This is a genomic window from Cohaesibacter haloalkalitolerans (genome assembly GCF_003574655.1).
GTDB classification, from domain to species: Bacteria; Pseudomonadota; Alphaproteobacteria; order Rhizobiales; family Cohaesibacteraceae; genus Cohaesibacter; species Cohaesibacter haloalkalitolerans.
Genome location: NZ_QNUM01000005.1, coordinates 57,234 through 172,576, shown reverse-complemented (window position 1 = coordinate 172,576; position 115,343 = coordinate 57,234). Strand labels below are relative to the sequence as shown.

At 57.0% G+C, this 115,343-nt stretch carries 104 protein-coding genes and 1 tRNA gene (2 of these 105 cut by a window edge); 30 read left to right on the top strand and 75 right to left on the bottom strand.

Going from position 1 to position 115,343, the window contains the following annotated elements; all coding sequences use genetic code 11:
• The 18 genes from DSL70_RS13905 to nifH form a co-directional block, all read right to left on the bottom strand.
• On the bottom strand, positions 1 to 197 hold the 5' end (the start) of the coding sequence (locus DSL70_RS13905; protein ID WP_119308548.1) for a nitrogen fixation protein NifZ. Its footprint begins 310 nt before the window's first position; 197 of the gene's 507 nt are visible here — the first part of the coding sequence; its start codon is at positions 195 to 197; its stop codon lies beyond the left edge, outside the window.
• Positions 198 to 512, bottom strand: coding sequence for a nitrogenase-stabilizing/protective protein NifW (gene nifW, locus DSL70_RS13900; RefSeq protein WP_119308547.1), 315 nt, complete (start codon positions 510 to 512; stop codon positions 198 to 200).
• 54 nt (positions 513 to 566) lie between these two features.
• Positions 567 to 1,709 (bottom strand): homocitrate synthase, encoded by a 1,143-nt coding sequence (nifV, locus tag DSL70_RS13895; protein ID WP_119308546.1) that lies wholly within the window; start codon positions 1,707 to 1,709, stop codon positions 567 to 569.
• 41 nt (positions 1,710 to 1,750) lie between these two features.
• The gene (locus tag DSL70_RS13890) at positions 1,751 to 2,074 is read right to left on the bottom strand and encodes a HesB/IscA family protein (RefSeq protein WP_119308545.1); all 324 of its coding nucleotides are present in this window, start codon (positions 2,072 to 2,074) and stop codon (positions 1,751 to 1,753) included.
• A gap of 224 nt (positions 2,075 to 2,298) precedes the next feature.
• Complete coding sequence (gene fdxB / locus DSL70_RS13885) at positions 2,299 to 2,640, bottom strand: ferredoxin III, nif-specific (RefSeq protein ID WP_119308544.1); 342 nt, start codon at positions 2,638 to 2,640, stop codon at positions 2,299 to 2,301.
• Positions 2,641 to 2,652: 12 nt separating this feature from the next.
• Positions 2,653 to 2,865, bottom strand: a complete 213-nt coding sequence (locus DSL70_RS13880) for a CCE_0567 family metalloprotein (RefSeq protein WP_119308543.1) — start codon at positions 2,863 to 2,865, stop codon at positions 2,653 to 2,655.
• A gap of 58 nt (positions 2,866 to 2,923) precedes the next feature.
• Positions 2,924 to 3,400, bottom strand: a complete 477-nt coding sequence (locus tag DSL70_RS13875) for a NifX-associated nitrogen fixation protein (protein ID WP_119308542.1) — start codon at positions 3,398 to 3,400, stop codon at positions 2,924 to 2,926.
• 7 nt (positions 3,401 to 3,407) lie between these two features.
• The gene (locus DSL70_RS13870; protein WP_205563265.1) at positions 3,408 to 3,902 is read right to left on the bottom strand and encodes a NifB/NifX family molybdenum-iron cluster-binding protein; all 495 of its coding nucleotides are present in this window, start codon (positions 3,900 to 3,902) and stop codon (positions 3,408 to 3,410) included.
• Positions 3,856 to 5,274, bottom strand: coding sequence for a nitrogenase iron-molybdenum cofactor biosynthesis protein NifN (nifN, locus tag DSL70_RS13865; RefSeq protein WP_119308541.1), 1,419 nt, complete (start codon positions 5,272 to 5,274; stop codon positions 3,856 to 3,858). Before nifN ends, DSL70_RS13870 begins: the two co-directional genes overlap by 47 nt.
• 5 nt (positions 5,275 to 5,279) lie before the next feature.
• On the bottom strand, positions 5,280 to 6,683 hold the full coding sequence (gene nifE / locus DSL70_RS13860) for a nitrogenase iron-molybdenum cofactor biosynthesis protein NifE (protein WP_119308540.1): 1,404 nt from the start codon (positions 6,681 to 6,683) through the stop codon (positions 5,280 to 5,282).
• A gap of 130 nt (positions 6,684 to 6,813) precedes the next feature.
• Positions 6,814 to 7,791, bottom strand: coding sequence for a hypothetical protein (locus DSL70_RS13855; RefSeq protein WP_119308539.1), 978 nt, complete (start codon positions 7,789 to 7,791; stop codon positions 6,814 to 6,816).
• Positions 7,792 to 7,816: 25 nt separating this feature from the next.
• Positions 7,817 to 8,089: a DUF6129 family protein gene (locus DSL70_RS13850; RefSeq protein WP_119308538.1), complete on the bottom strand. Its 273-nt coding sequence runs from the start codon at positions 8,087 to 8,089 to the stop codon at positions 7,817 to 7,819.
• On the bottom strand, positions 8,086 to 8,793 hold the full coding sequence (locus DSL70_RS13845) for a dinitrogenase iron-molybdenum cofactor biosynthesis protein (protein WP_119308537.1): 708 nt from the start codon (positions 8,791 to 8,793) through the stop codon (positions 8,086 to 8,088). Before DSL70_RS13845 ends, DSL70_RS13850 begins: the two co-directional genes overlap by 4 nt.
• Positions 8,794 to 8,913: 120 nt before the next feature.
• Positions 8,914 to 9,108, bottom strand: a complete 195-nt coding sequence (locus DSL70_RS13840) for a ferredoxin family protein (protein WP_119308536.1) — start codon at positions 9,106 to 9,108, stop codon at positions 8,914 to 8,916.
• 165 nt (positions 9,109 to 9,273) lie between these two features.
• On the bottom strand, positions 9,274 to 9,486 hold the full coding sequence (nifT, locus tag DSL70_RS13835; RefSeq protein ID WP_119308535.1) for a putative nitrogen fixation protein NifT: 213 nt from the start codon (positions 9,484 to 9,486) through the stop codon (positions 9,274 to 9,276).
• Between the two features lie 81 nt (positions 9,487 to 9,567).
• Positions 9,568 to 11,139, bottom strand: coding sequence for a nitrogenase molybdenum-iron protein subunit beta (gene nifK, locus DSL70_RS13830; protein WP_119308534.1), 1,572 nt, complete (start codon positions 11,137 to 11,139; stop codon positions 9,568 to 9,570).
• A 72-nt stretch (positions 11,140 to 11,211) separates the two neighbouring features.
• Positions 11,212 to 12,684 carry a nitrogenase molybdenum-iron protein alpha chain gene (gene nifD / locus DSL70_RS13825; RefSeq protein ID WP_119308533.1) on the bottom strand — a complete coding sequence of 491 codons (1,473 nt, stop codon included), beginning with the start codon at positions 12,682 to 12,684 and terminating at the stop codon, positions 11,212 to 11,214.
• Between the two features lie 77 nt (positions 12,685 to 12,761).
• Complete coding sequence (gene nifH / locus DSL70_RS13820; protein ID WP_119308532.1) at positions 12,762 to 13,640, bottom strand: nitrogenase iron protein; 879 nt, start codon at positions 13,638 to 13,640, stop codon at positions 12,762 to 12,764.
• Between the two features lie 447 nt (positions 13,641 to 14,087).
• Between nifH and DSL70_RS13815 the strand changes: the two genes are divergently transcribed.
• Together DSL70_RS13815 and DSL70_RS13810 are read left to right on the top strand one after the other, a co-directional pair.
• Complete coding sequence (locus DSL70_RS13815; protein WP_119308531.1) at positions 14,088 to 14,951, top strand: SIR2 family protein; 864 nt, start codon at positions 14,088 to 14,090, stop codon at positions 14,949 to 14,951.
• Positions 14,952 to 14,984: 33 nt separating this feature from the next.
• Positions 14,985 to 15,446, top strand: a complete 462-nt coding sequence (locus DSL70_RS13810; RefSeq protein WP_119308530.1) for a bacteriohemerythrin — start codon at positions 14,985 to 14,987, stop codon at positions 15,444 to 15,446.
• 15 nt (positions 15,447 to 15,461) lie between these two features.
• On the opposite strand, the gene DSL70_RS13805 is transcribed toward DSL70_RS13810, so the two are convergent.
• From DSL70_RS13805 to DSL70_RS13770, 8 genes are all read right to left on the bottom strand, one after another.
• Positions 15,462 to 16,058, bottom strand: coding sequence for a nitrogen fixation protein NifQ (locus tag DSL70_RS13805; RefSeq protein ID WP_119308529.1), 597 nt, complete (start codon positions 16,056 to 16,058; stop codon positions 15,462 to 15,464).
• Positions 16,055 to 16,414 carry a 2Fe-2S iron-sulfur cluster-binding protein gene (locus tag DSL70_RS13800; RefSeq protein WP_119308528.1) on the bottom strand — a complete coding sequence of 120 codons (360 nt, stop codon included), beginning with the start codon at positions 16,412 to 16,414 and terminating at the stop codon, positions 16,055 to 16,057. Before DSL70_RS13800 ends, DSL70_RS13805 begins: the two co-directional genes overlap by 4 nt.
• Positions 16,415 to 16,505: 91 nt before the next feature.
• Positions 16,506 to 16,796: a 2Fe-2S iron-sulfur cluster-binding protein gene (locus tag DSL70_RS13795; protein WP_119308527.1), complete on the bottom strand. Its 291-nt coding sequence runs from the start codon at positions 16,794 to 16,796 to the stop codon at positions 16,506 to 16,508.
• Between the two features lie 25 nt (positions 16,797 to 16,821).
• On the bottom strand, positions 16,822 to 18,090 hold the full coding sequence (locus tag DSL70_RS13790; RefSeq protein ID WP_119308526.1) for an FprA family A-type flavoprotein: 1,269 nt from the start codon (positions 18,088 to 18,090) through the stop codon (positions 16,822 to 16,824).
• A gap of 4 nt (positions 18,091 to 18,094) precedes the next feature.
• Entirely contained in the window at positions 18,095 to 18,370 is a 276-nt protein-coding gene (locus tag DSL70_RS13785; protein WP_119308525.1) for a ferredoxin family protein, read from the bottom strand.
• 16 nt (positions 18,371 to 18,386) lie between these two features.
• A complete protein-coding gene (gene nifB / locus DSL70_RS13780; protein ID WP_119308524.1) occupies positions 18,387 to 19,985 on the bottom strand; it encodes a nitrogenase cofactor biosynthesis protein NifB in 1,599 nt (532 codons plus the stop codon).
• A 274-nt stretch (positions 19,986 to 20,259) separates the two neighbouring features.
• Positions 20,260 to 21,900 (bottom strand): nif-specific transcriptional activator NifA, encoded by a 1,641-nt coding sequence (nifA, locus tag DSL70_RS13775; RefSeq protein ID WP_119308523.1) that lies wholly within the window; start codon positions 21,898 to 21,900, stop codon positions 20,260 to 20,262.
• A gap of 24 nt (positions 21,901 to 21,924) precedes the next feature.
• The gene (locus DSL70_RS13770; protein WP_119308522.1) at positions 21,925 to 22,764 is read right to left on the bottom strand and encodes an ATP-binding protein; all 840 of its coding nucleotides are present in this window, start codon (positions 22,762 to 22,764) and stop codon (positions 21,925 to 21,927) included.
• 312 nt (positions 22,765 to 23,076) lie between these two features.
• On the opposite strand from DSL70_RS13770, the gene rsxA reads away from it, so the two are divergent.
• Genes rsxA through DSL70_RS13735 form a run of 7 tightly spaced genes read left to right on the top strand, consistent with a single transcriptional unit; the run spans position 23,077 to position 28,588 of the window.
• Complete coding sequence (rsxA, locus tag DSL70_RS13765) at positions 23,077 to 23,658, top strand: electron transport complex subunit RsxA (protein WP_119308812.1); 582 nt, start codon at positions 23,077 to 23,079, stop codon at positions 23,656 to 23,658.
• Positions 23,659 to 23,708: 50 nt separating this feature from the next.
• The gene (locus DSL70_RS13760; protein ID WP_119308521.1) at positions 23,709 to 24,245 is read left to right on the top strand and encodes an RnfABCDGE type electron transport complex subunit B; all 537 of its coding nucleotides are present in this window, start codon (positions 23,709 to 23,711) and stop codon (positions 24,243 to 24,245) included.
• A 12-nt stretch (positions 24,246 to 24,257) separates the two neighbouring features.
• On the top strand, positions 24,258 to 25,814 hold the full coding sequence (gene rsxC, locus DSL70_RS13755) for an electron transport complex subunit RsxC (RefSeq protein ID WP_119308520.1): 1,557 nt from the start codon (positions 24,258 to 24,260) through the stop codon (positions 25,812 to 25,814).
• Positions 25,811 to 26,902, top strand: coding sequence for an RnfABCDGE type electron transport complex subunit D (locus DSL70_RS13750; RefSeq protein WP_119308519.1), 1,092 nt, complete (start codon positions 25,811 to 25,813; stop codon positions 26,900 to 26,902). The genes rsxC and DSL70_RS13750 overlap by 4 nt, the downstream gene beginning before the upstream one ends.
• Positions 26,899 to 27,624, top strand: coding sequence for an RnfABCDGE type electron transport complex subunit G (locus DSL70_RS13745; protein WP_205563263.1), 726 nt, complete (start codon positions 26,899 to 26,901; stop codon positions 27,622 to 27,624). The genes DSL70_RS13750 and DSL70_RS13745 overlap by 4 nt, the downstream gene beginning before the upstream one ends.
• Positions 27,621 to 28,316, top strand: coding sequence for an electron transport complex subunit E (locus DSL70_RS13740; RefSeq protein ID WP_119308518.1), 696 nt, complete (start codon positions 27,621 to 27,623; stop codon positions 28,314 to 28,316). Before DSL70_RS13745 ends, DSL70_RS13740 begins: the two co-directional genes overlap by 4 nt.
• A gap of 11 nt (positions 28,317 to 28,327) precedes the next feature.
• Positions 28,328 to 28,588: an RnfH family protein gene (locus tag DSL70_RS13735; protein WP_119308517.1), complete on the top strand. Its 261-nt coding sequence runs from the start codon at positions 28,328 to 28,330 to the stop codon at positions 28,586 to 28,588.
• A gap of 132 nt (positions 28,589 to 28,720) precedes the next feature.
• Here the strand turns inward: DSL70_RS13735 and DSL70_RS13730 are convergent, their stop codons facing one another.
• On the bottom strand, positions 28,721 to 29,935 hold the full coding sequence (locus DSL70_RS13730; RefSeq protein ID WP_119308516.1) for an alpha-D-ribose 1-methylphosphonate 5-triphosphate diphosphatase: 1,215 nt from the start codon (positions 29,933 to 29,935) through the stop codon (positions 28,721 to 28,723).
• Here DSL70_RS13730 and DSL70_RS22270 point away from each other — a divergent pair.
• Positions 29,934 to 30,242 carry a hypothetical protein gene (locus DSL70_RS22270; RefSeq protein ID WP_162916700.1) on the top strand — a complete coding sequence of 103 codons (309 nt, stop codon included), beginning with the start codon at positions 29,934 to 29,936 and terminating at the stop codon, positions 30,240 to 30,242. The genes DSL70_RS13730 and DSL70_RS22270 overlap by 2 nt on opposite strands.
• Positions 30,239 to 30,895 (top strand): phosphoglycolate phosphatase, encoded by a 657-nt coding sequence (gene gph, locus DSL70_RS13725; protein ID WP_162916698.1) that lies wholly within the window; start codon positions 30,239 to 30,241, stop codon positions 30,893 to 30,895. The genes DSL70_RS22270 and gph overlap by 4 nt, the downstream gene beginning before the upstream one ends.
• 72 nt (positions 30,896 to 30,967) lie before the next feature.
• On the opposite strand, the gene DSL70_RS13720 is transcribed toward gph, so the two are convergent.
• Positions 30,968 to 32,563, bottom strand: a complete 1,596-nt coding sequence (locus DSL70_RS13720) for an MBL fold metallo-hydrolase (RefSeq protein ID WP_119308514.1) — start codon at positions 32,561 to 32,563, stop codon at positions 30,968 to 30,970.
• A 257-nt stretch (positions 32,564 to 32,820) separates the two neighbouring features.
• On the opposite strand from DSL70_RS13720, the gene DSL70_RS13715 reads away from it, so the two are divergent.
• Positions 32,821 to 33,543, top strand: coding sequence for an LOG family protein (locus DSL70_RS13715; RefSeq protein WP_205563262.1), 723 nt, complete (start codon positions 32,821 to 32,823; stop codon positions 33,541 to 33,543).
• A gap of 63 nt (positions 33,544 to 33,606) precedes the next feature.
• Here DSL70_RS13715 and DSL70_RS13710 read toward each other — a convergent pair whose 3' ends face one another.
• From DSL70_RS13710 to DSL70_RS13680, 7 genes are all read right to left on the bottom strand, one after another.
• Positions 33,607 to 34,032, bottom strand: a complete 426-nt coding sequence (locus DSL70_RS13710; RefSeq protein WP_119308512.1) for a hypothetical protein — start codon at positions 34,030 to 34,032, stop codon at positions 33,607 to 33,609.
• Positions 34,029 to 34,364: a hypothetical protein gene (locus DSL70_RS13705; protein ID WP_119308511.1), complete on the bottom strand. Its 336-nt coding sequence runs from the start codon at positions 34,362 to 34,364 to the stop codon at positions 34,029 to 34,031. The genes DSL70_RS13710 and DSL70_RS13705 overlap by 4 nt, the downstream gene beginning before the upstream one ends.
• An 11-nt stretch (positions 34,365 to 34,375) precedes the next feature.
• Positions 34,376 to 35,590 (bottom strand): DUF2793 domain-containing protein, encoded by a 1,215-nt coding sequence (locus tag DSL70_RS13700; protein ID WP_119308510.1) that lies wholly within the window; start codon positions 35,588 to 35,590, stop codon positions 34,376 to 34,378.
• Positions 35,591 to 35,881: 291 nt separating this feature from the next.
• The gene (gene hemH / locus DSL70_RS13695; RefSeq protein WP_119308509.1) at positions 35,882 to 36,916 is read right to left on the bottom strand and encodes a ferrochelatase; all 1,035 of its coding nucleotides are present in this window, start codon (positions 36,914 to 36,916) and stop codon (positions 35,882 to 35,884) included.
• 220 nt (positions 36,917 to 37,136) lie between these two features.
• Positions 37,137 to 37,682, bottom strand: a complete 546-nt coding sequence (locus tag DSL70_RS13690; RefSeq protein WP_119308508.1) for a GNAT family N-acetyltransferase — start codon at positions 37,680 to 37,682, stop codon at positions 37,137 to 37,139.
• Positions 37,683 to 37,690: 8 nt separating this feature from the next.
• On the bottom strand, positions 37,691 to 38,425 hold the full coding sequence (locus tag DSL70_RS13685) for an RlmE family RNA methyltransferase (RefSeq protein WP_119308507.1): 735 nt from the start codon (positions 38,423 to 38,425) through the stop codon (positions 37,691 to 37,693).
• 174 nt (positions 38,426 to 38,599) lie between these two features.
• Entirely contained in the window at positions 38,600 to 40,279 is a 1,680-nt protein-coding gene (locus DSL70_RS13680; RefSeq protein WP_245418211.1) for a Ppx/GppA phosphatase family protein, read from the bottom strand.
• 850 nt (positions 40,280 to 41,129) lie between these two features.
• Here DSL70_RS13680 and DSL70_RS13675 point away from each other — a divergent pair.
• Positions 41,130 to 41,203 (top strand) — tRNA-Gln (locus DSL70_RS13675).
• A 382-nt stretch (positions 41,204 to 41,585) separates the two neighbouring features.
• On the opposite strand, the gene DSL70_RS13670 is transcribed toward DSL70_RS13675, so the two are convergent.
• Positions 41,586 to 42,329, bottom strand: coding sequence for a FadR/GntR family transcriptional regulator (locus DSL70_RS13670; protein WP_119308506.1), 744 nt, complete (start codon positions 42,327 to 42,329; stop codon positions 41,586 to 41,588).
• 474 nt (positions 42,330 to 42,803) lie between these two features.
• Here DSL70_RS13670 and DSL70_RS13665 point away from each other — a divergent pair, with 474 nt between their 5' ends.
• The 3 genes from DSL70_RS13665 to DSL70_RS13655 all read left to right on the top strand — a co-directional run bounded on the left by DSL70_RS13665 (position 42,804) and on the right by DSL70_RS13655 (position 46,969).
• A complete protein-coding gene (locus DSL70_RS13665) occupies positions 42,804 to 43,952 on the top strand; it encodes a mandelate racemase family protein (RefSeq protein ID WP_119308809.1) in 1,149 nt (382 codons plus the stop codon).
• 226 nt (positions 43,953 to 44,178) lie between these two features.
• Complete coding sequence (locus DSL70_RS13660; RefSeq protein ID WP_119308505.1) at positions 44,179 to 45,789, top strand: ABC transporter substrate-binding protein; 1,611 nt, start codon at positions 44,179 to 44,181, stop codon at positions 45,787 to 45,789.
• Between the two features lie 217 nt (positions 45,790 to 46,006).
• Positions 46,007 to 46,969 (top strand): DUF2332 domain-containing protein, encoded by a 963-nt coding sequence (locus tag DSL70_RS13655; protein WP_119308504.1) that lies wholly within the window; start codon positions 46,007 to 46,009, stop codon positions 46,967 to 46,969.
• Between the two features lie 95 nt (positions 46,970 to 47,064).
• Here DSL70_RS13655 and DSL70_RS13650 read toward each other — a convergent pair whose 3' ends face one another.
• The 4 genes from DSL70_RS13650 to DSL70_RS13635 are packed head-to-tail and all read right to left on the bottom strand — an operon-like array spanning position 47,065 to position 50,615.
• Positions 47,065 to 47,814 (bottom strand): ABC transporter ATP-binding protein, encoded by a 750-nt coding sequence (locus tag DSL70_RS13650; RefSeq protein ID WP_119308503.1) that lies wholly within the window; start codon positions 47,812 to 47,814, stop codon positions 47,065 to 47,067.
• Positions 47,814 to 48,659: an ABC transporter ATP-binding protein gene (locus DSL70_RS13645; RefSeq protein ID WP_119308808.1), complete on the bottom strand. Its 846-nt coding sequence runs from the start codon at positions 48,657 to 48,659 to the stop codon at positions 47,814 to 47,816. The genes DSL70_RS13650 and DSL70_RS13645 overlap by 1 nt, the downstream gene beginning before the upstream one ends.
• Before the next feature lie 13 nt (positions 48,660 to 48,672).
• Positions 48,673 to 49,590, bottom strand: coding sequence for an ABC transporter permease (locus DSL70_RS13640; protein ID WP_425359362.1), 918 nt, complete (start codon positions 49,588 to 49,590; stop codon positions 48,673 to 48,675).
• Between the two features lie 2 nt (positions 49,591 to 49,592).
• Entirely contained in the window at positions 49,593 to 50,615 is a 1,023-nt protein-coding gene (locus DSL70_RS13635) for an ABC transporter permease (RefSeq protein ID WP_205563261.1), read from the bottom strand.
• A 610-nt stretch (positions 50,616 to 51,225) separates the two neighbouring features.
• Between DSL70_RS13635 and DSL70_RS13630 the strand changes: the two genes are divergently transcribed.
• Entirely contained in the window at positions 51,226 to 51,840 is a 615-nt protein-coding gene (locus tag DSL70_RS13630; RefSeq protein ID WP_162916697.1) for a hypothetical protein, read from the top strand.
• Between the two features lie 60 nt (positions 51,841 to 51,900).
• Here DSL70_RS13630 and phnN read toward each other — a convergent pair whose 3' ends face one another.
• From phnN to phnG, 14 genes are all read right to left on the bottom strand, one after another.
• Positions 51,901 to 52,515 carry a phosphonate metabolism protein/1,5-bisphosphokinase (PRPP-forming) PhnN gene (phnN, locus tag DSL70_RS13625; RefSeq protein WP_245418210.1) on the bottom strand — a complete coding sequence of 205 codons (615 nt, stop codon included), beginning with the start codon at positions 52,513 to 52,515 and terminating at the stop codon, positions 51,901 to 51,903.
• A 19-nt stretch (positions 52,516 to 52,534) separates the two neighbouring features.
• Positions 52,535 to 53,689, bottom strand: a complete 1,155-nt coding sequence (locus DSL70_RS13620) for an alpha-D-ribose 1-methylphosphonate 5-triphosphate diphosphatase (protein WP_119308501.1) — start codon at positions 53,687 to 53,689, stop codon at positions 52,535 to 52,537.
• 35 nt (positions 53,690 to 53,724) lie between these two features.
• The gene (locus DSL70_RS13615) at positions 53,725 to 54,414 is read right to left on the bottom strand and encodes a DUF1045 domain-containing protein (RefSeq protein WP_119308500.1); all 690 of its coding nucleotides are present in this window, start codon (positions 54,412 to 54,414) and stop codon (positions 53,725 to 53,727) included.
• A gap of 119 nt (positions 54,415 to 54,533) precedes the next feature.
• Positions 54,534 to 56,090, bottom strand: a complete 1,557-nt coding sequence (phnE, locus tag DSL70_RS13610) for a phosphonate ABC transporter, permease protein PhnE (protein ID WP_119308499.1) — start codon at positions 56,088 to 56,090, stop codon at positions 54,534 to 54,536.
• A gap of 11 nt (positions 56,091 to 56,101) precedes the next feature.
• A complete protein-coding gene (phnE, locus tag DSL70_RS13605; protein ID WP_119308498.1) occupies positions 56,102 to 57,061 on the bottom strand; it encodes a phosphonate ABC transporter, permease protein PhnE in 960 nt (319 codons plus the stop codon).
• A 183-nt stretch (positions 57,062 to 57,244) separates the two neighbouring features.
• Complete coding sequence (gene phnD, locus DSL70_RS13600) at positions 57,245 to 58,159, bottom strand: phosphonate ABC transporter substrate-binding protein (protein ID WP_119308497.1); 915 nt, start codon at positions 58,157 to 58,159, stop codon at positions 57,245 to 57,247.
• A gap of 81 nt (positions 58,160 to 58,240) precedes the next feature.
• Positions 58,241 to 59,086 (bottom strand): phosphonate ABC transporter ATP-binding protein, encoded by an 846-nt coding sequence (gene phnC, locus DSL70_RS13595; protein ID WP_119308496.1) that lies wholly within the window; start codon positions 59,084 to 59,086, stop codon positions 58,241 to 58,243.
• A 220-nt stretch (positions 59,087 to 59,306) separates the two neighbouring features.
• Entirely contained in the window at positions 59,307 to 59,972 is a 666-nt protein-coding gene (locus DSL70_RS13590; RefSeq protein WP_119308495.1) for a DapH/DapD/GlmU-related protein, read from the bottom strand.
• Between the two features lie 87 nt (positions 59,973 to 60,059).
• Positions 60,060 to 60,839 (bottom strand): phosphonate C-P lyase system protein PhnL, encoded by a 780-nt coding sequence (phnL, locus tag DSL70_RS13585; protein WP_119308494.1) that lies wholly within the window; start codon positions 60,837 to 60,839, stop codon positions 60,060 to 60,062.
• Between the two features lie 9 nt (positions 60,840 to 60,848).
• Entirely contained in the window at positions 60,849 to 61,625 is a 777-nt protein-coding gene (gene phnK, locus DSL70_RS13580; protein ID WP_119308804.1) for a phosphonate C-P lyase system protein PhnK, read from the bottom strand.
• Positions 61,626 to 61,726: 101 nt separating this feature from the next.
• Positions 61,727 to 62,674 carry an alpha-D-ribose 1-methylphosphonate 5-phosphate C-P-lyase PhnJ gene (locus DSL70_RS13575; RefSeq protein WP_119308493.1) on the bottom strand — a complete coding sequence of 316 codons (948 nt, stop codon included), beginning with the start codon at positions 62,672 to 62,674 and terminating at the stop codon, positions 61,727 to 61,729.
• Positions 62,671 to 63,807, bottom strand: coding sequence for a carbon-phosphorus lyase complex subunit (locus tag DSL70_RS13570; protein ID WP_119308492.1), 1,137 nt, complete (start codon positions 63,805 to 63,807; stop codon positions 62,671 to 62,673). Before DSL70_RS13570 ends, DSL70_RS13575 begins: the two co-directional genes overlap by 4 nt.
• A gap of 1 nt (position 63,808) precedes the next feature.
• On the bottom strand, positions 63,809 to 64,474 hold the full coding sequence (gene phnH / locus DSL70_RS13565; protein WP_119308491.1) for a phosphonate C-P lyase system protein PhnH: 666 nt from the start codon (positions 64,472 to 64,474) through the stop codon (positions 63,809 to 63,811).
• Positions 64,474 to 65,004: a phosphonate C-P lyase system protein PhnG gene (phnG, locus tag DSL70_RS13560; RefSeq protein WP_119308803.1), complete on the bottom strand. Its 531-nt coding sequence runs from the start codon at positions 65,002 to 65,004 to the stop codon at positions 64,474 to 64,476. Before phnG ends, phnH begins: the two co-directional genes overlap by 1 nt.
• A gap of 431 nt (positions 65,005 to 65,435) precedes the next feature.
• Here phnG and phnF point away from each other — a divergent pair, with 431 nt between their 5' ends.
• The 4 genes from phnF (at position 65,436) to DSL70_RS13540 (ending at position 68,078) form a co-directional block, all read left to right on the top strand.
• Positions 65,436 to 66,203, top strand: a complete 768-nt coding sequence (gene phnF, locus DSL70_RS13555; RefSeq protein ID WP_119308802.1) for a phosphonate metabolism transcriptional regulator PhnF — start codon at positions 65,436 to 65,438, stop codon at positions 66,201 to 66,203.
• Between the two features lie 161 nt (positions 66,204 to 66,364).
• On the top strand, positions 66,365 to 66,829 hold the full coding sequence (locus DSL70_RS13550; RefSeq protein ID WP_119308490.1) for a YbhB/YbcL family Raf kinase inhibitor-like protein: 465 nt from the start codon (positions 66,365 to 66,367) through the stop codon (positions 66,827 to 66,829).
• Positions 66,830 to 66,981: 152 nt separating this feature from the next.
• Positions 66,982 to 67,320, top strand: coding sequence for a hypothetical protein (locus DSL70_RS13545; protein ID WP_119308489.1), 339 nt, complete (start codon positions 66,982 to 66,984; stop codon positions 67,318 to 67,320).
• A gap of 134 nt (positions 67,321 to 67,454) precedes the next feature.
• Positions 67,455 to 68,078, top strand: a complete 624-nt coding sequence (locus DSL70_RS13540) for a LuxR C-terminal-related transcriptional regulator (protein ID WP_119308488.1) — start codon at positions 67,455 to 67,457, stop codon at positions 68,076 to 68,078.
• A gap of 40 nt (positions 68,079 to 68,118) precedes the next feature.
• Here the strand turns inward: DSL70_RS13540 and DSL70_RS13535 are convergent, their stop codons facing one another.
• Complete coding sequence (locus tag DSL70_RS13535; RefSeq protein ID WP_162916696.1) at positions 68,119 to 69,921, bottom strand: ATP-binding response regulator; 1,803 nt, start codon at positions 69,919 to 69,921, stop codon at positions 68,119 to 68,121.
• A gap of 260 nt (positions 69,922 to 70,181) precedes the next feature.
• Here DSL70_RS13535 and DSL70_RS13530 point away from each other — a divergent pair, with 260 nt between their 5' ends.
• Entirely contained in the window at positions 70,182 to 70,805 is a 624-nt protein-coding gene (locus DSL70_RS13530; protein WP_119308486.1) for a DUF4202 family protein, read from the top strand.
• Positions 70,806 to 71,061: 256 nt separating this feature from the next.
• Positions 71,062 to 72,009 (top strand): 1,4-dihydroxy-2-naphthoate octaprenyltransferase, encoded by a 948-nt coding sequence (gene menA / locus DSL70_RS13525; RefSeq protein WP_162916694.1) that lies wholly within the window; start codon positions 71,062 to 71,064, stop codon positions 72,007 to 72,009.
• 47 nt (positions 72,010 to 72,056) lie between these two features.
• Here menA and DSL70_RS13520 read toward each other — a convergent pair whose 3' ends face one another.
• Positions 72,057 to 72,512: a copper chaperone PCu(A)C gene (locus DSL70_RS13520; RefSeq protein WP_119308801.1), complete on the bottom strand. Its 456-nt coding sequence runs from the start codon at positions 72,510 to 72,512 to the stop codon at positions 72,057 to 72,059.
• 305 nt (positions 72,513 to 72,817) lie between these two features.
• Between DSL70_RS13520 and DSL70_RS13515 the strand changes: the two genes are divergently transcribed.
• Entirely contained in the window at positions 72,818 to 73,711 is an 894-nt protein-coding gene (locus DSL70_RS13515; protein WP_119308484.1) for a bile acid:sodium symporter family protein, read from the top strand.
• A 130-nt stretch (positions 73,712 to 73,841) separates the two neighbouring features.
• Here the strand turns inward: DSL70_RS13515 and DSL70_RS13510 are convergent, their stop codons facing one another.
• Complete coding sequence (locus DSL70_RS13510; protein WP_119308483.1) at positions 73,842 to 74,450, bottom strand: cupin domain-containing protein; 609 nt, start codon at positions 74,448 to 74,450, stop codon at positions 73,842 to 73,844.
• Between the two features lie 174 nt (positions 74,451 to 74,624).
• Between DSL70_RS13510 and aptA the strand changes: the two genes are divergently transcribed.
• Positions 74,625 to 75,953 (top strand): omega-aminotransferase AptA, encoded by a 1,329-nt coding sequence (aptA, locus tag DSL70_RS13505; protein WP_119308482.1) that lies wholly within the window; start codon positions 74,625 to 74,627, stop codon positions 75,951 to 75,953.
• A gap of 156 nt (positions 75,954 to 76,109) precedes the next feature.
• Here the strand turns inward: aptA and DSL70_RS13500 are convergent, their stop codons facing one another.
• From DSL70_RS13500 to DSL70_RS13480, 5 genes are all read right to left on the bottom strand, one after another.
• A complete protein-coding gene (locus DSL70_RS13500) occupies positions 76,110 to 77,222 on the bottom strand; it encodes an ABC transporter ATP-binding protein (protein WP_119308481.1) in 1,113 nt (370 codons plus the stop codon).
• A 49-nt stretch (positions 77,223 to 77,271) separates the two neighbouring features.
• Positions 77,272 to 78,915, bottom strand: a complete 1,644-nt coding sequence (gene bglA / locus DSL70_RS13495) for a beta-galactosidase BglA (RefSeq protein ID WP_119308480.1) — start codon at positions 78,913 to 78,915, stop codon at positions 77,272 to 77,274.
• A 63-nt stretch (positions 78,916 to 78,978) separates the two neighbouring features.
• Positions 78,979 to 80,136, bottom strand: a complete 1,158-nt coding sequence (locus tag DSL70_RS13490; RefSeq protein WP_119308479.1) for a carbohydrate ABC transporter permease — start codon at positions 80,134 to 80,136, stop codon at positions 78,979 to 78,981.
• Between the two features lie 2 nt (positions 80,137 to 80,138).
• The gene (locus DSL70_RS13485; protein ID WP_119308478.1) at positions 80,139 to 81,149 is read right to left on the bottom strand and encodes a carbohydrate ABC transporter permease; all 1,011 of its coding nucleotides are present in this window, start codon (positions 81,147 to 81,149) and stop codon (positions 80,139 to 80,141) included.
• Positions 81,150 to 81,600: 451 nt separating this feature from the next.
• Positions 81,601 to 82,956 (bottom strand): ABC transporter substrate-binding protein, encoded by a 1,356-nt coding sequence (locus tag DSL70_RS13480; RefSeq protein ID WP_205563260.1) that lies wholly within the window; start codon positions 82,954 to 82,956, stop codon positions 81,601 to 81,603.
• 383 nt (positions 82,957 to 83,339) lie between these two features.
• Here DSL70_RS13480 and DSL70_RS13475 point away from each other — a divergent pair, with 383 nt between their 5' ends.
• Both DSL70_RS13475 and DSL70_RS13470 read left to right on the top strand, forming a co-directional pair.
• Entirely contained in the window at positions 83,340 to 84,371 is a 1,032-nt protein-coding gene (locus tag DSL70_RS13475) for a LacI family DNA-binding transcriptional regulator (protein WP_205563259.1), read from the top strand.
• Positions 84,372 to 84,466: 95 nt separating this feature from the next.
• Positions 84,467 to 85,831 (top strand): GH1 family beta-glucosidase, encoded by a 1,365-nt coding sequence (locus tag DSL70_RS13470; protein ID WP_119308477.1) that lies wholly within the window; start codon positions 84,467 to 84,469, stop codon positions 85,829 to 85,831.
• A 322-nt stretch (positions 85,832 to 86,153) separates the two neighbouring features.
• On the opposite strand, the gene DSL70_RS13465 is transcribed toward DSL70_RS13470, so the two are convergent.
• The 6 genes from DSL70_RS13465 to DSL70_RS13435 all read right to left on the bottom strand — a co-directional run bounded on the left by DSL70_RS13465 (position 86,154) and on the right by DSL70_RS13435 (position 96,809).
• The gene (locus DSL70_RS13465) at positions 86,154 to 86,600 is read right to left on the bottom strand and encodes an Lrp/AsnC family transcriptional regulator (protein ID WP_119308476.1); all 447 of its coding nucleotides are present in this window, start codon (positions 86,598 to 86,600) and stop codon (positions 86,154 to 86,156) included.
• Positions 86,601 to 87,103: 503 nt separating this feature from the next.
• Entirely contained in the window at positions 87,104 to 88,468 is a 1,365-nt protein-coding gene (locus tag DSL70_RS13460; RefSeq protein ID WP_119308475.1) for an amidase, read from the bottom strand.
• A gap of 231 nt (positions 88,469 to 88,699) precedes the next feature.
• Positions 88,700 to 90,901, bottom strand: a complete 2,202-nt coding sequence (locus tag DSL70_RS13455) for an anthranilate synthase (protein WP_119308474.1) — start codon at positions 90,899 to 90,901, stop codon at positions 88,700 to 88,702.
• A 416-nt stretch (positions 90,902 to 91,317) separates the two neighbouring features.
• Positions 91,318 to 93,462 carry a methyl-accepting chemotaxis protein gene (locus DSL70_RS13445; RefSeq protein ID WP_119308472.1) on the bottom strand — a complete coding sequence of 715 codons (2,145 nt, stop codon included), beginning with the start codon at positions 93,460 to 93,462 and terminating at the stop codon, positions 91,318 to 91,320.
• A gap of 245 nt (positions 93,463 to 93,707) precedes the next feature.
• Positions 93,708 to 95,852 carry a methyl-accepting chemotaxis protein gene (locus tag DSL70_RS13440; protein WP_119308471.1) on the bottom strand — a complete coding sequence of 715 codons (2,145 nt, stop codon included), beginning with the start codon at positions 95,850 to 95,852 and terminating at the stop codon, positions 93,708 to 93,710.
• Positions 95,853 to 96,116: 264 nt separating this feature from the next.
• Complete coding sequence (locus DSL70_RS13435; protein ID WP_205563258.1) at positions 96,117 to 96,809, bottom strand: response regulator transcription factor; 693 nt, start codon at positions 96,807 to 96,809, stop codon at positions 96,117 to 96,119.
• Positions 96,810 to 97,225: 416 nt separating this feature from the next.
• Between DSL70_RS13435 and DSL70_RS13430 the strand changes: the two genes are divergently transcribed.
• From DSL70_RS13430 to DSL70_RS13420, 3 genes are all read left to right on the top strand, one after another.
• Positions 97,226 to 98,668, top strand: a complete 1,443-nt coding sequence (locus DSL70_RS13430) for a helix-turn-helix domain-containing protein (RefSeq protein WP_119308470.1) — start codon at positions 97,226 to 97,228, stop codon at positions 98,666 to 98,668.
• Positions 98,669 to 98,981: 313 nt separating this feature from the next.
• Entirely contained in the window at positions 98,982 to 101,684 is a 2,703-nt protein-coding gene (pepN, locus tag DSL70_RS13425) for an aminopeptidase N (protein ID WP_119308469.1), read from the top strand.
• A gap of 194 nt (positions 101,685 to 101,878) precedes the next feature.
• Positions 101,879 to 104,461: a PAS domain-containing sensor histidine kinase gene (locus DSL70_RS13420; RefSeq protein ID WP_119308468.1), complete on the top strand. Its 2,583-nt coding sequence runs from the start codon at positions 101,879 to 101,881 to the stop codon at positions 104,459 to 104,461.
• 117 nt (positions 104,462 to 104,578) lie between these two features.
• Here the strand turns inward: DSL70_RS13420 and DSL70_RS13415 are convergent, their stop codons facing one another.
• The 7 genes from DSL70_RS13415 to DSL70_RS13385 all read right to left on the bottom strand — a co-directional run.
• Positions 104,579 to 107,572, bottom strand: a complete 2,994-nt coding sequence (locus tag DSL70_RS13415) for a bifunctional [glutamine synthetase] adenylyltransferase/[glutamine synthetase]-adenylyl-L-tyrosine phosphorylase (RefSeq protein ID WP_245418209.1) — start codon at positions 107,570 to 107,572, stop codon at positions 104,579 to 104,581.
• A gap of 156 nt (positions 107,573 to 107,728) precedes the next feature.
• Complete coding sequence (locus DSL70_RS13410; protein WP_119308467.1) at positions 107,729 to 109,246, bottom strand: sensor histidine kinase; 1,518 nt, start codon at positions 109,244 to 109,246, stop codon at positions 107,729 to 107,731.
• A 78-nt stretch (positions 109,247 to 109,324) separates the two neighbouring features.
• Positions 109,325 to 110,002, bottom strand: a complete 678-nt coding sequence (locus DSL70_RS13405; protein WP_119308466.1) for a response regulator transcription factor — start codon at positions 110,000 to 110,002, stop codon at positions 109,325 to 109,327.
• A gap of 252 nt (positions 110,003 to 110,254) precedes the next feature.
• Positions 110,255 to 111,772 (bottom strand): Do family serine endopeptidase, encoded by a 1,518-nt coding sequence (locus DSL70_RS13400; RefSeq protein ID WP_119308465.1) that lies wholly within the window; start codon positions 111,770 to 111,772, stop codon positions 110,255 to 110,257.
• A gap of 351 nt (positions 111,773 to 112,123) precedes the next feature.
• Entirely contained in the window at positions 112,124 to 113,389 is a 1,266-nt protein-coding gene (locus tag DSL70_RS13395) for an Hsp70 family protein (RefSeq protein ID WP_119308464.1), read from the bottom strand.
• Positions 113,390 to 113,582: 193 nt separating this feature from the next.
• Positions 113,583 to 114,128: a cytochrome c-type biogenesis protein gene (locus tag DSL70_RS13390; protein WP_342635291.1), complete on the bottom strand. Its 546-nt coding sequence runs from the start codon at positions 114,126 to 114,128 to the stop codon at positions 113,583 to 113,585.
• Positions 114,129 to 114,153: 25 nt separating this feature from the next.
• Positions 114,154 to 115,343 carry the 3' portion of a heme lyase CcmF/NrfE family subunit gene (locus DSL70_RS13385; protein WP_119308462.1) on the bottom strand. The gene runs 796 nt beyond the window's last position, so the window shows 1,190 of its 1,986 coding nt (coding positions 797–1,986); its start codon lies off the right edge, out of view; it ends in the stop codon at positions 114,154 to 114,156.

Below are 115,343 nucleotides of genomic sequence, written 5' to 3'. Positions count from 1 at the left end.
TCCTTCGTGAAATGCACCGTGTAGATGACCTGATCCTGCAGGAAGGTTCCAACATCGCGAATGACGCCGATCGCCCCGCGCCGCACCAGCAGCACCCCGGTATCGACGCCGGGATAGGTGCCATCATTGCGCAGATTGCGGATCACCCGAACCTCGGAGCCATAGTCAAATCTTGGTGGTGGCAGACTGTCCAGCATCTATTTCAGCACTTCTTCAAGCGGCACAAAGGTCGGCTGACCGGTCTTGAAAACCTTGAAGACCTTTTCGGTCAGCGCGTCGGAGCGCACAAAATCCAGATAGGCCTCTTTCAGCTCGGCGGTATAGAAATCCCACCAGGACTGCCCCGCTCCGGGTTTGCGGGTTCCGGCTTCCAGATAGTCATGGAAGCGTTGCAGGATATGGAGGCGATTGACCATCACCACCTTGGGGTCGTAGTCGATTTCGAAATAGTCAAGAAACTCTTCTGCGCTTCCCAGATCGGACAATTCGGCGTCCAATTCGTCATTTCTCATCGTCGTTACCCTTTCTGCCTTGGGCTCTTTGTGTTGTCCGAAGCGTTGATTGCATCAGTGGTCGATTTCACCGGCCATGACCTGTCTGTGGAAGTCCATGAGGTCGTGGCGTACCGGGGTGCGCTTGAAGGTTTCGGCAAAGACGCGGACCTTTTCAAGGATGCCACGGGCCTGAAGCGCCGTAAGCGCGATGCCCATGGTGCCGTAGATATGGAGCACGGCCTTTGTGCCGGAATGCTTGCCCAGCACCAACTCGTGTTGCCGCCCCAGCCATTCGGGGTCGACCCCCTGATAGGTCTCCTTGTTCTTGACCAGCCCGTCGACATGGATGCCACTCTCATGCGTGAAGACGCTTGAGCCGACAAGGCTCTTCTGGTGGGGAACCGGGCGGCCGGACGCATTGGCAACCAGTTGCGACAGCGCATTGAACTGGCGCTGATCGACACCGGTGCGGATATTATAGAGCCGGTCGATAGCAACGGCGAATTCCTCGAGTGACGCATTGCCCGCCCGTTCGCCAAGGCCGTTGACGGTGGTGTTGACATGACTCGCGCCACCCAGCACTGCGGCCAGCGAGTTGGCCGTTGCAAGGCCATAGTCGTCATGAGCGTGCATCTCCAGCTCCAGATCGGAGTTGGCCCGCAGCTGCCGGAAAATCTCCGCCGTACCGAATGGCTCCATGATGCCGACGGTATCGGCAAAGCGGAACCGTCGCGCACCGGCCTTCCCGGCCACTTCCATGGCCTTGAGCACGAAGTCCAGATCAGCGCGGGAGGAATCCTCGCCCCCGACCATGACATCGAACCCGGCGTCGAGCGCCTTGGGCACCATGGTGGCGATCTGGTCGAGCACATGGTCTCTGGTCTGCCCGAGCTTGTAGTGGATCTGCCCATCGGACATCGGAATGGACAAATCGATCAGGTCAACGCCAAGGTCTCTTGAGGCGTCAAGATCGAAATCGCACATGCGGCACCAGACGACCAGCCGGGCATCAAGCCCAAGGCTGGCAATCGAGCGGATGGTCTCCTGCTCCGCTTCCCCCATCGCCGGAATACCGATTTCCAGCTCCGGCACACCGGCGGCGACCAGTTCGCGCGCGATCTGACATTTTTCGTCGCGGGTGAAGGCCACTCCGGCGCTCTGTTCACCATCGCGCAGGGTGGTATCATTGATTGTGACTTGCCTTACCAAATTCATCGCCCATCCCTTTCCAGAAAGAAGCCTTCACGCCAATTGGATCAGGCGGCAAAGCTTTTGCCACAGGCGCACATGCCAGCGGTGTTGGGATTGTCGAAAGTAAAGCCGGCACCCTTGTCGGTCTCGGCAAAATCGATGGTCGTGCCGATCAGGATTTCAGCATTCTTGGGCACCACATAGAGGCTGATCCGGCCACACTCAACGACATGGTCTTCCGGCTCAGGCCCGGCGACCAGCGCCATGCGATATTTGACTCCGGCACAGCCAGCCATGTCGGCGGCGATCCGAAGACCGGTCAGCGGCTTCGACGACTTCTCGATCAGACCTTGCAGCGCCTGTTGTGCTTTGTCGGTGAGTGTCAGCATTGTTCTACCCTCTGGCTTAAATCCAACTGTCCAATCTGGATTTGCAAGAGGTGTGCCAATGAATCTTTCACCTGTATACTATTGATTTTAATATTGTTTCTCAAAAATCAGCACCCAAAAGCGAATGTCGGAAAACTGACAATGTCGGGTTCATCCAATCATGGCAATGCCGCCCGGAAGGCGGCATCCTGTTGCTTGTTTGCTTTGCAACAAGCCGGTCCCGCTCAGGCGGCTTGCTTTGTCATATGCGTGAAGCAGCCCTTGGGGCAGATTTTCGAGCAGGCTTCACAGCCGATACAATCGCCGTTGTTCTTCACGGTCATGACCATGCTGGTGTCATCGGAAAAGCCGTCATCGTCGTCGTCATCGCCGAACGGATCATCATCATCGAGATCCTCTTCCTCGTCATCAAGATCAAGGCTTTCTCGGTCCACCAGCTCAAAGACATTTCTGGCGCAAACCCGGAAGCAACGGCCACAGCCGATGCATTTTCTGGCATCCAGTGCCTCGACAAACTGGGGTGTCCATTCCGTGCCGTCCAGGGTCAGTCCGACAATTACCGTCATCTTTGGTTCCTCTCACAGATTGTTTTGCGCAGCCGCGCAGGCTGCTTCCGCCGCGGCCCAGGCCTTGCAGGCGGCGTAGGTTTCCTCGGCCAGTCCGGGCAACTCGGCATAGGCGGCGGGCAGACGATCCTCGACGAGATCATGCAATTCCATCGCCTTCTCCGATGCGATCCGCTTTGCCTTTCTGGCGGCTTTGGTCAGTTGTTTCAGTTCGGTCTCGTCCATGGTCAGTCCCCGATTGTCTTTGCAAGTCGGCCCTTGCGATGCGGCCATCCGGCCTTGTCTAAAGCTTTGCCACGTCCCGGTGAGCCTCAACGAGCGCGGCAGCTTTATAGATGATCTTTTCGGCTTCATCCTGCATGTGATCGAGCGACTTGAAGCCGAAGCGATGGACGTCGCGCAGGTTCTTGTCGAAGACAATCAGCTTGCCGACTGCAATGATCACCCGCCCGAAGCCTTCATAAGTGAGATGGATCAACGGCACGGCCATCAGACCGGTCCGCGCCTCGATGCTGGTGGCAAGGGCGTTGTACCAGGCCTTAATCCGGACAATGATGTCTTCGTCGGGATCACCAATGACCGGCACCTGTCGCTTGCGTTCCTTGGTCAGGATGAAGGGATCGATGATTTCGTGCTCACCGGACTTGTCCCAGATGCCGTAGGAATCGACCGCCCTGATCTGACGCAGCATTTCCTTGACGAAGGGCGCGGCCAGCGCGGCATCCCCCTCGGCGACCACCATTTCTTGCCAATCACTCATTTTCACCTCACTCGTTCCAGCCTTCGGTTTCCATGTCATCAAACCTGCGCGGATCATCGCGCAGCCCCCTTACGCTCTCGAGTGCCCGCAGAACCCAGAAAGACGGGCTTCCGGCAAGCTCTTCCTGCAGCAGACCCAGCTGCAACTTGATCAAGGTGCCGTCGGCCACCTTGATCGGCTGCACCCCGGCCTGTTTGAGCTGGGCAATCGCCGAGGCCCCCACGGCCCAGCAATAGACGGCAGCAACGCCCGAAAGGGCACCAATCCGCGCCTGAAGCTTGTCTTCGCTGCCGTCCTGAGCGGCCTCCTCGAAGGCAATGGTCTGATGAAAATGCACTTCATCCCGCGTCACCATGAAAATCGCGAAACTTTCGCTGGTGCCGAAATGCTGGTCCACATGAATGAGGTCACTTGTCGCGAATGCGATCTTCAGCGCACAATCCATGAAACCATCCTCAATGCTGCCATCCACCAGCGTGAGCGTGCGGCTTATCTGGCCCATGGTGCCCCTCCTCCAAATCCTGTACCTGAGCATAGATGGATCGATAGGGTTCGACCGCTCCCTGCTCCGAAGCGATGAGCAGATTGGCTAGATCGAACAAGGTCTGTCGCGATCCGCGATAGCCGATCCAGCAGCGGGCTGGCGCACCGATCCGGTCATATTGCGGAAAACCGGCGCGCAGCAGCGGCAAGCCAAGCCGTTCTGCACTCGCAGCACAGTGGGAATTGCCGATGATCAGGTCCGCCTCCCCGGCCTGAGCATATTTCTCCAGCTCCTGCAGATCGCCAATCTTGACTTCCCGTGCCACGACATGCTTGAGGATCGCCGTGTTCGATGGCGAAATCGCGGCCACCAGATCGCAGCCCATGCCGGCCAGCAGATCACCAAGTGCCTTGAGCAGGTCAGGATCCGCAGCAATGGCTGCCCGCCCCATGCCCAGATTGAAGTGGGTGTCCAGCATGGCGTCCTGCAGTTGCTGACGCTGCCGCTCCAGCCTTCGCGAAACCGGCTGACCGGTCAGCTCGTGCAGCATCGACAGAAAGCTATCGACCGCGTTGAGCCCCATCAGATGGTCAAACCGATAGTCCGGTACGCCGGTGCGTTCCTTGAGCAGGTCGGCGGCCGGGCTCATGCTCGACCCGATAACGATGGTCGCCCGCGCCTTGTGCAGGATTTCGAAGTCGCCGATGCAGGTCCCGCCTGTGGTCAGGGGATTAAAGTCCAGCTCGTTGAGATGGCCATCAAGGCTGGTCGAGAGATCGGGAATGACAATCGGCAGCAGGCCGAAGGCCTCCACCATGTCCTTGATCTCGTCGATGTCGGCCGGGGTGAGCGAGGCATTGACCAGAATGTTGACCTGCCGGTTGGAAGCAATCCCGCCCTTCGTTTCGGACTCAGGCACCAGACGATTGATCATTTCGTAGACGGCCTTGGCAAAACCGGTTTCCAGAGAGCCGACATAATCCGGCGTCTCAACAGGCACAACAGCTGTCTTGAAGCATTCGGGATGGCTCTTGCGGAAGGTGGCAACCGCACCATTGACGTCCGACCCCTGGGTTTCAGACAGACCCGTAGTCGGGATGCCAATGAGGGCCGGATTGAACTTGCTGCAGATCGTTTTCAGCCCTTCGACCACATTTTCATCTGCCCCCATGATGGTGCTGACCTGGTCCATCGCGGTGGTCTGAAGCGCCACTGGCTCGCGGAAATGACCGATCAAATAGATCTTGCCATAGGCGGTGCAGCCCTGGGCACCATGCAGCATGGCGATGGCATCGCGGATGCCGAGGAATGCCAGGGACGCTCCGAGCGAGCTGCTGGCCTTGAGCGGGCTGACGGACAGGGCCTTGTTGCGTTTGATGATCTCTGCCATGGTCTCTACTCCGCTGCGGCCACACTGAGGGATTTGTGCCAAGGCGCGGGATCCCGCACGGCCTTCCAGATCGGGCTTTCCACCGCCTGCAGGATCTGTTCGGCAAAGGTGATCATGCCCTCATAGCCCGCGTAGGCGAGTTCCCGTTCCTGATTGATGTGCAGAAACGGAATGCGGGCCTTCAGAGCGGTATACATGTTGCGGCCACCGGCGATGAGGATGTCGGTTTTGGTCTCATTGACCATGTCGATCAGGGCGCGGGCGCCCTGACTTTCATCGAGCATCACGGTCTTGTCGCCCATCAGCTCGCGGATCTTGGCCTTGTCCTGTTCGGTCGACTTGCGGGTCGATGTGGCAACCACTTCCATGCCCAGATCCTGAAGCGCGGAAATGATCGACCACGCCTTGACACCGCCGGTGTAGAGCAACACCCGCTTGCCAGCAAGGCGGGCCTTGAAGGGCGCAAGGGCCGCATGAAGGCGCGCTTCCTCACGGGCAATCACTGCTTCGGTGCGCCCGGCGAGCGATGGATCATCAATGAGACGGGCAAAGTCGCGCAGCGCCAGCCCCATGTCGCGAATGCCGTAGAAGCTGCCCTCAAACCACGGTGTGCCAAAGCCCTCTTTCAGTTTGCGGGCAACGTTGATCATGGCCTTGGAACAGACCATCATGTTGACCTCGGAACGGTGCATGGTCTGCACTTCCCTGAAGCGGGCATCCCCCGAGAGGGAACCCAGCACACGCAACCCAAGCTCATCGAGCAGCGGCTGCACATGCCACAATTCTCCTGCGATATTGTATTCGCCGATGAGGGCGATGTCGTGAACGGTGACCCCTTCCCGATGCAGATGGGCCGGGACAGGGTCTGGCTCGCGCGTGCCGATCACATGACGCACCATGGTCTCGCCGGCTATGCGGTTGCCGAGGTTCTTGGTGCCATAGAAACCGGCGGCATCGACCGGAACAACGGGTACGCCCCAGCGCTTCTGTGCCGCCTTGCAAACGGCGCCGATGTCGTCGCCGATGAGGGCCGGGACGCAGGTATTGTAGACGAAGACTGCTTCCGGATTCTGCTCATCGATCGCCTGTTTGATCGAATGGAACAGGCGCTTTTCGCCACGCCCCATGATGACATCCTGCTCGGTGAGATCGGTGGTAAGGCCCAGCTTGTAGAGCTTGGCGCCGGAAGACCGGCTGCCGCGGTTGTCCCATGCGCTCCCGGCGCAAGCGATGGAGCCATGCACGATGTGAGCGACGTCGGCGATGGGCAGAAGGGCGATCTGGGCGCCATCGAAACAGCAGCCACCAGCCGCGGCTCCGGGGGTTGGTCGGGCACAGCCGGACTTGGATTTGTGGTTATGCTCACACGCAGGTTCATCGAGCAGCTGTGCGATATCACTTTGTTTCATTGGCCACAAACCTCGCTGTAATAAATGGTCCTGTTTCTGTTTTGCAAGGTCTGTGCCACTGGGTAATTCATTGAATTAAAGGGAAATATCAAATTTCCTCAATGTCGCAAAACCGACAATCGCCTTGCCGTTACAACAATGTCGGCAAGGCTCCAGCGCCAAAGACATAGGGAAAGCGGATCCAGTTCTCGAGCACTTCGAGATCCTTTTCGGCAAGATAGCGATAGTTGCGCTGATGATCGGTGTAGACCGCCATGGCGATTTGCGGCCAGATCTTCTGTTCGACCAGCATGTTGAAATACCACGCCATGGGAAAACCGGCGTTCTTGTCATATTCCTTGAGGAAATGCGACAGGCTGGTACCGGTCATGGTGGCGACATTGTCGCTGGGCAAAGGCAGCTTCTTGACGGGAACCGGCGTCGCCTCGGTCTTGCGTTCGCCGAAGCGATCGAGGAACGGCAGCAGCTTGAGAACAAAATGGTCGCTGAAGCGCTCCTTGCTGGAAGCGGTGGTGTTGCCCCATTCCTCCAGGAAGCGGATATAGCGCAGATCGGACCCTTCGGAGGAGAGCTGCTTGCCCACCAGCGCGCTGATATCGGTAATCGAATGGAACAGATAGCGGGGCGGTGTCATTTCCGCTGGCTCGACCCGCGCCGCAAAGGCTCCATGCGGATCGAGCAGATCTTCAAGATCATCCGGCACCTGATCATTGATGAACAGCGGATGGTCGATGACCTCGGTCAGCTCCTCCACCTTGAGCTGAACGAAGTCAGCCGCATTCGGTCCGATCGGTGCAACGAAATAGTGGCATTTGCCGTCAAAGCGGGTGGTCATGTAGTCGGCAGCACCATATTTTTCATAGAGTGCGAACATGTCATGATCGGACTCTTCCTCTGCCCATTCCCTCAGACTGGCGGCGATCCGGTTGCCATCGCTGTCGACAAGCCCACCCAGCCGATACCAGCCGCTGAGCGTCGTGCGATAGCGGAATTTCAGATCGGGCAGCACGGTGCCAACCGCTTCGACCAGCGAGACATGATGAACGCCGGGTTTGACTTTACGGCAGATTTCCTTGAGTTGAGCGGTGCGTGGCTCATAGTCGGTCATGGTCTTTTCCTATTCCTCCCCCCGATTACCCCTCCCAGTCAAAAAGTTCGGCAACGACCACACCGGTTGCCTGTTCGGGAACCGATGTGAAGCTGATGCAGCCCTCTCCGCCAACGACGAGGTAAAGGTTGAATGTTCCGTAAGTGCTGATCGGCTGCGCTGCAACAATGTCGTCGTCCTGACAAAAGGTGAAATGCACCTCTGGCCATCTGTTGCGCAAATAGGCCGCAACCGACTGGTCAAGACCATGCGCAATGACTTCCTCCTTCACATCATCCAGCAGCGCAGCATCGATCATTCTTCGATTTCCTCAAGAAAGGGCGTCAATGTTTTTGCTTCCTGTCCCATCACGCGCGCCAGCCATGGCGGCGGCGAGCCTGCCAACACTTTTTGCAGATCGGCAACGATGTCGCGTGCCTGTCGCCCGGCAGGCAGCTTGATGGGATGGATACCGGCGCGCACGACCTTGGCGGCGGCAGGTCCGCCGATGGAGATCACGTGCAACACATCACAATCGGCGATCAATGCGGCGCGCCATTTGTTCTTGTCTTCCACGTCGTCGGGTTCACTGGCCGAACGGACATCGATGAGCCGAGCATCGGTTGCGGACACCTGATAGACGAGAAAGCGACGGCAGGAGCCGAAATGTCCGTCCAGCTCCTCGGCGGAATTGGAGGCACAGGCGATGCGGATGGAACCGGGCATGTCACCATCGGCATAGGCATCGACCGGCAGCGCTTCAACACTCTCGCTTTCGACGACACCATCGCCCTTGAGGATGCGCAATGCCGCCTTCAACGGCTCGGCCGGCAGTTTGATGAAAGCTTCCCCTCCAGCCTGCCGAAAGGCTTTCATGCCGAGATTGGCAAATTTCTCCTCGCTCATCGGCAAGCCGACAGCAGCTCCGAGAATGGAAATCAGTGCCCCGGCGTCAATACCGGGCAAGTCGTTTGCCGCAAGGCCAATGCGCAAGGCCAGCTCGCGCGACAGAGGAGCATTCATGGCAGACCTCCGATCATCTTGTCGTTGTCAATGAAAGAAAAAGGGACGCGAACCCAGTTAGGAACAACAGGCTGCAGGCGAAGTTCGCGCCCCTCCCCTCGAGTTTCAGCTTTCCGGCCATCAGGCAGGAACGATGCAATCTTCCTCGAAGCAGCCTTCCATGCATTTGGGACTGTCATGGGCCCCTTCGCATTCATTGCAGAGCGACGGATCGATGTAATAGACGCCCTTGCGGGGGGAAATTGCGTTGGTCGGGCATGTGGTTTCACAGTCGCCACAGGCTGTGCAGATATCAGCGTTGATCATCATTGCCATGGTCTATCTCCTTTTGGGCAAGGCAAAGTCGGGTTCAGGCCTGGCGGGTCAATGCCGGAGGCCACTTTGCCCCATCACGTGTGTCCGGCTCGCTTCACCCTGCCCGCCCGTGCCCCTTTCAGGGAGCATCACGGCAAAGCCTGAGCGCGACGTGCCGGGGAATGGCTATCCGCGTTTGAAACGCAGGGTCGTCGGAAATTCGGGTGGTGGGGAAATCGGATCAATGAAGAACCTGTCTCCATTGGAAAGCTCCACCGTACCGCCCCAGGAGGCTCCGTCGTCGGTCTCGATCGAGGTGATCACCTCTTCCAGATCCTTCTTGGCCACATAGAACAGCAACTCGCCCTTGTCGTTGTATCTGAGCATCACGTTAGGCATTTCGGTCTCCTTGTCACCTCTCGCGCCCTGCGTTACCAGAAGGGTGACGCAGGGCGGAAGGGAGCGGTATTTGGCCAATGCTCAGCGCACCAGATCGTAGTTATAGTCGGCGACACCCATCTTCATGGTGTCCTTGTCCATCTTCTCCAGAACGGCGTTGGTCAACGTCGTCAGGATGGTCATGGCGCCTTCATAGCCCAGCGTTGTTGAGCGATGCAGGTGATGACGGTCGAAGATCGGGAAGCCGATGCGGATCAGAGGCACATGGAAGTCTTCACCCTTCTTGAGGGTGTCACGTTCAATGAACTTGCCGTAGGAGTTGCCGATCATGAAGTCCGGCTTCTTGGAAAAAATCAGGGAACGCAGATGCCAGAGGTCGGCACCGACATGCACTTCGCAATCCTTGCCATAGGGACTGCCGGCCAACATCTGATCCACGGCCTTCTTCCAGCGTTTGTTGGCGTGGTGGCAGATGATATGGGTCGGCTCGGCGCCCAGTTCCAGAAGGAAACCGGCCAGCCCCATGACAAAGTCGGCATCACCCCAGATGGCAAATTTCTTGCCATGCAGCCAGGCATGGCTGTCGGTCATCATGTCGACGAGGCGACCACGCTCGATCTCCAGCGACAGCGGGATTTCCTTGCCGCTTATCTCGGAAACCTTCATCAGGAACTCGTCGGTCCATTTGAGGCCCATCGGGATGTTGATGGCTGGCGTCTCGTGGTTCCAAGTGCCCTTGGTGAATTTGCGGGTCTTGACCAACTGCCACGGCTGCAGCAGCAGGGTGTCCCTGGCGTTAGGCGCGTCCTTGACTTCATCCTGGGTGGTACCGCCGGAATACATGCGGTATTTGCCGTCAGCGGGGGTATCCAGCACTTCGGAAGGATCGCAGAGCAGCGAATAGTCGACGCCCATTTCCTTCATGTAGCGATGCAGGACACGGTAGTTGCCAAGATAGGTCTCGAAGCCCGGCACGATGTTGATCTTGCCATTCGAGCCGACTTCCTTGCCTTCCATGTCATTGACAGTGAAATAGCGGATGGTGCCCTCGAACATGTTGTCCCAGCCGGTGGTGTGGGAACCGACAAAGCTCGGCGTATGGGCAAACGGAACCGGGAAGTCTTCCGGAATATGACCTTCCTTGCGGGAGTTGCCGATGAAGGCGTTGAGGTCATCACCAATGACTTCGGCCATGCAGGTCGTGGAGACCATGATCATGTCCGGCTTGTAAAGCGCACGGGCGTTTTCCAGACCGTCGAACATGTTCTTCTGGCCGCCAAACACGGCAGCGTCCTCGATCATGGAGTCGGATACGCAGGCGACCGGCTCCTTGAAATGGCGGTTGAAATAGGTGCGGAAGTAGGCCACGCAGCCTTGCGAGCCATGCACATAGGGCAAGGTATTCTCGAACCCGAGCGAGCAGAGAACGGCGCCGAGCGGCTGGCAGGCCTTGGCCGGGTTGATGGTGAGAGCCTCGCGGGAGAAGTTCAGCTCCTTGTATTCCTCGGAGGTGGTCCATTCGAAAATCTCGTCAATCCTGGACGGATCGTGCTTTTCTTCGAACAGAGCCCGCTTGTTGCCCAGCGACGTGGTGTAGTCCTCTTCCTTGAACAGGGGGAAGCTGGGTTTGATATTGTCAACGACTTGGTTCATTTGGTCCTCCTTCGCGCCACCAATCTGTGAACTCACGAAGTGTTGGAGAGAATTGATGTCTCTGATGCCGGATCATTCCGCTGCAATGGCCGTTTCTTCACCCAGTTTCTTCCAGGGCGGGGTCATGCTGTCCCAGCACGGATTGTTGAGGGTCATGTCCATGTCGCGCGCAAAAATCGCGAAACCGTCATAGCCATGGTATGGGCCGGAATAATCCCAGGAGTGCATCTGGCGGAACGGAATGCCCATCTTCTGGAAGATGTATTTTTCCTTGATGCCCGAGCCGATGAGATCCGGTTTGACGCGCTTGACGAATTCCTCGAACTCGTAGCCGGTCACGTCGTCATAGATCAGGGTCGCGTTGCCCATCTCGTTGATGGTGCGGTCATAGTCGTCGTTGTGGGCGAATTCGTAGCCCGTGCCGACCACTTCCATGCCAAGGTCTTCATAGGCACCGATGATATGGCGGGGACGCAAACCGCCGACGTAGAGCATGACGCGCTTGCCCTCCAGACGCGGGCGATATTTGTCGACCACGGCCTGCCACTGGGGCTTGTATTTCTCGATGACGCGCTCTGCGCCTTCCTTGATCTTGTCGTCGAACTGGGCCGCGATGGCGCGCAGGGATTCCTCGATCTTGGTCGGGCCAAAGAAGTTGTACTCCATCCAGGGCACACCGAACTTCTCTTCCATATAGCGGGAGATATAGTTCATGGAGCGATAGCAGTGCAGCAGGTTCAACTTGGCCTTTGGCGTGTTTTCCATTTCCGCCAGCGTGCCGTCACCGGACCACTGGGCAATGACGCGCAGCCCCATTTCCTCAAGCAGAATGCGGGACGCCCAGGCATCGCCGCCGATATTGTAGTCGCCGATGATGGTGACGTCATACTCGGTCGAGGCGAATTCCTTGCCGGTGGCCGGATCGATCACCCAGTCACGGATGGCGTCGTTGGCGATGTGGTGGCCCAGCGACTGGGAAACGCCGCGGAAGCCTTCGCAACGGACCGGAACAATGGTCTTGCCTGTTTCCTTGCTCTTGGTCTTGGCGACCGCTTCAATGTCGTCACCGATGAGCCCGATCGGACATTCGGACTGAATGGAAATGCCCTTTGCCAGCGGGAACAGCATGTCGATTTCATCGACAATCTTGGCGAGCTTCTTATCGCCGCCGAAGACAATGTCCTTTTCCTGGAAATCAGAGGTGAAATTCATCGTGCCAAAGGTATCAACCCCGGTGTTGCCGACATAATAGTTGCGGCGACCAGCGCGGGAATATTGACCACAGCCCACCGGACCATGGGAAACATGGACCATATCCTTGACCGGTCCCCAAACCACACCCTTCGAGCCGGCGTAGGCGCAGCCGCGGATGGTCATCACACCGGGAAGGGACTTGCGGTTGGAGGTGATGCATTTGCTTGACTTCTCGACGCTCTGATCATTGACCGTCAAATGCTTGGCGCGCTCTTTTTGCGCTTTTTCCGGATAGACCTCGAGCACTTCCTGAATGAGCGCTTCGGTCTGTTCTTTTGTCATTTCAGACATATTCATTTTCCCGTTCTAAGGTGGGAGCCAATCCGCCCCACACCTTGATCAACAGTTCAAAGTGAATGCTTTGGGTCTCAGGCCACAGCGCTGTCGGCAGCTTTCCCGACGATGCTCTCGTCTTCGACTTCCATGATGCCGAATTCCATCAGCAGATCTTCCAGATCGTCCATGGAGATCGGTTCGGGAATGACAAAGCGGTCGTTGTCGATGATTTTCTGGGCCAGATCGCGATATTCCTGTGCCTGCTTGGCTTTCGGGTCATATTCGATCACGGTCATGCGGCGGATTTCTGCGTGCTGCACGACGTTGTCGCGTGGGACGAAGTGGATCATCCGGGTGCCCAGTTTGGCAGCCAGCGCTTCGATCAGTTCGTCTTCACGGTCGGTGTTACGGGAGTTGCAGATAAGGCCTGCCAGGCGCACGCTGCCGGAGTTGGCGTATTTCACGATGCCTTTGGAGATGTTGTTAGCGGCATACATGGCCATCATCTCACCGGAGCAGACGATATAGATTTCCTGTGCCTTGTTTTCACGAATTGGCATGGCGAAGCCGCCACAGACAACGTCGCCGAGCACGTCATAGAAAACGAAGTCGAGATCGTCTTCATAGGCGCCCTCTTCCTCAAGGAAGTTGATGGCCGTGATAACACCGCGCCCTGCACAGCCAACCCCTGGCTCCGGACCACCGGACTCAACACATTTGATGTCGCCGAACCCGACTTTCAGGACGTCTTCCAGTTCCAGATCTTCAACAGACCCTGCTTCCGCAGCAAGATGCATAATGGTGGTTTGCGCCTTGGCGTGCAGAATGAGGCGCGTGGAGTCTGCTTTGGGGTCACAGCCAACGATCATGACTTTTTTGCCAAGCTCTGCGAGGCCAGCAACGAGGTTCTGCGTGGTGGTGGACTTACCGATGCCCCCCTTGCCGTAAATTGCGCATTGACGAAGTGCCATAGGTCTTCTCCTTAAGGCTTGTTGAGTTCTGAATGTCCCACAAACAAAAGGGGTTCGCAGAACGGTGTCTGCCAAAGGGATTTGCAAAGGGTGTGCCAGTTTTGGAATTCACCATTAACCGATTGATTTAATGTGATAAAAATTTTTTCGGTGCATCTTTTCATTGCGTCAGAACACCGACATGACAAAAGGCTCTTTGTCGTATAGGCGACAGAGTGTTGGCCGATATTGTCGTATTTTCTCACCTCCTTCAGAAAAGCGACAAACGACGGACATTGTGCTTAGTTCGCCTTGTCAAAGGCAGCCATTGTCGCAAACCCGACACGCCTCAAAACTTCAATTATCTGAATTATTTCAGCGCCTTGAATGAATTTCATGACTTGGTTTGCTTCTTGCTTGTCTCAAGGAACCAGACATTGCACCAATAACAGAACGGCAGGCACAGTCATGACCAAGGCACTCCTAGATGAGATCGTGAAAAAAGTCGGCAGCGGCGACGTCATCCCCTACCTTGGCCCCGGCGCGCTGTTTGACGTGACCAACGACACAACGGGCGAACCGATACCGGCGGGCAGCGACAGCCTGATCCTTGCCATGAACAAGGGCCGCCCCATGGCACCAAAGCTGATGTATGAATTCTCCCGCGCAGCAATGAATCTGGAACTCAAGCGGGGTCGCCGTTTCATCGAACAATTCCTCACCCAGCTCTACCAGCAGCAACAATGGTCGCGGGCCGCCCTGCATGACTGGATCAGAGATTGCGCGCCGCCCTATGTCATCGACATCAACCGGGACCTGCAGCTGCAACAGGGCTTTGCCGACAAGCCCCACTATCTGGTGCGCGGCATCGCCCGGATCGGCGGGACGAACAATCGCTTCATCATTCACCACCATGACGGCACGGGCTATCAGCCGATCGATCCAGAGGCACTCACATCAGATCTGCCGATCCTGTTCAAGCCGCTTGGGTCGCCAGAGCCGCAACCGACCTACATCGCCTCGGATGCCGACTTTGTCGACTATCTCACCGAACTGATGGGCGGGTTCGGTGTACCGCCGTTCCTCAAGAGCTACCGAAGGGGAAAGCAATATCTGTTTCTGGGAATGCGCTTCACACGCGATACGGAACGGATGGTGATGTCGGACATCACCTTTGGTGCAAATGAGTCCACTGGCTGGGCGCTGATCAAGGAACCAACGGACAAAGAACGCCGCTATTGCAAGAAAAAGGCCATTGAAATCATGGAATTGGGTGTGGCCGACTTTCTTGAAGCAGCGGGTATTCCCGTATCTGTTCACTCTGTGGTATAGATATAGCAATTCCAAAGTGTGTGGGGACACAATATGGCATTAATCGAGTGGGACGAAGGCAAGCACCTTGTGGGCGTCGAAGAGATGGATCACATCCATCAGGGCTTTACGCTCATTGTAAACCGGTTGGGAGAAACTCTCGACCCATCCATTTTCAAGTCGCTTTTCATCCAGTTGCTGGAACATACCCAAGAGCATTTCTCAACTGAAGAGAAGCTCATGGAAGAGAGCGGCTTTCACGGATGCGAGGAGCACCGGCACGAGCACGCGCGGGTTCTCAAACAGATGAGCTACATCAACGAAAAGGTCCAGACTGGCAAGATCGCCTTTGGCCGGGCCTTTGTCGAGGATCTGCCACGATGGTTTGACGTCCACGCGGTGATGATGGACAATGCGCTGGCGACCTATCTGAAGGAGACCGGCTTCGAGATTGCGCTTGGTGATACGGCAACGGATATCATAGCCGACTCGCCTCCAGCTCCCACCGCTCTCTGAAGAGAGCAACGCGGGTCACTTCTCCTCAGGGGCGAAGCATTCGGAAAATTCCGAACAACTTTCGCAACTGGGCGAGCGGCACAGGATGAACCCCTCCCGGGCGCAAAGCTGGCGATAGAAGAATTTCTTCCAGCGCATGTTGTTGGTGTTCTGCTCTGCCAGAGGTCTGAAATTGTAGAGAAGCATCTCGCTCAGGTATTTGCGCTCGAACAGCCCCAGATCCGACCAGAGATGATCATCCCCCATGCATCCTGTCGCCACGATATCGGCAATCCAGAGTTCCTCGTCGGAGCGATTGCTGCGATGGGCGAGCAAGAGTGAGCGGACATCTTCGAGTTCGCTCGCCCGCTCTGGCTCGACATCCGGGCAGGATTGAAGATCGACGGCGTGATATCCGGGGAAAAGACCGACCACCATCGCCTTGAACCGGTCTTCACCAAGCCCCATGCAGCGGGGCAGACTGCCCCGCCCGGCCATCCAGCTCGACAGCATCTGCGCCACAAACGGGCCGTTCTCCGCCCCGGTGGCATAGGTTATCAGGCGCTGATAGAGCACCTGATGATTGGGGAGGACGAGGCCGTCCTCCTTGTCTTCCCGTGCAATGAACATCATGCGCTCTCGTAGGTGATGCGGATATCTTCATCGCGCACGATCATCTGGCAGGCGAGCCGCCATTCGCTGGGCATGTCATTGACGATGACCTTCTCCAGTTCAGCTCTGGTCAATTTGCCAAGCTCCTGCAGAACGGTCTTTTCCTTGTCGGTCATGTGCACGCCCATGTGGGTCGGCCCGCCGTCGGCATCGGTCACATGGATGACGCAGGAGCCACACTCCCCGTCGCCACAGTCGAAATGAATCGGCACCTTGTATTCTCTTGCAAGCTCCAACACGGTTTTCCTGTGGCTACCGGCCGGGGCATAGATTTCCATTTCTTCGAATTCGGGATGCTGAAAAATGATCTTTGGCATTCTACCTGGTCCTTCGGGTCAAGAGGATATGCAGAAAGGTCCTTTGCGGATTTTCGAGACTGGGCGGCTCTGCCCTGCCCCATCGGGTTTGTCAGGCCGGTTTGACCTTGACTTCGCCTTCGCCAATCACCTGAGCCTGGCAGGCACAGCGCATGTCCTTGCCAGCCATGTTCTCCTTCAGAACCTTGTCTTCAAGAACGGTCGGCTCGGAGAGGTTTTCCATACCCTCTTCCACCTTCATCAGGCAGGTGCCGCAATCGCCTTCACGGCAGCCATAGATGATCCCGGCGCCGACTTTTTCCGACACTTCGATTACCCGCGTTCCTGCGGGAACGGTGACTGTCACGTCGATATCAGCAAATGTCAGTTTTCCTTTTGCCATTTCTGTCTCCTTGGTCCTTTGTCATTCAGAGTGAGGCAAAGTCGATGACTTTCGGCTTTGCCTTGCCAGCCAGCAGCTCGGCAATCGACTGACCATAGTCGCGGCAGTCGTCCAGCTCCTGTTCTGTGGGGTGAAACTTGATGCGCTTGCCCTTTTCCGGAACGCGCATCTTGAGGCCACGCAGCCTATCCTCGATCATCGGCACGGCTTCGCCAGACCAGCCATAGGAGCCGAAGGCGGCACCGACCTTGCCGCGGGTCTCGATGGCGACCAGCGAGGCAAGCAGGTCCCAGATGGGTTTGACCGCATCGCCGTTGATGGTGGGCGAGCCGAAGATCAGGCCATCGGCCTCTTCGATGAGATCGACGAAGGGGTCCACTTCTCCGCCCTGAAGGTCATAGAGGGAAACGCGCACCCCTTCGACGGCACTTGCGCCTTCATAGACAGACCGGGCCATGTCGGCCGTGGCACCGTAGGCGCTCATGTAGAAGATCAGCAGGCTCTTTTCCTTGCCTGCAACCTCGTTGGGCAAGTGCGAGCCGGAAAGCAGCCGATAGCTCCTGATGTAATCCATCGGCCGATGGCGCAGGATCGGGCCATGTGAGGGCGCGATCATCAGCGGCGCAAGCGGCTCAAGCTTGTCCATGGCGGACAGCACCCATTTCTTGAACGGGCGCATGATGTGCTTGAAATAATATTCGAAGGAAAAGCGGAAATCGCCGACCAGATCATTGTAGAACCGCCCGTCACAGAAATGGGCGCCGAACACATCGCAGGAAAAGAGGATCCGCTCTTCCACCAGAAAGGTACATTTGGTCTCGGGCCAGTGGAGATAGGGCGTATGGACGAAGCGGAGTGTCCTGCCGCCGAGGTCGAGCTGATCCCCGTCATCGGTAAGAGTGTAGCGATAGCTTTCGAGCGCATCCTTGAGGGTTGCCTGCAGCAGCTTGAGACCGCGCTGGGAAACATAGATATGCGCCTGTGGCGCTCGGCGCATCAGCTCCGGCAGGGCTCCTGCGTGGTCCAGCTCAAGGTGATTGAGGACGACGGCCCTGATCCGGTCATAACTGGTTACCGCCTCCAGTCGAGCAAAAAACTGGTTCGAGAATTCCTCTTTCACCGTGTCGATGACGGCGACACCCTCGGCCCCTTCGACCAGATAGGCGTTGTAGGTCGTGCCGTTCGCCGTCTTCAGGATCAGATCAAAGGTGCGCAGATCCGGATCGAACGCGCCGATCCAGTGCACGCCGAGGGCAATTTCTTCTGCCGGTTTGGACGCGAGCTGCGCGGTCATGACCTTACAAGATCCCCTGTGCGACGAGTTCGGCGATGCGCTGGGGCGGAATGCCGGTAAGGCTTCCGGGAGGATTGGCAGCCTCTCCGAATTCGTTGAGAATGGCTCCCTCCACCGGGCAGATGCTGGCGCACTGGGCAACGGCATAGTCGCCTTCACACTGGGTGCAGTCGCTGGCGGCTATCACGAACGTCCGGGCACCGGCGTTGATGGCATCCGACGGGCAGACATCCATGCAGGCGTGGCAATTGACGCAGAGGCTGGTGATTTCATAGCTCATGGTCTGGTCCCTTTCTTCAGGCGCTGGCGGTCTGTTGGCCGGAACGCGCGGACAGGTTCCTGTCGAGGGCGCCCGAGGCATGCAGTTCGGCATAAACGGCCATCAGGGCTGGAACGATCGGCTTGTCGGCGTGTTCTCCATTGGGAATGATGCCAGCGGCCTCGAGCTGGTCCCACGGTTTGAAGCCGACCTTGGAGCACAGCACCACTTCGCAGCCCCTGAGCATGTCGATGGTTTCGGGCAGCGCCGCATCACCATCGCCACAATTAACCGGGCCGGTGCAATACTGGGCCGTCTTGCGATGGCCGATCAGCCGGGCACCTCTCGGCGAGACCTCGTAGATCATGAATTCCCGTGCTGAGCCGAAATGCTGGTTGATCAGCCCCTGCCCGTTGCTGGCAACAGCCATCTGCACCGATCTCAAGCCCGCTGGCAGGCCCGTCTCTTCAGTCCTGCCCGCAGCAACCATCGGAGCAGGCTGCGACAGGCTTGTCTTATGTTGCAGGGTAAGACCATTGACCGTGAACAGGGTTTTGCCATTGGCCGCTTTCATTTGTTCCTTGAGAGTTTCAACATGCACCTTCTGCTGTGCCCGCTTTGCTTCAATATCGGCCTGCACTCTGGCGCGCGTTTCCATGGCGGCGGCGTAGTCCACATCAAGGGCATCAATCTTTGCGAGGGTGAATTCCTCGCCCCGATCTTCGCCCAGCAATCCTACGGCATCGGCGCGACACTGGCGGCAGTGGCGCATCATGTTCATGTCCCCACATGCGTCCTGAAGGGTGGTCAGCTCCTGCTGGGTCGGGGCACGCTGCCCCATGACACCGTAATAGGTGCCGTGTTCCGGCTCTGTGATCAGCGGCATGACATTGTGCAGGAAAGCACCCTTGGCCTTGATCACGCGGCTGACTTCCTTGAGATGCTCGTCATTGACACCGGGAATGAGCACCGAGTTGACCTTGACCAGCACACCGCGCTCAATGAGCATTTCAAGCCCCTTCTGCTGGCGCTCAATGAGGATCTTCGCAGCCTTGACACCCCGCATGCGGCGGTTGTTCCAATAGATCCACGGATAGATCTGGGCACCGATCTCAGGATCGACGGCGTTGATGGTGATGGTCACATGGTCGACGTTATACTGCATCAGCTCATCGACACAGTCTGGCAACGACAAGCCGTTGGTCGAGACGCAGAGCTTGATGTCGGGCGCCTGCTCGGACAACATCCTGAAGGTTTCGAAGGTGCGGGCCGGATTGGCCAGAGGATCACCAGGACCGGCAACGCCAAGCACGGTCATCTGGGGGATGGATGCCGCAACGGCCAGCGTCTTGCGCACAGCCTGCTCCGGTGTCAGAAGCTCGGAGACCACCCCGGGGCGGCTCTCATTGGCGCAGTCATATTTGCGATTGCAATAGTTGCACTGGATATTGCAGGCCGGGGCAACAGCCACATGCATGCGGGCATAGTGGTGATGCGCCTCTTCGGAATAGCAAGGATGGTTCTTGACGCGATCCCGGATGGCATCGGGCAACTGATCGACATGATCCTTCGAGCTGCCGCAGGAAACTTGTGTGCATCCGGCTGATGCTTCGGCCTTGATTGTTCCGTCCAGCATGGTGCCCCGATCCTTTCTTCAGCATTGGTCCATGAGAACCGTTTTGCAAGGGGCATGCCATATGAAGAAAAGTATACATCACATTGAAATTCATATGTTTTATAAGAAATGTCTGAATTCTGTCTTTGTCGTAGATGCGACAATGGGAGGGAACGTCCGACCTTCACTTTGTGACATACCGACCAATCGATTGCACGTCTTGGCAAAGAGACACAGGACCAAGGTCCACCAGACTATCAGGAAGGGAGGAGATGTGGGGAAGCACGGCTCCCGGTCAGATGCGTCTGACCGAGATGCCTAGTATCTTGATGCGATAGGCGATCTGGCGCGGCGTCATGTCGAGCAGCCGAGCCGCCTTTGCCTGCACCCATCCTGCTTCTTCCAGCGCGGCGATGACCCGTTCTCGTTCGTCGAGGGTTTCATCCTGCCAGGCGTTGTCCGCAGCCGGTTCTTCGGCTGCGGCTTGCGGGATCTTGAGGATCGGTGGCAAGGGTTGGGCCGGAACGCCGACAAGGGTCTTTTCCGGCAGACCGGAAAGGGAAACCACGTCCCTGTCGATCACGCCGTCCGGGCTCATGACGGAGGCGCGTTCGAGGCAGTTCTCCAGCTCGCGCACGTTGCCCGGCCAGCTGTGGCGCATGAGCAGGCGCACGGCGCTATCCTTGAGGATGAGGGTGCGCCCCTGCTGCTGGCCGATCTTGCCGATAAGAAAGCGACCGAGCTCGGGAATATCGTCCATGCGCTCGCGCAGTGATGGCATATTGATAGCCATGACATTGAGGCGATAATAGAGATCTTCTCTGAAAGTACCCGCTTCCACTGCAGCTTCCAGATCCTTGTTGGTGGCCGCGATGATGCGCACATCAACCTTGTGGGTCTTGTTGCCGCCGACACGCTCGAACTCACCTTCCTGCAACACCCGCAACAGCTTGGACTGGAAGGCGGGGGTGATTTCGCCGATTTCATCGAGAAACAGCGTCCCGCCATCAGCCTGCTCGAAGCGCCCCTTGCGCAGGGAAACGGCACCGGTGAAAGCCCCCTTCTCATGGCCGAACAGTTCCGATTCCAGAAGGTTATCAGGCAGGGCTGCGCAGTTGAGCTTGAGATAGGGCGCAGTGGCACGCGGCGAGTTATAGTGAATGGCGTTGGCAATCAGCTCCTTGCCGGTGCCGCTTTCGCCACGGATCAGTACGGTGGTGTTCCACTTGGCCACCATGCGTACCTGATCGAACACCAGCCGCATGGCATCGGTTTCACCAATGATATTCTCGAAGCCGTGCTGGCGCTTGACCCGACGGCGCAGGCTGTCGCGTTCTTCGCGCAGCTTGTCCTGTTCTTCCTGAACAGCCTTGGACAGCAGGATGGCCTGCCCGATCAACGAGGCGATCATCTGCATCAGCTTGGCATTGTCTTCCAGAAACTTGTCGGCAAAGAAAGGCTGGGCGGCAAAGACCCCCACCGGTTCATTGGAGCCCAGAAAGATTGGCGCGCCAATGAAAGGCCGGTTCGGATCATAGACGCCAAGACGATCCAGAAAGCGCGGTTCTTCGGCGATGCGCGGCACCACGATGAGCTTCCGCTCGCTGAGGATGGCGCCGACAATCCCCTCGCCGGGCATGTAGCTGACATTCTTTGTGAAGGTCGCTTCATCCTGATGAATATCGATGATCCGCAACAGACCGCTGTCATTGTCGAGCAGGCAGATCATGCCATAGAGCAGGCGGCCTTCCTCGTGCAGCAGACGCAGAACCTCTCGGGCTGTGTCGTGCAGATCCAGCGAACGGCCGAGCAACTGGCTGACCTTGTAAAGCGTTTCCAGTTCACGGCGATAAAAAGAACAGAAAACGGGCTTGGGACACAAGCCCTCATCGTGTTTGATAACTTCATCCGACGTCGTTGGACACTGAATGCTCATGATGCTCGCAATCTAGTAGGGGAACTAACAGGCTGGCAAACTGACGCATATGTTGGATCCGCGTACGTTGCTCTCGCGGATTTCGATATCGCCATGCAAGTCAGCCACAATCTGCCGGGCGATGGCCAAACCCAAACCGGCGTGGTGCGGGCTGGATTGCCAGGCTGTGTAGAAAGGCTCGAAGACCTTGGTTCGGGCGGCCCGGTCGATACCGGGACCGGAATCCTGAATGCAGACTTCAACCGTTCTGTCGGCACCAACGCGCGATATGACGCCGACCGATCGAGCGGTAGCGCCATTCTCCCCTATGGCGTTGATGGCATTATCGAGCAATATCCGGAGCATGACGCGGATCGTGATCTCATCACTGTAGATCATCGGCAGTTCCGGACTGGCGCGCCAATCCACTTCGATGCCGTTGGCATCAATGCGATCGGCAGAAATGATGAGACAATCCCTTATTGCTTCGTTGATGTTGATGGGAACGTGCGCCGCCGTCCTGTCTTCCGGAAGCGACAGACGCAGAGTGCGGGCAGCCTCGTGGCCAAACTCCAGCGCCTCGTCCAGCGCACCGCCCATGGGCAGACAGCCCGGTGTTTCCGATGACTTCGGACCACAGGCCGTGCGCTGCAGATTGTTGGACAGCGCCGTCATGACATTGAGCGGCTTTTGCAACAGATAGAGCGCACCGTCGATCACTTCACGAGTACGATACTCCATTTCCGATTCCGCCATCCGCGCCCGGACCGCATTGAGGCGGGCCTTTTCATATTCCTGCTTCTGGAACTCGACCAGTTGGCAGTGCGATGCACATTCTACGGTGTAGAGCGGGGCATGGGTGCGTTTGGCAAGCTGTTCTGTCATGGCGGCGTGTCGCTTCGTTGTCAAATCGATGAAAAGGACTGATGCAACTTGCGTGCCGAATGAAAGGACGCGGATTTTGGCCAGTTTGCCGTGTCCTGTTGTCGCATTTCCGACAAAAGGCGAACCGACACGCGCAATATTGTAGCAAATGCCCCTCAAGTGACCTGTCCCATGGCCTGCCGCGCAAGAGGCGGCCGAGTGCGCAGAATTCAGCCCCTTAGCCCCGATACCACCAGAAAGTCATCCCGCTTGGCACGGTTGATGCAAACGGGCTTGCAAGACCTTTTTCAATCAGGCGAACGGATTGCCTTCATGGAACATACACTGCTGATCCTTCTTGAGACCGCCCTCGTCAACAATGTGGTGCTGGTCAAGTTTCTGGGTCTATGTCCCTTCATGGGTGTGTCGAACAAGCTGTCGGCGGCGCTGGGCATGGGCTTTGCCACGACCTTCGTTCTGACCCTTGCAGCCACCGCCGCCTGGGTGGTCGAGCGGTTTTTGCTCGAGCCGCTGGGGCTTCAGTATCTGCGCATCCTGACGCTCATTCTGCTCATCGCCGCCATTGTCCAGTTCACGGAAATGGCGATCCGCAAATTCTCGCCGGTGCTGCATCAGCGGCTTGGCATCTTCCTGCCACTGATCACGACCAACTGCGCCGTACTGGGCGTGGCGCTGCTCAACATTCAGGAAGACCACACCTTCTATGAGAGCGTGCTGTTCGGGTTGGGTTCGGCGCTCGGCTTCTCGCTGGTTCTGGTTCTCTTCTCGGGGCTCAGGGAACGGATCAAGCTGGCGGAAGTTCCCACCCTCTTCAAGGGGACGCCGATTGCCTTTCTCACCGCCGGTTTTCTGTCCCTGTCCTTCATGGGATTTGCCGGACTGGTTTCCCACTAGCCGCAAGGCCTGCATTCGCAGCAGACAACAAGCAACAAGAGGATTTTGACATGTTGGCAGCAATGGGTGCTCTTCTGGCTTTGGGGGTGCTTTTGGGCGGAGGTCTCGGGCTGGCTGCGCATTACCTGCGCGTCGAAGGCAACCCGATCGCCGGGGAAATCGAGGAGCTTCTGCCGGGCTCGAACTGCGGCCAATGCGGCTTTCTGGGCTGTTCAGATGCTGCCAACGCGTTGGCCGAGCACAGCGCCAACGTGACCCTGTGCCCACCTGGCGGCAAGACGCTTGCTGCAGCTCTGGCGGAAAAGCTTGGCGTTGAGGCCGATCTGTCGGCCATGAAGGACACCGGGCCGATGATTGCCTTTGTCTTTGAAGACCTCTGCATCGGCTGCACCAAATGCGCCAAGCGCTGCCCGACGGATGCCATCGTGGGGGCATCCAAACAGATCCACGGTGTTGTCGATGACGCCTGCACCGGTTGCGAGAATTGCGCAGAGGTCTGCCCGACCGGGGCCATCACCATGCGCAAGGAAACCGCGACCATCCAAACCTGGCACTGGCCGAAGCCAGAACTCTCTCTGGCAAGTTGATGGATTGACCCAATGAGACTATTCAAGATCAAAGGGGGCATTCACCCCGACGGGCGCAAGGAACTGGCCGAGAACGAAAAGATCGAACAGATTCCTCTGCCGACCCTGATGCGCATCCCCCTCAAGCAGCACACAGGCGCCCCCGCCAATCCGATCGTCGAAAAAGGCGATACCGTCAAGAAGGGACAGGTGCTGGCGCTTTCCCGCGGATCGGTATCGGCCACCATTCATGCGCCGACATCCGGGCGGATCATCGCCATCGGCCGCTTTGTCGCGCCGCATGCCTCGGGCCTGCCAGAACCGACCATCACGCTCAGACCTGATGGCAAGGACGAATGGGGAGACCTGCCGCCGCCCCTTGATCCCTTTGCAACCGAACCGGACGAGATCGCCCGGCGTGTGGCCGAGGCCGGTGTCGTGGGCCTTGGCGGCGCGGCCTTCCCGGCGGCTGTCAAACTCAATCTGCGCACCCGCGGACCGCTGCATACGCTGGTGATCAATGCGGCCGAGTGCGAACCCTACATCACCTGCGATGATCGCCTGATGCGCGAACGGGCAGCCGAAATTCTCGATGGTGTCGCCATTATCTGTCACACCATTGGTGTCACCAAGGCGCTGATTGGCGTGGAGAAAAACAAGCCTGATGCCATCAAGGCGCTCAAAAGGGAAGCGCAGGCGCAGAACCGCTACGACATCAAGGTCGTGGAGGTGCCGACCCGCTACCCGACCGGCTTTGCCAAGCATCTGGTGCAGATCCTCACCGGACAGGAGGTTCCTGCGCGGGCGCTGACCGCTGACGTTGGCGTGATCGTGCAGAATGTTGCCACCACCTATGCCATCCAGCAGGCCGTCCGGCTTGGGCGCCCGCTCATTTCCCGCATTGTGACCGTCAGCGGCGAGATGATCCGGCGCAAGGGCAATTTCGAGGTTCCGATCGGCACCCCGATCTCCCACATCATCGAGCATTGCGGCGGCTTCATTGATGAGCCGGAAAAACTGCTGCTGGGTGGCTCAATGATGGGCGACCCTGTTTCCAGCACCCGCGCACCAGTCGTCAAGGGCTCGAATGGCATTCTGGCTCTGGGACGCAAGGAGACCTCGCAAAAGCCGATCATGCCCTGCATTCGCTGCACCTCCTGTGTTGCCGCCTGCCCCTGCGGGTTGATGCCCTATGAAATGGCAGCCCGTATCAAGGCAGATGAGCTGGAGAGTGCGGTTGATATCGGCCTCAGGGATTGCATCGCCTGCGGCTCCTGCTCCTTTGTCTGCCCGGCCAACATCCCGCTGGTGCAGTATTTCAACTATGCCAAAGGCAGCCTCACCGCCAAGCAGCGCGCCGCCCACAAGCAGGAGGAGACCAAGCGGCTGGTGCAGTTCCACGACGCTCGCATGGAGAAGATCAAGAAGGAAAAGCAGGCTGCGATGGCACGCATGAAGGCTGAACGGGAAGCCAAGAAGCGCAAGGAGGAACAGGAGGAGGCAACCATGGGATCAGAGGGTGTGGCCGGAGTTATGACAGAGGATGTCATCTCCGCGCCGGACCATCACAAAGCAAGGGCGAAAGCATGAGTGACGTCAATATCACAGCCGGACCGTTTTCCCACTCGGGAGCCAGTGTTTCCCGCACCATGGGGCTCGTCATGGTGGCGCTGCTGCCCTCCACCCTGTTCGGCTTTGTCCAGTTTGGCTGGCCCTCGATCTATCTGTTTCTGGTTACGGTGGCGGCAGCCATCCTCGCCGAGGCCTTGTGCCTCAAGTTGGCGGGCAAACCGGTGAAGCTCCACCTGCTCGATGGCTCGGGCATCCTGACCGGCTGGCTGTTGGCCATGACCCTGCCACCTTGGGCGCCCTGGTGGATCGGGGCAGTTGGCTCGTTGATTGCCATCATGCTGGCCAAGCAGGCCTTTGGCGGCCTCGGGCAGAATGTCTTCAACCCGGCGATGGTGGCCCGTACGGTGCTGCTCATTTCCTTCCCAATCCAGATGACCCAGTTTCTGGGACCCCAGCCGATCTATAGCGGCGCAGCGCCCGATTTCATTCGCGGACTGGCAATCACCTTCGGCGGCCATCCGGAGATTGATGCCATCACCAGCGCCTCGCTGCTCGGCACGATCAAGACCGAGCTCGGGCGCGGCGAGGTGTTGCAACAGATCCTTGCCCAATCGTTCGACCTCAAGAACATGGTCATTGGTTTCGCTCCGGGCTCGATGGGCGAAACGTCAGCCATTCTGGCACTGATCGGAGGCCTGTTCCTGTTGGCCACCCGCATCATCACCTGGCACATTCCCGTAGCAATGATCGGGGCCATGAGTGCCCTCTCCGGCCTTGCCCATTTTCTCGATCCTGCCCACTTTGCCAGCCCGCTGGTGCATCTGGTCTCGGGCACCTTTGCCTTTGCGGTGTTTTTCATCGCGACGGACTACGTCACGGCCCCCGGCTCGCCTCTGGGCAAGATCATTTTCGGGGCGGGCGTCGGCACCCTGACCTTCATCATTCGCACATGGGCGGCCTATCCAGAGGGCGTGGCCTTCGCGATCCTTCTGATGAACGCCACGGTGCCGCTGATCGACACCTATATCAAGCCGCGCATCTATGGCCGAACCCGCAAGGGCGACCCGATCAACCTCAAGGAAACCAGCAAGGGAGAGGCACGATGAGCGAGAGCGAATTGAACGCCGATACCTTCAAGGCCCCTGATGGTCAGCCTGACGCGGGGAATGCCATGCGCGACAGGATCAAGGCGCTCTATATGAGGTATCACGACAATCCGGCCTATCTGGCGACGGTGCTTGGTGGCTTCTGCCTGATCTCGGCCCTTATCCTCGCCTCCAGCTACATGGCGACGCTGGACCCGATTGCCATAAGGCAAAAGGAAGATTTGCAATCCTCTCTGGCGCTGGTCATCCCGGCGAGCCTGCATGACAATGATCTGGTCCACGACGCCTTTACCATCAAGGACACGAATGGCGCCCGAACCGTCTATCCCGCCTACCGTCAGGGAACACTGACCGCGGTTGCCTACCAGGTCAGCGCGGTGGGGTATGGCGGACCGATCCTGTCGATTATCGGGGTGGACCCGAACGGCACTCTGCTTGGCGTCGAGGTGCTGCAACACACCGAAACACCGGGGCTTGGCGACCGGATCGAATCCAAGCGCGGCGACTGGATCAAGCAGTTTTCCGGGCGCTCGCTCGCTGAACCCTCCGAGGCCCAGTGGAAGGTCAAGAAGGACGGTGGCTATTTCGACCAGCTGTCCGGGGCGACCATCACCCCGCGCGCCGTGGTGCTTTCAGTGCGCAGCGGGCTGGAATTCTTCAAGGCCCACAAAGACGAGATCCTCACCTGCCCTGACGGGTCATGCAAAGGAAACCGATCATGACAAAAAGCTATCGCGAGATCACCCTTGAGGGCCTCTGGACCAATACGATCCTGTTTTCGCAAACGCTGGCGCTCTGCCCGATGCTGGCCGTTACCGGCACCGCCACCAACGGCCTTGGTCTGGGATTGGCCACCACTGCCGTGCTGGTGGCTTCGGGCCTGCTCATCTCCCTTTTGCGTAATTTCATCGAGCCGGAAATCCGCATTCCCGCCTATGTGCTGATCATCGCCGGGCTGGTAACGATTGTCGATCTCTACATGAATGCCTATCTGCATGACCTCTACAAGATCCTAGGCCTGTTCATTCCGCTGATCGTCACCAACTGTGCCATTCTCGGTCGTGCTGAGAGCTTTGCCTCCAAGGCTCGTATCCTGCCCTCGGTACTTGATGGTCTGATGATGGGAGTGGGTTTCACCCTTGCCCTTGTCCTGCTCGGCGCGGTGCGCGAGATTGTGGGGTCCGGCACCCTCTTTTCAGGTGCCTCGCTGTTGCTCGGACCGGCCTTCAGCTTTCTGGAAGTGACCGTCATTCCGGATTACCCCGGCTTTCTCATCTTCATCCTGCCACCGGGCGGGTTCATCATGCTGAGCCTCATCCTCGTCGGCAAGCGGATGATCGACAACCAGTTCGAAAAAGCCCGTAAGGCACGGCAGGACGAGACGGACCTCATCGGCGGGCACATCACGATATAGGAGAGACCTTCATGAATATCGGCGTTGCCTATGTCACCCCCACGCACAAGGTCTGGCTGCGGATGGAAATGCCTGATGGCTGCACCATAGAGGAAGCCATTCACCGCTCCGGCGTGCTCAACCAGTTCCCCGACATCGATCTCAAGACGCAGAAGGTTGGCATATTCGGGCGCATCGCCAAGCTCAACAAGGTTCTGGAAGATGGTGACCGGGTCGAGATCTACCGGCCGATCACCGCTGATCCGGATCAGGTCGAGCGGCGGGACCAATGAAGTCGAGCCGGTCTCTCATCCCCTTCGGGCTGGAGCGAAAGCACCACGTCTAGCCGGTCGCTCGTCCAAAAGTGCGGTTCGGATCGGGTCCGGACCTCAGGCAGAAAAGGCCTCCCTCTCTCCTTTTCCCGCCTAGCCCTGCGGGGTGGCGCTGTAGGCGGTGCGACCGGCAACCCATGTATGCCGGACAGCGGGCACATGGCCTGCGGGCCAATCGACCAAAACCAGATCTGCCCGCCTGCCAACGGCAATCTCTCCACGATCATCGAGCTTCATCGCTCTTGCGGGATTGGTCGAGACAAGCTTCCAAAGGCTCAGGCGATCCGCCCGCTTTTCGGCATCCAGACGGGCCACGGCTGCCAGCATCGCCGGATAGTAATAGTCCGAAGCCAGAATGGAGCAGAGCCCGGCTTCCACCATGTCGCCGGCATTGGGTGACGCGCCAAGGTGGCTGCCGCCGCGTACTGCATTGGGAGCGCCAAAGGCCACCATATCGCCCCGCTCCTGCGCAACGGCAGCAACTGACACGGCCATAGGAAATTCCGAGATCGTCGCGCCGTGGCTGCGATAGAAGTCGCGTGTCTCGTCCTGCGTATCATCATGGCTGAGCATTGGCGCATTCCTGCTGCGTCCCAGTTGCCCCACCTCCGCGATGGCGTCCCTGACGAGTGGCCGCATCCGCCAGCGGTCTTTGAGCAGCTCGGCATAGTCGGTGGTGGAAAGGCCGGAGCGCTCGGCTCGTCCGGCCATTTTGGCACGAAAGGCGGGGTCATCTGCGTTCACCACCGGGAACTGTGGGGAATGCTCGAACGGTCGGTGTTGCAATGGCATGTCCGGGTGCAGCATGGCCATGGACGTATGGTCATTGAATGCAAGGGATGGGGTCAGCGGTCCGTCCAGCGTTTCCCTGAGCAGGTCTATCCCCTCAAGGCAGAAGGTTTCCCATCGCAACTGGATGCGGTTTTCAACGGTCAGCCGGTCAGCCCGGGTCATGATGGCGCGGATCATTTCGCGCGCTCGTTCAACACTGCGCAGCCCCGGCTCCCAGCTGATCGACAGTGCGTGGTAGGCCGTGGCGATACCGTTCGAGGCCAGTTGCCGATCGGTTTCCAGAAGGGCCGCCTCCATGGGAAAGAACACATTGGGGCGCGGCATCAGCTGCCGCTCGAAGGCGTCGCCATGGATATCGATCAGAGCCGGGGCCAGCAGATGTCCCCTGCCGTCGATCTCCCTGCCCGTTACTGTGTCACCGATAGCCGAGATGACACCATTGGTGACGGTGACCGTGGTTTCAACGATCTGATCGGGCAGAAAGACCTTGGCACCGACGATTGTGAATTCGAGCATGGATTTGATCCTTGAAGGGAAACGACATGATGCGACGGGACGGGAACCGGATATCAAGCCGGTCGAGAGGATCAAGGGACACCCCAAAGATGTCACTTTGATTACAGATAGGCCACAGTGGGATTGCACCGCACATGTTTGCCTGACGGCGGTCAATGCGTCGCGCACGGATTCCACCAAGGAATCGGAGCAAAACGCACAGCGACACGCCAGCGGCATTGCATCCTCCCCCTCCAGCCTTTATCCCTTGAACAGGTTGGCCCGATGGAGCCGGGGTTTGACCCTAAAAAAGGAAAAACCAGAATGAAAGCAATTGTATTCGATTTGGACGGGACTCTGGTCGACAGTGTGCCTGATCTGCACATCACCGCCAACAAACTGCTTGCCGCACATGGTTGCAAGCCTCTGGAACAGGCGCAGGTGCGTTCGTTCGTGGGCAATGGCATCCCGGTTCTGGTCGACAAGATCTGCAAGGCCGCAGGACTGCCGATCGATGAATCCAATCGCAGCGCCATCAACGGGGAATATCTCGCGCTCTATGATCTGGTGCTTGAAGACAAGAACACCCAGCCCTTCCCGGGTGTGAGGGAGTGCCTTGAGGCCTTTGTCGACATGGGGATCACCCTTGGCCTTTGCACCAACAAGCCTGAAGCACCGACCCGCATCATTCTTGAGGATCTCAACTTCACGCCCTTCTTCAGCAAGGTGATTGGCGGGGACACCCTCTCTCAGCGCAAACCGGCGCCGGAACCCCTGTGGGCCTGTTATGAAGGGTTTGACCTTGCAGATTGCCTGTTTGTCGGGGACAGCGAAGTGGACGCGGCCACGGCCCACGCCGCTGGCGTGAGATGCGCGCTCTATGAGGAAGGCTATCGACAGACGCCGCTTTCCGAGCTGCCGCACGCCTTCAGCTTTACCGACTATGCAGCGCTTCTGGAGTATGTGAAGCAATCAAGCTGAGGTTGGCTCGCAAAAGCCAACAAAGGAAAACAATTGCCCGATGGCCAAATGACCACCGGGCAAAAGTCATTGTCATTCAGCAGCTTCCAGCGCACGCTTGATACGCCGAGCCAATGCCTTGCGGGACTTTTCGTCGGCCAGTTTGTCGAACGCCTCCTTGAGGTCGATCTGCAATTCGGCAAACTCGTTGTGGGCGTCCCAGCCGCAGACATCACACTGCTGGACACGATGCTTGATGTTTGGCGCGTATTCTGCCAGGCCCTTGACCGACAGGTTTACTTCATCGTCAATGGCCGGAATCGTGATCATCTTTTCCGGCAACCCCTTCTCGACCAATGCTGCCTTCAAGGCTTCCGAGGCTTCCTGCTCGCCATGACAGAGGAACAGGCCGTGGCGGATTGGCTGGCGTTCGAGGATCCACTCGATCAGTTCATCGCCATCGGCGTGACCGGAATAGGTTTCAAGCTGGCGTACCTTGCCACGGATCCTGATTTCCTCGCCTTGAATACGCACCTTCTCGGCGCCGTTGGCGAGCAGCCGACCTAGAGACCCTTCAGCCTGATAGCCCACCAACAGCAGCGTCGTGTTGGTCCGCCACATGTGGTTCTTGATGTGGTGACGAATGCGACCGGCATCGCACATGCCGCTGCCAGCCATGATGATGGCGCCAGACTTGATGCGATTGAGGCCCTTGCTCTCTTCCACCGATTGGGTGAAGCGAATGCGCGAGGTATCGAGCTTGTTGACGAAATCTCCGACATCCTCCAGTTCCCCCGCGTGTTTGATGAACACTTCGGTTGCCTTGATCGCCAGAGGACTATCGAGGAAAATCGGCACGTCCTGCAATTGGCCTGTGTGCTGCAGGATCAGAATATCAGCCAGCAGTTCCTGTGTCCGTTCCACGGCAAAGGACGGGATGAGCAACAGGCCGTTGTCCTTGAGGCCAAGTTGGATTTCTTCCAACAGGGTCTGCCGTTTCTGCTCCGGAGTCACAGTCGGGCGATTGCGCCCGCCATAGGTGCTCTCGGAGATGACATAGTCATAGTCTGATGAGGCAGCCGGGTCCGGATAGAAGAGCTTGTGATCAGGGCCAAGGTCGCCGGAGAACAACACCCGCAGGCTCTCCTCGTTTGGATCATCGGATGGGATTTCGAGGGCAATGGAGGCGGAGCCCAGAATGTGACCTGCATTCCAGTATTTGGCGCGGATACCTTCGATATCGACCCATTCCTCCGAGGGGACAGATCTGAAATAGGTCTGACATTCGAAAGCATCCTGCTGGGTGTAGATCGGCTCAATCTCGGGCTTGCCACGACGGGTGTTGCGTCTGTTGAGGTTCATCACGTCCATTTCCTGGATGTGGCCACTGTCAGGCAACATAGCGGCAAGCAGATCGACGGTTGGCTCAGTCATGTAGGTCGGCCCCGTGAAACCCTGTTTGTAGAGCTTTGGCAACAGGCCGGAATGGTCGATATGGGCATGGGTCAAGAGCACGAAATCAATCTCGGCTGGCTCGAAGGGGAAGCCGTCGTAATTGAGGGACCGGACTGCCTTGGTACCCTGGAACATGCCGCAATCGACAAGAAATTTATGTCCCGCCGTCTGAACCAGATAGCATGAACCGGTTACGATGCCTGCGGCGCCGCAGAATTTGAGCTTTACGTCCATTCTTGCTTCTTCCTTTCTCCTCAGACTGCTGGCCCAGACCGTTGTCGCCCGCTCCTTGGCCAGTTCCCTCCCATCCTTTCACGGTGGCGGAGGAATGCAACATCTCTTTGAAATAATTAAATCATAAATGGTTAAATTGGCGGCAATAAGTTCTATCTATACTTATAGGGGAAGTCGAAAGACCGCATATTTCATGCATCCCACAACAGAAGTGATTCCGAACAATGATTTCAAATTCACCCAAACCCGAACATCCAATGGACAATGATTTGCTTGCCTACGAAGACGTCGACTTCCTCAGACGAGAGGAATTGCGCGGCGCGAGGCTGGAGCTTGAATTCACCAAGGCTGATCTGGGCATGCGGGATCATGGCATTCTGTCAACGGTCGTGGTGTTCGGCAGTGCGCGCTTCAAGGAGGATCACCCCTTCTACAAGCAGGCCCGAGAATTGGGACGGATCGTCTCCGAACGCGGCGGCGCCCTCAATCCGACCAATGGCACCCATCGCAACGTGATCTGTACCGGTGGCGGGCCGGGCATCATGGAGGCAACCAACCGGGGTGCTTTCGACGCTGGTGCCAAGAATATAGGGCTCAACATCGTGCTGCCGCATGAGCAGCACATCAACCCCTATGTCACGCCGGGGTTGAGCTTCCAGTTCCAGTATTTTGCCTTGCGCAAAATGCATTTCGCCATGCGGGCCAATGCCCTCATCGCCTTCCCCGGCGGCTTTGGCACTCTGGATGAGCTGTTCGACATCCTGACCCTCAAGCAGACCGGCAAGGTTTCGGGCATGCCGATTATCCTGCATGGCAAGGATTTTTGGGAAAATCTCATCAATTTCGACACACTCATCAAGCACGGCACCATAGCGCCAATGGATGTGGAGCATTTCATCATTGTTGATGACCCGGAAGAGGCCTGGCAGGTGATGGTCGACTATGGTGTTGACACCGTGGATCAGAACAAGGTTGTCTGACGCGCAAGAATAGCGTCCATCCCCGACCCTTTTTGAACGGGGATGGAATTGCTCGAGCCTGGCTCAAGCGGGCCAGACAATCCCATCTTCAACGCTTGTAACCGCGTCCAGCGTTTCCGCTGCGCCGATATCGGCTTTTGTCTTGAGCCGGATCGATTCAAGGCGTGCTGCCGTCTGTCGCCACTGGTCAGCCATGGAAAGCCATAGCGCCGCCAATGCGTCCGCATTGTCGGCGGTAATCCCGACTTCTGCCGCCAAAAGCGGATAATCGGCAAGATCCGGCTTGGTTGCCGCCTGCCAAGCCTTCGCCTCCGCTTCCTTGGCAAGATAGATCATCTCTTGCCCTACCATGTCTGTCAGCAGGGCGGCCCGTTCCTTTTCAATCCGGGTGTTGATGACGTCAAGCGCAATACTCTTTGCTCTCTCAAGAGAAAATGCCTGTTTTGCCTCTGAAGTGATCAATTGGCCAAGATCGATGGTAATGGTCATTCTTCAATCCCTTCCTCTTCATAGGCTGGCAAAGTGATTTCCCCGTCTTTGGTGACCTCAATCACGGCAGGATAAAGCACCGCCTTTGCCGCGTCGCTCCAAGGGTCGGCAATGAAACCATGAGGCAGAATGAGCGAGAGAGACAGTTGGCCATCTTTGTCGCGCTCGATATCGGATGCCAGCCAAGCGCAAACCACCGCTTCGCGCGGCAAGGTGGCCCCGGCTGGAACACATGACAGGTCCAGCGCTTCGCCGTTGATGGTCAGCACGTCACCCGCAAGTGACAGGGCAAGCGCATCGTCGCGCCGTTGCGGAATCAGAGTGAGTTTCATGGAATGTCTCCCTAGTACCAGCGGCCAAGCCAAAGCTTGTCACTGTCGATTTTGGTGATGGTGCCGGTGAAGGCCGCCGCCGCTGTTGTGATTGCCGCATTGCCATTGGTGCAAATCTGGAAGCCATCGGCAAAGCGCACATATTCGCCGTTGGCGTTGCTACCGCTTTCAATGATGGCCCCGGTTGGAACGCCGGATGATTGCGCCACCGTTCCGATGATATTTCTTTGGCCGTATATGAGTTGCCAGCTTTCCCAACCTGCCCCGCGATACCAGCGCTCGAACACCTTGGCATCATTGGCAACTGTCGACCAAACGATTTGCCGAAGGCGGGAGGCGCTATATTTTTCCATCATCAGCATGCCGAATTTGGCACCCGTCGTTCCGGCAAGACCAGCGGGCAAGCTTGCGTTGTTCGCCGTCGATCCACCCAACACGCCCCAAAGGCCGCAAGGGGTCAGCGGATCATCGACGTCAGCGAGCGGGGGCACACTTCCCGCTTCCCCAAGCCCGAACGCACCAACGGTCAAGAGCCTTCCGCTTGTCGCATCACTGGTAGATGATTGCACCGCCGCGCCGGTGAGAAGCCCGGTTGCCCGAGCGATCTTGAGCGCCGTTGTCCAGCTTGATCCGTCAGCGCTAACCTTGAATGAAAAATCATCTTCCCCGGCGCAGCCCATTTCCGCGCGGCCTGACCAGTTGGTCTGAAACAACAGGCTGTTTGTGTCGGCAACCGCTGCCTTGTTGACCTTGATCTGATGGCCATTGCCAGCATGGTTGAAAAGGCTGGCAGCAGAGGCAAGAGCAAGGCGATTGATCGTGTCCGCCGTGGCATTGATTCCGATCTTGTCGAAGGTTCCGCCAGCCAGAGCCGCGCCAAAGCTTGTTGAAATGAAATCTGACCAGCTCGCCCCGTCATAGCAAAGCAGTTTGCTTTCATCGACAAGCCACGCCAGCCATCCGGCCAGCGGTTGAAACCGCATCCAGGCCCCATCAAGATAGGCGGCAATGCTGCCCTCCCATCCGGTCCAGGCCCCGCTTGCCCCATTGGCCACAATGTAACGAGTGCCCTCTTCCGGGGCAGCCGGTGGCGCGGATAGGTCTCGATCAGCAACGGACAGTTGGACCAGTGCGTCCAGCATCCGCAGGGCTTCGTTATGGGTGATATGCTTCTGGTTCTGATTGCCCACGATGTAGGGCAATGCGAGGTTAGTTGTCTGTTCCATGTCTCCAATCAATCCAACTTACTGTTGCGCTTGGAGAGTCTTACCATTCGCCCGGAAGAGGCGGATTAGTATCCTGCCGGCTTCCTACCCAGCCGTATCCGGACCAACGGACAGAGACGACCACCAACTCAAGAAACATCGACAAAACAGAGACATCTTAAATTTTGAGGGGGTCATAGAAAAAAGGGAAGCGCGCCCCAAGGCACACTTCCCGCACAAAAACCCGCTCGACTTGTTCCCCTTGCCCCCCTTTGACCTTCTGAGGCGACAACGGATCTTTTGGCAGAGCCTTTACACCCAGCCCTGCAGCTCGGTGATGGTCAGCAGAGCGAGCATTTCCATACCCTCTTCGCTGTCGTTGAGACAGGGCAGATGGGCAAACTGCTCACCGCCATGCTCCATGAAGATATGCCGGTTTTCGACATCGATTTCCTCAAGGGTCTCAAGGCAATCGGCAGAAAAGCCCGGATTGAAGATGGCGATCCGCTTGGTTCCGGACTGGGCGAGCCCCTCAACGGTCTTGTCGGTGTAGGGCTGGAGCCACTCTTCAGGGCCAAAGCGCGACTGGAAGGTGGTGCGCATGTAATCGGCCGACCACCCCATGGCCTCGCGCACCAGACGAGAGGTCTTCATGCAGTGGCAATGATAGGGATCGCCATTTTCGAAATAGCGCTTCGGTATGCCATGATAGGAGGCGAGAATGACCTCCGGTTCGAAATCGAGCTTTGCCAGGCTGCTTTTCAACGAGGCTGCCAAAGCATCGATATAGGCGGGATTGTCGTGATAGGGCGGCAGTGTCCGCAAGGCTGGTTGCCAACGCATGGTCTTGAGAACGTCGAACACCGCGTCGTTGACCGTGGCCGTGGTTGCGGCGGCGTATTGCGGATAGAGCGGCAACACGAGCAGCCGCTCGCACCCCATCTCCGCCAGCGCCTCGATCTTTGACTTGATCGATGGATTGCCATAGCGCATCGCATAATCCACCACGACCGGACGACCAAGCTCCATGGCTGCAAAGCGCTCGGCAAGCTTTTCTGCCTGACTGCGGGTGATGGTCAGAAGCGGGCCTTCGTTGCGCTCCTTGTTCCATATCGCATCATAGGCCTTACCCGATTTCTGCGGACGGGTTTGCAGGATGATGCCATTGAGGATCGGCCACCATTTCCATTTGGGCTCTTCAATGACCCGCTGATCCGACAGGAATTCCTTGAGATATCGGCGCATCGACTTGTAATCCGTGCCGTCCGGGGTGCCGAGGTTGACCAGCAGGATGCCTATCTTGCCAAACGCAACGGTTGGGTGATTGTCGGGCCAGTGTGTCTGCATGATATGGTCCTTATATCGGTCGGTCTGCTTCAATCAGCGGGGTCCATGCACGGGTCAAATTGCAGGAGATCCCGGGAAGGCGATTTAGCCCTCTCTCGAAATTCATATGTAGCAACGCCAATGTGCGGCTGCATCAAATCCGTCCCAAAATACATGAATTTCTCGCAATACTGCAATTGGTCAATTGATGCGAAATCCAATGGCGGGACAAAAGAAAGAATCAGAGGAGAGCTGACGCCGGGGAAAGAGGTTTGGATGCGGTGTAGAGTTTGCGGATCGTTGAAACTGGCGCCTGCAGGATGCCGGAGGGAACAAAGTTGCCTGCGCCCATTTCGAAGCATTCCTCGGCCACTTGCCTGAAACCAAGCTTGTCATAGAAGGCTCGGGCCTTCCTGCTTGCCACAAGCACACTGACCTCGACGATCAGATCGTCATGACAGTCCTTGAGGGCATGTGACAGCAGCGCCTGCCCGATGCCCATGCGCTGCTTCTGCCGTGCGACATAGAGCCCCCAGACATAGACAAAACCCTGCCGCTGAGCGTGGATGATCGATCCGACGATGCGGGAGCCCTGTTCGGCCAGACAGGCGGTTTCATCGCGTCCCGGCACAAGTGCCTTGATGCCATTGCCCAGCATGCTGGCGATCAGGCCATCCGTTGCCGCCCTGCCGACTTCGGGACCATAGGTATCAAGCCAGCTCTGCTTGAGAAAGGCGCAGAATTCCTCCGCCTTTTCCGTCACATATGGCCTGATGTCCGGTGTCATGATGGCCGCTATTCTCCCGTATCTTCATCAGTGCGCCCACGGAAGCCTTTGGCGAAGACATACATCTCCGGGCTTTCCTTGCGGCTTGCCGGCGGCTTGATGTGATAAACGGCCTGATAGTCGCGCTTCAGTTCGGCCAGCATTTCATGCTCCGTGCCGCCCCTGAACACCTTGGAAAGGAAGACGCCGCCGGGCCGAAGGTTTTCCTTGGCGAAAAGGGCCGCCACCTCGAACAAATGCACGGTGCGCAAATGGTCGGTCTGCTGATGCCCCGTAGTCGGCGCCGCCATGTCCGAGAGGACAATGTCGGGCCGGTGACCGCCAAGTGCATCCATCAGCATTTTCGGCGCGTCATCATCAAGGAAGTCCTTGAGCAGCACGGTCACGCCGGGCAAGGGATCCATACCGAGATAGTCGATGCCGACCACCAGCGGATTGTCACTGTTGGACTGCACCCGACGGGCGGCAATGTCGCACCATCCCCCCGGCGCGCAGCCAAGGTCGACGACGCGCATGCCCGGCTTCAGAAACTGGAACCGGTCATCCATCTCGATCAGCTTGAAGGTCGAGCGCGAGCGGAAACCTTCCTGCTTGGCGCGCTGGACATAGGGGTCATTGAGCTGCCGCTGCAGCCAGCGCGTCGAGGAGCTTTTGCGTCCGCGCGCTGTCTTGACCCTGACCTTCTCAACGCGAAGACCGCGGCTGCTGCGCCCTTCACCACCGCCTGCGGGTTTTTTCGCCATCTGTCGAGCTCCACTTGCCTTTGGTATCCGATGGGTCGTCTGCGCCAAACCGGCAGCAGACCGGACCCTTCGATCTGTCCTGTTGATATTTACGCACCGATATAGGGGCAGAAAACCGATCTGCAAAGCCCTGACCAGTAACTTCACTGGCCAGAAACACCCAATTTCGACGCATCACTTGCTTTCGGCAGTCTTGGCCTTGCTGTGGCCACCACGATGGCCACGCCCGCCCCTGCGACGAGAGCGCTTCTTCTTGGGGCCAGCCTTCTTGCCCGGTTGATTGACCTGCGGGTTCCAGACACCGTCATCAATCATCATTTCCATCAGGATGCCCTCGCGCAGACCGCGGTCTGCGACGCGCAGTTGCGAACATGGCCACTCCCTGTGGAAGGCTTCGAGAATGGCACAGCCTGCCAGCACCAGATCAGCCCGATCGGCCCCGATGCAGGGGTTGTTCATCCGCTCCTGAAAATTCATGTCCAGCACACGCCCAATCATGTCGCGCAGCTCGGTTGCCGTCAGCCATGTTCCGTCGACCTGACGCCGGTCGTAGCGTTCAAGGCCGAGGTGAACGCCAGCCAGCGTTGTCACCGTGCCGGAGGTGCCAAGCATATGGATATGCTTGGTCTCGATGGCCTTGGCGAGCGCCTCGCGTTCCTCGAACTGGCCCAGCATGCCGCGCACGTCTTCCACCATGCTCTCGAAATGTTCGCGGGTTACCACCTTGCCACCATGCTTTTCGGACAGGGTGACTACGCCAACCTGAAGCGAGGTCCAACAGCGAATCCGTTCAGACAGATGGCGCAGGGAGCGACGGGTCTGGCGGTTGCGCTTTTCCCCCGGATGCAGGGCGTTGTCATCGGAGACCTTGTCGAGATCGAGCCAGACAATCTCTGAAGAACCACCGCCGATGTCAAACAGCACCACGCCATCCGCTTCGGGATGCACCAGCGAGGCACAGCCAGCCACGGCCAGACGAGCTTCTGTTTCGCGGTTGACAATCTCCAGACGCAGCCCGGTCTCACGATGCACCCGGTTGAGGAAGGCGGGCCCGTTCACCGCCCGGCGACAGGCTTCCGTCGCAATCAGACGGAAGCGCTTGACGGCGCGATAGTTGAGCTTGGATTGACAGACCTTGAGCGCAGCAATCGCACGATCCTGCGCCTCTTCGCTCAAACGCCCGGACTGGGAAAGCCCCTCGCCCAGTCGAACGATCCGGGAAAAGGCATCGATGACCCTGAAACTCTGACCATAGGGCTCGGCAACCAGCAGACGGCAGTTGTTGGTTCCCAGATCAAGTGCCGCATAGGTCTCGGTCGCGTGGTCGGCATGGGGCCGCTGCCCCGCGGCCTGCGCATCTTGCGACCGGTTGTGAGCGCGGCGCCCATCAGCTTGCGCGCCACAGTTGGGCAGGCCCTTCTGAGCTGTAGCCTTCTGGTTGAGCGCGGCCTCTCGTCGCTTGCGGACAGACTTGTTCCTGTTCTGCTCGTCAATGATCGAGCCCATGGGAAACTCAGCTGCCTTGCTCCTGGTGGAGGTGTCAGGTGGCTGCTGTGCATTGCCAGAGGTCGGACGACTGTCCCTTGCTGCGCTCGTTACCAGATTTCCCCCCCCGCCATTGCCGTTGGCGCGGGCTTTTGCACCGCGCTTGCGTCGGCGAGACGATTTGCGTGCGGAAGATGCGTCGGATTCGGAAGCAGAGGCAGAAGCAGAAGCAGCGAGTTTTTCGTGATTGGCCTTTGGCTGATCACCATCGGCCAAACCCGTGGCCGCCGGTGTGACCCCGGACGAGGAGCGGGATGCACGAAAAGCGGCCGCAGCATCGCCACGACCGGATATAGCATTGACGTTCACGGAATGGGATTGATCCCCGCCATGAGAACGCTTTTCTTCAGAAAGCGTGTTGGGCAGCTCCTGTCGGGGCCCATTGCCATGGGCATTGTCGCGTCTGTTGCGAGAGCGCGAGCGCCGACTCTTTCGCCTTTGCTGCTGGCCATCGGTTTCATTTGCCCTGTGCTGGGCAAACTTCTCCTGTTGCTCAGTATCCTGTGGTGTGCCGGGCTTGCTGGACAGAGCAGCCCTCTCACCAATTATACCGACAGGTACCGTGTTCTGATCACTGGTCTGATCATTGGCATGTGCTGTTCTTTGTCGATTGGAACCGCGTTTGCCGTTATGAACACGTCGTGGGCCAACAGATGCACGAGTCCCCTTGGGGGCCTCGCCACCATCATGTGCCAATATCTGTCTCCTGCTGCGCTGCAATCGTGAGGACAAATCACGGCGCGCAGCTCGTGATTCAATTGTGTTGTCTCCCCTAGTCTAGCAGCATGAAGCCAAAGGGCAACCCGCGAAATGCAATTACCGCGCCAAGAATCGGTCTCGTTCGCGCCCGCCAGTGATGGGCAGTCCGATGCAGACAACCGCTGCCTCGTGCGAGTTGAACCCCGTTCACGGCCTCTCGCCAGCATCCTAGCGCAGCCCTCTGAGTGGGTTCTGCGACATGATCCACGTCGCCTTTTCATCCCCTCCAAGCTATCCACGCAACGCTCCTGTGGGAAAAAAGCAAAAACGGGCTGCAGTCACATATTTTTCAAAAACCCCTCTTGACGCATGGGTAGGACAGGGATAGAAACCCCGCACAACGTTCGAAAACAACGTTCTACCGCTTCTTTAAAACTTTGGCGCAAGCCTTTGTTCCTGCTGGGGAATAGTTTAATGGTAGAACAGCGGACTCTGACTCCGTCGGTCCTGGTTCGAGTCCAGGTTCCCCAGCCACTTCTCTTTTTCTTTCCCTGAATTCAGATCTTAATGGATGCGCCAACAAGCGCTATTTGTGCTGGCGAACGCATTGTCCCGTGATGACTGAGGGTTGCGATTGGACGCCAACGCTCAAACGGAGCCAGAACAGGCGCAGCCCTTGCGCCTTGCAAAAGCAAAGCGCTGTCCACGTGATCAAAAACCGGGAAAGAAGACGGCGAAATCGAAAAATGGTGTCGCAAGGAAAAGAGGCCACAGGCGCGCGGCGCCCTGCACGCCAGACCTTCGCTCGACAGCGCCACGCTTTGCCAACTTGTTGAAAACAGCATTCAAGGCACATCGCAAGAGACCGAACAAGAAAGCGTGCGAGACCGACCAACAGGAAGAAGAATGCTCCTTCCTAGACTTTCAGGCTCTCGCGCAGCATGTTGCGGTAGCGCGACAGCGCCCCTTCCAAATGCGTTTTCATGGCATTTTCCGCCGCTTCAGAATCCCCATCAACAATGGCCTGCAGGATGATTGCATGTTCGCGATGCAGGTGCGGGTTCGGATGAATCTTGCGCCGGTCATTGACCACAGTCAGATCCTTGCGCGGTATGATTCCCGGGCGGATCATGGCCAGAAATTGCGGGAAGCGCTTGTTCTGGGTGGCAACGGCAATCTCATAGTGGAACTGGAAATCCGCCTCATAGGGCCACTCTTCGGCATCCATGGCTTCGCCAACCACCGCATGAGCCTTGAGGATATTTTCAAGCTGAGCTGAGGAACGACGGGCTGCGGCCAGTCCGGCGGAACGGATTTCAAAGGCCGAGCGCATTTCCAACAGCTCGATGACTTCCGAAATCCTGTCAGAGGACAAATCGGCAAAGGGGTGGAACTGCCGAGCCTGTTGCGGGTCGAGGACAAAGACCCCCGCCCCCTTGCGCGCCTCAACCAAGCCGTCGGATCGCAGAATCGCAATAGCCTCGCGCACGACCGTCCGGCTCACCTCATAACGCTTGCCCAGATCGGCCTCACTCGGCAGGCGATCTCCGGAAATATATTTCGCCGTGGCAATCTCGCGTCTCAGATGATCACTAATCTGACTGACCAATGTCTGCGATTTGCCGCCATTCTCTTTTTTATCTGCAAGTCCAGCGTCCATTGTCTGCCTTTCCTGGGTAGCTCAAAACCCAAATCCTTCTACCGACTGCTTCATCGGGGCATTGCAACAGGCTTTTGTCCAGCAAGGCCCCATACATATGCTGAGGGCCTTCCGACCATCCTTTTCCGCATCGCCATCGCGATCACACCAGAAAGAAGCCGGTTCGGTATCTGTATGCCTGATTTGCAATCAATATGACTATTTATCATATTTTCCCCGATATTCAAATTTGACACGCAGATTGAGCACATTTTTGCGCAATTCCGCATAATCCCTTGCATTTATGAGGCGCTTCTCTGAACAAGATGAACGCCCCAAGCCTTCGCTCGCAGAGCATACACACCATCATATCATATATCTATATGAACAATTCAACAAATCTGTATGACAAATATTGACGAATGCGGGAAATAACCGTAACAATGTGAAAAATGGAAAAGTAGCCATCATGAGGCTATGGGAAGGTCTTTTGATATGATTATCACCGACGTTTCAGCAACGGTCTTTTCGACAACGACTCGCCGCCATTCCGATAGCGCCGGTCATGGTCATCCCGGACCCGCTCACAAGGTTCAACAGGCAATGCTCACGATCAGCACGGAAGATGGCCACAAGGGCTACTCCTTCTGCCCGCCTGAAATTGTGCGTCCGCATGTGCTGGACAAGTTCGTCAAAAAGGTTCTCATCGGTCAGGATCACCGCGACAGGGAACGGCTCTGGCAGGATTTGGCTCACTGGCAACGCGGCTCCGCCGCCCAGTTGACCGACCGGACACTGGCCGTTGTCGACTGCGCCCTCTGGGACCTTGCTGGCCGCACGCTCAATCAGCCGGTCTACAAGCTGCTTGGCGGCTATCGCGACAAGATGCTGGCCTATGGCTCCATCATGTGTGGCGATGAGCTGGAAGGCGGCCTTGCTACGCCTGAGGATTATGCCCGGTTCGCCGAAACGCTGGTCAAGCGCGGTTACAAGGGCATCAAGCTGCATACATGGATGCCACCTGTCAGCTGGGCCCCCGATGTGAAGATGGATCTCAAGGCCTGCGCCGCCGTCCGTGAGGCTGTAGGGCCCGACATCAGCCTGATGATTGACGCTTTCCACTGGTATTCCCGCACTGATGCTCTGGCGCTCGGGCGCGGGCTGGAAAAGCTCGACTTTGACTGGATCGAGGAACCGCTCGACGAACAGTCTCTGTCTTCCTACAAATGGCTGGCCGACAATCTCGACATTCCGGTGCTCGGCCCCGAAAGCGCGGCAGGCAAACACTGGCATCGCGCCGAGTGGGTCCGATTTGGTGCCTGCGATATTCTGCGCACCGGCGTCAACGACGTAGGCGGCATCACCCCGGCCATCAAGACCATGCGCATGGCAGAATGCTTCGGCATGAATTGCGAAGTGCATGGCAACACGGCCATGAACCTGCATGTGGTGGCCGCCTCCAAGAATTGCCGCTGGTACGAGCGCGGCCTGTTGCATCCGTTCCTCGAATATGACGACGGGTTCGACTATCTGAAGTCCCTGTCCGACCCGATGGACAGCGACGGCTATGTCCATGTGCCGGACCGCCCCGGCCTTGGCGAAGACATTGATTTCGATTTCATCGAGAACAACCGGGTTCTCTAGACACTTTGCGGGAGGGGGCGTCGCCCATGCCCTCCCCGATCTTTCTGCCCGGAGTTCCGGGATCATGGCAGAAGCCTCACGGAAAGATCATGCATCGAGAGGAAAGACGAGGTTTCTGCGCATTCAGGCTACGTGCGACGACAGGAAACTTGACAAGATATGTCATACACATGTCTGATCAGTCGTACATAGCAAGAGTAATTCATGGTTACTATTGGGAGGAAACATGAAAAAACTGCTCGCTACTGTCGCTTTTGGTGCCATGCTCATGGCTGGTACCGCAAGCTTCACCTCTGCCGCACTGGCAGAAACGCCAAAAGACCAGCTTATCGTCGCGTTCAACATGAACAACGTGCTGACGATGGATCCGGCCGCCATCACTGGCGGCGAAGCTGTTCAGATCCTGAACAACGTCTATGACAGTCTTGCCCAGCTCAACCCGGAGACGCGCGCTCTGGAACCGCGCCTTGCCGAAAGCTGGGATATCGCACCGGACAACATGTCGGTCACCTTCCATCTGCGCGCTGACGCCAAGTTCGCATCGGGCAATCCGGTCACCGCAGATGATGTTGCCTACAGCTTCAAGCGGCTGCTGACACTCAATCTTGCGCAGGCATCCTATCTGAAGTCCCGCGGCTTCAAATCGGAAGATGTCGATAAGTATTTTGTCGCCAAAGATGCTCACACCTTCGTGCTCACCCTGCCGCAGGCTGATGACCCCAAGCTGATCATCATGGTGCTGACCCAGGCGGGGCCAGGCTCCATTCTTGATTCCAAGCTCGTGATGAGCAACGAAAAAGACGGTGACATGGGCAAGGACTGGCTGATCAACAACTCAGCCGGTTCAGGGGCTTTCTCGCTGACCAAATGGCGCGCCAACGAATATGTCATCCTGACGCGGAATGACAATTTCTGGGGCGGAGCACCGGAAATGAAGCGCGTGCTGATGCGTCATCTGCCAGAATCCCAAACCCAGCGCCTCGGTCTTGAACAGGGCGATCTGGATATCGGCTTCTCGTTGGCGGCTGCCGACCTCAAGGCCCTCAAGGAAAAGTCCGACCTGACCATCACTTCGGTCCCGAGCGCAGGCTTCTACTATCTCGCCGTATCGATGAAGGACGAACGCTTCGCCAATCCAAAGGTTCGCGAGGCGCTGCGTTATCTCATCGACTACAAGGGCATCAACGAAACCATCATGCCGTTCTTTGGTGTGGAACGTCAGCGCCCAATCAACTCCGGAGCCTTCTCAGCCATGAAGGACCCGGGTTACACATTTGACGTTGCCAAGGCCAAGGCCCTCTTGGCAGAGGCTGGCTATCCTGACGGCTTCAACACCACCCTTCGTGCGATCTCGACGCAGGAGTTCCTCGATTCCGCAACGGCCATCCAGTCAACGCTGGCACAGGCAGGCATCAAGGCCGAGATCATCACCGGTGGTGGTAGCCAGATCTATGGTGCCATGCGCAACCGCGAGTTCGAGTTGATCGTCGGCCGTGGTGGTGGTGGTCAGTTCCCGCACCCGGACAGCAACCTGCGTGCCATGGTCTACAACCCCGACAACGCCGATGAAGCCAAGCTGACCAACTATCAGGGCTGGCGGACAAGCTTCTTCAGCGAAGAGCTGAACAGCATTATCGAGAAGGCCCTTGTCGAGCCGGATCAGGCAAAGCAGACCGAAATCTACAAGGACATACAGGTCAAGATGGACAAGGAAATCATCCCTTCCATCCAGCCCTTCTCCGAACGCGTTGTCACGGCGGCCTATCAGGCCAACGTCAAACACGTGATCGTTGATCCGTGGGTATGTCGCTTCGAGACCGTGACCAAGTCCGAATAGCCCCTCAGAGCCGACCAACAGACAAACCATGAGAGAGCGCATTTCCGATGCGCTCTTTTTTTGTCTCCTGCTGGTATCGCTTGCCTGTCAGGTGATGTCATCACACGGAGACATGGTCCGATTACCGTTCGACAGCGGGGCTGCTGCCTGTTGGCATCTGCCAAATTGCCACCATCAGCCGACCCTTTCGTCAAACAAGATCCAACCGGAGTGCACCATGATAGCCGAGCGATACGAACGATTTGCCCGCACCGAAGCTGCAGGCCAGTCGCCGCTTTATGAGAAGCTCGCAAGCCATGTGGCCCGCTCTGCCGTTTGCCTTCGCTTTCTGGAGCAGCTGCCACCGGATCGCCAGCAGCCCAATCTGCTGTTTGGGGCCGTGCGCCTTGTCACTGATATCCCCGCCTCCCCTGAAGCTCTGGATGAGGCTTTGCTGGCACATGGAGACGCCATCGCCGCAGTCATGCTGAGCAGAACAACGCAGACCAATGAGCCGGCCCGATGTGCAGCCCTTCTGCCCGCCCTCGCCCAGATCAAGGGGCCTATCGCCCTCATCGAGGTGGGAGCATCCGCTGGCCTTTGCCTGCTGCCCGAGCACTATGGCTATGACTGGGGACGGCAGCGCCTTACCCCTCCCCAAGCGGCGCTTGAGGATACCCCGGTCTTTGATTGCCCTGCATCCGAGACAACGCCGTTGCCGACGCACTATCCTGACATTGTCTGGCGCGCCGGGCTTGATCTCAATCCGCTTGACGTAACGAATGGCGAGGATATGGCTTGGCTGGAAACGCTTGTCTGGCCGGAGCACCATCAGCGCCTTCAGCGACTGAGGGCCGCCATGCGCATCGCCAGAAAACATCCGCCAAGGCTGGTGAAGGGCGATCTGACCCGAGACCTCACCGCCCTGATGGCACAAGCTCCGCAGGACGCAACTCTCGTAGTCTTCCATACCGCTGTGCTCAGCTACATCCCGCACCAGCCGCTGCGGGATGATTTTGCAACGCATATGCTGGCCTCCGGCGCCGTCTGGCTCAGCAATGAGTCACCGCGCGTTTTCCCGCAGTTTGCCACCGGGTTGACTGCGCCGGAAAACGGCAAATTTCTCCTGTGCAGGAATGGCAAGCCCCTTGCCTGGACCGGGCCGCACGGCCAGTCCATTGACTGGATTGCGCCCGACTGACGGCTTGGAGAGCGGCAGAGAAAAGGCCTTTGCCGAGAAGCAAAGGCCTTGAGGTTGGGCAACCGACATTGCCCCGGGAGGATTATTATGAGGAGCTATTCCACTGTCCGCTCATATTGCAGGCTGGCTGCAATCAGTTCGCGGGCGTAGGGCATGATGGCTTCATTGCCGGGAATGGCTTCACGCGGCAGAACCTCAACGACCTTGCCGCCCTGCATGACGGCAAACCGGTCGCACATGTGATCCACCACCGCCAGATCGTGACTGACGATCAGGTAGGTGAAGCCCTTCTCCTCGCGCAACCGGACCAGCAGATTGAGGATTTCCGCCTGCACCGACACATCCAGCGCCGAGGTCGGCTCGTCAAGCAGCAGGATGTCCGGCTCCAGAATGAGCGCCCGGGCGATGGCCACACGCTGACGCTGGCCGCCGGAGAGCTGATGAGGGTAGCGGTCGAGGAAGTCGACCGGCAGCCCCACTTCGATCAGCGCCTGCTCCATGCGCTCGATGTGATTGTCGAGCTTGTGGATCTTCAGGGGTTCGGACAGGGTCGTCCGGACCGAATGGCGCGGGTGAAGCGATCCATAAGGGTCCTGAAACACCATCTGGAAGGTACGGCACCTCTCAAAGGGGCCCATCTCCTTCACGGACTTGCCATCGATACTGATGGTTCCGCTCCAGGAATGGAACAACAGCGACATGCAACGCAGAACGGTGGACTTGCCAGAGCCGCTTTCCCCCACCAGACCGAAACATTCCCCGGCTTTCACATCAAAGCTGACGCCAGGCAGAATAAGCGCGGATCCGAGCTGAATTCTGAGTTTGTCAAACGAGATCGCTTTCATCAGACCACCTTCACATCTTCGAGCCATTCGGGGCGTCGTTCAAGCACCGGCAAGGGTTGGCGCGGGCCACCGATATGGGGTTGCGCAGCAAGCAGACCCCTTGTGTAGGGGTGCTGGGCCTTGTGCATTTCGTTGGCGTTGAGCGCTTCCACGACCTGCCCCGCATACATGATCAGCACGCGATCACAGAAATTGCGCACCAGATTGAGGTCGTGCGAAATCATGATGAGGCCGATGCCCTTGTCGCGCACCAGCGCATCAAGGATGTCGAGCACCTGCAGGCGCACAGTCACATCGAGCGCCGAGGTCGGTTCGTCGGCAATCACCACATCCGGATCGGTGAGCAACATCATGGCAATCATGATGCGCTGGCCCATACCGCCGGAAACCTCGTGCGGATAAAGCCCGTAGACCCGTTCCGGATCGCGGATCTGCACGGATTCAAGCATCGTCAATGTGCGCTGCTTTGCTTCCTTCTTGCTGCAGCGGATATGGTTGCTGTAAGCCTCGGCGACCTGTGGCCCGCATTTCTGGATCGGGTTGAGGGAGAATTTCGGATCCTGCAGGATCATCGAAATCCGCCGCCCGCGCACCTTCAGCATTTCCTTTTCCGGCGTGTTGAGCAGGTCGATATCGCGAAACTGCATGCGGTCGGCCTTGATATCGGCCGTTGGCAACAGCTTGAGCAGAGCGCGGCCAACCGTCGACTTGCCCGAGCCGCTTTCCCCCACGATCCCTAGCCGCTCGCGGCCAAGGTTGAAGGTCACGTTGCGCACCGCATCCGTCGGCGTACCGCGATAGCGGATGGACAGGTTCTCGACCGCGAGAATGGTGTCGGAGTTCATCTCTTGCATCTGTCTATCTCCGGTTCAGCTGTTTGGGGTCGAGCGCATCGCGCAGGCCATCTCCAAGCAGGTTGAAGCCCAGAGAGACACAGAAGATGGCGATGCCGGGGAAGGTTACCACCCACCAGCTGTCGATCATGTAGCGACGGCCAGAAGCAATCATGGCACCCCACTCGGGCAGCGGCGGCTGGGCACCAAGGCCGAGGAAGCCGAGACCGGCGGCGGTAAGGATCACGACCGCCATGTTGAGGGTCAGGCGGATGATCACCGACGGCAGGCACATCGGCACGATTGAGCGCCAGATAATGCGGAAGCTAGATGCCCCCTGCAAGCGAGCAGCGGCGATATAGTCGGTCTGGCGGAAGGTCAGCGTTTCGGCGCGGGCAAGGCGGGCGATCGGCGGCCATGCCGTCAGCGAAATGGCGATGATGGCGTTGTAGAGGCTCGGCCCCAGAGCGGCAACAAACGCCAGCGACAGGATCAGCGAGGGGAACGACAGGAAGATATCGGTGATCCGCATCAGGACGGTATCCACCCTGCCCCCGAGGTAGCCAGCAACCGTGCCAATGGCGAGGCCAATCGGGCCGACAATCACCGAGACGATGCCGATGATGGTCAGCGAGATGCGTGTGCCATACAAGAGGCGGCTGTAGATGTCGCGCCCCAGTTCGTCGGTGCCGAAATAATGGGCGGTACTTGGTGCCTGCAGGGCGTTCTGCAAGTCCTGAATATAGGGATCATGAGTCGCCAGCAGCGGACCGATGAACGCAAGAATGATCAGCAGGGCAAGAACGAACAGGCCATAGGCCGAGGTCGGGTTTTTCAGCAGGAACAGCACCAGATTTTGCGTCGAGACAAGCCACTGGGCTTTTGCTGCTTTTGACTTCTGTGCTGCGGGCTTGACGCCGGGTGTCATATTGAGATCAGTCATGATTAACGGGTCCTCGGGTCAAACACGCGATAGAGGATGTCGGACAACAGGTTCAGCACCGTGAAAATAAGTCCGACTATCAACACGCAGGTCATCAGGGAATTCATGTCGCCAATCATCAGGTTGCCGACGAGATAGGAGCCGAAGCCCGGCCATGCAAACACGGTTTCAATGAGAATGGAGCCTTCGAGCAAGGTGCCGAATGCCAGCGCGACAATGGTTATCAGCTGGACGCGGATGTTGATGAAGGCGTGAAACCAGATGGTCTGGCACTGGCTGAGGCCCTTCACGCGCGCCGTGGTGATATATTCCTGATTGATCTGATCGAGCATGAAGCTGCGGGTCATACGGGTGATGAAGGCAGCAGAGGAATAGCCCAGCAGGGAAGCTGGCAGAATGATGTGTTGCAGCGCACTGCGGAAGATGTCCCACTCACCGGCCATGGCACTGTCGAGCAACAGGAAGCCTGTCGCGTTGGGTTCAAGCCCAATGTAGAACTGGCTCATGCGGCCAGAACCGCCAACCCAACCAAGTTTTGCATAGAAGACGATGAGCGCGATCATCCCGGTCCAGAAGATCGGCATGGAATGGCCCATCAGGCTAAAAACGCGGATGAGATGATCCGGCCAGCGGTCCTTGTTGACGGCGGCGACCATGCCCAGTGTTACACCGAGGGTCGCACTGATGATAATGGCGAACAACGCCAGCTCGATGGTGGCGGGCATGACATGGATGATGTCTTCCAGCACAGGCTGTCCGGTGCGAACCGAATTGCCCAGATCCAGCGTGACCACATCATGCAGATATTTGTAGAACTGCTCCCACATGGGGCGATCAAGACCAAGCTGCCGATAGACATTCTCATAGACTTCGCGCGTTGCCTCTTCCCCCACGATGGCACGCACCGGGTCATTGGGCATGACCCTGCCAATGATGAATGTCAGTGTAAGAAGACCCAGAAGGGTAACAGCAATCGTGCCCGCCTTGGACACAGCCGCTCTTACCTGGCTCTTGTACGCAATCATGTGGCTCCTCCCATGATGCAAACCGCCGAGCATCAGGCTCAGTTTGCTTTCTGTCATATTAATTTCAATTTCTGTCATACAGATTGAAGCTTGTCAAGGCTGAAGCCGATGCGGTCCAAGGAAGGTGATGGTTCCGCATGCAATCTATGTGGGAGTCTGTGTGGCGGTCTGGCCTTGGCTGCATTTGCACTCCACCTTAAGGAAACGTGCACCCCCTCTAAACGCCTTGCCGCGACTCACTTGCCACCATATACCGGGCGCACCTCCATCAATCAGGTTGTCACCAGACCAAACAACTCGCGGAGGTGGTTTTGGCGGAGATGGCAACACCCAAAAAGCAAATGTCATCAGAAAGCGGACAAGGCTGATGCAGACTTCAGGAAAGTAACCAAAGCTCTAAATATTATACCGAAATTTGCACAATTTCGCACAAATGAGGTGGTTTCCATCCAAAATGTGCTAGTTTTGGTTTATTATAAACTAGGTGGGTGTAGTGCGTTTTGACCAAACTGCCCGCCACCTCAGATAAAACGTGTCACAGGATCGGGACATGCGGCGTCATCCGCTGCCTGTTCGGGATTTTGCATTGTGAATGGCGGAAGCGGGCAAGATGGAAGAAACAACCAAAGAAAATCCCGTTGCGGAAGCCCTTTACGGTGATGAGCGACTGGAATGGAGTGCATCGCCAAACTGGGATCTGGCGGAAGGGCACGCGCGCAGCCTTCGCCCGCTTCTGCTGATCTCGGCCCTGACGGTTCTGGCCAGCCTCGTTTCAGCGCTTGTCGTCATGAAAAGCGCATCCCTTCACAACGGCTCCCCAGACAGACCGATGGCCATTGCCATCATGTCCATCGTCTTCTCGATCACCGGATATCTGTGGCTGCATCTGACGCGCCGATATTTCGATCTGCAAATGCCAGCGCCAAAATCCACCAGAATCCATTATGCCCTAACCGATCAACGGTTGATCGTTCTGCCCGAGGGTGCCGGGGCCCTCGATGTGCGGGCCGATCAGTATCGCCTCTCCAGTGCCTCGCTGCAGCCGAACGGGCAGGTCCATGATCTGGAGTTGCAGTTTGAAAGCCGGGGTCAGAAAGAATCCGCTGCGGTCATCGGGCCGGTGTTTCTGCGAGCGCTGGAAAATGCCGATGTCATCATGGATGCCATCGTTGCACAGTTTTCCGCCGACCCCTGGGCGTTTCATGCCCCTCTTGGTCAGGAATAGACCACACGATCAGGGGCAATCGGGTCAGATCAACCTGTATGACAGCCGAACAGCCCTGCCCTAATCAGCCCATTGCCGCAAGAGATCGACCAAGGCTTCTCCCGCGACGGAAAGAGAGCCGGAATTGTCAAGATGCACGGTTTCCTCGCCGAACAGGTCGTCACCGGCGAGCGCCTTTGTCCGCTGCAGGCGTTTTTCGATCTCTTGGGCGCTCTCCCTGCCCCTTTGGGCAAGGCGCCGAGCCAATATGTCGGCCTCGACGGTCAGATTGACCACCATGAGGTCGGGAAAGCGGGGTTTAAGCTGCGGTATGGTCTTGCGCGAGCCGTTGGCGATGGCAACGCCCCCCTTGGCAAGATGGTCCAGCATCGACACTGGCAGCCCGTAATAGAGGCCATGTGCGCCCCATGAGATGACAAACCGCCCCTGCATCTCGGCTTTCTGGAAGTCGACGATGCTCATGCTTTCGTGGTCCTCTGACGGATCCCCCTGCTGGCGGGTGATGCAGCGACGGACAAACAGGATGCGCGGGTCGTCCTTGAGCCTTGCCTTGGCATAATCCAAGAGACTGTCCTTGCCGGCCCCACTGGGGCCGACGAGCAGAATGAAACGGCCGTTCATGCAAACGGCCTTCTCTTGTCGGCTTTCCCTGCCCATATCCGCTGCCTCCAGCATTCTTTCTCTACCCATCACCTCAGGCAACCCGTGCTCCGGTACGCCAGACCTGACGGATGACCGGCGTGTTGCGTGATTTCCGGACGCGCACCAGATCGGCCCGCTTGCCGATTTCGATCGCCCCCCGATCATCAAGCCCCACCGCCTTGGCCGGGGTGTCGGAGATGAGACGGACGGCTTCAGGCAGGCTCAGTTTCTGGTCCTGATCGGCGAGCCGGAAGACGGCCTGCACTAGCGAGAACGGGATGTAGTCCGATGACAGAATGTCGAGCACACCAAGATCCACCAGATCGCTGGCAGCGATATTGCCCGAGTGCGAACCACCGCGCACGATGTTCGGCGCGCCCATCAATACGGCAAGCCCGGCCTGATGGGAAGCCCTGGCCGCTTCTATGGTGGTGGGGAATTCGGCCACATGCACGTCGTGGCGGACAGATTCCTCGACATGGGCATTGGTCGCGTCATCGTGCGACGCCAGAATGACACCGCGCTCGCGACAGATGTTGGCGATTTCCGTGCGGTGACGGTCAGAATTGCGCTCGGATGCAGCGGAGCGGCGCTTGCACATCTCCCGGAAATCCTGATCAGACATCTTCAGCTTGCCCTTGTAGTAGACGGCATATTGCTCGATATCGACGAACTGGCGCTGGCCGGGGGCATGATCCATGACCGAGACCAGCTTGACGAGGTCGTATTTGTCGAACTGGTGGAAGGCCGTCAGGCAGTCATCAGCGGAGACTTCACAGCGCAGATGGATGAAGTGATCAGCCCTCAGGGTGCCTTCATCAACACCGCGCTGGAAGGCGTCGGCCATGGTCTTCATGTCGTCATAGCTAAGATCAGCGTCATGATCGATGCCGACACGCAGGGCGTCGAATACGGTCGTGATGCCAGACGTGGCAATCTGGGCATCATGGGACAACACGGCGGCCATGGCGCTCCAGCGCACCTTCGGGCGCGGCGCATAGTGGCCCTCGACATGATCGGTGTGCAGCTCGACGAAGCCGGGCAGCAAATACTCTCCGTCCATGTCTTCAGCGGTCCTGTCCAGAGCGGGCGTCAATGCCCCTTCGGCAATGTCATCAATCATGCCGTCACGGATGTGGACGTGACCGTGAATAATCTCATCCCGCGTGACAATGGCAGCATTCTTCAAAAGCAAATCGTTCTTCATCGTTTCAAATATCCTTTGTCGCCAAACTGACGGCACTATCCAATCCGGACCTGCTGGCGGACAACAAACGGGGCGCCGCGTTCAGCTTCTTCGTAAAGAGAGAGGGAGAGGAGTGCGCGCGGCTCGGCGATGGTCGAGGCAAAATGAGCCTGCAGCGCTTCGGCAAAAGCCGGGGCCAGCGCATCGGGCACAGGGTTGGTCAGTGTCATGTGGAAGCGGAAATCGTCGAAAATATAAGGGTAGCCCCATGTCAAGAGATTGTGCCGCTGGCTCTCGGTGAGCCGATCCGGGTTGCGGCGGGCTATGTCCTTTTCTTCAAGCGGTGCGCGGAAGCCATCGAACTCCTGTACGAGGCTGGAAGCCAATTGCTTGAGTTCGGCAGAGGGGTCTGCCGGTCTCAGGGCGAAAAACGCCCCCAACTGGCCGATGACAAATCTTGGCAGCAGGAAGGGCTGGAGCGTGGCGGCATAGCTTGCAAGCGCAACTTCCAATTCCTCGATGGTCTTGCCCCCTGCAAGCTCAAAGGGTGCCTTGAGGGTTCCGTGGAAGCCATACCGACGGGCGTCAGAGACGAGAGCCGCAAAGGTGTCATCATCAAGGCCTTCCACCGGCGAATGGCACTCCAGCGCCTTGCCAGTAAAGACATCCCTGCCCAGCCATTCGGCGGCAGCCTTGTTGAGTGGGTCTTCGGCAAGCGGTGCGTAAAAGATGGCGTAGCGGGGCACGGACTGGTTCCTTCATTCGGTGTGGTGTCTTGACGGACACTCTGTCGGCGGATTGGGGCAAATTTCAGATTGCCCCAGCCGTTGTTTTCTCTGGCTCGTTGCGCAGCTGAGGCCAGGCCTCAACCCTTGGTCAGCTTGGAGCGCAGCTTGTTGGAAATCGTGTCGAACACATAGACGACAATCAGGATGAGGATCACCATGTAGAAGACATTCTCCCAATCCTGATTGGTGCGCATGGCTTCCCACAGCTTGAGGCCGATCCCCCCTGCCCCGACGGCACCGATGATCGTTGCCGAGCGGGTGTTGGATTCCCAGAAATAGAGCGATTGGGACAGGAACACCGGCAGGATCTGCGGCACGACACCATAGCGCTGCACCAACACGGGGCTTGCGCCCAGCGACTTGACGCCCTCACGCTGCTTGTCGTCGATATTCTCCAGCGTTTCAGAATTGAGCTTGCCCAGAGTGCCGGTGTCGGTGAAGAAGATCGCCGAGATGCCAGCCAGCGGCCCCGGCCCGAAGGCGCGGGTGAAGAACAGCGCCCAGATCAGCATGTCAACCGAGCGCAGAAAATCGAAGAAACGTTTGATGAACTGATTAACGAAGCCATTGGGCGTGATGTTTCTGGCGGCCATGAAGGACAGCGGAAAGGCGATCAACGAAGCAAACAGTGTGCCGACAAAGGCCATGACAATAGTCTGCATCAGCTTGATCCAAACGTCGCCATGCTGCCACTCCGCATTGTTGAAAAAGTTATCAAGAGCCAGCATGAGGTTGGACTGATCCGGCTTGATCCGATCGCCGGAGACAATCAGGCTCAGCACCTCGCCAGCACTCTTGTTCCAGAAGGGCGAGTTGGTGTCGAAGATGAAATTCTCCCAACCAAGGAACCGGTGGTGAACCTTGACCTTGTAGTTCTGAACCTCGACGCGCCCGTCGAATCCGAAGCGGGCAACGACCTTTTCATTTTCATATTTCTGCTGGGCCCAGTCAGGCAGAGCGCCGCGCGGGTGGACAGCCTTGTCACGCTCGACATCGATGACCAGCGTCTCACCGCCCCGGGTGATGGTGACCATCCCCGGAACAATAACCACATGACCATCGCCGATGGTGATATCCGCCTGTGTGGTCACAGACTTCGTTTCCGTCCTGGCTGCACCCGTTGATTTGCCCACATTGGCGGGATTTTCGGCCGTCGGGGCATCTGGTGCCATGAAGGAAAAGCTTGAGGATGGCTTGGCGGGTTCTGCTGGCTTCTCCGCCGTCGGCGCGTCTGGCGCCATGAAGGAGAAAGCCTGAGCGGGCGCGGCAGATTCAAAGACTTCCGCCTCGGGGGTGATCTGCTTTGTCTCGACGGTCTTGACGATCCAGTCCGGTTGCGGTTTGGCACCAAGCGGTGAGAAGCGCGGAAACTCGATGTTCAGATAGCCATTCTCGAACTTGACGTCCGGGCGGACCTCATAGGAGATCCAGTCGGCCAGATAGGCTCCGGCGATGTCCCAGTTGCCATTTGAAAAGACCTTGCCGATGTGCAGAAAGCTCGATCCGACAAAGGCATAGATGACAATGGCGATGAAAATCAGAGCCCCGCGAAAGCGCTTGAAGAAGCCCGGTTTGAAGACCGCCGGATAGCGCGCGATCATGTCCTGCATGTCTGTGGCTGCAATGGTGTTCATGGTCCCGTCTCCTACATGCTGGCGCCAAAGGCAAAGGCCTGATTGCCGACGATCTTCTTGCGCAGCCATGCCGAGACCTGGTCGATGGCGATGATGGTGACGAACAACAGCAGAATGATTGCCAGCGTCTTGGCTTCATGACCGCGGGAGATCGACAGGCGCAGCGCCTCGCCGATACCGCCGCCGCCAACGGCACCAATGATGGTGGAGGCACGCACGTTGATTTCCAGCCGCAGCAGCGCATAGGACAGGAAGTTCGGCAGCACCTGTGGCACGATACCGAACCAGACCCGCTCGACCCAGTTGGCGCCAACCGCCCGCAAGCCCTCGTCCGCCTTCATGTCGGCATTCTCCACCACTTCGAAGAACATCTTGCCAAGCGAGCCGACCGTATGGATGGCCACAGCAATCATCGCCGGAACCGCGCCGATGGTCAGAACGGCAACAAAGAAACCGGCAATCACGATCTCAGGGAAGGCACGCAGCACTTCCAGAATGCGGCGAACGACAAAGCGCAGCCATTTCTGCGTCGTCAGATTGCTGGCGGCGAGGAAACACAGGACGAAGCCGAGAAAGAAGCCGATGAGCGTTGCGAATATGGCGATGTTGATCGTCTCAAGCATCTTGTAGACATATTCGGGCATATAAAGTGCCCCGACCAGATAGACCCGCCCCTCTGGATAGTTGAACTTCAGACTGCCATCGAAATAGGGCGAAGGCAGGTCAAACAGGGCACGCCAGATCTCCCAACCATCACGCGGGATCATGTCGCCGAAGAAATCGAAGAAATAGGGCAGCCGGTCGAAAAACTTGCCTGCGTTGGTTTCATTGGCAAACCAGAGCGAGCCGAACAGCGCCACCAGAAGAATGACCAGAGAAAGACAGGTGTAGAAGCGCCTCTTGCGGCTGAGCTCCTGCCAGTGCCGCTCGGTTGCTGCACCAGCAGCAGACAGCTTGACGGGTGATTTCATGTCCTTGTTCTTTCTTGCCTGATAGTGCCAGTGCCGTTGTCATTGAACTGAACACCCAAACGGGACGCGGTTGATGGTCAGATCGATGACAAGAGAGTGGCTTGGAAGAGTGGAGTTCAAAGCGAAAAGGATGACCCGGAATGTCCGGGCCACCCAAAACGCCTATGTCAATCAAAGGAACTCTTAAGAGCCGATCTTTGCCTTGCGGGCGGCAATGATGGCCTTGTAGAAGTCGACGTTGACTTCGGTGAAGCCCTTGTAGTCGCCACCCTGAATGGCAGAGAAGCAAGCCGGATCTGCTTCCGGCATATTCATCATGAAGGCCTTGAACTTGGCCTTGACGTCCGGATCGAGCGTCGAACGCACAACAACCGGACCGTTCGGGATCAGCGGAGAAATCCAGAGCTGCACCAGATCGTTCATGTCCAGGATACCCTTGTCGACCATCTTGCGCAGGTTGCCGGAGGTGTAGCCGTCTTCGAATTTGCCAACACCCGAAGCCCAGGTGGTACCAGCATCGAAGGTGCCCTTGACGACTTCGAGAACGAGGTTCTCATGACCGCCACCAAAACCGGTGGAGCCGAAGAATTCGTTGACCGGAGCGCCGATGGCTTCCGGCAGGGTTACGGAAGGAACGAGGAAGCCGGAGGTGGAGTCGGGATCAGCAAAGCCCAGCTTCTTGCCCTTCATTTCCATCACGTCGGTCATGCCGGAATCCTTGCGAGCAACCATGACGGAATGGTAGCCGGTGGAGCCGTCCATCTGAACCGTGGTCAGGATCGGCTCAACAGCGTCCGGATTGGTCAGATAGGTCTTGGCATAGCCGGAAGCGCCCAGCTCGGCATAATCGAGCGTACCGCCCAGCAGGCCCTGAATGGTGCCATCGTAGTCGGCGGATGGGAACAGCGATACTTTTTCAACGCCCAGAACTTCAGGCAGCTTGTCGACCATGCACTGGAAGTTGCGCAGACGGTCGGCTTCGTTTTCGCCGCCCAGAATGCCGATGCGGAATTCTTTTTCCGCTGCAACGGAAGGAGCAGCAGCACCGGCAACCAGCGCAGCCATGGAAGCTGCGGCAAGAACAATTTTCTTGAACATTTGACGTCTCCTGATGTCGGCCGGTCTTTGCCGGCCTCATGCATTTCGAGAAATAGGCTTAGGTGTTGGACTATTGGCCTGTCACGCTGGCGAAGCGATCTCTGCAGCAACCATGGGGGCAACCATTGCGCCTCTGGCTTCTGGTGATACGGGAATGGAGGTGGAAGTGATGGCCTCGGAGATTTCACCCCCCTCGGTCGAGCCGTAAATCATTTTCACGGCGTCGTTGGTGAGGTCCGAAGCTGGCCCGTCGAACACGACCTTGCCATGGAACATGCCGATCACGCGCTCGCAATAGGTGCGCGCCGTATCGAGCGTATGCAGGTTGGTCACAACCGTAATGCCATCGCGTTCGTTGATATCCCTGAGGCTGTCCATCACGATCTTGGCGTTCAGCGGGTCAAGGGAGGCGATCGGTTCGTCAGCAAGAATGACCTTGGGGCTCTGCATCAGGGCGCGCGCGATGGCAACGCGCTGCTGCTGGCCGCCAGAAAGGGTCCCTGCCCGCTGCAAGGCAGTCTGCTCGATGCCGAGACGCTCCAGCGCCATCAGGGCTTCTGCGCGCTCTTCAGCGGAAAAGATATTGAGAAGATTGAGGATTGTATTGCGGTGGTTGAGGCGGCCAAGCAGGACATTGGTCAGGACATCAAGGCGTGGCACGAGGTTGAACTGCTGGAAGATCATCGCGCAGTCCCGTTGCCAGTCGCGCAACTCGCGCCCCTTGAGGCCGGAGACCCTCTTGTCGCCGAAACGGATGGTCCCATCCGAGGGATCGATCAGCCGATTGATCATCCTCAGCAGGGTCGATTTGCCCGCGCCGGATCGGCCGATGACACCGACCATCTGCCCTTGGGGAATGGAGACGGTGACTGAATCGACAGCCGTGTTTGCCCCAAAACGACGCGACACATTCGTCAATTCCAGCATGAGGTTTTCCTTCCATTCCCGTTTTCCGGGCCAATCCCGACAAATCCGGGCATCTGGTCTTTTGGTAAAATGTTATCTTCTAACCAGCGAAGGATTACGCACCTTATATGACACGTGCTTGTCTTGAACATTTCAGTTCCATGACAAAACCTGTTTTTAAAAGAAAAGGCCCGCGCCTCCACAAGGTGACACGGGCCAATCCAAGTGATTGAAATCACGTCTATTTGTATTTTTCGACAAAGGCTTCAACCGACAGACTGCGAAAATCGTCAAGAGCAGTTCGGAGGGCTGCATGTGACCAGTCCCACCAGGCCAGATCCTTGAGGTCACGAATGATTTCCGGCGAAAAGCGCGAGCGGATCGGATTGGCCGGGACGCCACCGACGATCATGTAGTCGGGCACGTCACGGCTGACCACAGCACCGGCCCCGATGATCGCGCCATCGCCGATGGTTACGCCGGGCAGGATCGTTGCGCCGTGGCCGATCCAGACGTCATGTCCGATCGTCACACGATGATCGCGGCGCCAGTCGATGAAGCTTTCTTCCTGCTCGCAATCGTCGAAATAGGCATTGGCCCGGTAGGTAAAGTGATGCAGGGTTGCCCGCCAATAGGGATGGTTGGGGGCGTTGATCCGCACCGCCTGTGCGATATTGGCGAACTTGCCGATGGTGGCACACCAGATATTGCCATCGCGCTCGATATAGGAATAGTCGCCAAGGGTGCTTTCGGAGATCAGCGTCCGGTCTCCCACCTCGGTATAGCGACCAAGCGTGGAGCCGGTCACTTCGGCGTTGGGGTGAATGGTCGGTGCAACGCCGAGCTTGTGCAGCTTTTTCGGTGGCGTCTCCGTGCCATTCTCGCCCGAGTGATTGTCGTTGTTCATGGTGTCTATACTCCGGATGGGTTGGATTGTCGCCCCGTGCTATCGGTCTGCGCCCAGATGATGATGTGCCCTTCAATCAGGACCAGCTCAGGTCAATTCCAAAGGCCTGCCAACCATCGCCCCTTGGCTCTGGCCCTTTCTCTTTGCCCGCTCGGCAAAATGGGCAACATCGATGATGGCATCAGCGATTTGCTCGCGCACGTCTTCGTCATGGAAGATCCCCAGCATCGCCACACCCTTTTTCTTCTTCTCGCGGATGAGGTCGATGACAACCGCGCGGTTTGCAGCATCCAGCGAGGCGGTCGGTTCATCAAGCAGCAGCACAGGGTGATCGGTGAGGAAACCGCGGGCGATGTTGACCCTTTGCTGCTCGCCACCGGAAAAGGTTGCTGGCGGCAACTGCCACAGGGTTTCTGGCAGGTTGAGGCGGGCGAGCATTTCACCAGCCTTGAGGCGCGCCTCGGCGAGGCCTTCCCCCTGCCCGACCAGCGCCTCGGCAGCGACATCAAGCGCGGGAACCCGCGGCATGGCGCGCAGGAACTGGCTCACATAACCAACCGTCTCGCGGCGGATGGCAAGGACGGTGCGCGGTTCGGCCTTGGCGATGTCGATCATCGTGTCGCGATAGGCGACCATGATCTGCCCGCAGTCGGCGCTGTAATTGCCGTAGATCATCTTGAGGATGGAGCTTTTGCCCACCCCGGACGGGCCACCGAGAACGGCGCATTCACCGGCGCGCAGGGCGAAGTTGACCCCTGAGACCACGGGAATGGTCACCGACCCGCGCAGATGCATGACAAAATTCTTGGCGACATCGGTCATCAGCACCGGGGTCGTCTTGACGATGGAAGAAATGGTATCTGGCATCCTTCGCTCCTAGACCTGAAGTATGGACGAGATGAGAAGTTGGGTATAGGGCGCCTGAGGATCATCGAGCACCCGGTCAGTAAGGCCGGTTTCGATCACCCGCCCCTCTTTCATGACCACCATCCGGTGGGACAAAAGACGGGCGACGGCCAGATCGTGGGTCACGACAATGGCGGCCAGCCCCAGCTCGGCGACAAGTCCGCGCAAGAGGTCAAGCAGGCGCGCCTGCACCGACACATCAAGACCGCCGGTCGGCTCGTCCATGAAGACAAGGCGCGGGCCGGTCACCAGATTGCGGGCGATCTGCAAGCGCTGGCGCATGCCACCGGAGAAGGCGCGCGGCTGGTCATCGATCCGGTCCCGAGCGATCTCGACCTGTTCCAGCCAGTCTGCGGCGGTCTCGCGGATATCGCCATAATGACGTTTGCCAATCGCCATCAGGCGTTCCCCGACGTTGGCCCCGGCGGACACCGTCATGCGCAGACCATCGGCCGGGTTTTGATGGACGAAGCCCCAGTCGGTGCGCATCAGGAAGCGCTTTTCCGCTTCACCCAGCCGGAACACCTCACGCATGGTGCCGTCGCGCATGCGATAGTTGACCATGCCGGATGTCGGGGTCATGCGGGTGGAAATGCAATCGAGCAGCGTGGTCTTGCCCGAACCGGATTCCCCGACAATGGCCAGCACCTCACCGGGCCAGAGATCAAAGCTGATATCCTCGCAGCCGACCCGGCGGCCATAGTATTTCGAAACCGAGCGCACCTGCAGCAGCGGCTTCTCGCTCAAATCCATGGGACGCGGTGGAACGAGGGAAGACTTCGGCAGGTGATCGCTTGTATGTGCCTTGTTCATGGGGGACGTCTCCATATGGCCAGAATTGCAGGCTGTCATGCTTCCGTTCCTTCCTTGTCGCCATCCGCTGATGCGCCGTCCAGAATGTCCGGCGACAGGGAGCCGCGGTGGCCATGGGCGCGGCGGTCTTCGCAATAGTCGCTATCCGAGCAGACGAACATGCGCCCGCCCTGATCATCAAGAATGACCTCATCGAGAAACACGTCCGTCCCCCCGCAAAGAGCGCAGGGTTCTTCGAAATGCTGTATCTCGAAAGGATAGTCTTCGAAATCGAGGCTCACGACATCGGTATAGGGTGGGATGGCATAGATGCGCATCTCGCGCCCGGCGCCATAAAGCTGCAATGCCTCGCTCCGGTGCATCTTCGGGTTATCGAATTTCGGGGTCGGCGACGGGTCCATGATGTAGCGCCCCTTGACCTTCACCGGATAGGCGTAGTTGGTGGCGATGTGCCCCTTCTGGGCGATGTCCTCATAGAGCTTCACATGCATGAGGCCATAGTCTTCCACCGCATGCATCTTGCGGGTTTCGGTCTCGCGCGGCTCCAGAAAGCGCAGTGGTTCCGGGATCGGCACCTGAAAGACAATCACCTGTCCCTCGTGCAGCGGTTCTTCCGGAATGCGGTGGCGGGTCTGGATGACGGTTGCCTCGGCGGTGTGGGTCGTCGTTCTGACCTTGGCCATCCGGGCAAAGAAGGCACGGATGGACACCGCGTTGGTGGTATCGTCCGCCCCCTGATCGATCACCTTGAGGGTGTCATCCGGGCCAATGATGGAGGCGGTCACCTGCACCCCGCCGGTGCCCCAGCCATAGGGCATGGGCATTTCGCGGCTGGCAAAGGGCACCTGATAGCCGGGAATGGCGATGCCCTTGAGGATGGCCCGGCGGATCATGCGCTTGGTCTGTTCATCAAGATAGGCGAAGTTGTAGTCGGCGATGGCGCCCTGCTGCGCCTCGATGTCATGAAGGGTCGCGGACGTCATTGAGCCGCCTCCTGTTCCTCATCCGCATCCTTGTGCGAATTGGCCTTAAAGAATTCCGATTGCATGCGACGCACCAGCTTCAGTTCGGCCTGGAAGTCGACATAATGGGGCAGCTTGAGATGCTCAACGAAGCCTGTGGCCTGAACGTTGTCCGCATGGGAGATGACGAATTCCTCGTCCTGCGCGGGCGCGAGAATGTCTTCATCCAGTTCCCTTGCCCGCAAGGCGCGGTCGCACAGGGCCATCGACATGGCCTTGCGCTCGGACTGGCCAAACACCAACCCGTAACCACGGGTGAACTGCGGCGGCACGGTCTTTGACCCTTTGAACTGGTTGACCATCTGGCACTCGCTGACCTGAATGCGCCCAAGCGAGACGGCAAATCCGAGCTCCGGCACCTCCATCTCGACATCCACTTCGCCGATGCGGATTTCTCCGGCAAAGGGGTGGCTGCGGCCAAAACCGCGCTGTGTCGAATAGCCCAGTGACAACAGGAAGCCCTCATCCCCGCGTGACAGGGCCTGCAGGCGCAGATCCCGCTCCATGGGGAACTGCATCGGCTTGCGCGTCAGGTCACCCGGCTCATCCCAATCGCTGCCGTATTGCGGCGCAGCGCTATCCGGTTCCATCAGCCCTTCGCCCGCAATCAGATCGGAAACGCGGGGCATAGGCTCGTCGGCGAGATCTTCCGCCTGCTCTATTGTCTGCGGCTCGGGCACAGCTTCATCCGTTGCCAACGATGGGTCGAGCAAACGGTGCGTATAGTCGAAGGTCGGCCCGAGGATCTGGCCACCAGGCAAGTCCTTGAAGGTTGCCGAAATGCGGCGCTCGATGGTCATTTTACCGGTGTCGATCGGTTGGGAATAGCCAAGGCGCGGCAAAGTGGTGCGATAGGCGCGCATCAGGAAGATGGCTTCAATCATGTCACCGCGGGCCTGCTTGATGGCCAATGCGGCCAGCTCCCGGTCATAGAGAGCGCCCTCGCTCATGACGCGGTCAACAGCCAGAGCCATCTGTTCGGTGATCTGCTCCAGCGTGATGGCGGGCAACGAGCGATCACCGCGGCGCCTGTCCGCCAGCAATTCGTGGGCGGCCTTGATGGCGGCTTCGCCGCCTTTTACAGCTACATACATCTCAGTGATCCTGCTTGTCAGACGATGCCGGGTGTCCAAGCGTTATCGCCGTGGTGCGGGGCAGACAGGCGATGGTGTCCGGGGCGACGAAAACCACATCAACACCCCGCGGGAACAGTTTGTGGTTCTCCTGCCACTGGGCAACAAACAAAGGAGAAAGCGGCGAGACCGCCAGCGATTGCGTGTCCTTGATGCCCGGCCCCGAAAGGCTCCAGTCCGGTTTGTTCTCAAGGCGCTCAACCTGAATGAGCAGTGTTGCCGAGCGGTCCGGGTAGTCCTGCCCCCCCTTGGCAAAGCTCTCCAGCGCTGGCATGTCCCGCTTACCGGAAAGCACGGCAAAGGTGGCAGCGTCCGGTTCATCAACAAGGGGCGCTCCGACATGGAAGGTCAGCCAGTCGTTGAGAGCGCCAATGTCCTTCATGGTTCCGTCCAGCCAGACCGGCGTGTCGGCATCGGCCATGGTCGCCAGAACGGCGGCCGTCAGTGGCAACATGGGCAACGGCGAGCGGGCGTCCGTTGCAACAGGCTTGATGGTTCCGGGGCGAGCCATGGCGTCCATGAGGCTGCGGAAAATGCGTTGGGACTGGTAGACAGGTTCTCCCAGTCCGCCCTGCATCGCCTCAAGGCTGGTTTCCAGCGATGTCTTGTTGAAACTTGTCCGGGTCATCAATCGTCCCCCCTGACCATGGTGAAGAAGTTGACACGAGTTGCCTGAGTCTCGGCAGCGCGCGTCTTGTCCCGCTCTGCCACCAATGCCTTCAGCGGCACCAGAATGGCCTGCTCGATGGAAGCCTCCATGGCCGGATCGGTTGCCAAAGCATCAATCACCGCGGCAAGTTTGGCCTTGCCATGGTTTCGTCCGAGCATGACCGCATGGCCAATGGCACCGTCTTCCATCCGCACCGTGGCGCGGGTCACGGTTGCCTCGCCGAAGTTGAACGGTGCACCGCCGCCGCCGATACGTCCACGCAGGGCGACCAGTCCGGTTTCCGGTCCGCGCAGCAATTCGCAGCCAGGATCCAGTTTCATGGTCTTCCAAAGGCGGATCAGCTCAGCGGCAGGCGCGTTGGCCAGAATTGACATGCGCTGTTGCCGCGCCTGTTGATCACTTGTGAGGCCATCCGGACTTTGCCCGAACAGCTCGTCAGCCCCGATACCCGGCGCAGTATCCGCCGCTATTGTGTGTTGGTCTTGCATGTTCACCATTCCAGTTTGCATCCCAATCCGGTGTGTCTCATCAGGCCCAAGCCTAAGGGCAAGACTTGTCTTCCCCGTGACAGAGCCAATGACAGGGCCAGTGACAGGGTCTTGGCTACCCGCTTTTCGCTGCCCCCTGCCCGGCCTTGACAAAGAGTGTTGCATGAATATTTGTCTATTTATATAGACAACCGTACTTGCGCCGTTCTTATCGGGCGATAATGACGCCCTGATGACATCGGCAGACAATTCACACCAAGACGGTTGCCATGCCATCTTTCCTGGCCGCGAGGGCGACAGCGGTAGCCAGAGGCAGTCAGGGGCAGTCAGGGGCAGTCAGGGGCAGTGGCAACAAGAAAGATAGCCGTCGTGCACCGAATCAGGCAACGATGCATCAAGACCGGCCCAAACGCGCAAAGGAACGCTTGGCCATGGCCTCGGACATTATCAGAAGCGTCATCGGACGCCGCACGGGTATCGCCCTCTGGCGACAGATTGCCGATGCGATCAGGGCGGGGATTTCCTCCGGCCTTGGCGATGAAAGTGGCAGATTGCCGCCGGAAATGGAGTTGGCCGAACAGTTCGGTGTCAACCGGCATACAGTCCGCTCGGCCATTTCGGCGCTCGTCTCGGAAGGCATTCTGCGCGCGGAACAGGGGCGTGGCACCTTCATCATCAAGCCTGAGCGCCTCACCTATCCGATTTCCAAGCGAACCCGCTTTTCCGCCACGCTCGCCGAACAGGGCCAAAGGGGCGAATCCCGCATCATGTCCCATGGCATCAATCCAGCCCCTGAGGATGTGGCCAGGGCGCTGGCACTCTCCCCCGGTGCGCCGGTGTTGCAGGTACGTTCTGTGGGGTTTGGTGACAACACACCAATCAGCCGGGCCACCGCCTGGTTCGACAATGAACGTTTCCCGGAGATGCTGCCCCACCTCCTGAGGTTCAATTCGGTCACCAAGGCCTTTGCAGCTTCGGGGCTTGATGACTATGTGCGCGTATCCACATTGGTGGAAGCCTATCACGCCACCCTTGATGACATCGAAATCCTGCGCCTTGCCCCCGGCTCGATCGTGCTGGTCACCTATGCCATCAATGCCGATCTTGATGGCAAGCCGGTGCAATATTCAAAAACCCGGTTTTCCGCCGACAGGGTCAGCCTGCAGATTGAACAGGATCCGCATCAACCCGAAGACTGAGCGTCGGGCCGTCCCTGCTTGCCACGGGATAAAGTCCTTCGCCAGAAAGTCCGGCTTGTACCACGGTGCTCCGACACTACATAATCGGGATCACGTTTATCTTTGTCCGTGCCGCAACCAGTCCGGTTCGTGCGGCTCAAATCTTTTCAGGAGACCATTTCATGCAGCTTATCAGCCCTGATTTCAATGATGGCGATCCACTACCGAACAAATGCGTTTCAAAGGGTCTCGGCGGCGAAGACCGCTCTCCCCTGTTGCAGTGGAGCGATGTTCCTGCGGGTACAAAGAGCCTTGCCCTGACCTGCTACGACCCGGACGCTCCGACCGGCTCGGGCTTCTGGCATATGATCATCACCAACATTCCGGTATCGGAATCGGGTGAGATTTCCAGCGACAACCTGCCTGCCAGTGCCAAGAGCGCTCTCAATGATGCCGGCACAGAAAATTACACCGGGGCCTATCCACCGTCAGATGATCCTGCTCACCGTTACATCTTCACCCTGCATGCTCTCAGCCTTGAGGAAATCAACCCCGAAGGCATGACCGGTGCCTATGTGCGCTTCAACATCATGCGCAACCAGCTGGCTTCTGCGAGCATCATGGGACATTTCAAGAATAACAGCTAAGCACATTTACGCTTGATCGTTGTTTTGATAAAGAATATCGGATGTGGCCGGAACAATTCCGGCCATTCCTGTCAGGAATCCATCCGTCTGCGATAGCGAGCTATGCCACTGGCCTCGCTGGTCACAAGGCTCTTTGAAAGGTCATTGCTCTCATGAAACGCGTCAACCCACTCAAATTGAATAACCTGCAGCTGAAGACGCTGGTGCTGACCCAGATTCTGGCTCGCTCCCAGCCGGAAGAAGCATGGAATGCCGACGGAACCATCACCATTCTGCGCTTGCCCCACGCCCATGGCGACCATCTGCATGTCGGCGAATATGTCGTCAACAGCGCCGATGCGAACGGCTTCAACAACCGTGGCGTATGGGCTGCTCTGGCACGCAAGGGTCTGGTCGCAGACAAGGATGTCCCGCCGATCCAGCTCACTCGTGAAGGGCTTGAGTATGACACCGGCCTTGATCACCACTTCACCGCGAAGTCCGATCACTGACACCCTGCTGTTGCGCTTGTACAGATGTAGCTATGGACAGCTTGAGGCCATGGGATGACACTTAACTCCACTAATCCATCGTCTTGCCTTTAGCCGTCCATATTGGCTCAATCAGTTCCGAGGGAGGATTTCAGATGCGCATCATACTGGCTGACGACCATCCCTTGTACAGATCCGGCATGAAGCAGATGCTCGCGGAGCTGTACCCGGATGCCACGATTGATGAGGCAGGAGACGCCGGGACGCTCAATTCGCAAGTTTTGGCGCAGCCGGAGCCGGATCTGATCATTTCCGATCTGCTGTTCCCCGGCTTTGACTATATTCGCGATCTGAAGCGCCTGCGCCAGACCTTTTCCCTTTGCCCGATCATTGCCGTCTCGATGATGAACGACCCGCTGGAGGTCGAACATATCATGGCGCTCGGGGTCAATGGCTATGTCTCCAAGTCTGTGCCTTCCGAGCAGATGCTCGAAGCGGTGGAGAAAGTCATGCAGGGCAACATCGAGGTTCGTCTGAGCGACGAATGCTTGTCGCCAGAGATGCAGGGACTGGTCAAACCGGCCCTTGACGAACTGACCCCGCGTCAGATCGAGATTCTCAAGCTGCTGCGCCATGGCCTGTCCAACAAGGAGATTGCCAGGGAACTGGATCTCTCACCATTCACGGTGCGCAGCCATGTTTCAGCACTAATGAAAAATCTCGGTGTTTCCAACCGGGCTGCCGCCTCGGCCATTGCTGCGACCTATGGGCTGAACTGACGCTCCTGCCCCCCCCCCCTTGCCGTTTACATTGGTGCGCTCAGGAAATGACCTGTGCATCGCTGGAAAGCGAAAATAGGCCGAGCATTGCCGAACGCAGTTGCACGGGCTGAACCGGCTTGTGCACAAGCAGCAGGTTGGCTGTCTTGACCCTTTGCTGAACGTCGGATGTCAGATCCCCTGAAATAACCAGAGCCTTCACGCCCCGACCGTAGCGTTCCCTGGCTTCCCTGACGATTTCAAGTCCGGTATAGCCTTGTGGGAAGGTGTAGTCGGAGATCATGAGGTCCACCGGCCCTTCGATGAGTCGCATTTGCTCAAGGCTCTCGGCTGCGCGAACCCGGCAGCCCCATGTCTGAAGCAGGTTGACCGTCGCCTGACGGGTCTCCTCGTCGTCATCGACAACAAGCACCATCTTCTGATGGAAGAGCGCACCGATCCGTTCAGATGGACTGGTCGTCTTTTCAACGGTTTCCGACAAGGGCGCACTGACCAGACCGCCGATTTTGATGCAGGTGCCTGCGGGGCTTGTATCAAGACCGATCGACAGCGTCTGCAAATCGGCAAGACGGCGGACGATGGCCAGACCAAGCCCAAGCCCCCTTTCCACGTGATCCGAACACCCCACCTCCGGCATCATGCGGTTTGAGCGCTGCTTGATCTGGGTGAACTCCTCAAAGATCACCGATTGATGTTCGACGGGAATACCAGGACCATCATCACAGACGGTGATGCTGACATCGGGGCCAACCTTTTCCACGATGATCCGTGCAAAGCCGCCCCCGGAGTGACGGATGGCATTGGACAGCAGGTTCTGCACCATGCGCCGCACCAATATCGGGTCGGCGACCACCCCCACCTTTGGCCCTTCGAGCATCAAGGTGACATGGGCGATTTCGGCCAGCGGCTCATAATCGTCAAGCACATGGTTGAGCATGTCCTCAAGGTTGAAAGCGGTCGGGCGAACCTGAACCTTGCCGCTGTCGAGCAGGCTCACATCAAGCAGGGAATTGAACAGCTTTGACAGAGTCTGGAGAGAATTGCGGATGCGGTTCAGCGTCTCGCGGCTTTTGCCGTCCAGCTTGCTGAATGGCAGCGTTTCGATATGCAGCCCGATCGCATGCAGGGGCTGGCGCAAATCATGACTGGCTGCAGCCAGCAGCCGGGTCTTCTCGCGGTTGGCATGACGGGCCGCTTCTGCCGCTTCCCGGTATCGCTGGGCAAGATCGAGATTCTCATTGCTGATTTCGATATATTGCGCGACGGATTCCAGCACATCATGGCCAAAGCGCATCATCATCGACAGGAAAATGAGCACCAGCCCACCCAGCAGGATGAACTCATCGCCCAACATGAAAAGGCGCAGGGCCAGCAAGCCCAGATACGGCACGGCATAAAGGACAAACGAACGCGGAAACACCGCCAGCGACCGCACGGCCGCAGCCGTGGCGCCAGCCGCTATCGACATCTGAATGGCGAAGTGGGCGACATTGCCCGGATTGAGGCTGACGTAGGTCATCACGCCCCAACTGACCCCGACCAGACAGCTCAGATAGTCCATCAGCCGGATCCAGAGATAGGGTCGTCGCTTCTCCTCGGATATCTGGGTATAGCTGCGCCGCCAGACTTCCATCAGGAACGGATAGAATATGATCTCCAACACACCCCAGATCACCAGAAACCATGTGTAGACATTGGCATTGCTGCTGGCGATGAAAATCAGAACGCTGGCACTGGCGATGTGCCCGAGATAGATGGAGTCTGGTGTTTTCAGGAAGACATTGACGTGTTCATGAACAGTATTCGCAGGAAGAGGGGTTTTGAAGGCATCGAGAAGGTACATTTTACTCACTTGTATTGACTGATTTGCCTTTAAGTCCGTTCCTGCTGTGCAATACATTGCCTGAACACTTTGAAAGATCATATTTGCATATAATTTTCCGCTTTTTCAATTGAATTTATTTCTACCTCCGTAAGTATAAATACGTTTTATTTCATTATTTGCCACTTCTTCGTTTTATCGCTAGTGTGGATCATGTCTCTATTGGGGCGGTCTTCGGCAAGGGATGTCGATGGCGGGAAACCCGACAGCGGGAGCGTTGCATGTCCAAGCTTGATGAAGTTCTGGAAATCATTGATCAGATCAATGCACAAGACCCGCGCATGACCGCGACCGATGGGGCTGCGGCCGTGCCGTCAGATCTGATATATGGCATGCGGATGAGTCTTGTCTGCGACCGGTTCGCCCCGATGGCAGATGACTGCGTCAAGATTGCTGCTCGCGGACAATATCTGGAAAGCTGGCTGTTTGATGATGCACTGGCAAGCGCGGATACGCCGTCAGGTCCTGCCCCGACGGAAGAGCAGCAACGAGCCCACAGCGCCGACAAGCTGGCCAGGATCATGGCTGCCAACGGCTATAACGACGAGGACTGCATCACGGTGCGCGATCTGCTTCAGGGCTCTGAGAATGCGTCGGAGGGGCATCTGCAGTTGCTTGAAGACCTCAATGGTCTGGTCTTCGTGTTGTTCTACGCCAAACAGGCCATCGCAAAGTATGACAAGGCGAATCTGCAACAGCTTCTCGGCAAGGCCCTGTCTCGGATGAGTGACGAAGCTCTCAGCTTTGCATGGCAGGAGACAGACGATCCGATCATCACCGGTTCCATCCAGTCCACCCGCAAGGCCCTCAGCCCGCAAAAGCGATCGGTCTATTATCTCGACTGACGGCGTGAATAACTGTGCCGATGCCAGCCCGATGCCTTTACGCCTTCAGCCACGACGCTTCAGCATAAACGGGCTAAAAGCCCTCGATACGAGTACAGGTTGATCATTTTCCGCCTTTATTCACTTTTTCGATACTGACCGCCGTTTCCCCGCCAGTTTTTTCATTCAGGAATTTTATTTAGACCAAAAGTAGTGTAGCAACACTGCGTGAAAGCTTTGCACTGCCCCAAGTCTGGAGCCGAGAGAGGACCCCTTTTTGTCTGGAACTGATGTGAATATGGCTGCCCGCCCACAAAATGACTATAACTGGTCGTCGGTTTGGTTGATGGCGATGCGTCCCAAGACGCTTCTGTTATCGCTTAGCCCGGTTCTGCTTGCCGGACTGATCGTCTTTGGCGGCAGCCATCCTGTGGACTGGATCGTCTTTCCCATCATCATCCTGTCTTCTGTCAGCATCCAGATCGCGACCAACCTCTGGAACGATGCGACCGACGCGTCCACGGGGCTCGACAAGGCCAGCGAGCGTCTGGGGCCACCACGGGTTACCAGCATGGGGCTATTGAAGCCTTGGCAGGTGCGACTGGCTGCGTTCCTGTTCCTTCTCCTTGCGGCCCTTTGTGGTCTCTATCTGGTGTTCATCGGGGGCTGGCCGATCCTGCTGATCGGCATCGTCGGCATTCTATGCGCGTTTGGCTATTCATCAGGCCCCTACCCGATTTCCGGCTCGCCCTTCGGTGAAGTCTTCGTCATCTGCTTTTTCGGCATCATGGCGGTGATGGGCAGCGCCTACCTGCTGACGGGCGCATGGACAGAGATCGCCTTCTGGGCCGGGTTCTACATCGGCTTGCCAGCTGCCGCCGTGCTGGTGGTCAACAATTACAGGGACCGGATTGGAGATGAACAGGGCGGACGGCGCACACTCGTCATCCAGATCGGCCCCAAGGCAGCCAAACGCCTCTATGCGATCCTGCTGCTCCTGTGTTGCGCCGGACTGGTTCATCTCAACAGCCTGATCCATCCGGGCACCCTGAGCTTTGTCAGCCTTGTCGTGGCTGGCCTTCTGATGATCTATTCCCTAGCCATGCCAATCAGAAGATTCTTCCTGGCGGACACGGCACCACTGCAAAACAGGTGCCTGCTTGGCACCTCGATTTTTCAGCTGCAATGGCTTGCTGCCTTCGTTCTCATCATGCTTGCCAGCTGACAGGCCTGCTGGCCCTCGCCTGCCTTGTCAAGACGGCGCAGAGCGCTTCACTCAGGTGCCATGCTGGCACCGACGTCAGCGACCGGCACCTCGATCGTGACAGTTCCAGCCTTCTCGAAGGTCAACGCAAGCGGAAAACTATCTCCCTCCTTGAGCGGTGCCTTGAGCTTCATCAGCATCACATGATAGCTGCCCGGTTTAAGTGCGACCCCGGTGTGGGCCGGAATATCGATGCCGTCCACGGGGCGCATCCGCATGATGTCGCCGTCCTTGATGTGGGTATGCAGTTCGGTAACTTCGCCGACATCCGCATGGGCCGATAACAGACGGTCCGCCTCGCCACCATTGTTGATCTGCATGAAACTGCCACCGGCCCGTGCCATGCCTGCTGTCGCACGGGCAAATGGAGCTGAAACCGTTATGTCTCCTATTTTCCATTCGGTCGCTGCGGCAGAAAGGCACGACATCCCCAATACAATCGAACCGATGATCAGTCTTTTCATACCTGCTCTTTTCCTGTTCTTGTTGTTCAAATCCGGATCAGCCATGTGCTCCTCATGCATACAAATTGGAGCGTTTCATGCTCAACACTGGCCATTAAAAGCAAACTTTTGTCACGGCTGACCACTTTATTAATGCAGCTTTGTTGATTAGACTATCAAAATACGTGCGATGACTTAGGTCATTGTATTTAAGCCCAAAGACGTATCCAATAGACCGGCCACGACTCTCCCGGCTTTTGTCTGGCGAGTATGATCGTCCCCGACACGAGACTGCAACTCTCTCGAAATCACAAAAAGGTCAACTCGTGAATACACCCCTTATTCCCATCGGCCTCGCTCTCATCATGATGACGGTCGGATTGTCTGTCCGGTTGTCCGACTTCAAGGCCCTGCCTCATCAGCTCAATGCGGTTGCTGCTGGCCTGCTTGCCCAGCTGGTTTTCCTGCCGGTCATCGCCCTCGTCGTTGCGCTGGTTACCGGTCTTGATACGGTTTACGCCATTGGCCTGATCATTCTGGCCTCGGCACCGGGCGGCATTTCTTCCAATCTGCTGACGGTTCTGGCGCGCGGCAAGACAGCGCTTTCCATTTCGCTGACCATCCTGACCAACCTCGTCGCCTTCATCACCATTCCTACGGTCCTCTCCATCGCCTTCCTCATTTTCCGTGGATCAGGCCTTGAAGGGCCAAGCACCGAAGCGCTGCATTCCCTGCCGTTTGGCGAAACCGCCATCAAGGTTCTGGCGATTTCCGCGCTGCCACTGGCCATTGGCATGCTGGTCTGTCGGTTCCTGCCCAATTTTGCGAGCCGCATCGAAAAGCCAGCCAAGTTCATTGCCTCGGCCATCTTTGCCGCCATCGTGGTCAACTCCTTCTATAGCGAATGGAGCAGCATCATGTCGCATTGGTCCACCGTTGGACCTGCCGTCATCCTGCTCAACATTCTCGCCATCGGATCGGCCATGCTGTTCAGCCGCCTGTTCCGCCTCAGCGCCAAGCAGGCTGTCACCATTGCCATTGAATGCGGTTTGCAGAATGTGGCACTGGCGTTGGTGATCGCGCAGTTTCTGGGCAATGGTCGCTTCATGGTGCCGTCATCCATCTACGCGCTGGTGATGAACGTCTCCGTTCTGATCCTCATCGCGGTTGGCAACAAGCTGTCGGAAGAAAAAAGCGAAGTGCGTGTAAAACAGAAATAGCCCGCTCGCAGTGCAGGCGGACGTGATGGCCCGCGCCGCGCAAACCGGCACTACCGATCAGGCGAGACGGCTTTCCCTTATAACCATAGGACTGGCTGTCTCGCCTTCTGTTTACCCCTCCCCGGCACCGTCAGAAGGTCGGCGGGGAACAGGCACTGATGCAAATGCAGGGTTCAGCCCCTGTATTGCGAAATCTGTGCGGCTGGGCGCTCTCGAAATACCAGGCATCGCCGGGCCGCAGGATCTGACGTTCGTCCCCCACCGTCACCTCAAGGCTGCCGGAAACGACGATGCCGCATTCCTCGCCTCTGTGGCTGAGTGCAACGCGCCCGGTATCTGCGCCCGGCATCAGTTTCTCATGCAGCATCTGGATGGCCTTGTCGGGCCGGTCGGCACCGACAAGGCGGAAGGACAGCTTGCCCTTGCCGATCTCCTTGAGATCCGTCGCCCGATAGAAATATCGCCCCTCGGCGGCCAGCTCAAAGGAGAAGAAACGCGCCAGATCCATGTCCAGACCATCCAGTATGCGCTTGAGGGCTCCGACGGAAGGATTGGACTGGCCGCTCTCGATCTGTGATATGGTGGCGTTGGCGACGCCGGTCTTCTTGGCAAGAGCCCTTTGAGACAGGCCTGCGCCCATGCGCACCTGACGCAATCTCTCGCCGATATCGGCCCCGACGTCGCGGTCGACTTCTGCGGTATGCAGCAAATCCGTGTGCGGCAATATCGTGTCTGCCATGGTGTCCGAAGGCCTCCTCATTCGCAAACTGTTCACCCGTTCAATATATCGAACACTTTACTATCGGCCTACGTATTTTCAATAGGTTACAAGGACGAAAATAAAGACTTGTTCATTTTGGGCAAGCACCGCACACTTGCGCGATAAAAATAATCGCATTCCCAAGAGGTCTTTATGAACAACCAAAGCAAAATGCCTAACGATCTGTCCAGTTTCTGGATGCCATTCACCCATAACCGTAGCTTCAAGCAGGATCCACGCATGGTGGTCTCAGCGGATGGCATGTTCTACAAGAGTGCCGATGGACGCGATATTCTGGATGGCACCGCAGGTCTGTGGTGCGTGAACGCTGGCCACAACGCACCGCGCGTTGTTGAAGCCGTGCAGAAGCAGGTTGCTGAAATGGACTATGCGCCGAACTTCCAGTTCGGGCACCCCAAGGCATTCGAATTTGCTTCTCGTGTTGCCGAAATCTTCCCTGAAGGCATGGATCATGTCTTTTTCACCAACTCCGGCTCCGAGTCGGTCGACACGGCCCTGAAGATCGCCCTGCACTATCATCGCGCCCGTGGTGATGCCGCCCGTACCCGCCTCATCGGACGCGAGCGTGGCTATCACGGCACCGGCTTTGGCGGCATTTCCGTTGGCGGCATTTCCAAGAACCGGATGCATTTCGGCTCGCTGCTAACCGGCGTTGACCATCTGCCGCATACCCACGACATTGCCAAAAATGCCTTCTCTCGCGGTTGCCCGGAACATGGCGGCATCGAGAAGGCCAACGCCCTGCTCGATATCATCGCCTTGCATGATCCATCCACCATCGCCGCAGTGATCGTGGAACCGATGGCTGGCTCCACCGGCGTTCTGATGCCGCCGAAGGGCTATTTGCAGCGCCTGCGCGAGATCTGCACCCAGTATGGTATTCTGCTGATCTTCGACGAGGTCATCACCGGCTACGGTCGCCTCGGCACGGCCAGTGCTTCGGAATTCTTCGGGGTCATACCGGACATCATCACCACCGCCAAGGGCCTGACCAACGCCACCGTTCCTGCTGGCGCCGTCATCGTCTCCAACGCCATCTACCAGTCCGCCATGGATCATGCCGATGCAGCCATCGAGCTGTTCCACGGCTACACCTACTCCGGCCACCCGCTGGCAGCAGCGGCCGGTCTTGCGACGCTGGACACCTATGCGGAAGATGGTCTGTTCGAGAATGCAGCCGCAATGTCCTCCTACTGGGAAGACGCCATCCACAATCTCAAGGGCGCACGCAATGTCATCGACATTCGCAACCTTGGCCTTGTCGGCGGCATTGAGCTTGCCCCGCGTGAAGGTGCTCCGGGCGCTCGCGGCATGGAAGCCATGATCAAGGCATGGGAAAAGGGTGCTATGATCCGCGTCACCGGCGATATCATCGCCCTGTCGCCACCATTGATCATCGAAAAAGCCCACATCGACCAGCTGTTCGACGTGGTTGCCGCAGTGTTGGCCGAAATCGACTGACGCCCGACTGTCGCACGCGAATGCTTAGAAGTGAAAAGGCCAGCCCCCGCGCTGGCCTTTTTCATGTTCATGCAACTCCGTCGCTCGTGAAGCAAAAAGGGCCTGACTGCACAGACAGCCAGACCCCAGACCTTTCAAGACGGCTCAAAAGCCACCCTATTCCTCACCAATCCAGCGGAAGGAAATGTCATCCTTGGTAAACAGATGGCGTTTGTCGTCGTCTGCCGTCAGAGTCACCGTCTCGCCGCGAACAAAGTCGTGTGTGCCCGGGATCTTGGCAATCAGGGGCTCCTCGCCGGAATGTGGCGGTTCGAGATACAGCAGGGTGACTTCACCGAGCTTCTCGACGATGCGGACTTCACATTTGTAAAGGGGTTCATCGCCCTCTTCACAAAGGCGCAGATCTTCCGGGCGAACACCAAACTTGGCCACTTTGCCCTTCTGGTCCGGCGTGCTCGGTACATTCACCGTGAAGCTATGCCCGCCCTCCTCGAAGGCAACACGGGTGTGCTCCCCTGTTTCCATCACCTTGCATTCATAGACATTCATGGCTGGAGAGCCGATGAAGCGCGCAACGAACACGTTCTTCGGGTTCTGGTAGAGCTCCATTGGAGAGCCGCACTGCTCGATGATGCCGCGCGTCGACAGCACGACGATGCGGTCAGCCAACGTCATGGCCTCCACCTGATCGTGTGTCACGTAGATCATGGTGGTGTCGGGCATGCTCTCGTTGAGCTGGGCAATCTCGATGCGGGTTGCAACACGCAGGGCGGCGTCAAGGTTCGAGAGCGGTTCATCGAACAGGAACACCTTGGGATTGCGGACAATGGCGCGACCGATGGCAACACGCTGGCGCTGGCCACCGGACAACGCCTTGGGCAGGCGTTCCAGATAAGGCGTCAGCTGCAGGATGTCGGCAGCCTTGTTGACGCGCTCATGAATCTCCTGCTTGGAAGCCTTGGCGATTTTCATGCCGAAGGCCATGTTGTCATAGACCGTCATGTGCGGATAGAGCGCATAGGTCTGGAACACCATGGCGATGCCACGTTTGGACGGCGGCACTTCGTTCATGCGCTGGCCATCGATCTGCAGGTCACCACCAGTGATGCTCTCCAGACCGGCAATCATGCGCAGAAGGGTGGATTTGCCACAGCCCGAGGGGCCAACGAACACGATGAATTCACCCTGCTCGATTTCGAGGTTGATGTTCTTGAGGACCTTGGTAGCGCCATAGGCCTTTTCAATATTGGTGAGCTTCAGGCTTGCCATCCTGTCCTCCCGAAAAATTTGTTGCTTGCTCTGGTGTACACGCTTGTCATCACTTCATGATCCCGAAATATGCGCCATAGGCGGGCAGATGAAGGACGCTGTCTTTCAGGGTGCTGTCGAAACCGGCATCGTAGAGCTGTTCCACATTCTCGAATTCGAACGGAATTTCCCTGTCTTCGCCAACGTGGTTGAAGACGCACAACACGCGTTCTTCTTCCGTCTCGCGGATGAATACCAGAACATCGCCCGGCTCATCGCTGGTCACGAAATGGATGGCTCCCTTGGCCAGCGCCGGATGGCGCTTCCTGAAAGCAAGCATGGCGCGATAATGGTTGAGCAGCGATGTAGAATTCTGCTCTTCGATATCGACCGTTGTCATGGCGTGGTCTTCGGGAATCGGCAGCCATGGCTTTGCTACGGAAAATCCGGAGTTGGCATGCTCTTGCTCCCAAACCATCGGCGTGCGGCAGCCATCGCGGCCCTTGTAATCCGGCCAGAATTCCTTGCCATAGGGATCCTGCAACTCTTCAAACGGAACATCCGCCTCCTGAAGGCCCAGTTCCTCGCCCTGATAGAGGCAAACGGAACCGCGCAGCGACAGCAGCAGGGCAATGCGCTGGCGGTTCACAGTATCCTGCAGATCGGGCTTGACCGGCCAGCGGGTGCAATAGCGAACCACGTCATGGTTAGAAAAGGCCCAGCAAGCCCATGCGTCCGGCGCTTCGTTCTGCAGGTCCGTAAAGGCCTTGTAGACCCTCTGAGGGGTTGGCTCGATGGGGCCGAGGAAGTCGAAGGCATAGCACATGTGCATCTTGTCCCCGCCGGAAGTATAGTCGGCAAGGATCTTGAGCCCCTTCTCGTCGTCCCCCACTTCACCCACAGCCGCAGCGGCAGGATATTCATCCAGCAGCGCCCGGAAGCGCTTGAGGAACGCAAGGTTTTCCGGCTGGCTCTTGTCATAGAGGTGGGACTGATAGGTGTAGGGGTTGACGCTGGGCGCCGTGTTATAGCTCTGCATTTCCGGTGGCAGGGCCGGATTGTCCCGAAGGCTCTGGCTATGGAAATAGAAGTTGATGGTATCCAGACGGAAGCCGTCCACCCCACGGTCAAGCCAGAAGCGGGTCACATCGAGCAGCGCGTCCTGCACATCCGGGTTGTGGAAGTTGAGGTCCGGCTGCGATTTCAGGAAGTTATGCAGATAATACTGCTTGCGCCGGCTATCCCATTGCCAGGACGACCCACCGAAGATGGAAAGCCAGTTGTTCGGCACCGTCCCATCCGGCTTGGCGTCTGCCCAGACATACCAGTCGGACTTGTGGTTGCTCTGGTCCTTGCGGCTTTCAACGAACCACGGATGCTGATCTGACGTATGCGACAACACAAGGTCGATCATGACCTTGAGGCCGAGATAGTGAGCTGCGGAGATCAACTTGTCGAAATCAGCCAGCGAGCCGAACATCGGGTCGACATCGCAATAGTCAGAGACGTCATAGCCGAAGTCCAGCATGGGTGATTTGAAGAATGGCGAGATCCAGATCGCATCAACGCCCAGCGAGGCGATGTATGGCAGGCGGCTGGTGATCCCGTTGAGATCGCCAACGCCGTCGCCATTGGTATCCTGATAGGACCGGGGATAGATCTGATAGATCACGCCACCACGCCACCAGTCCTTGTCAATTTCTTTGCCTAACATTTTATTTCCAGTTCAATTGCTTTGTATGTCACTGTCTGGTTTAGCCCGTGCTGTTGACCGGGCTTAACCACCCTTGACCGAACCGGCCAGCAGGCCGCGCACCAGATAGCGTTGCAGCGTGAAGAACACGCCCAGTGGCACGATAATCGTGATGAATGCGGAGGCGGTGAGAATTTCCCAGTTGCCACCCCGCGATCCCAGCATTTCCCGCAACCGGCCTGTCAGCACGAGCTGATCCTCGGTATTGCCAAGGAAAACCATGGCAACCAGCAAATCGTTCCAGACCCAGAGGAACTGGAAGATGGCGAAGGACGCCAGCGCCGGGAAGGACAGCGGCAGGATGATCTTGACGAAAATGTCGAAGTGGCTCGCGCCGTCAACACGGGCGGACTCGATGATTTCACGAGGCAGTTCCGCGATATAGTTGCGCAGAAGATAGATCGCCAGCGGCAGACCGAACCCGGTGTGTGCCAGCCAGATCCCCAGATAGGTCTTGGCGGGAACTCCGAAGAAAGACCCGACGCCGTTGTAGAGCCGCAGCAGCGGAATAAGCGACATCTGCAATGGAACAACCAGCAGCCCGACGACCACGGCAATCAGCACCGCCCGCCCCGGAAAATGCATCCAGGCAAGGGCGTAGGCTGCAAAGGCAGCAATGAGGATCGGGATGATCGTTGAGGGGATGGTCACCGTCAGCGAGTTGACAAAGGACTGACCGATGCCTTCTGCCGTCAACACCTCGCGATAGTTGTCGAGCGTAAAGATCGGCGGTGTCTCGATCGTGAAGAAGATGCGCTTGCCGCGACTACCCGTCCATTCGGTTGGCTGGGAAATTTCATAGCTGCCGTCACTGTTGACGGTCATCTTGCCATCCTTGCCCAGATCGGCGGTTTCTCCGGCCTTAAAGGCTGCCGGTTCCTGAGCGCGCCAGCCAAAGGCAATGAGGGTCCCCTTCTTGCCCTCTTCCTGAAGGATATTGCCGGAAATGACATATAGGCCATCCTTGAGCACCTGGGCATCCGGGCCATGAGCGCGGCCGATTTCATTCTGCTCCGAGGAAAGGAGCGCTGTCCACCAGCCGGAAACCGCCAGTTGGTCCTTGTCTCTCAGAGACGAGACAAAAAGGCCGATCGTCGGCAAGGTCCACAACAGGACCAACAGGAAGACCGAGAGATGAACAACCCATAGCAAGGGCGATTTTGTATTGGATCCAGAGATCATTTTCAGTGCCCTTTGGTATCTGCTGTGGCTGAGCGAATATTCCAGATCATGATCGGAACAACGAGCAACATGATGACAACCGCAATGGTGGCACCACGTCCGAAGTCACCGCCACCGCGGAACATCCAGTCATACATATAGTTCGCAAGCACCTGCGTATCCCACTGCCCGTTGGTCATGGCAAACACGATGTCGAAGACCTTGAGCACGGTGATGGTGATCGTAGTCCAGACGACCGCGATGGTTTTCCAGATCTGCGGCACCATGATGAAGAAGAAGATCTGCACGCCGTTGGCGCCGTCAATGGTCGCAGCCTCAATGGTTTCTTCGGGAATGCCTCTCAAGGCTGCCGACAGGATGACCATGGCAAAGCCGGTCTGAATCCAGACCAGGATGATCATCAGGAAGAAGTTGTTCCAGAAGGGAATGGTGATCCATGCCTGAGGGTCACCGCCGAGCGCTTCCACGATGGCGTTGACAATACCGATCTGGGCCGAGCCCTCACCACGATATTCGTAGACGAATTTCCAGATGATCGACGCTCCGATGAAGGAGATTGCCATTGGCATGAAGATCAGAGACTTGGCGATATTGCCCCACCAGATGCGATCGGTCAGAGCGGCAATCACCAGCCCGAAGAAGGTCGACATGGCAGGCACGAAGATAAGCCAGAGCATGTTGTTGAACATGGACTGACGGAAGCCTGCGTCGAACCAGAGCCAGACATAGTTGTCGAGGCCGACAAACTGGGTACTGTCGCTGTTGTACAAGGACAGGCGAATGGAATCGATCGCCGGATAAACGAGGTATAACCCAAGAGCCAGAAGGGCGGGCCCGAGAAACAGCCACGGGCGCACGGCATGCGCCATGCGGAGGTTTCGGATACCGCCCTCAGGCGTGGCCGCATTGGCTGGAAAAACACGATCCAGGAGCCAGTTTGAGCCATAGAAATAAGCCACGCAAGCAAGGACGCCGACAACGACAGTCCCTAATGCCGATGCTAGTTGCTCCATTTAGTCACGCTCCACCTTTTATTGTCCGAAGAGTGGCAGAGGTTGACGCGCAGCATATTGGGCGCGTCGATGTGGGAGATGCCATTCTCAGGTTCTTTGGTTTGAGTTCTTCGATCAGCTTCGATCCCGCCACAGTCCCGTCCAGCAGGAACAGAGCTGCGCCGTATCGTCAGGATGGCAGACAAGAGAAGGCACGCTTGCCGCGAAACACGCTGGTTCCCCCGAAGGTTCCATCATTTCCACCTGCATATGCGAGCAGCACATGCGGGGCTTTCGGCCTATTTGCCTTGACGGTCCGCCTAGTCAGATCGAAGCATTTAACTTGCGATTGTCATCGCCATCATTCATTCGCCAACTTGAAGCAAATGCGTAGCTTTTCGAACCCAGAGGTTTGACCGGCTCCCGCAAAGCTGGAACCGGCCAATGGGTTCAGTCAGAAGACTGGTGCCGACTATTTCAGGGCATCCCAGGATTTCTGGATTTCAGTGGCAACTTCTTTGGCAGGTTTGCCACCGGCATAGTCCACCATGCCAGTCCAGAAGGAGCCAGCACCGATCTTGCCAGGCATCAGGTCGGAACCGTCGAAGCGGAAGGTCGTTGCATTGAGCAGGATCTCGCCCTGTTTGCGCAGAGTACTGTTGGCATAGGCATCAAGGTTCACACCCTTGAATGCGGTCAACAGACCGGACTGGGCCATCCAGATTTCATGGGCGATCGGGGTTTCAAGGAATTGAACAAAGGCTTCTGCCGCCTTGGATGCCTTGGTGATCGCAAAGATGGTACCAGCGCCCAGAACCGGCTTGCCGAGGTCCTTGCCAGCATAGGCCGGGAAGTAGAAGAAGTCGGCGTCAACACCCAGCTGGGTGCCTTCCGGGAAGAAGGACGGAATGAAGGATGCCATCTTGTGCATGTAGCATTTCGGCGGAGAGGTGAAGAGGCCTTTCGGGCTGTCACGGAAGTCGGTGGTGGCAACAGCGCCTGCACCGCCATCAACGAACTTGTCGTTGCGAGCAAACCAGCCGAATTCTTCGATGGCATTGACCACCGCAGGATCATCGAACGGAATTTCGTTGGTGACCCACTTGTCGTAGGTTTCAGGAGACGCGGTGCGCAGCATCATGTCTTCAACCCAGTCGGTTGCCGGCCAGCCTGTTGCAGCGCCGGAGCCGAGACCGATACACCAAGGAGTACCGCCGTCAGCAACGATCTGTTCGGTCAGGGCCTTCAACTCTTCCATCGTCTGAGGAACTTCGTAGCCAGCGTCTTCGAAGTTTTCAGGGATATACCAAACGAGGGATTTCAGGTCGGCCTTGAACGGGAAGCCGTAGAAGGTCGGCTTGCCATCCTTGTCCTTATAGGTTCCGAGGTCCACCCAAGACTGGCCGGCAGCATAATTGTCTTTGAGCCAGTCACGTGTCTTGTCACCCAATGGCACCAGATATCCTTTGCTTGCGAGGTCGGCTGCAAGACCTGGCTGCGGGAACACGGCAACGTTTGGAGCCGAGCCTGCGCCGGTGTCAATCACGATCTGCTGTTCAAAGGAGTCTGACCCGGCATACTGAACCTTAACGCCTGTCGCCTCTTCGAAATAGGCGACAACACTCATGAACAGATCCTTGTCGGCGCCGAGCCATGGGCCGGAAATGGTCAGGCTTTCGCCGCTCAGATCAACAGCGCTCTTGAACTGCTCGTAAGATGACCAGTTGAACTTGGCGTCTTCGCCTGGCTTGAACTTGAGTTCCGCAGCCTGAAGGCTCCCTACCGAGAGAGCTGTAATGGCGGCACCTAGCATTAGCTTTTTCAACATTTGCGAACCTCCCAAGGATACCGACTTCGCTGGCGGCATCCTGTCATTATCAAACAATAGTCGCACCTTTTTCAAAGCGCTTTGAATGGCAAGAGCATGCGTTGGTTGCATACAAGAGTCAAGGAACAATTTGCAGCAATTCGGTAAAAACTGGCCGTTTTCCGATATTTTTACCGAGCAATTTTTGATCGGTTCCATTTTAAAAAAGCGGATTGTTTGACAACAGGATTGCAGATTGACCAGGATTGTGCCTAAGATGGCTGCAAATTTTCAAAGGGCTTTGGCTTGCGGAGGGCAACCCTCATCTCATGGTAACACATGCTTGGCGTGGGTATAAGGTTGAATAAGCTCATACTATCGACTGTAGGTAGGATGAGTTCGAGGTGACAGCTGTGAATCTGAAGGAACTATCCAACATCCTGAATTTGTCTCAAACAACGGTCAGCCGTGCGCTCAACGGCTACCCGGAGGTTGGGGAGAAGACACGCATTCGGGTGATCGAGGCCGCGCGCAAATACAACTACCATCCCTCCTATTCAGCCAAACGCCTTGCCATGGGCAAGTCCCACGCGGTCGCCCACGTCGTGCCACAGAGCCCGAAGCATTCGATGATCAACCCGCACTTCTCCGACTTCATTGCGGGCGCTGGCGAGACCTATGCCAAGTTCGGTTTTGAAATGCTGATTTCCGTAGTGCCGTATGACGAGCAGGAAAAATGCTATCGCGAACTGGCACGCTCAAAGCGCGTTGATGGCGTCATCGTTCACGGCCCCTACAAGGAAGATCCGCGCATTGAGCTGCTCAAGAGCCTGGAGCTGCCCTTTGTGGTGCATGGTCGCACGGAAGAAGGATGCAAGGATTTCTCGTGGCTCGACGTTAACAACCGCAGCAGTTTCAAGCGCGCCACCAACTTCCTTCTCGACCTTGGCCACGAGCGGATTGCCCTGCTCAACGGTATCGAAGAGATGGATTTTGCCTATCGGCGCAGACTTGGTTATGAGGCGGCAATCACGGGCCGCGGTCTCCCCATCGACCCTACGCTGATCTTTTCATCAGACATGATCGAGCCCTACGGCTATGACGTCACCAAGCGGCTTCTGAAGATGAAGGACGCACCAACGGCCATTGTTACATCTTCGGTCCTGACTGCGCTTGGTGTTGTCAGGGCAGTACAGGAATGCGGCCTGCAGATCGGTCGAGACCTTTCCGTGGTCACCTTTGATGACGAGCTGTCATTTCTGCAATACCCCGGCGTCCCGCTCTTCACCTCGGTCCGTTCATCAATCATGGATGCCGGGCGCCGTCTGGCCGAAATCCTGCTCGAACAGATCGACAACCCTGATAAGGGGCTTGTTCAGGAGCTTTGGGAAACCGATCTGGTCGTTGGCCAATCAACTGGCCCGCGCCGCATCTGACCAAATGATTGCCGAAAGGCCCAGAACCAGCCTCAACACGTGGCACACGTGCCCCGGCGCCCTGCCCGGTCGCTGAAACCATGAAAGATCCATCCATGCCAGCACTTCCAAGACAGGCCCACTTCACCGTCAAGCGTTCCGACTTTCCCAAGGACTTCCTTTTCGGCACCTCCACATCGGCCTACCAGATCGAGGGCAGCTCGTTCGGCGGTTGTGGCGAGAGCCACTGGGACAGCTTTGCCGCAACGGCAGGCAATGTCGTCCGCTGCGAGAATGGCGCCATAGCCTGCGACCACTATCACAACTGGCCTCAAGATCTGGACCTCATGAAAGAGCTGGGCGTTTCGGCCTATCGCTTTTCCACCTCGTGGGCGCGTATTCTCCCGGAGGGGCGAGGACAGGTGAACGAGGAAGGGCTCGATTTCTATGACAAGCTAGTTGACGGCATGCTGGAGCGCGGTCTGGCCCCCAACCTGACGCTTTATCACTGGGAGCTGCCAAGTGCCCTGTCTGACATTGGCGGCTGGCGCAACCGGGATGTCGCCGACCTGTTCGCCGACTACGCGGAAATCGTGGTCAAGCGGCTTGGCGATCGCCTGTCAACGGTCGTGACCTTCAACGAGCCATGGTGCATCACCTGGTACAGCCATTTCCACGGAGCACATGCCCCCGGTCTCAGAGACATCCGCGCCGTCAGTCGAGCAGCTCATCTGGTGCCGGTTGCCCATGGCAAGGCCATAGCCGCCCTGCGCGCACTGGGGCAGAAGGATCTCGGCATCGTCCTCAATTTCGAGCACATCAGCCCGCTTGATGACGCCCCGGCCAACAGGGAAGCGGCCCGCCTGACGGAGGGCATCTACAATCGCTGGTTCCTTGGTGGCCTGCTCAACGGCTCTTATCCTGAGGATGTCCTTTCCTATCTGGAACCCTATCTGCCAGAAGGGTGGCAACAGGATATGGACAACATCAAGGCTCCCCTCGACTGGCTCGGCATCAACTATTACACCCGCAATCTGGTTTCAGCTGGCACAACGGAACCGGGCAGTGCCCTGCCCGAGATGATCGGCAACAAGGGCCCACTGCCTCGCACAGAGATGAACTGGGAAGTCTATCCGGAAGGGCTTGGCGATCTGCTGAGCTGGATCAGCAAGACCTACACCGGCGCCCTGCCGCTTGCCATAACCGAGAATGGCATGGCCAACAAGGATGTGCTGACGGGTGGAGCCGTGGACGATCAGGAACGCATCGCCTATCTCGACGCCCATTTCAGGCAGGCCCTTTCGGCCATCGACAAAGGTGTGCCTCTCAAGGCCTATTTCGTGTGGTCCCTGATGGACAATTTTGAATGGGCGCTGGGGTATGACAAGCGGTTCGGGCTGGTTCACGTGGACTTTGAAAGCCTCAAGCGCACGCCCAAGGCGTCTTATCACGCCCTCAAGGCCATGCTGTCGGGCACCTGAGGTCCAGCTGACCCGAAAAGAGAAGATCCCCAAAACAAAAGGAGGCAGCCATAGGCTGCCTCAACTCGTTGGTGCCCTGATTGCACAAGGCACCTCAGGCATGCTCGGGGGAGAAACAGTGCCTGGAGTGGTCGTCGCTGTTGGGGGACAACGACGACCAAAGGCAAATCCTTGGATCCACCTTGCGGCCCGAAGGCCCACGTCTAGAGAATTCTTGCTTTAACAGCTGCGACTTTCGTGTGGGGGACTGGTCGCAGTTCATTCTCTAGCCGCTCTTTTTGCCAATTCCAGGAAACTTAAGCCGCATCAAAATACGAAATTCCTAGAAAGGCAAACTCAGTGTTTCTTTCAGTGTTTCCAGCGAGATCAGCGTTTCGGTTCGTCTGACCGCAGGCAACCGTTTAAGGCAAGTCGCCATGAAAGCATTCAGGTCCTGATTGGTGCGCTCACGCACCTTGAGCAGATATGAATGCGTTCCTGTCACATGATGAACCTCGAGCACCTTCTCGATTGCAGTCACTTCAGAAACAAATTCTTCTTCACTACACCCGTAGTCCAGATCCACAAAGATGAAAGCCGTTACGCCCAAACCCACCAGAGCGGGATCAACGATTGCTTCAATCGACCGGATTGCTCCGGAGGCGATCAGCTTACGCACCCGGTCATTGGTCGCGGAAACCGACAAACCGATTTCCTTGGCCAGATCCGCACTTGCTCTTCGACCATCCTTTTGAAGCAGCGCCAACAGTCGTCTATCGGTTTCGTCCATCAAAGGAGGCTCACTTTGTGCATCTTGGGTGACAAGTATAGAAACAAGCTATTGATCGCAATAGGTAAGCATAGAAAATATAGACTTTGGAATAATTAGAAAACCCAAAATTTATCAAACCGCTGAAGACCCACCACGAAACAGAACAATTAATTTTCACAAAAGCAAGCAAATTAAAACAAATTTTTTCTATAGATAAAAGACGAAGAATTTTTTTTCAAAATCAGGAATATCACTATCTTGTGGATAGCAGAAAACGTTTACATCACAGGCAGAATCCTGAAAGTAGTTTTATTCAACCGTATCTAATTTTAGCAAAAGTTACGATAAAACAACTGTAACACAAGAAAATATCAGGCATTTTCTGGCATTTATAGCTTCCCGCAGGAGTTCGACACTTACCACAATCAACCAGTGATACCTGATCATGGCATCTCGCCGGGCGAATTTGGGGCTCGTTCAAATCAACGCGCCCCATTGCAGCCGCGCAAAAAGGCAACGAATCAATCTCGTTTCGGCATCAAAACTTCATCAAGACTTTCGGCAATATCCTGGACATGAGCGTCCGCGCCCTGCTCGCCAACCACCATCAAACCGACAGGCGCCCCTCCCTTGAGGCCAACAGGAATGGTTGCAGCCGGGCGCCCCAGATTGTTGATCAGAGCGGTATTGCGCAGCACCTTGTAATTGGCCTCGGTATAGAGCGCGTCAGAAGCCAGCAGAGGCTTGACCTCCGGCGGAACGATGGCGACAGTCGGCATCAGGATGGCGTCGAAACTCCGGGTAGCCAGATGGCTGCGTTCGATCATGTCCTGCCGCAGCGCAAGCATCTCGATATAATCAGCCGCTGTGACGTCGGCTGATGCTTCCAGACGCGAGAGAACGCGCGGATCGATCTGGCGCCCATGGGCTATGATGAAATCGCGATGCTTGTGGAAGGCTTCGGGCCCGGCGATGCTGCCGAGCGATGAGATCTCCTCGAAATTGTAAAGCGCATCGATCTTGATCCGCTCAAGACGTGCCCCCGCTCTCGAGATTGTCTCAAGCGCCCGGACGAAGGCCCCTGCAACATCCATATCGAGCCCATCGAGCGCAATCGTCTCCAGAATGCCAAACCTCAGACCACTGATCGGCCGGATGTCTGGTTCGGGCACCGGCAGGCCTGCCATGACGTGATCGAGAATGCGACAGCAGTGCATGGATCGCGCCAGCGGCCCCACGGTGTCGAGCGTCGTCGACAGAGGAAAAACGCCATCCATCGGATGACGGCCCGTTGTCGGTTTGAAGCCATAAAGCCGGTTGAAGGCAGCTGGGATTCGCACGGAGCCGCCCGTATCGCTGCCGATCGCGGCAACAGCCATGTTCGACATGACCGACAGGGCGGCACCAGAGGAAGAGCCCCCCGGCACACGTCCGATGTGGCGATCCCAAACATTCAGTGGCGTGCCAAAATGCGGATTGATGCCAAGGCCGGAGTAGGCAAACTCGGTCATGTTGGTATGGCCGAGAAAAATCGCACCGGCAGCGCGCAACCGGGCCATGACCGTTGCATCCCGCTTCGCAGGCTCCGCAACGGAGGCATAGGCAGCTGAACCGGCGGTTGTCGGCGCACCCTCGACATCGAACAGATCCTTGACGGAGATGGGGATGCCCGCCAACGGCCCCTGTGGCACGCCCATCTTGCGCATGGCATCGGACGCCGCGGCCTGCGTGATGGCTGCATTCTTGAAGGTTCTGACGAAAATCTCGTCGCCGTCGCCATCTTCCCGTTCAATTTCGGAAAAGGCCGAGCTGATCAGATCGACAGAGGAAACGTCCCCGCTCGCCAGAGCCTTCTGGATCTGAGCAATTGTTCCGGATAGAGCCATGATCACACTCCGCTTGGTGCTTGACTGCCAATGATGTCCCGCCCCTCCTCAGTTCGTGTCGGAGCGTCGAAAACATACGCAAATTTCAGGGGTATGGTAACGTCAAACAATCGGCTTGTCGCGTGTTTGACGTTCTGACCGTCACAGGACGGTGGAATTGGGGGAAAATGGCCGTGATGGCGAAACAGGGTGACGTGGATGTGCCCACTTCACCCTGCTTTGATGTCTGCCCTATTTCTTGCGGGCCTTCACATTCGTAACGACATTCTCAATCATGATCATGCCAGCATTACCGCCAAGGGTCATGATGGATTCGGGATGGAACTGCACCGCCATGATGGGCTCGGACTTGTGCTCAATGGCCATGATGACGCCGTCTTCGGTATCAGCCGTGATGTCAAAATCCTTCGGCAAGGTCACCGGATCCGCAAACAGAGAGTGATAGCGGCCGACCACGACCTGCTTGGGCAGCCCCTTGAAAAGGCGACCCTTCTGCAGGCGGATACGAGACGGCTTGCCGTGCATCGGTACGCCGAGCTGGCGCAGAGAGCCGCCGAAGGCCTCAGCCAACGCCTGCAGACCGAGACAGACACCGAAAATGGCGATGCCCCGCTCCCTTGCCTTGGCGATGGTCGCCTTGGTGTTGAAATGCTCTGGCGAGCCCGGTCCCGGCGACATGACCATCAGATCAGGCTTGACCTTGTCAAAGACTTCATCTGCTACAGGTGTCCGTACGGTGGAAACGACGGCACCGGTCTGGCGGAAGTAATTGGCCAGAGTATGCACAAAGCTGTCCTGATGGTCGACGAGCAGGATTCGAAGCCCCTCGCCGGGCTTTCTGCTTTCTGTGCTTGCAGCCAGAATCTCCGGGTTGGCCGCATCACGCACGGCGGCCCTCAGCGCCGAGGCTTTCAGTTCGGTTTCCGCCTCTTCCGCTTCCGGATCGGAATCATAGAGCAGGGTCGCACCTGCCCTCACCTCGGCGATACCGTTCTTGATGCGGATGGTGCGCAGGGTCAGGCCGGTGTTCATGTTACCGTCAAAGCCGATGGCGCCGATGGCCCCACCGTACCATGCGCGTGGCGATTTCTCATGCTTCTCGATGAAGTCCATGGCCCACAGTTTGGGAGCTCCGGTCACGGTCACGGCCCATGCATGGGACAGGAACGCATCCATGGCATCAAGGCCATCTCTCAAGCGGCCTTCGATGTGGTCGACGGTGTGAATGAGACGGGAATAGAGTTCGATCTGGCGACGCCCCTTGACGCGTACAGAGCCCGGCACACAGACACGGCTCTTGTCGTTGCGGTCAACGTCCGAGCACATGGTCAGTTCGCTCTCGTCCTTCTTGGAGTTGAGCAGCTTGAGGATCTGGGCGCTGTCTTCGATGGGATCGGCCCCGCGCTTGATGGTGCCTGAAATCGGGCAGGTCTCGACCAGATCACCGTTGCTGACCTTGACGAACATTTCCGGGCTGGCGCCGATCAGATATTCCTGCTGGCCCAAGTTGATGAAAAAGCCATAGGGCGACGGATTGATCTGCTGCAAGCGGCGGGAAATGGCGGACGGCTCGCAATTGACCGTCTCATAGAAGGTCTGGCCGGGCACGCATTCGAACAGATCGCCGCGCTTGAAATAGTCAGTGGCCTGTCGGACGATGCCTGCATATTCCCCCTTCTTGTGGTCCCCTGCCGGTGGGGTCACATCGGTACGTAGGAACGGCTCAACCTTGGCCTCGCGCTCCATGCCTTCCGTGGTATTGCCCTCGAAGGCGAAGTCATAGCGATAGCGGATGGTTTCCTGCGCATAGAGGTCGTTGACGATGATCTCGTCTGGCAGATAGAGCACCATGTCGCGCTGGTCTTCCGGGCGCTCGAGCTGCAGCTCGATGGCGTCGAACTGGAAGGCCAAATCATAGCCGAATGCGCCGTAGAGGCCGAGGGTACTGTCCTGACCGGACTTGAACAGGCCGACCAGTTCACGCACAACGGAAAAGACGCTTGGAACGCGGCTGCGCTCTTCCTCGGTGAAGCTGCCCTGCGGCTCCTTCACTTCGAGGCGAATGCTGGTTTCGTCTGCATCATAGCTCTTGAGGACGAAAAGATCCTTGAGCCGCTTGTGAATGGCCGGAATGAGCACCACGCCACGATCATTGAGCGCTTCAATGGTCATGGCCCTTCCACGCGCAGTGACCACCAGCGGCGGGTTCACAAAGCCAAGCTCCCAACGGGTGTAGCGCCCCGGATATTCATAGTTGGAAGACAGGACCACGCCGCGCTGGCTGTCGAGCTGTTTGAGAATATCGCTCATTGCAGTGGCGAAATTGTCCTGACCGGACTGGCGCACCACTTCAATGCCGCCCTCGGTTATATAGTCTTCATCGGGAATAAAATCGATTTCGGCATTGCCAGGGTAAAAAACTTCTTTGCTCATTTTGTTCCTCACTGTCATGGCGCTTGCGCCCGGATTGCCCCGGGCCTTCGTTCATGACCTGTTGGTTGCTCATCCCGCCTTCTCCGGGCGGGTCCTGTGCAAAGCCTGTCGGATACACAAAAGCCGCCGGAAGACCGACGGCTTGTTCCCAATTCTGTTGCACATAGTTCAGGGGTCAGCCGCCGTTATTGCGTCTGCCACCACCAACCAGAATTATGTGCAGCAAAAATAATCATGGTTCCGGTTTAGCTCATTTCCCATGGCTCGACAAGGAAAGATTGTTTCCTGCCAGCAAATGCCCCAGAAAATACAACCCGACGAAATGTGGACAGGCACATGACTGGCCCTGCTTCTACGAAAACAGGGCCCCGAAGGGCCCTGCGATACGCGTGTCAAATGGCGGATATCTAACGCTATCAGGCGTTGGCAACATTCTTGAGGAAGGTATCGACCTCGTTGCGCAGCTGATCGGTCCGCTGAGCAACATCGGAAGAGCTTCTTTCCACTTCATCAACCGACTGCGTAGTCTGGGTGATGGATGCGGACAGCTCGGACATGTTACCGGCAACCTGCTGGGTGCCGCTTGCAGCCTGAGCCACGTTGCGGCTGATTTCGTAGGTCGCACTGCCCTGCTCGTCGACGGCAAGGGAAATGGTCGAGGTGTATTCATTGACCTTTTCCATGGTGTCGGCGATGCCCTGAATGGCAGTCACAGCCTGATCCGTAGCAGTCTGGATGCCCTGGATCTGGGACGAGATCTCCTCGGTTGCCTTGGAGGTCTGGTTGGCCAGTTCCTTGACTTCGGCGGCGACCACGGCAAAGCCCTTGCCATGCTCACCGGCACGCGCAGCCTCGATGGTGGCGTTGAGCGCCAGCAGGTTGGTCTGTTCAGCAATTGCCTGAATGAGAGAGACGACGTCGCCGATCTTCTGGGCAGAATGAGACAGGCCGGAAACGGTTTCCGTGGTTTCCCGCGTTGCCGCAGTGGCCTTGTGAACCACCTGAGACGTTTCTGCAACCTGACGCTTGATTTCCTCAATTGAAGCAGACAGTTCTTCAGCGGCAGATGCCACGGTCTGAACATTGCCGGATGCAATCTCGGAAGCCGATGCGGAGCTGCCAGCCTTGTCGGCAGTCTGGTCAGCGACCTCGGACAGGATCTTGGCTGCCCGCTGCATGTTGTGCATGTTGTCGGAAACCGTATTGAGCAGATCGGTAGACGAGTTGCGGAAACCGTCGATCAGTCGTTCGATCGCATGCTGACGATTTTCCTGATCAAGATGCTCCCTCTCGCTCTGCTGCTGCAGGTGACGCCGTTCCAGAGCATTGCTGCGCAGCACTTCAACAGACCGGGTCAGCTCGCCGATTTCGTCCTTGCGGTCGGCACTTGGCAGCTCGACGTCCAGATTCTGCTGGGCGATTTCCATAACCCCCTGATTGAGCTGCTGCAGTGGTGCCAGCATGCGGCGGAAGAACCACACGCCAAACCCGGCGATGATCAGCAGACTGACAATACCCAGGATCAACAAGCTGTTGGTTAGGTTGTTGGACGGCTCCATCAGCTCGCTGTATTTCTGGTGAGTATAAACAGCCCAGTGCTTGTTGAACACACTGACAGGAACTGCAATCGCAAGGGATTTTTCACCGTTGATTTCCACGTCGCCGGTAACAACCTCTCCGGACTGCGCCTTGGCAACAAGAGCGTTCTCCGTTCCGGTCAATTGCGAAGAGGTATTGTTGGTGAAGTCAACCTGCTCCATGGCGTCGGAGACCAGCTCTACACCACCAGTCTTGCCCAGTCCACTTCGGTCGCCCAAAATGGTAGCGAAACGGTCGGCGTTGATTTCAAGCGCAACAGCACCAAGCGTCAGCCCCCATTTGGTGGCCGGACCAACAAGATAGCCCTTGATCTTGCCGTCCTTCAGGATGAAGCCGGTGAAGTTGAAGCCTTCAATCGGAGCTTTCGGATCTTTGATGGCTGACTGCAGGATGGGGGCAACAGCCTCGACAAGCTGAGGCTGAAAAACGCCATCCTGATTGATGTTCTTGGTGAACTCATCAGTCTTGAGATAGGAATAATACATGATGCCGGATTTGTCGAACATCATCATGTCCTTGAAGGTGTCACCTTCCAGCAACTTGCCGATTTCTGCCTGATACTTGCTGTGGGCGCTGGCATACCGGTTGTAGCCAGCATCAACCTCGGCGAGCTTGTAGCGCTCGGCGGCCGGGTTAGGGTTATCTTCGAGATAGATCTTCTTGATCGATGCCGCGGCTTCGTCACCCAGAGTTTTCCATCCACTCTGCAGTTCCGTTGCAGCATTCGCTGTTGTCGTATGTGTCAACAGCGAACCCATCTTCTCCTGAATCTGCTGAAAATAGACTTCAACCGTACCGGTTTTCCCGCGCGCAGCGTTGAGAAGTGCATTCTCCGTGAGCTTGACGGATGTTTCACCTCCCATCCATGAAGCAACGACAACAAACATGGCTACAAGTATCGTGATAGACACGACCATGAATGCAGGAATTTTGGTCGCAAGACGCTTTGGCAGTATCTGCATGTTATTCCTTAAACCTCCGAATATCTATTTCAGAGCTTTAGTCATCAAACTTATTTATTAGTAAACTCGAGGAGTTTTAAACAATATATGCGGTAATTTTTTTTGCTTACACCAATTCAAATCATCATTTAAATAAATTTGAATATTACAATTTGTTTTTCAGCATACAATTCCTCTCTTAATACCCCAAAAGAAAGGGGGCCCGAAGCCCCGTTTCCCCACGCAATTCTTTACTCCCGAGCAGGTCAGGCCTCGGCAACACTTCTCAGAAACCGGTCGACTTCCCTGCGCAGCTGGTCCGTCTGATTGGCAACCGACTGCGCATTGACTTCAACCTGCCCGACAGACTGGGTTGTTTCAGAAACCGACATGGACAGCTCGGACATGTTACTGGCGACCTGAAGGGTGCCATTGGCGGCCTGAGCGACATTCTGACTGATTTCATAGGTCGCACTGCCCTGTTCCTCCACGGCATGGGATATGCTGGCCGTGTATTGATTGACCCGCTCCATGGTCTCGGCAATCCCCTGAATGGCACTGACAGCCTGCTGCGTCGAGGCCTGGATGTCCTGGATCTGGGACCCGATTTCCTCGGTAGCCTTGGAGGTCTGGTTGGCCAGTTCCTTTACTTCAGCAGCGACAACGGCAAAGCCCTTGCCATGCTCCCCGGCTCTTGCCGCCTCGATGGTGGCGTTGAGCGCCAGCAGGTTGGTCTGTTCGGCAATCGCCTGAATGAGCGAAATCACATCGCCGATCTTCTGGGCCGCATGAGACAGGCCCGAGACGGTGTTTGTCGTGTGGCGCGTGGCGCTGGTTGCCTGATCGACAACAGATGAGGTTTCGCTGACCTGACGCTTAATCTCCTGAATGGAGGCCGCCAGCTCCTCTGCCGCAGAAGCAACCGTCTGGACGTTGCCCGAAGCGACTTCCGAAGCAGAAACAGAGCTACTGGCCTTTACGGCAGTCTGGTCGGCAATTTCGGAGAGAACGCCTGCCGTCTGGTACATATTGTCAACGTTACTCGACACCTCGTTGAGCAACTGCGTAGACGAGGCCCGGAAGACATCAATCAGATCCTCGACGACCTTCTGGCGTCGGGAACGATTGTTCTGTTCCTCTTCGCTCTGCTCCTGAAGGTGAAGTCGCTCAAGGGCGTTCTGCTTCAGGATTTCAACAGAATGGGTCAGTTCGCCGATTTCGTCACCGTGACTGGCATCGGGCAACTCGACATGATAGTTGCCCTGAGCGATCTGCATCACGCCACCGTTCAGTTTCTGCAATGGCGAAAGGGTCGATCGAACGAACAACAGTCCGGCACCGCCCATCAGCACGAGCATGGCAAGACCGGCAAGCAGCATGGTGTTGGTCTGCTCACGGGATGGGGCCATCAGCTCATCATAGCTCTGCTCGGCCACAACAACCCACTTGGTTCCCAGAACCGTCATGGGGACAGCAATGGCCAGGCTCTTTTCGCCGTCAAGCTTGACGTCGCCGGACGCAACAGAACCGTTCAACCCCAGCGAAGCGATGGAAGCAACCGAGGGCGACAGATCTGCCACCGTGTTCTGCCCGAGACTGATCGACTTCATGTCCGAAGACACAAGCTCGATCGAACCCGTTTTTCCCAGACCGGATGGATCGGACATGATGTCGGCGAGCGTATGGGTATTGACCTCGAAGGCGACCGCACCAAGGATCTTGCCCCATTTTAGCACCGGAGCAACCATATAGGCGGTCACACGGCCATCGAACTCGATGAAGCCGGTAAAGCTGTCACCTGAATAAGCGGCCGCAGGATCATTCTGGGCAAGGTCGATAATCGGCTTGAGATCTGCCTGCAGCTGGGAGGGAAGCGCACCGGCATCCGCAACATTGCGTCCGAACTCGTCACCCTTGAGGTAGCTGTAATATATATTGCCTTCCTTGTTGATGAGGATCATGTCGCGAAACAGATCCCCCGCCAGCAGGGCGCTCACGCGTTCCTGGTGCTTGCCGTGGATCTTGTTGTAATAGATCGAGCTATCATCGCCGGTTGCGAGTTTGAAGCGCTCATTCGCCGCGTTTGGATTGCCTGTGACATAGATCTTGCGCAGCACATCAGAGGCATTTTCCTTGAGAACACCCCAGCCACCGTTCAACTCGGTTGCGGCGTCGGCTGTCGTGGTGTGCGACGCCATGTCCTTCAGCTTGCCTTCCAGCTGACCCATATAGACCGTAATGGTGCTTGCCCGTCCCTTGGCGGCGTTCATCAAGGCAGTTTCAGTCAGCTTTACAGAAGTGGATTCCCCTTTCCACATTGCCAGCAGAACAAGGACCGCGACAGTTGTCGTAATGGAAGCAACCAGAATGATTGGAATTTTCAACGAAAGTCGTTTTGGTAGAATTCGCATAACAGTTCCCAGATGATTTTTGATTTTATCCAATCTTCGGGGCTGCGATGTTTCTGAATGGTAAATTGACTCCGCAAAAAGTGTAGTTTTCGGCCATCACTACTGAATGAACTTTGGGCAAATGAATAAATTTTTGTCATTTAAAACAAGTATATCATTCAACACAAAAATAGGCGCATCAAGTGCGCCTATTTTTGGAGAGAAATAAATATATTCGAATAGATATATTGAATTCCCGTCAACGGGAACGCCAACCCGTCATTTCTACATCATGCGGTTGGCAATCGCGACAGCCTGAGTGCGGCGATAGCAGTTGAGCTTCTTGAGAATGAGGGAGATGTGATGCTTGACGGTTGCTTCCGTCAGGCCCAGCTCATAGGCGATCTGCTTGTTCAGAAGTCCATCCCGCAGATAGCGCAGGATCGTCATCTGCTTTGGCGTCAGATTGGCGAGCTTGGAGTAGAGGCTGGAGCGTTCGAGCACCTCTTCGCTCTCGGCAACGATATACTCGTCAGAAATGCCGGACTTGATACGTTTCGAGATGGAGCGTAGCTCGGAAACAGACTCGGTCTTGTAAATCACCCAGTCAGCCCCGTTCCCCAAGGCATAGTGAGCAAGGCCATCATCACAATGATCACAAATCAGAACAAGGCGGGCATGCTTGTAAGATTTGCGAACGTCTGTCAGTGCGGCGGAGCCACGGCTGCTTGTCGCATCCAGATTGAGAACCAGCAAGGTGTCTTCCCGATCGGGAGCGGCGCTCAGCAACTGTTCCAGCCCCGCGCAATCGAGCACTGGCGTGTATTCGCGTTTGATGCCCAGCATGTTCAGCAGGCACTCTGTGAAGATGGGATGCGGCTCGGCCAAGACAACTGTGCGGTATGTGACAGAGCCCTGTTCGGCAGAATGTCCCAACCCACGACGCACCTCGCCTCCAATATCGTCGAGCAGTAGCATTATCTCTCTCCCTTGTGTCGGTCCTTGAGAATTGAATCGCGTTGCCGACACCAGCCATGCAGCCAGTATGCCTAAGGGAAATCCAAAGAAAGAGCTGTTTGACAGTTCGGCCTCCCTGCCAGAACACATCTTGCTCCCAAATGAGTAATATTGCCTAATATAGACAACTTTCACTCCGAAAAAGAAATCCCAGTCACTGATTTTCTTCTTCGCCACCCCTTGGACCTAGACCAAAGGGATTGATTTCATTGAGATTTTCCTCCGACTCCTAGCCAAAAGGCCAGTGACTGGAAGGCATTTGACTGGACATACACAAGTTTGTCAATGAAAGGCTTGATTTCATTAGGAAAATTTGCGAATGTTTTTGCAAATATTTTTTTGCAAATTGCAAAACTTGCAAAATTCCGGAGAATGACATGGCAGAAAAGCTGTTTGTCGGACCCAAGGTCAGAACGCTGCGGGAAAGCTACGACCTCACGCAGGCGACCTTTGCTGAACGCATAGGGATTTCAACCTCTTATCTGAACCAGATAGAGAACAACCAACGCCCGCTGACAGCTCCGGTCCTGTTGTCCCTGAGCCATCACTTCAATCTTTCCCTCAACGACTTCGCCTCAGCGGACACCAACCGTGTCCTTGCCGACCTCAAAGAGGCGTTGGCAGAGCCGCTATTTCGCGACACGAACCCGGGACTGCAGGAACTCAAGATGGCTGCGTCCAACTCTCCCTGGCTGGCACAGGCCTTCCTGACGCTTCATCAGGCCCACAGGCGCGCCAATGAACGCCTTATGGTAATGGATGATGCCTTGTCTGCCCAGTCATACGAAGGGGCTGATCGGGCCATTTTACCCTACGAAGAAGTGAGGGATTATTTCCACTATCACGACAACTATATCGATGAACTGGACCTTGCCGCAGAGGATCTGGCGCGCCGTCACGGCATGCAGGAAGGCAACCGTTTAAGCCAGTTCCAGTCCTATCTGGAACAGCGCCACGCCGTGCGCGTTCGATTGACGGAAAACCCGGCAAATGACCAGACTTTGCGCCGGTATGACAAGGAAAACCGTATTCTCAACCTCAACGGATCACTGGACTCCCCCTCCCTCTCCTTCCACCTGGCCCACCAGATCGCCATCATGGAATATAAAGACCTTATCGACGCCCGGGTCGCCAAGGCGAACCTGCACTCGGAGGCAGCAGAGGCCATCGCCAAACTGGGGCTTGCAAACTATTTTGCAGGGGCATTATGCCTGCCATATCAACGATTTCTGGAAGTATCCCGAGAGACCCGGCATGACATAGACCGGATGCGTCACCACTTCGGAGCATCGCAGGAACAGGTCTGCCACAGACTTTCCTCCATGCAGCGGCCCGGAGCACGCGGCGTCCCATTCTATTTCCTGCGCGTTGACAGGGCCGGGAATGTGACCAAGCGCCATTCAGCCACACGCTTTCAGTTCGCCCGTTTCGGCGGCGCTTGCCCGCTCTGGAACGTTCACGAAGCTTTCGAGGCACCCGGACGTTTCATGGTTCAGGTGGCAGAAATGCCTGATGGCATTCGCTATTTGTGCGTGGCAACGAGCATCACAAAGCTCGGGTCGGGTTATCATGCACCGGTGCGCCGCTATGCGATCGGGCTTGGGTGCGAGCTGTCCTATGCCAGTGAAGTGATCTACTCGGACGGACTGAACCTGAAAAGTGATGCCGGAGTGGTGGAAATCGGCGTTTCCTGCCGCATCTGCGAGCGGCAAAAATGCCATCAACGAGCAGCCCCACCGGTCGACCGCCGCCTGTTCGTCAACCCGCATAACCGGCAGTTCGTGCCCTTTGAACTGGTCAACAGCAACACGGACAAATAGCGACTCCCCGTCGTCTTTCATGGACAAACCCGTATTGTATTGAAAATTTGTCTGCGAATTTGTCAATGATTGCACTGTATTATGCACCGGCCTCATGGCAGCATTGCACGAAAGTTTAATCCACAGTAATCTTGTAAAGTTTGCAAACGTGCCCTTCTCAAGGCCCACGTTCAACCTATCTACGCATTAATGAAACAAATTCTCTGTCGCACAAGTTGTAGCACCAACTGCACCATGTATCTAACTTGCTTTTGCAACATGGTCGCAGTTAGGTTTGAGCCAAGCACGGTTCTTTCTATAAAGAAGTTTTGATATGTCCCTAGAAAATAGCGTCGTAAGACTGGAAGACTACACTCCCACACCCTACTCGATTGATCGCACCTCACTGGTTATCCGGCTTGATCCGTTGAAAACGCATGTGACGGCGACCCTTTCGATAGCGCCCCGAGCTGAGACGACAGGGGGAGCAACAGGGGGAGCGGCGCTGGAGCTGAGTGGTGATGAGCTAACATTTGTCTCCGTGCAGCTGGACGGCAAGCCCCTCGCCCCATCCGACTATTCGGTTACCGCTGATCGCTTTATTCTCAACGAGCAGCCTCTGCAGGCCTTTACACTGACAATCGAGACCCTTCTGGCACCGCAGGAAAACACCCAACTGATGGGGCTCTATCGCTCGAACGGAGCCTACTGTACGCAATGTGAGGCAGAAGGCTTCCGCCGCATCACCTATTTCTATGACCGCCCGGACGTGCTGTCGGTCTACGACGTACGCATCGAAGCCCCTGTTGAGGTGAAGCATCTGCTGGCGAATGGCAACCTGACCGAAAGCGGCGCCATGCCCTCCCCGGAAGGCTATCCTGCCGATGAAGCCTGGCATTATGCCTGCTGGAGTGATCCATTCCCCAAACCATCCTATCTGTTTGCGCTGGTCGCTGGTGATCTGGCTTGCGCTGAGGATCATTTCACGACCCGGTCCGGCCGCGATGTGCTGCTGCATATCTATGTGGAACATGGCAAGGAAGATCGGGTGGGCTATGCCATGGATTCCCTCAAGCGCTCCATGAAGTGGGACGAAGAGGTGTTCGGCCGGGAATATGACCTCGACATCTTCATGATCGTGGCCGTGTCGGACTTCAACATGGGCGCCATGGAGAACAAGGGCCTCAATGTTTTCAATGACAAATATGTGCTGGCCAAACCCGAAACCGCAACCGACACGGACTATGCCCTGATCGAGGGTGTCATAGCGCATGAATATTTCCATAACTGGACCGGCAACCGGATCACCTGCCGCGACTGGTTCCAGCTCTGCCTGAAAGAAGGCCTCACCGTCTTCCGGGATCAGGAATTCTCGTCCGACATGCGTTCGCGCCCGGTCAAGCGGATTTCCGACGTGCAGCAACTGCGCGCCCGGCAGTTCCCCGAGGACAGCGGCCCCCTCGCCCATCAGGTGCGCCCGGAGGTCTATTCAGAGATCAACAACTTCTACACCTCAACCGTCTATGAGAAAGGCGCCGAGGTCTGCCGGATGCTGAAGACCATTCTAGGAGCTGAAGGCTTCAAGGCAGGTCTCGACCTCTATTTTGAGCGGTTTGATGGACAGGCGGTGACCATTGAGGACTTCCTGAAGTCATTCGAGGATGCCTGCAAGATCGATCTATCGCAGTTTGCCTTGTGGTATCGGCAGGCTGGCACGCCCAATCTCGTTGCCACCTATTCCTACGATGCTTCCCGCAAGCAGCTCGCTCTTTCGATCGAACAGTCCTGCCCGCCGACGCCGGGCCAGCCGACCAAGAAGGTCATGCATATTCCGGTCCGCTTCGGTCTGGTTGGACGAGACGGCAGCGCAGTCGGCTTCTCTTCTGTGCTGGACGAAGCAACCGGCGCCATTGTTGGCGAAAGCGAATGTTCCGTGCTGGAAATCCGTAACCGGCAGCACAAGTTCATTCTGACCGGCGTTGAAAAGGATGCCATTCCGTCCCTGCTGCGCGGCTTCTCTGCTCCTGTGCATCTGCGCAGCAATCTGACCCATGATGACTATCTGTGCCTCATGAGCCATGACAGCGATCCGTTCAATCGGTGGGAAGCAGCCCAGTTCATCCTGATGGATCATCTGGTGAACCAGACCAGAGCCATCCAGAGCGGCAGCAACGAGGCCGGCATGCTTGATGACAGCATCCTTGAGGCCTTGAAGGCCTGTCTCATGGACGACGGTCTGGAACATGCCTTCCGGGCACAATTGCTGCAACTGCCCATCGAGTCCGATGTGGCCAGAGAAATCGGCACCAATGTCGACCCGGACGCCATTCATCAGGCGCGGGAGGGATTGCGCCATGGACTGGCAACGGCCCTAGGCGACAGCCTGATCGAGCTTTACAAGGCACTCGGCGATGACAGCGGGGAATTCCACCCAGACGCAGCCTCAGCCGGACGACGCGCCCTGCGCAACGGGCTTCTCGATCTGGCGTTGGCTCGCAAGGAACAGGCAATCGCCGATCTGGCAGTCGAGCATTATCGCAAGGCAACCAACATGACGGATCGCTTTGCGGCGCTGGCCAGCCTGACCCGCAACGAGATTCCGGCAGCGATTGGCCTTCTGGAAGAATTCCACACTGAATTCACAGATGATGCACTGGTTATCGACAAGTGGCTTTCGCTGCAGGCGTCGGCACCTCAGGCCAGCACCCTTGATCGCGTCAAGGAACTGCTGAAGCATCCGTCCTTCTCGATGAGCAACCCGAACCGGGTACGCTCGCTCATCGGTGCCTTTGCGATGAACAACCAGCCCCAGTTCAATCGCAAGGATGGTCAAGGGTTTAAACTGGTCGCGGACATCATCATCGAACTCGACCGCAAGAACCCGCAAACAGCCGCGCGGTTGGCCAACAATTTCCGCTCATGGAAGGCTCTTGAGCCGGAGCGTCAAGCTTTTGCCAAAAAGGAGCTGCAGAGAATCGCAGCGACCGAGAATTTGTCAAAAGATGTTGCTGATATTGCTAATCGGTGCTTGCAATGACCGAAAGTGCCTGAGTCTTTAACAGAATCGGGAGTCCGCAGACAAAATTTTTTGGCCGTTAACCTATCATTAACCAAAAAAATCGCTGCGGACTCTAGACAAATTCTTCAAGGTCGATTCAAATGATATCGACTTCGGAGATGCGGCAACCTCCGACGAGATGAACAGAACAGATCAGATCAAGGAGGCAGGGTATGACGCAGGCCGAAATAGCCAGCGCACCCAAAGAGGCTAGATTCCGGTTTTTCGGCATTGCTCCGAACAGCCGTCAGCCTCATGTGTCAGGGGCGGCGCGCCTTCTGGCAGACCCCTCCTATTTTCAACTCATGCGAGAAGAACCATGGCTGCGGCGGATCATTCCGGCGGTCATCCTTGTGTTCATCACCGTTGTCGGTGTTCTGCGCACGGACGATCTGCTTAGCGAGCGCGATACCATCGAGGCAACCACCAGCCAGGAACTGCAACTGATTGCAGCGCTGGTATCGGAACGCGTGGCCGAAAGCATGGAGCGCTTTGCGGCCGACAAGGCATCACTCGCAGAACCCGGCGAAACAACCGTTGTGGCTCATGAGAATGCCGCCGACGAGGCGGGTGAGGACTCACGGCCAACCGAGGCCGAAGTTGAATTCGCGCCTGTGTCTCCTATCCCCTCTTCGCCCTCCGCCTTGCGCCCCAACAAGGAACAGTTGCAGGGCTGGCTTGAGCAAGCCATGCCTTTCCTCAAGATCGCCGAGCACTATCAGGTCTACCAGACCGATGCGACCGGCATGATCGTTGCGTCCATCCCCAAGGGCACCAATGACATGCGCAAGACCCAGATTGATCTTCTGGGCAGAGCGCAGGCCTTCTCGGCCATTGGCGCGAGCGCCGGTGTGTTTGACGTGACGACAAAAGACAGCAAGTCTGCATTGGCGACAGTTCATCATCTCGGCGGCGGCAAAGGGGCAATCACGGTTCTGGTGCCAACAGACGAACTGTTTCAGAGCTGGCGATCTTCTGTTGCGCTCAATGCAATCATTTTTGTTGTCATGAGTGCGATCATTCTGCTGATTGTCTATGCCTTCTTCAGTCAGGGCGCGAGAGCACGAGAGGCAGACAGCATCTTCGAGGCGACAGTTCAGCGGATGGACTCTGCGCTGCGGCATTCCCGCTCTGGCCTCTGGGACTGGGATCTGGCCAATGGCCACATCTACTGGTCGCCTTCCATGTTCGAACTGCTTGGCATGGAAAAGCGCGACGATCTGCTCAACTTTGCAACCATCAACGCCCGGATGCACCAGGATGACGGCAATCTGCATCAGCATGTTCAGGAGCTTTTGTCATCGAACCAGTCGATGATGGACCGGCGCTTCCGCATGCGTCACGAGGCGGGACATTGGGTTTGGATCCAGATCCGCGCAGAACTGACTGTATCGCCCAAAGACCGCCTGCACCTGATGGGTGTCGTGATGGATGTGACCAAACAGATCGAGCAGGCTGAAATCGACATGCTCGCCGATATCCGTCTGCGCGACGCTGTCGACACCATTTCGGAAGCCTTTGTCCTGTGGGACAAGGAAAGCAGGCTCGTGCTGTGCAACAGACCATATCGGACCCTGCACAACCTGCCGGACGATGAAGACATCGTTGGCCTCAGCTACAACGAAGTCATGGATCGCGGACAGCCTCATGTCGTTGCCATTGAGGATGACAGCACCATTAATGATAGCGAGATGCTGCTCGATCGTGTCAGTACCACGCCAAAGGCCGCCCGCAGCTACAAGGTTCGGCTTGCTGATGGCCGTTGGCTGCAGATCAGCGAACGTCGCACACGGGACGGCGGCTTTGTTTCGGTCGGTACGGATATTTCCAATCTGAAGCTTCAGGAGCAGCGCCTGCTTGAAAGCGAACAGCAACTGATTTCCTCCGTCTCGGACCTGCGCAAGTCACGCCAAACCCTTGAGATGCAAGCCCAGCAACTGGTGGTGCTGACCGAACAATATGCCAAGGAAAAGGAAAATGCCCAGATCGCCAATCGGGCAAAATCCCAGTTCCTTGCCAATATTTCGCATGAACTGCGCACCCCGCTCAATGCCATCATCGGCTTTTCCGAAGTCATGAAGCAGGAAATTTTTGGTCAGCATTCAACGGAGAAATACAAGGACTATTCCAACGACATCCATTCCAGCGGTTCCTATCTTCTGGGGCTGATTGACGACATTCTCAATATGTCGCGCCTTGAAGATGGCGAGGTCGATCTCAATCCAAAAGAGCTGGATCTTACTACCATGGTTCGGGAAACCTTCAGCAGCTCAATCGAAAAGCTGGCTCAGGAACATCAGCTAACCATCAAGGATGAACTGCCGGAGAGCCTGCCTGCCTATGCTGATCCGCATCTGGTCGACCAGATCATCTTCAATCTCTTGGACAATGCTGTAAAATTCACGCCCGAAGGTGGACAGATTGCCTTCAGGGGGGAGACCCGCGATGGTTATTGCCATCTGACGATTTCGGATACCGGCGTGGGCATTCCGCAAGACGCCATCAACCGACTGGGCCGGCCATTTGAACAGGTTCAGAACCAGTTCACAAAGAGTCACAGCGGTTCAGGGCTGGGCCTTTCCATCACACGAACCATCGTGTGCCTGTCTGGTGGCACCATGAAGATCCGCTCACGCATCGGTCAGGGAACGCGTATCACCATCTGCCTGCCCACGAAAGTCAAAGGCAGCTCGCCAGAGATTGAAGCCATCATGCACGGGGTAGCGCCGGCGCCTCTGAGTGCCACGACACACTGAACAAAGCCTTTGCTCGGTTCGGTTATCCCGGAACGGCGTATGCAAGCGACCATCAGACCCAACGCCTTGCCTTGGGCCTCTTGTTCTTGTGCAACCATCGGCGGAACAGAAGCCAGCTTATTGGCTATCGGCCTTTTCCTCCACCGGCCCCATCAGCCGGACAAAGCAGGCCCGAGCTTCGCCCTGATACTCCCGCAACTTTTCTTCAAGGCTGCGCATATCAATTTCTTCCGACGCACGGACAACCACGTCCTTGAGCGCACCGGCTGCCTTGGAGGGATCAAAATTCTCCGACAGGCAAACCCGCAGGATCTGGGTGACATCGTGATAGAGACGGATAGCCGGAAGCAGGATTTCCGCCTCCGACTTGCCGACCAGCCCCCGATCCACACACAAGCGCAGGCTCTGGGCGGTGTTGGTGTGGAGGATTTCCGGGTGCGCGCAGGCGTGGATCAACTGAAGCCCCTGCGCTATGAACTCTACATCGACAAGACCACCAGGAACCTGCTTTATGTTCCAGATGTCCGAGGTACCTTTCTCTTTTTCAATGCGCGCCCGCATCTGGGCAATGTCTCTGCGGATGCTGTCCTCATCTCTTTGCCTTGACAGAATGGAGACGACCTCAGCCCTCACCTTCTTGCAGAAGATATCATCGCCGGCAACAATCCGTGCACGGGTGAGCGCCATGTGCTCCCATGTCCAAGCATCCGAGGCGTGATAGCTGCAAAAAGAGCTGAAGGAGGTGGCGAGAGGACCGGAGTTTCCTGACGGGCGAAGACGGAAGTCCACCTCATAGAGGTCACCCTCAGCGGTCGGTGCAGACAGCGCGGTAATCAGCCTCTGGGTAAGGCGAGCGTAATACTGGCTTGGCGCCAACGGCTTCTTGCCGTCCGAGAATTTTGCATCCTTGTCATGATCGTAGATCAACATAAGATCAAGGTCCGAGGAAGCCGTCATTTCCCGGCCACCAAGTTTGCCCATGGCGATCACGGCGATCTCGCCCCCTGGCATCTTGCCGTGACGTTCTTCCAGTTCGCGCAGGGCGTGCTCCAACAGATGCCGGATGATGACACCGGCCAGCATGGCATAGGCCGCTCCGGCCTGTGACGCCGAAATGGTGCCCATCAGGACGCGAACACCGATGAGGAACATCTGCTCCTGACCGAAGATGCGCGCGCCATCCAGCGTGTCCTCAAAGCAGGTCACTTCTGCGAGGGCCTTTTCAAGCTCTGCATCCAGATGATCTCGTTCCAGAATGTCCCCGAGGAATGCCGGATCCAGCAGGGCATCAATCACCCGCGGCCTCCGCCCCATGGTGCGGGCCAGACGCGGCGCAGCGCCCAGAATGATGATGAGCGTTGCAAACAGATGCGGATTGTTGCGCAGCAGGGAAAAGACCTGCACTCCAGATGGCAGTGCCTTAAGGAAGGCGTGAAAGGACAGGAAGGAGCTGTCCGGATTGTCCGTCTTGCCCAATGCGGCCAACAGGTCTGGCGTAAATTCGGTCAGCCGTTCCCGCGCCTTGGCGGATCGCATGGCCGGATAGCGACCGAAATGCCAGCTGCGGACCGTGTTGATCACTTCCTTGGGATTCTGGAACCCCATGACGGTCAGGGTCTCGATGGTGCTTGGGTCGTAGTCTTCGCCGGTGAAAACGAGATTGCCCCCCCCTTCCGCACCCAAGGCCTGCTCTTCCTTGAAAAGATTGGCGTAGTGCCCCTGCACGCATTCCAGCGTGTTGCGCAGGTCACGCTTGAAGGCGGCAACCGAAGCATAGCCCATCATGCGCCCGATCTCGGCAACGCCATCATCGCTCTGAGGCATCATGTGGGTCTGCTCGTCGCGCTGCATCTGGATGCGATGTTCAACCTTGCGCAGGAACTCATACGCTACGGTCAGCTCATCCCTGGCCCGATCGGTGATCCACGTAAGCCTGACCAGTTCGGCCAGCATGGGAATGGTCTCCCGACCGCGCAGCGCCGGATTGCGTCCGCCTGCGATCAACTGCTGGGTTTGCACGAAGAATTCGATTTCCCGGATGCCCCCGCGCCCGAGCTTCACATTATGCCCATTGATCGCAACAGCCCCATGGCCCTTGTGGGCGTGAATCTGGCGCTTGATCGAATGAACATCGGCAAGAGCGGCATAGTCAAAATATTTCCGCCAGATAAACGGGACGATTTCCTGCAGGAAGGCTTCGCCAGCGGCAATATCACCGGCGCATGGGCGCGCCTTGATCAGCGCGGCGCGTTCCCAGTTTTGCCCCATGCTCTCGTAATACTGCAAGGCTGCAAGGATCGAGACAGCAGGTGGCGTCGAACCCGGGTCCGGTCGCAGACGCAGGTCCGTACGGAAGACATAGCCATCAGCAGTCCGCTCCTGCATGATCTTGACCAGTTGCCGTGTGAAACGAACATAGGTGCGGTTCATTTCATAAGGGTCGTCGCAGCAGCCATTTGTTGAATCATAAAGGATGATAAGGTCGATATCGGAGGAATAGTTGAGCTCCCCGGCGCCATGCTTGCCCATGGCCAGAGCCACATAGCCGCACTCCCGTTCCGGGTCCTCCGGGTGGGGCAAGGTCACCTTGCCACGACGATGATAGTCGTTGAGAACAAAGCGCAAGGCACCACGCAAGGTCGCATCGGCAATGAGAGTCAAGGCATTGGTGACCTGCCGCACAGACCACAACCCGCCAAGATCAGCCAAAGCGATGGTGAGCGCTGCGTCCTGTTTGATGAGGCGCAAATGGCGCATGATCGCCGCTTCGGTCTCTTCACTCTGTCCGATTGCCTTGCTCGCCAGAGCCTCGACACGCTGTTGCGGATCTTCACCCAGTATCTCGGACAGACGCTCAGGCTTTTGCACCATCAGATCACGCAAGTAGGAAGATGTGCTGCAGATGCCCGCCAAGACGCCTTTGAGGGTTTCATTTGCCAGCGCCGCATCAAGGCTTGCAAGCGTTTCGCCCGCCGTCTCATCTCGTGCGCGCAAAGCCTCGACACTTTCTGTCAGGCGCTCCAATTGCTCATCAACGGCGCCTTCCAAGGGGAGTGGTTTGGCATCCAGCCAAAAGCGGTCGACGGTTCCCTTGTTGTCTGACGCACTCATCCTCTTCCCCCTCTTCAACACTTTTCTGAACGATTCTGCCGCATGCAGCGATGTGCCGGTTTTACACGGCTTTCACGCGCATTCAAACCGATAGCAGACAGACCTCACGACAGTGTTAATCCGCGGCCCGATCCTCACAGATCAAGCGGCTTGGCATCAACTGTCGAGCACCCGCTTCTCCCGCTCGCCTTTGGTCTCGGGAGCTGGCGGAAAATGAATAGAAAAGACAAGGCCCGGCGCGTTGTCCCCGAGCTCTATGCGGGCATCGTGTAGACAGGCGACGGCGTTGACCAAACTGAGCCCCAGCCCGGAGCCGGGTTGGCTACGGCTCTTGTCAAGCCGGACGAACCGCTGAAGTACACGGGCGCGGTCTTCCTTGGCAATGCCCTGTCCGTTATCAGAAACTGTCAAACTGATGGGGCGCATATCCCCTCCCTCACTGGTGGCTTTGGCTTCTCCACTGCGACAGACAGAAACATGGATACGGGGAACATCCGGAAGGGTGGTCTCGCCATTTACTGCCCCCTTTTCCCGCAGCTTGGCAACATGGCGAACCGCATATTTCAGCGCGTTGTCGATCAGATTGGCCACGGCCTGACTGATCAGTTCCCGGTTGCCGTTGATGACAAAACCGGGGCTGGCCTCCCATGTAAGAAGCGCGCCCTCGTCTTCGGCGACGGGTTCATAAAGCTCGGCCATATCAGCAGCCACTGCACCGATATCCAGAGACGTCTTTTCGATCTGGGTGGATTTGGCTTCGACCCGGGCAATGCGAAGCAGTGCATCAAACGTGCGGATGAGCGTGTCAGATTCTTCAAGGGTCTGTTCCAGCGCTTCGCGATACTTGTCCGCATCGCCACTCTCGGAAGCGAGTGTCACCTCAACGCGGTTCCTGAGGCGTGTCAGCGGTGTCTTCAGGTCGTGCGCGATGTTGTCGGAAACTTCCTTGAGCCCTTTCATCAGCAGCTCAATGCGCGACAGCATGGTGTTGAGATTTTCCGAGAGTCGGTCGAATTCATCGCCAGCCTGCGTCACGGGCAATCTTTCATCGAGCTGCCCGCGCATGATGTTGCTGGAGGCCTGGGCAATCACGTCGATGCGCTTGAGCACCTTGCGAGACACGAACATCCACGAAAGCAACGCCAACACGATCATCAGGATTGCGGAAACGATGAAAGCCTGCTCGACCACCTTGCGGAAGATCTCGCGCTCCCCAACATCGCGACCAACGAGCAGGCGATAGCCACCGAACATCTCGTAAACACTGACGACCGCGTTATACTCCTTGCGCTCGGTCTCTCCCAAACGCTGATAGGAAACGGTCTGTTCCAGCGCGCCGCGTTCATCGAGCACCCACTTGGGCAGCGCAGCGACGTTACCGGCGACATAGTGACCGGAGTTGTCGGTGACCAGATAGAGACTGGCGCCGGGGCGGCGTGATCGTTCTTCGATCACCTTGACCAATCCGGGCATGCCGCCAGACCTGTATTGCTCGATGAGCCCTCTCACCTCCACCTCGATGGTCGAGTTGAGTTGCCGGGTCATCAGCAGTTGGGTATTGAGGGAAATATAGACAATCAGGAAAATCGCGAAGATGGAGAAGATGATCAAATAGATGGCGCTCAGCTTGAAAGCTGTCGTCCTCATAGTCTTGTTGATCGATCCTGGCGACATGCAAAATCCTGCGATTATCGGCGTTGCCATGGCTGCAGATTGGTCGTTTCACTTTGGGCTGCGCCGATTGGCAACCATCTAATCCGGCACGCGCAAACTGTAACCGGAGCCGCGCACCGTCTGCAGCAGAGCGGGTTCGAATCCCTTGTCGATCTTGGACCGAAGGCGAGAGATATGCACATCGATGACGTTGGTCTGCGGATCAAAATGATAGTCCCAGACATTTTCGAGCAGCATGGTGCGAGTGACAACCTGACCGGCATTCTTCATGAGATATTCAAGCAGGCGGAATTCACGCGGCTGAAGCAGGATGGTGTCCCCTGCCCGCTTGACGCTGTGTGATAGCCGGTCAAGTTCCAGATCCGCAACACGATAGACCGTCTCGACCTCACCGGGGTTGCGCCTGCGCGCCATGACTTCGATGCGGGCCAGCAGTTCCGTGAAAGCGTAGGGTTTGGTCAGATAGTCATCACCGCCAGCCCGCAGGCCGGTTACGCGGTCATCCACTTCACCCAAGGCCGACAGAATGAGAACCGGCGTTTCATCACTTTCCCGGCGCCTTTGCTCAATGATCGACAAGCCGTCACGCTTGGGCAGCATGCGGTCAACGATCATCACGTCATAGCCGCTCTGGGAAGCCATCGTGTAACCCTGATCACCATCGGCTGCGTGTTCGCAGTGATGTCCGGCTTCCTTGAGGCCCCTGGCCAGATAGGCCGCAGCTTCAATATCGTCTTCGATAATCAGGATACGCATAATGTGCCTCTTTGCTTTTGGCCACCTACCGCATGAACTTACGCGGACAGACGCGACTTTGTCCATCAACATGGTTCGACATGAGGCGAAGGCTGCCTCGAGAGATTGGTCTAGAGGATTATAGCGGTCTTTACCATTCAGCAAAGGTCGTTTTGTGGGAAAAAGACCGCAAAACCACAGGCTTGCGGCAAAGACTGGAGGACGGGGAAGCAATGCCTTCCCGTCCTCCAGTTCTGGAAAAGGATGTAAACCCTATTTCTTAAGCGGCAGACCAACAAAGCGGATACCCGCATCGGTCTTGATCCGCATCAGGATCGTCTTGCGACCGTTGTCCTTGGCAGCAGCGATTTCCTTTTGAACATCAGCAACGCTCGTGACCTGCTTGCCACCAACCGACTGGATAATGTCGCCACGCGAAAGCCCCTTATCGGCAGCTACACTATCAGCTTGGACGCCGGTAACCACCAGACCTTCATCGCTTGACTGCAGCGTCATTCCGAACTCGGAAAGATCTGCAGGAGCCGCAGGCTGCTGGGTGTCGGAGCCGTCACTGCCACTGGAGGCAACTTCTTCCGGATAGGTGCCAAGATGAACGGCAAGTTTGATTTCCTTGCTGTCGCGCCAGATGGTCAGTTCGACATCAGAGTTCGGATCGGCGCGACCGATGTGGCGAGCCAGTTCGCGGGTGTTCTTGACTTCATCACCATCCACGGCAAGGATCACGTCGCCGACCTGCACACCTGCCTTGAAGGCAGGCGCCGTTTCATCGGTGCTGGTAACCATAGCACCCTTGGCTTCGGCAAGACCGAGGCTGTCTGCAATATCGTCCGTGACGTTCTGGATATGAACGCCGAGCCAGCCGCGTTGCACCTTGCCGCCATGCTGCAGGTCGTTGATCACGTCCTTGGCAACTTCCGCCGGAATAGCAAAGGCAATGCCCACGTTGCCGCCGGATGGAGAATAGATCGCCGTGTTGATGCCGATCACTTCACCCTTGAGGTTAAAGGTCGGACCACCTGAGTTGCCCTTGTTTACTGCAGCGTCGATCTGAATGAAGCTTTCGTAGTTCTTGGCGCTGATGTCACGACCATCGGCAGAAATAATGCCAGCGGTCACGGTACCCCCAAGGCCGAACGGGTTGCCTACAGCCAGAACCCAAGACCCGACAGCTGGCAGGGTATCGGCAAATTTCACATATTGAAATTTGCGATCAGACTTCCGGACCTTCAGCAATGCAAGGTCGGACTTTTCGTCAGACCCGACAAGATCGGCGTCCAGCTTGGTGCCATCATCCATGACAAGAACAAATTCAACACCCTTGTCGACCACATGATGGTTGGTGACGACATAGCCGTCCTCAGAGATGAAGAAGCCGGAACCCTGAGCCTGAGCATAATGTGGCACAGCCTTTTTCTGGTTCTGATCTCCCTGATCATTCTGATCGCCGAAACGGCGGAAGAAACGGTTGAACGGATGATCCTCTGGCAGATCGCGGAACTCTGGGAAGCCGGGGATGGTGAAGTTCTGGATGGTTTGCGGCTCGATTTCCGTCTTCACCTGAACCGAAACAACGGCAGGTTTTACTGCTTTGACAACATTGGTAAAGTCTACGGGCTGCGCTGGAGCTGTCACTTCGACAGCATCTGCTCTGGCGGCGGGTTGTCCGGTGATAAGGGTCGGGACAGTTGCCCCAGCCACGACGCCCAGGCACAAGGCGGACGCCAACAACGTTGTCTTTACCGAGACGTGTTTCAACTTGGATATGGTCATCAAGGGTCTCCGCTCATTTTCAGATCTGGCTGCCTTGAGGCACGGGCCAGACTATTCCAACAAATGTCCGTTTCGACGAAGGCTCAGTGCGCTACCCTCCTTCTTAAAAAGGGCTGCGCTCATCGCGCTTCGTTGTGATGAGTATTTTATATGGGACAAAGTTGGCCATATGCGAGCGGATAGAATTAAAGATGCGTAATGTTAAGAAAGCACCTTTTATCAATTATTTTCAGATACTTAATTGAATTTTTGAAGACAACAGTTGCAAATTGGCTTCAAGAAAATTTGATTGCCTTACAAATTTCGGCACGCTTTTGCCACAATCCTTAACAGAGAGCGATGATCAATCCACTATTGAAAGCGCTTTTGCGCCTCCAGCGTGAGTCCGATTCCTACCGAACCAAAGGCATCTCCCTCGATTATAGTCGCATGTGGTGCCATCGATGTGAGGCTTTCGCGGATATAGGGAACCTTGGTGGAACCACCTGTCAGGAAGACTGCCGTGATCTCTTCGCCTGACAAACCTGCCGCATTTAGAGCTTCCGCAATCGTAAGACGGATACGTCTCGTGCCATCTTCGAGAGCGTCAATCAGATCTTCACGCGTCATGATCGCAGCAAGCCCCTTCTCGACGAAAGACAGTGACAACTCGGTGCGTTCCTGATCGGAGAGAATTACCTTGCTGTTTTCCACGGACAGCGCCAGCTTGTGCCCTTCGCGCAGATCCAGAAGTTGAATCAGCCGATCAAGCAGATGTGGTTCCTTGGCTTCCTTGCGCAAGTAACGCAGTTCGCTATGGGTCTTATGGTCGTAGAGGAAGTTGATTTTCTGCCAGGTTGCCAGGTCGTGATAATAGCCGACAGGCATCAAGCGCCCTTCCTTGAGCATCTCGCTGCGATACCCCATCAACGGCATGACCCGGGCAAGAGAAAGCCAGCGATCGAAGTCTGTTCCGCCGACATGAACACCGGTATTGGCAAGGATCTGATCGCGAGAATTGCCGCTCTGCAGTGTCTCATTCGCTGGCGTAACCTTGAGGATGGTAAAGTCCGAGGTACCGCCGCCAATATCAATGATAAGAGCGATTTCCTCTCGGGTAGCCTGCTGCTGAAAATCTCGGGCTGCGGCAACCGGTTCATACTCGAACTCGACGTCCTTGAAACCAAGGTCCGCTGCGATTGATCGCATGGTCTCTTCCGCCTCCCGGTCGGCATCGGGATTGTGGTCTACGAAAAAAACGGGCCGGCCGAGGACAACCTTTGTCAGCTCCTGTTGCAATTGAGATTCAGCGGTGGTCTTCATGTGGCGCAGAAAGGCCGCCAGCACCGCCGTGAAAGGCTTGCGCTCACTCCCGACCATCGTAAATTCCTGCATGGTCGATGTACCCAGAATGGATTTGAGCGCGCGCATCATGCGCCCTTCCCCACCCTCAAGATAGGTGTTGATGGCATCTCGCCCAAAATGGATGCCATGATCTTCAAAATCGAAGAAGAGAGCGGACGGAATGGTTACCTCGTCGCCTTCCAGAGCAACCAACTCTGCCTTGCCTTTGTTCACCAGGCCAAGTGTCGAATTCGAGGTTCCAAAATCAAGGCCGCAACAAACCTGTTCAGACATAGCCCAATCCTTCCAACATCACCGCACAAATAAAAGGGCACCCGAGGATCATCACCGGGTGCCGGAACAGGCGGGATTAGCATGAAGGCAGAAATTTTGAAAGGGTCATATCCACCGAATTTCCGAGCACTCGCCATTTATGACGCAGCGACCGTAAAAACGGGCCCGGACCGCGCTTCCCTCCACGACGGCATCAGGTCTTGTCATCATCAGACAGGATGAGATCGAGGCGATCCTTTTCTTCCTTGGAAAGATGTGTCTGTCCACTCGCCTCGGCCTTTTGCGCAAGCACCCTGTTTCTCTGATAGAACAGAAAAACGGAGGCGCCGCCTAACAGCAGAACAAGCGGACCGAAAGCCCAAAGCAACAGGTTCTTGGATGAAAATGTTGGCTTTAGAAGGACGAACTCGCCATAGCGATCGACAAGAAAGTCTTTGACTTCCTGATTGCTGTCACCCTTGGTGAGCCGTTCTCGCACCAAAACACGCAAATCATGCGCCAGCGGAGCGTCTGAATCATCAATCGACTGGTTCTGGCAAACCAAACACCGCAGGCCCTCCGAAATTTCACGGGCCCTGGCTTCCAGACCAGGATCCTTCAACATTTCATCTGGCTTCACAGCAAAGGCCGGGCTAGAAAGAAATTGCACGGACAAAATCAGCAGAAGAGCCGCCATCAACTTCGTTGCGGAACGGAAGACACTTCGCAAGGAGTGTGGATTTGCCAACATCATATTCATCCCTGTTCTCTGTTCGACAAAACCATCACGCAGTTCCGGCAGCTTCCTTGGCCCGCCCCTTTCGGGCCGGAGCACCAATCCGCAATCGACGGTCCGACAGCGAGAAGCATCCGCCAATAAACATCACCACGCAGCCGAGCCAGATGAAGGTTACCCATGGCTTGTAATAGATCCGGACACCGATGCCATCATCGTCTTGTTTGTCACCCAATGAAACATAAAGCTGGGTGACACCGGCAATCGTATAAATCGCCGTTTCGGTTGTTGGCATGTTGCGCGACGTATAGACCCGTTTGGCAGGATGGAGCTCAGTGACCTCCTTGCCATCTTTCGTAACCTTGAAGGTGCCGATGAGATCAACATAGTTGAACGCGGAATGCTCGCGGAACCCGCCAAGTTCAAAGCTGTAACCTGAAACGGCAGCATGATCGCCTGGCTTCATGACCAGAATGGTTTCAGACTGGTAGGCAGTGGCGACCATGAGACCAAGAAGAGTCATGCCAAGGCCAAAATGGCCAAGAGCTGCGCCGAACACGGTGCGGGGCAAACCAACGAAGCGAGAGACCGATTTAGCGATGGGAAGCTTGAAAAGACCAATGCGGAGCTGGATCTCAGCCAGTGCGCCAACCATGATCCAGACGGCAAGACCAATGCCCAATGGTGCCATCGCGCTGCCTCCGTCGATCAGAGAATAGCACAGGACGGTAACTAAGATCGCCGCACCCAGAGCGACGAAAAGGCGCTGGAACGCGGCAAACAGATCCCCTCTCTTCCATGCAAGAAGCGGTCCAATCGGAACGGCAACAAGCAGTGGTATCATCATTGGGCCAAATGTGGCGTTGAAGAAAGGAGCGCCAACGGAGATCTTGGCACCAGTGATTGCTTCCAGCGCCAGAGGATACAAGGTTCCAATCAAGACGGCTGCTGCGGAGGCTGACAAGAAAAGGTTGTTGAAGACCAAAGACCCCTCACGCGAAATTGGCGAGAAGATACCTCCTTGCTTCAGCATCGGCGCGCGCCACGCAAACAGGGATAGACCACCTCCGATGAAGGCAATCAGCAAGGCGAGAATAAAGACACCACGAGACGGATCGGTCGCAAAAGCATGGACGGATGTCAGTACACCGGATCGCACAAGAAAGGTTCCGAGCAGCGACAGCGAGAAAGTCAGAATAGACAGAAGAATGGTCCAAACCTTCAGTGCGCCTCGCTTCT

Coding starts and splice junctions, on each gene's coding strand:
- nifE (WP_119308540.1), bottom strand. CDS start 6,683: ATGAAACAAAGTGATATCGCACAGCTGCTCGATGAACCTGCGTGTGAG.
- DSL70_RS13790 (WP_119308526.1), bottom strand. CDS start 18,090: ATGACCGCGCAGCTCGCGTCCAAACCGGCAGAAGAAATTGCCCTCGGC.
- DSL70_RS13740 (WP_119308518.1), top strand. CDS start 27,621: ATGACAAAAAGCTATCGCGAGATCACCCTTGAGGGCCTCTGGACCAAT.
- phnN (WP_245418210.1), bottom strand. CDS start 52,515: ATGCTGGAGGCAGCGGATATGGGCAGGGAAAGCCGACAAGAGAAGGCC.
- DSL70_RS13640 (WP_425359362.1), bottom strand. CDS start 49,590: ATGACTGATCTCAATATGACACCCGGCGTCAAGCCCGCAGCACAGAAG.
- DSL70_RS13520 (WP_119308801.1), bottom strand. CDS start 72,512: ATGAAAAGACTGATCATCGGTTCGATTGTATTGGGGATGTCGTGCCTT.
- rsxC (WP_119308520.1), top strand. CDS start 24,258: ATGAGACTATTCAAGATCAAAGGGGGCATTCACCCCGACGGGCGCAAG.
- DSL70_RS13815 (WP_119308531.1), top strand. CDS start 14,088: ATGACCAAGGCACTCCTAGATGAGATCGTGAAAAAAGTCGGCAGCGGC.
- DSL70_RS13500 (WP_119308481.1), bottom strand. CDS start 77,222: ATGGCAAGCCTGAAGCTCACCAATATTGAAAAGGCCTATGGCGCTACC.
- fdxB (WP_119308544.1), bottom strand. CDS start 2,640: ATGACGGTAATTGTCGGACTGACCCTGGACGGCACGGAATGGACACCC.
- DSL70_RS13880 (WP_119308543.1), bottom strand. CDS start 2,865: ATGGACGAGACCGAACTGAAACAACTGACCAAAGCCGCCAGAAAGGCA.
- rsxA (WP_119308812.1), top strand. CDS start 23,077: ATGGAACATACACTGCTGATCCTTCTTGAGACCGCCCTCGTCAACAAT.
- DSL70_RS13400 (WP_119308465.1), bottom strand. CDS start 111,772: ATGACCATATCCAAGTTGAAACACGTCTCGGTAAAGACAACGTTGTTG.
- nifN (WP_119308541.1), bottom strand. CDS start 5,274: ATGGCAGAGATCATCAAACGCAACAAGGCCCTGTCCGTCAGCCCGCTC.
- DSL70_RS13430 (WP_119308470.1), top strand. CDS start 97,226: ATGGCAGAAAAGCTGTTTGTCGGACCCAAGGTCAGAACGCTGCGGGAA.
- DSL70_RS13570 (WP_119308492.1), bottom strand. CDS start 63,807: ATGTATGTAGCTGTAAAAGGCGGCGAAGCCGCCATCAAGGCCGCCCAC.
- phnF (WP_119308802.1), top strand. CDS start 65,436: ATGGCCTCGGACATTATCAGAAGCGTCATCGGACGCCGCACGGGTATC.
- DSL70_RS13890 (WP_119308545.1), bottom strand. CDS start 2,074: ATGCTGACACTCACCGACAAAGCACAACAGGCGCTGCAAGGTCTGATC.
- DSL70_RS13690 (WP_119308508.1), bottom strand. CDS start 37,682: ATGACACCGGACATCAGGCCATATGTGACGGAAAAGGCGGAGGAATTC.
- DSL70_RS13735 (WP_119308517.1), top strand. CDS start 28,328: ATGAATATCGGCGTTGCCTATGTCACCCCCACGCACAAGGTCTGGCTG.
- DSL70_RS13685 (WP_119308507.1), bottom strand. CDS start 38,425: ATGGCGAAAAAACCCGCAGGCGGTGGTGAAGGGCGCAGCAGCCGCGGT.
- DSL70_RS13745 (WP_205563263.1), top strand. CDS start 26,899: ATGAGCGAGAGCGAATTGAACGCCGATACCTTCAAGGCCCCTGATGGT.
- DSL70_RS13795 (WP_119308527.1), bottom strand. CDS start 16,796: ATGGCAAAAGGAAAACTGACATTTGCTGATATCGACGTGACAGTCACC.
- DSL70_RS13445 (WP_119308472.1), bottom strand. CDS start 93,462: ATGCAGATACTGCCAAAGCGTCTTGCGACCAAAATTCCTGCATTCATG.
- DSL70_RS13760 (WP_119308521.1), top strand. CDS start 23,709: ATGTTGGCAGCAATGGGTGCTCTTCTGGCTTTGGGGGTGCTTTTGGGC.
- DSL70_RS13620 (WP_119308501.1), bottom strand. CDS start 53,689: ATGAAGAACGATTTGCTTTTGAAGAATGCTGCCATTGTCACGCGGGAT.
- DSL70_RS13660 (WP_119308505.1), top strand. CDS start 44,179: ATGAAAAAACTGCTCGCTACTGTCGCTTTTGGTGCCATGCTCATGGCT.
- DSL70_RS13410 (WP_119308467.1), bottom strand. CDS start 109,246: ATGTCGCCAGGATCGATCAACAAGACTATGAGGACGACAGCTTTCAAG.
- DSL70_RS13440 (WP_119308471.1), bottom strand. CDS start 95,852: ATGCGAATTCTACCAAAACGACTTTCGTTGAAAATTCCAATCATTCTG.
- DSL70_RS13875 (WP_119308542.1), bottom strand. CDS start 3,400: ATGAGTGATTGGCAAGAAATGGTGGTCGCCGAGGGGGATGCCGCGCTG.
- nifA (WP_119308523.1), bottom strand. CDS start 21,900: ATGAGCATTCAGTGTCCAACGACGTCGGATGAAGTTATCAAACACGAT.
- DSL70_RS13870 (WP_205563265.1), bottom strand. CDS start 3,902: ATGGGCCAGATAAGCCGCACGCTCACGCTGGTGGATGGCAGCATTGAG.
- DSL70_RS13465 (WP_119308476.1), bottom strand. CDS start 86,600: ATGGACGAAACCGATAGACGACTGTTGGCGCTGCTTCAAAAGGATGGT.
- DSL70_RS13535 (WP_162916696.1), bottom strand. CDS start 69,921: ATGTACCTTCTCGATGCCTTCAAAACCCCTCTTCCTGCGAATACTGTT.
- DSL70_RS13455 (WP_119308474.1), bottom strand. CDS start 90,901: ATGAGCAAAGAAGTTTTTTACCCTGGCAATGCCGAAATCGATTTTATT.
- DSL70_RS13645 (WP_119308808.1), bottom strand. CDS start 48,659: ATGAACTCCGACACCATTCTCGCGGTCGAGAACCTGTCCATCCGCTAT.
- DSL70_RS13655 (WP_119308504.1), top strand. CDS start 46,007: ATGATAGCCGAGCGATACGAACGATTTGCCCGCACCGAAGCTGCAGGC.
- DSL70_RS13805 (WP_119308529.1), bottom strand. CDS start 16,058: ATGATGTTCATTGCACGGGAAGACAAGGAGGACGGCCTCGTCCTCCCC.
- DSL70_RS13390 (WP_342635291.1), bottom strand. CDS start 114,128: ATGAATATGATGTTGGCAAATCCACACTCCTTGCGAAGTGTCTTCCGT.
- aptA (WP_119308482.1), top strand. CDS start 74,625: ATGAACAACCAAAGCAAAATGCCTAACGATCTGTCCAGTTTCTGGATG.
- DSL70_RS13575 (WP_119308493.1), bottom strand. CDS start 62,674: ATGACGTCCGCGACCCTTCATGACATCGAGGCGCAGCAGGGCGCCATC.
- DSL70_RS13770 (WP_119308522.1), bottom strand. CDS start 22,764: ATGACAGAACAGCTTGCCAAACGCACCCATGCCCCGCTCTACACCGTA.
- DSL70_RS13810 (WP_119308530.1), top strand. CDS start 14,985: ATGGCATTAATCGAGTGGGACGAAGGCAAGCACCTTGTGGGCGTCGAA.
- nifT (WP_119308535.1), bottom strand. CDS start 9,486: ATGCCTAACGTGATGCTCAGATACAACGACAAGGGCGAGTTGCTGTTC.
- DSL70_RS13395 (WP_119308464.1), bottom strand. CDS start 113,389: ATGTCTGAACAGGTTTGTTGCGGCCTTGATTTTGGAACCTCGAATTCG.
- DSL70_RS13635 (WP_205563261.1), bottom strand. CDS start 50,615: ATGATTGCGTACAAGAGCCAGGTAAGAGCGGCTGTGTCCAAGGCGGGC.
- DSL70_RS13420 (WP_119308468.1), top strand. CDS start 101,879: ATGACGCAGGCCGAAATAGCCAGCGCACCCAAAGAGGCTAGATTCCGG.
- DSL70_RS13490 (WP_119308479.1), bottom strand. CDS start 80,136: ATGATCTCTGGATCCAATACAAAATCGCCCTTGCTATGGGTTGTTCAT.
- DSL70_RS13630 (WP_162916697.1), top strand. CDS start 51,226: ATGGAAGAAACAACCAAAGAAAATCCCGTTGCGGAAGCCCTTTACGGT.
- DSL70_RS13480 (WP_205563260.1), bottom strand. CDS start 82,956: ATGTTGAAAAAGCTAATGCTAGGTGCCGCCATTACAGCTCTCTCGGTA.
- DSL70_RS13840 (WP_119308536.1), bottom strand. CDS start 9,108: ATGGCAATGATGATCAACGCTGATATCTGCACAGCCTGTGGCGACTGT.
- phnE (WP_119308499.1), bottom strand. CDS start 56,090: ATGAACACCATTGCAGCCACAGACATGCAGGACATGATCGCGCGCTAT.
- DSL70_RS13470 (WP_119308477.1), top strand. CDS start 84,467: ATGCCAGCACTTCCAAGACAGGCCCACTTCACCGTCAAGCGTTCCGAC.
- DSL70_RS13550 (WP_119308490.1), top strand. CDS start 66,365: ATGCAGCTTATCAGCCCTGATTTCAATGATGGCGATCCACTACCGAAC.
- DSL70_RS13800 (WP_119308528.1), bottom strand. CDS start 16,414: ATGCCAAAGATCATTTTTCAGCATCCCGAATTCGAAGAAATGGAAATC.
- nifH (WP_119308532.1), bottom strand. CDS start 13,640: ATGGCACTTCGTCAATGCGCAATTTACGGCAAGGGGGGCATCGGTAAG.
- DSL70_RS13545 (WP_119308489.1), top strand. CDS start 66,982: ATGAAACGCGTCAACCCACTCAAATTGAATAACCTGCAGCTGAAGACG.
- DSL70_RS13670 (WP_119308506.1), bottom strand. CDS start 42,329: ATGGACGCTGGACTTGCAGATAAAAAAGAGAATGGCGGCAAATCGCAG.
- phnL (WP_119308494.1), bottom strand. CDS start 60,839: ATGCCAGATACCATTTCTTCCATCGTCAAGACGACCCCGGTGCTGATG.
- DSL70_RS13415 (WP_245418209.1), bottom strand. CDS start 107,572: ATGAGTGCGTCAGACAACAAGGGAACCGTCGACCGCTTTTGGCTGGAT.
- DSL70_RS22270 (WP_162916700.1), top strand. CDS start 29,934: ATGGATTTGATCCTTGAAGGGAAACGACATGATGCGACGGGACGGGAA.
- phnH (WP_119308491.1), bottom strand. CDS start 64,474: ATGACCCGGACAAGTTTCAACAAGACATCGCTGGAAACCAGCCTTGAG.
- bglA (WP_119308480.1), bottom strand. CDS start 78,915: ATGTTAGGCAAAGAAATTGACAAGGACTGGTGGCGTGGTGGCGTGATC.
- DSL70_RS13665 (WP_119308809.1), top strand. CDS start 42,804: ATGATTATCACCGACGTTTCAGCAACGGTCTTTTCGACAACGACTCGC.
- DSL70_RS13700 (WP_119308510.1), bottom strand. CDS start 35,590: ATGGAACAGACAACTAACCTCGCATTGCCCTACATCGTGGGCAATCAG.
- nifD (WP_119308533.1), bottom strand. CDS start 12,684: ATGTCTGAAATGACAAAAGAACAGACCGAAGCGCTCATTCAGGAAGTG.
- phnE (WP_119308498.1), bottom strand. CDS start 57,061: ATGAAATCACCCGTCAAGCTGTCTGCTGCTGGTGCAGCAACCGAGCGG.
- DSL70_RS13850 (WP_119308538.1), bottom strand. CDS start 8,089: ATGATCGATGCTGCGCTGCTGGATGATGTGAAGGAGGAAGTCATTGCG.
- DSL70_RS13720 (WP_119308514.1), bottom strand. CDS start 32,563: ATGGACGTAAAGCTCAAATTCTGCGGCGCCGCAGGCATCGTAACCGGT.
- DSL70_RS13705 (WP_119308511.1), bottom strand. CDS start 34,364: ATGAAACTCACTCTGATTCCGCAACGGCGCGACGATGCGCTTGCCCTG.
- nifB (WP_119308524.1), bottom strand. CDS start 19,985: ATGCTGGACGGAACAATCAAGGCCGAAGCATCAGCCGGATGCACACAA.
- DSL70_RS13435 (WP_205563258.1), bottom strand. CDS start 96,809: ATGCTACTGCTCGACGATATTGGAGGCGAGGTGCGTCGTGGGTTGGGA.
- DSL70_RS13460 (WP_119308475.1), bottom strand. CDS start 88,468: ATGGCTCTATCCGGAACAATTGCTCAGATCCAGAAGGCTCTGGCGAGC.
- DSL70_RS13540 (WP_119308488.1), top strand. CDS start 67,455: ATGCGCATCATACTGGCTGACGACCATCCCTTGTACAGATCCGGCATG.
- DSL70_RS13590 (WP_119308495.1), bottom strand. CDS start 59,972: ATGAACAACGACAATCACTCGGGCGAGAATGGCACGGAGACGCCACCG.
- DSL70_RS13530 (WP_119308486.1), top strand. CDS start 70,182: ATGTCCAAGCTTGATGAAGTTCTGGAAATCATTGATCAGATCAATGCA.
- nifW (WP_119308547.1), bottom strand. CDS start 512: ATGAGAAATGACGAATTGGACGCCGAATTGTCCGATCTGGGAAGCGCA.
- DSL70_RS13510 (WP_119308483.1), bottom strand. CDS start 74,450: ATGGCAGACACGATATTGCCGCACACGGATTTGCTGCATACCGCAGAA.
- DSL70_RS13855 (WP_119308539.1), bottom strand. CDS start 7,791: ATGACCGACTATGAGCCACGCACCGCTCAACTCAAGGAAATCTGCCGT.
- phnC (WP_119308496.1), bottom strand. CDS start 59,086: ATGCTGGAATTGACGAATGTGTCGCGTCGTTTTGGGGCAAACACGGCT.
- nifV (WP_119308546.1), bottom strand. CDS start 1,709: ATGAATTTGGTAAGGCAAGTCACAATCAATGATACCACCCTGCGCGAT.
- DSL70_RS13710 (WP_119308512.1), bottom strand. CDS start 34,032: ATGACCATTACCATCGATCTTGGCCAATTGATCACTTCAGAGGCAAAA.
- DSL70_RS13405 (WP_119308466.1), bottom strand. CDS start 110,002: ATGCGTATCCTGATTATCGAAGACGATATTGAAGCTGCGGCCTATCTG.
- nifK (WP_119308534.1), bottom strand. CDS start 11,139: ATGAACCAAGTCGTTGACAATATCAAACCCAGCTTCCCCCTGTTCAAG.
- hemH (WP_119308509.1), bottom strand. CDS start 36,916: ATGCAGACACACTGGCCCGACAATCACCCAACCGTTGCGTTTGGCAAG.
- DSL70_RS13715 (WP_205563262.1), top strand. CDS start 32,821: ATGGACAATGATTTGCTTGCCTACGAAGACGTCGACTTCCTCAGACGA.
- DSL70_RS13785 (WP_119308525.1), bottom strand. CDS start 18,370: ATGAGCTATGAAATCACCAGCCTCTGCGTCAATTGCCACGCCTGCATG.
- DSL70_RS13750 (WP_119308519.1), top strand. CDS start 25,811: ATGAGTGACGTCAATATCACAGCCGGACCGTTTTCCCACTCGGGAGCC.
- DSL70_RS13845 (WP_119308537.1), bottom strand. CDS start 8,793: ATGAATGCTCCTCTGTCGCGCGAGCTGGCCTTGCGCATTGGCCTTGCG.
- phnG (WP_119308803.1), bottom strand. CDS start 65,004: ATGCAAGACCAACACACAATAGCGGCGGATACTGCGCCGGGTATCGGG.
- DSL70_RS13485 (WP_119308478.1), bottom strand. CDS start 81,149: ATGGAGCAACTAGCATCGGCATTAGGGACTGTCGTTGTCGGCGTCCTT.
- DSL70_RS13650 (WP_119308503.1), bottom strand. CDS start 47,814: ATGAAAGCGATCTCGTTTGACAAACTCAGAATTCAGCTCGGATCCGCG.
- phnD (WP_119308497.1), bottom strand. CDS start 58,159: ATGTTCAAGAAAATTGTTCTTGCCGCAGCTTCCATGGCTGCGCTGGTT.
- DSL70_RS13730 (WP_119308516.1), bottom strand. CDS start 29,935: ATGCTCGAATTCACAATCGTCGGTGCCAAGGTCTTTCTGCCCGATCAG.
- pepN (WP_119308469.1), top strand. CDS start 98,982: ATGTCCCTAGAAAATAGCGTCGTAAGACTGGAAGACTACACTCCCACA.
- gph (WP_162916698.1), top strand. CDS start 30,239: ATGAAAGCAATTGTATTCGATTTGGACGGGACTCTGGTCGACAGTGTG.